Source organism: Saccharothrix sp. AJ9571 (genome assembly GCF_021725495.1).
In the GTDB taxonomy this organism is placed as follows: domain Bacteria; phylum Actinomycetota; class Actinomycetes; order Mycobacteriales; family Pseudonocardiaceae; genus Amycolatopsis; species Amycolatopsis magusensis.
Window position 1 is genome coordinate 5733909 of the sequence record NZ_CP091382.1, and the last position, 115343, is coordinate 5849251.

The 115343-nt window shown below is 65.8% G+C and carries 96 protein-coding genes, 25 tRNA genes and 1 pseudogene (2 of these 122 cut by a window edge); 91 read left to right on the plus strand and 31 right to left on the minus strand.

Annotated features, from left to right (window positions below):
• Positions 1-387, minus strand: the 5' portion of a protein-coding gene (locus L3Q67_RS26555) for a hypothetical protein (RefSeq protein WP_499184187.1). The gene continues 24 nt to the left of window position 1, outside the view; only the first 387 of its 411 coding nucleotides appear in the window; its start codon is at positions 385-387; its stop codon lies off the left edge, out of view.
• 718 nt (positions 388-1105) lie between these two features.
• Here L3Q67_RS26555 and L3Q67_RS26560 point away from each other — a divergent pair.
• Positions 1106-1372: a hypothetical protein gene (locus L3Q67_RS26560; RefSeq protein WP_499184188.1), complete on the plus strand. Its 267-nt coding sequence runs from the start codon at positions 1106-1108 to the stop codon at positions 1370-1372.
• Positions 1373-1768: 396 nt separating this feature from the next.
• Complete coding sequence (locus L3Q67_RS26565; RefSeq protein WP_499184189.1) at positions 1769-2044, plus strand: hypothetical protein; 276 nt, start codon at positions 1769-1771, stop codon at positions 2042-2044.
• A gap of 221 nt (positions 2045-2265) precedes the next feature.
• On the opposite strand, the gene L3Q67_RS26570 is transcribed toward L3Q67_RS26565, so the two are convergent.
• Positions 2266-2526 (minus strand): hypothetical protein, encoded by a 261-nt coding sequence (locus L3Q67_RS26570; RefSeq protein WP_499184190.1) that lies wholly within the window; start codon positions 2524-2526, stop codon positions 2266-2268.
• 266 nt (positions 2527-2792) lie between these two features.
• The gene (locus L3Q67_RS26575) at positions 2793-3206 is read right to left on the minus strand and encodes a histone-like nucleoid-structuring protein Lsr2 (protein ID WP_499184191.1); all 414 of its coding nucleotides are present in this window, start codon (positions 3204-3206) and stop codon (positions 2793-2795) included.
• Between the two features lie 430 nt (positions 3207-3636).
• Here L3Q67_RS26575 and L3Q67_RS26580 point away from each other — a divergent pair, with 430 nt between their 5' ends.
• The 4 genes from L3Q67_RS26580 to L3Q67_RS26595 all read left to right on the plus strand — a co-directional run bounded on the left by L3Q67_RS26580 (position 3637) and on the right by L3Q67_RS26595 (position 6746).
• Complete coding sequence (locus L3Q67_RS26580) at positions 3637-4101, plus strand: single-stranded DNA-binding protein (protein ID WP_499184192.1); 465 nt, start codon at positions 3637-3639, stop codon at positions 4099-4101.
• Positions 4102-4515: 414 nt separating this feature from the next.
• The gene (locus tag L3Q67_RS26585) at positions 4516-5349 is read left to right on the plus strand and encodes a helix-turn-helix domain-containing protein (RefSeq protein ID WP_499184193.1); all 834 of its coding nucleotides are present in this window, start codon (positions 4516-4518) and stop codon (positions 5347-5349) included.
• Positions 5350-6266: 917 nt separating this feature from the next.
• Positions 6267-6557 carry a hypothetical protein gene (locus L3Q67_RS26590; protein ID WP_499184194.1) on the plus strand — a complete coding sequence of 97 codons (291 nt, stop codon included), beginning with the start codon at positions 6267-6269 and terminating at the stop codon, positions 6555-6557.
• Positions 6558-6578: 21 nt separating this feature from the next.
• Positions 6579-6746, plus strand: a complete 168-nt coding sequence (locus L3Q67_RS26595) for a hypothetical protein (protein WP_499184195.1) — start codon at positions 6579-6581, stop codon at positions 6744-6746.
• An 85-nt stretch (positions 6747-6831) separates the two neighbouring features.
• Here the strand turns inward: L3Q67_RS26595 and L3Q67_RS26600 are convergent, their stop codons facing one another.
• The gene (locus tag L3Q67_RS26600; RefSeq protein WP_499184196.1) at positions 6832-7059 is read right to left on the minus strand and encodes a hypothetical protein; all 228 of its coding nucleotides are present in this window, start codon (positions 7057-7059) and stop codon (positions 6832-6834) included.
• Between the two features lie 277 nt (positions 7060-7336).
• On the opposite strand from L3Q67_RS26600, the gene L3Q67_RS26605 reads away from it, so the two are divergent.
• The 9 genes from L3Q67_RS26605 to L3Q67_RS26645 all read left to right on the plus strand — a co-directional run bounded on the left by L3Q67_RS26605 (position 7337) and on the right by L3Q67_RS26645 (position 13613).
• The gene (locus L3Q67_RS26605) at positions 7337-7609 is read left to right on the plus strand and encodes a hypothetical protein (RefSeq protein ID WP_499184197.1); all 273 of its coding nucleotides are present in this window, start codon (positions 7337-7339) and stop codon (positions 7607-7609) included.
• A 67-nt stretch (positions 7610-7676) separates the two neighbouring features.
• Positions 7677-7982: a hypothetical protein gene (locus L3Q67_RS26610; RefSeq protein WP_499184198.1), complete on the plus strand. Its 306-nt coding sequence runs from the start codon at positions 7677-7679 to the stop codon at positions 7980-7982.
• Positions 7983-8178: 196 nt separating this feature from the next.
• Complete coding sequence (locus tag L3Q67_RS26615; protein ID WP_499184199.1) at positions 8179-8460, plus strand: hypothetical protein; 282 nt, start codon at positions 8179-8181, stop codon at positions 8458-8460.
• 118 nt (positions 8461-8578) lie between these two features.
• Positions 8579-8812, plus strand: a complete 234-nt coding sequence (locus L3Q67_RS26620; protein WP_499184200.1) for a hypothetical protein — start codon at positions 8579-8581, stop codon at positions 8810-8812.
• Positions 8773-9012: a hypothetical protein gene (locus L3Q67_RS26625; protein ID WP_499184201.1), complete on the plus strand. Its 240-nt coding sequence runs from the start codon at positions 8773-8775 to the stop codon at positions 9010-9012. The genes L3Q67_RS26620 and L3Q67_RS26625 overlap by 40 nt, the downstream gene beginning before the upstream one ends.
• Before the next feature lie 663 nt (positions 9013-9675).
• Positions 9676-10053: a hypothetical protein gene (locus L3Q67_RS26630; RefSeq protein WP_499184202.1), complete on the plus strand. Its 378-nt coding sequence runs from the start codon at positions 9676-9678 to the stop codon at positions 10051-10053.
• A 327-nt stretch (positions 10054-10380) separates the two neighbouring features.
• A complete protein-coding gene (locus L3Q67_RS26635; RefSeq protein WP_499184203.1) occupies positions 10381-10779 on the plus strand; it encodes a hypothetical protein in 399 nt (132 codons plus the stop codon).
• Between the two features lie 1095 nt (positions 10780-11874).
• Complete coding sequence (locus tag L3Q67_RS26640) at positions 11875-12411, plus strand: hypothetical protein (protein WP_499184204.1); 537 nt, start codon at positions 11875-11877, stop codon at positions 12409-12411.
• A 530-nt stretch (positions 12412-12941) separates the two neighbouring features.
• Positions 12942-13613: an HD domain-containing protein gene (locus L3Q67_RS26645; RefSeq protein WP_499184205.1), complete on the plus strand. Its 672-nt coding sequence runs from the start codon at positions 12942-12944 to the stop codon at positions 13611-13613.
• A gap of 97 nt (positions 13614-13710) precedes the next feature.
• On the opposite strand, the gene L3Q67_RS26650 is transcribed toward L3Q67_RS26645, so the two are convergent.
• Together L3Q67_RS26650 and L3Q67_RS26655 are read right to left on the minus strand one after the other, a co-directional pair.
• Positions 13711-14982 (minus strand): acetate and sugar kinases/Hsc70/actin family protein, encoded by a 1272-nt coding sequence (locus L3Q67_RS26650; protein WP_499184206.1) that lies wholly within the window; start codon positions 14980-14982, stop codon positions 13711-13713.
• 33 nt (positions 14983-15015) lie between these two features.
• Positions 15016-15489, minus strand: a complete 474-nt coding sequence (locus L3Q67_RS26655) for a hypothetical protein (RefSeq protein ID WP_499184207.1) — start codon at positions 15487-15489, stop codon at positions 15016-15018.
• Between the two features lie 2058 nt (positions 15490-17547).
• On the opposite strand from L3Q67_RS26655, the gene dbpB reads away from it, so the two are divergent.
• The 4 genes from dbpB (at position 17548) to L3Q67_RS26675 (ending at position 20307) form a co-directional block, all read left to right on the plus strand.
• The gene (gene dbpB, locus L3Q67_RS26660) at positions 17548-18651 is read left to right on the plus strand and encodes a DGQHR domain-containing protein (protein ID WP_499184208.1); all 1104 of its coding nucleotides are present in this window, start codon (positions 17548-17550) and stop codon (positions 18649-18651) included.
• A gap of 15 nt (positions 18652-18666) precedes the next feature.
• Positions 18667-19200: a hypothetical protein gene (locus tag L3Q67_RS26665; RefSeq protein ID WP_499184209.1), complete on the plus strand. Its 534-nt coding sequence runs from the start codon at positions 18667-18669 to the stop codon at positions 19198-19200.
• A 19-nt stretch (positions 19201-19219) separates the two neighbouring features.
• A complete protein-coding gene (locus L3Q67_RS26670; protein WP_499184210.1) occupies positions 19220-19468 on the plus strand; it encodes a hypothetical protein in 249 nt (82 codons plus the stop codon).
• A 71-nt stretch (positions 19469-19539) separates the two neighbouring features.
• Positions 19540-20307, plus strand: a complete 768-nt coding sequence (locus L3Q67_RS26675; RefSeq protein WP_499184211.1) for a DUF4326 domain-containing protein — start codon at positions 19540-19542, stop codon at positions 20305-20307.
• A 111-nt stretch (positions 20308-20418) separates the two neighbouring features.
• Here L3Q67_RS26675 and L3Q67_RS26680 read toward each other — a convergent pair whose 3' ends face one another.
• Positions 20419-20937: a histone-like nucleoid-structuring protein Lsr2 gene (locus L3Q67_RS26680; protein ID WP_499184212.1), complete on the minus strand. Its 519-nt coding sequence runs from the start codon at positions 20935-20937 to the stop codon at positions 20419-20421.
• Positions 20938-21142: 205 nt separating this feature from the next.
• On the opposite strand from L3Q67_RS26680, the gene L3Q67_RS26685 reads away from it, so the two are divergent.
• The 12 genes from L3Q67_RS26685 to L3Q67_RS26740 all read left to right on the plus strand — a co-directional run bounded on the left by L3Q67_RS26685 (position 21143) and on the right by L3Q67_RS26740 (position 37384).
• On the plus strand, positions 21143-22975 hold the full coding sequence (locus tag L3Q67_RS26685) for a single-stranded-DNA-specific exonuclease RecJ family protein (protein ID WP_499184213.1): 1833 nt from the start codon (positions 21143-21145) through the stop codon (positions 22973-22975).
• Between the two features lie 30 nt (positions 22976-23005).
• The gene (locus L3Q67_RS26690; protein ID WP_499184214.1) at positions 23006-23947 is read left to right on the plus strand and encodes a CPBP family intramembrane glutamic endopeptidase; all 942 of its coding nucleotides are present in this window, start codon (positions 23006-23008) and stop codon (positions 23945-23947) included.
• Positions 23948-23998: 51 nt separating this feature from the next.
• Positions 23999-24370, plus strand: coding sequence for a hypothetical protein (locus tag L3Q67_RS26695; protein ID WP_499184215.1), 372 nt, complete (start codon positions 23999-24001; stop codon positions 24368-24370).
• 1294 nt (positions 24371-25664) lie between these two features.
• Positions 25665-27587, plus strand: coding sequence for a DNA primase family protein (locus L3Q67_RS26700; RefSeq protein ID WP_499184216.1), 1923 nt, complete (start codon positions 25665-25667; stop codon positions 27585-27587).
• Positions 27588-27886: 299 nt separating this feature from the next.
• Positions 27887-31072: a hypothetical protein gene (locus L3Q67_RS26705; RefSeq protein WP_499184217.1), complete on the plus strand. Its 3186-nt coding sequence runs from the start codon at positions 27887-27889 to the stop codon at positions 31070-31072.
• Positions 31073-31214: 142 nt separating this feature from the next.
• Entirely contained in the window at positions 31215-31667 is a 453-nt protein-coding gene (locus L3Q67_RS26710) for a hypothetical protein (RefSeq protein WP_499184218.1), read from the plus strand.
• A gap of 253 nt (positions 31668-31920) precedes the next feature.
• A complete protein-coding gene (locus L3Q67_RS26715) occupies positions 31921-32355 on the plus strand; it encodes a PDDEXK family nuclease (protein ID WP_499191647.1) in 435 nt (144 codons plus the stop codon).
• Entirely contained in the window at positions 32342-32806 is a 465-nt protein-coding gene (locus tag L3Q67_RS26720; RefSeq protein WP_499184219.1) for a hypothetical protein, read from the plus strand. Before L3Q67_RS26715 ends, L3Q67_RS26720 begins: the two co-directional genes overlap by 14 nt.
• A gap of 405 nt (positions 32807-33211) precedes the next feature.
• Entirely contained in the window at positions 33212-35065 is a 1854-nt protein-coding gene (locus tag L3Q67_RS26725) for a DEAD/DEAH box helicase (RefSeq protein WP_499184220.1), read from the plus strand.
• Positions 35066-35181: 116 nt separating this feature from the next.
• Positions 35182-35571 (plus strand): hypothetical protein, encoded by a 390-nt coding sequence (locus L3Q67_RS26730; RefSeq protein ID WP_499184221.1) that lies wholly within the window; start codon positions 35182-35184, stop codon positions 35569-35571.
• 292 nt (positions 35572-35863) lie between these two features.
• Complete coding sequence (locus L3Q67_RS26735; protein WP_499184222.1) at positions 35864-36337, plus strand: macro domain-containing protein; 474 nt, start codon at positions 35864-35866, stop codon at positions 36335-36337.
• 588 nt (positions 36338-36925) lie between these two features.
• Positions 36926-37384: a WhiB family transcriptional regulator gene (locus L3Q67_RS26740; protein ID WP_499184223.1), complete on the plus strand. Its 459-nt coding sequence runs from the start codon at positions 36926-36928 to the stop codon at positions 37382-37384.
• A 238-nt stretch (positions 37385-37622) separates the two neighbouring features.
• On the opposite strand, the gene L3Q67_RS26745 is transcribed toward L3Q67_RS26740, so the two are convergent.
• Entirely contained in the window at positions 37623-38072 is a 450-nt protein-coding gene (locus tag L3Q67_RS26745) for a helix-turn-helix domain-containing protein (RefSeq protein ID WP_499184224.1), read from the minus strand.
• A gap of 261 nt (positions 38073-38333) precedes the next feature.
• Between L3Q67_RS26745 and L3Q67_RS26750 the strand changes: the two genes are divergently transcribed.
• The 14 genes from L3Q67_RS26750 to L3Q67_RS26815 all read left to right on the plus strand — a co-directional run bounded on the left by L3Q67_RS26750 (position 38334) and on the right by L3Q67_RS26815 (position 55877).
• Complete coding sequence (locus L3Q67_RS26750) at positions 38334-39017, plus strand: hypothetical protein (protein ID WP_499184225.1); 684 nt, start codon at positions 38334-38336, stop codon at positions 39015-39017.
• 1015 nt (positions 39018-40032) lie between these two features.
• Positions 40033-40911, plus strand: a complete 879-nt coding sequence (locus tag L3Q67_RS26755) for a hypothetical protein (protein ID WP_499184226.1) — start codon at positions 40033-40035, stop codon at positions 40909-40911.
• Positions 40912-41013: 102 nt separating this feature from the next.
• Positions 41014-42048: a hypothetical protein gene (locus L3Q67_RS26760; RefSeq protein ID WP_499184227.1), complete on the plus strand. Its 1035-nt coding sequence runs from the start codon at positions 41014-41016 to the stop codon at positions 42046-42048.
• Between the two features lie 282 nt (positions 42049-42330).
• The gene (locus L3Q67_RS26765; RefSeq protein ID WP_499184228.1) at positions 42331-43569 is read left to right on the plus strand and encodes a P-loop NTPase family protein; all 1239 of its coding nucleotides are present in this window, start codon (positions 42331-42333) and stop codon (positions 43567-43569) included.
• Positions 43570-43680: 111 nt separating this feature from the next.
• Positions 43681-45366 (plus strand): vWA domain-containing protein, encoded by a 1686-nt coding sequence (locus L3Q67_RS26770; RefSeq protein ID WP_499184229.1) that lies wholly within the window; start codon positions 43681-43683, stop codon positions 45364-45366.
• A gap of 162 nt (positions 45367-45528) precedes the next feature.
• On the plus strand, positions 45529-47460 hold the full coding sequence (locus tag L3Q67_RS26775; RefSeq protein ID WP_499184230.1) for an ATP-dependent Clp protease ATP-binding subunit: 1932 nt from the start codon (positions 45529-45531) through the stop codon (positions 47458-47460).
• A gap of 96 nt (positions 47461-47556) precedes the next feature.
• A complete protein-coding gene (locus tag L3Q67_RS26780) occupies positions 47557-47772 on the plus strand; it encodes a hypothetical protein (protein ID WP_499184231.1) in 216 nt (71 codons plus the stop codon).
• Between the two features lie 293 nt (positions 47773-48065).
• The gene (locus tag L3Q67_RS26785) at positions 48066-50861 is read left to right on the plus strand and encodes an ATP-dependent helicase (protein WP_499184232.1); all 2796 of its coding nucleotides are present in this window, start codon (positions 48066-48068) and stop codon (positions 50859-50861) included.
• A 126-nt stretch (positions 50862-50987) separates the two neighbouring features.
• Positions 50988-51398: a hypothetical protein gene (locus L3Q67_RS26790; protein ID WP_499184233.1), complete on the plus strand. Its 411-nt coding sequence runs from the start codon at positions 50988-50990 to the stop codon at positions 51396-51398.
• A gap of 660 nt (positions 51399-52058) precedes the next feature.
• A complete protein-coding gene (locus tag L3Q67_RS26795) occupies positions 52059-52586 on the plus strand; it encodes a hypothetical protein (RefSeq protein ID WP_499184234.1) in 528 nt (175 codons plus the stop codon).
• 19 nt (positions 52587-52605) lie between these two features.
• Positions 52606-53022 carry a hypothetical protein gene (locus L3Q67_RS26800; protein ID WP_499184235.1) on the plus strand — a complete coding sequence of 139 codons (417 nt, stop codon included), beginning with the start codon at positions 52606-52608 and terminating at the stop codon, positions 53020-53022.
• Positions 53019-53639 (plus strand): hypothetical protein, encoded by a 621-nt coding sequence (locus tag L3Q67_RS26805; RefSeq protein WP_499184236.1) that lies wholly within the window; start codon positions 53019-53021, stop codon positions 53637-53639. The genes L3Q67_RS26800 and L3Q67_RS26805 overlap by 4 nt, the downstream gene beginning before the upstream one ends.
• Before the next feature lie 57 nt (positions 53640-53696).
• Positions 53697-54776, plus strand: coding sequence for a P-loop NTPase family protein (locus L3Q67_RS26810; protein WP_499184237.1), 1080 nt, complete (start codon positions 53697-53699; stop codon positions 54774-54776).
• A gap of 789 nt (positions 54777-55565) precedes the next feature.
• The gene (locus L3Q67_RS26815; protein ID WP_499184238.1) at positions 55566-55877 is read left to right on the plus strand and encodes a hypothetical protein; all 312 of its coding nucleotides are present in this window, start codon (positions 55566-55568) and stop codon (positions 55875-55877) included.
• A 158-nt stretch (positions 55878-56035) separates the two neighbouring features.
• Here the strand turns inward: L3Q67_RS26815 and L3Q67_RS26820 are convergent, their stop codons facing one another.
• Positions 56036-56350, minus strand: coding sequence for a hypothetical protein (locus L3Q67_RS26820; RefSeq protein WP_499184239.1), 315 nt, complete (start codon positions 56348-56350; stop codon positions 56036-56038).
• 164 nt (positions 56351-56514) lie between these two features.
• Here L3Q67_RS26820 and L3Q67_RS26825 point away from each other — a divergent pair, with 164 nt between their 5' ends.
• From L3Q67_RS26825 to L3Q67_RS26990, 34 genes are all read left to right on the plus strand, one after another.
• Positions 56515-57120: a hypothetical protein gene (locus tag L3Q67_RS26825; protein WP_499184240.1), complete on the plus strand. Its 606-nt coding sequence runs from the start codon at positions 56515-56517 to the stop codon at positions 57118-57120.
• 229 nt (positions 57121-57349) lie between these two features.
• Positions 57350-58066: a DNA methyltransferase family protein gene (locus L3Q67_RS26830; protein ID WP_499184241.1), complete on the plus strand. Its 717-nt coding sequence runs from the start codon at positions 57350-57352 to the stop codon at positions 58064-58066.
• Between the two features lie 427 nt (positions 58067-58493).
• A complete protein-coding gene (locus tag L3Q67_RS26835) occupies positions 58494-59351 on the plus strand; it encodes a hypothetical protein (RefSeq protein WP_499184242.1) in 858 nt (285 codons plus the stop codon).
• Between the two features lie 479 nt (positions 59352-59830).
• Positions 59831-59974, plus strand: a complete 144-nt coding sequence (locus L3Q67_RS26840; RefSeq protein WP_499184243.1) for a hypothetical protein — start codon at positions 59831-59833, stop codon at positions 59972-59974.
• A 91-nt stretch (positions 59975-60065) separates the two neighbouring features.
• Positions 60066-60135 (plus strand) — tRNA-Trp (locus L3Q67_RS26845).
• A 146-nt stretch (positions 60136-60281) separates the two neighbouring features.
• Positions 60282-60365 (plus strand) — tRNA-Tyr (locus L3Q67_RS26850).
• A 110-nt stretch (positions 60366-60475) separates the two neighbouring features.
• A protein-coding gene (locus L3Q67_RS26855) for an IS5 family transposase (protein WP_499184244.1) occupies positions 60476-61278 on the plus strand; the annotation gives its coding sequence in 2 pieces (ribosomal slippage) (positions 60476-60821 and positions 60821-61278; 804 coding nt in all).
• Between the two features lie 78 nt (positions 61279-61356).
• Positions 61357-61429: transfer RNA gene (locus tag L3Q67_RS26860), tRNA-Gly, on the plus strand.
• Between the two features lie 5 nt (positions 61430-61434).
• A tRNA-Glu gene (locus tag L3Q67_RS26865) sits at positions 61435-61506 on the plus strand.
• 45 nt (positions 61507-61551) lie between these two features.
• A tRNA-Arg gene (locus L3Q67_RS26870) sits at positions 61552-61626 on the plus strand.
• Positions 61627-61659: 33 nt separating this feature from the next.
• Positions 61660-61733, plus strand: a tRNA-Asp gene (locus tag L3Q67_RS26875).
• A 38-nt stretch (positions 61734-61771) separates the two neighbouring features.
• Positions 61772-61848: transfer RNA gene (locus L3Q67_RS26880), tRNA-Pro, on the plus strand.
• 70 nt (positions 61849-61918) lie between these two features.
• Positions 61919-61989, plus strand: a tRNA-OTHER gene (locus L3Q67_RS26885).
• 105 nt (positions 61990-62094) lie between these two features.
• A tRNA-Phe gene (locus L3Q67_RS26890) sits at positions 62095-62169 on the plus strand.
• A gap of 46 nt (positions 62170-62215) precedes the next feature.
• Positions 62216-62289 (plus strand) — tRNA-Leu (locus tag L3Q67_RS26895).
• 13 nt (positions 62290-62302) lie between these two features.
• Positions 62303-62378, plus strand: a tRNA-Thr gene (locus L3Q67_RS26900).
• Positions 62379-62411: 33 nt separating this feature from the next.
• Positions 62412-62487: transfer RNA gene (locus tag L3Q67_RS26905), tRNA-Leu, on the plus strand.
• Between the two features lie 7 nt (positions 62488-62494).
• Positions 62495-62566, plus strand: a tRNA-Gln gene (locus L3Q67_RS26910).
• A gap of 13 nt (positions 62567-62579) precedes the next feature.
• Positions 62580-62652 (plus strand) — tRNA-Gln (locus tag L3Q67_RS26915).
• Positions 62653-62656: 4 nt separating this feature from the next.
• Positions 62657-62743: transfer RNA gene (locus L3Q67_RS26920), tRNA-Leu, on the plus strand.
• 8 nt (positions 62744-62751) lie between these two features.
• Positions 62752-62842 (plus strand) — tRNA-Ser (locus L3Q67_RS26925).
• Between the two features lie 11 nt (positions 62843-62853).
• A tRNA-Ile gene (locus L3Q67_RS26930) sits at positions 62854-62925 on the plus strand.
• Between the two features lie 34 nt (positions 62926-62959).
• A tRNA-Ser gene (locus L3Q67_RS26935) sits at positions 62960-63049 on the plus strand.
• A gap of 29 nt (positions 63050-63078) precedes the next feature.
• Positions 63079-63152 (plus strand) — tRNA-Lys (locus L3Q67_RS26940).
• 32 nt (positions 63153-63184) lie between these two features.
• Positions 63185-63258 (plus strand) — tRNA-Lys (locus L3Q67_RS26945).
• 5 nt (positions 63259-63263) lie between these two features.
• Positions 63264-63338: transfer RNA gene (locus tag L3Q67_RS26950), tRNA-Arg, on the plus strand.
• 10 nt (positions 63339-63348) lie between these two features.
• Positions 63349-63421 (plus strand) — tRNA-Asn (locus tag L3Q67_RS26955).
• 159 nt (positions 63422-63580) lie between these two features.
• Positions 63581-63652: transfer RNA gene (locus tag L3Q67_RS26960), tRNA-Val, on the plus strand.
• 2 nt (positions 63653-63654) lie between these two features.
• Positions 63655-63731 (plus strand) — tRNA-His (locus L3Q67_RS26965).
• Between the two features lie 132 nt (positions 63732-63863).
• A tRNA-Cys gene (locus L3Q67_RS26970) sits at positions 63864-63940 on the plus strand.
• Positions 63941-64066: 126 nt separating this feature from the next.
• Positions 64067-64531 (plus strand): hypothetical protein, encoded by a 465-nt coding sequence (locus L3Q67_RS26975; RefSeq protein ID WP_499184245.1) that lies wholly within the window; start codon positions 64067-64069, stop codon positions 64529-64531.
• Positions 64453-66261 carry a TerD family protein gene (locus L3Q67_RS26980; RefSeq protein WP_499184246.1) on the plus strand — a complete coding sequence of 603 codons (1809 nt, stop codon included), beginning with the start codon at positions 64453-64455 and terminating at the stop codon, positions 66259-66261. Before L3Q67_RS26975 ends, L3Q67_RS26980 begins: the two co-directional genes overlap by 79 nt.
• 444 nt (positions 66262-66705) lie before the next feature.
• On the plus strand, positions 66706-67119 hold the full coding sequence (locus L3Q67_RS26985) for a hypothetical protein (RefSeq protein ID WP_499184247.1): 414 nt from the start codon (positions 66706-66708) through the stop codon (positions 67117-67119).
• A gap of 100 nt (positions 67120-67219) precedes the next feature.
• A complete protein-coding gene (locus L3Q67_RS26990) occupies positions 67220-67615 on the plus strand; it encodes a hypothetical protein (RefSeq protein WP_499184248.1) in 396 nt (131 codons plus the stop codon).
• 320 nt (positions 67616-67935) lie between these two features.
• Here L3Q67_RS26990 and L3Q67_RS26995 read toward each other — a convergent pair whose 3' ends face one another.
• The 16 genes from L3Q67_RS26995 to L3Q67_RS27070 all read right to left on the minus strand — a co-directional run bounded on the left by L3Q67_RS26995 (position 67936) and on the right by L3Q67_RS27070 (position 96750).
• Positions 67936-68277, minus strand: coding sequence for an HU family DNA-binding protein (locus L3Q67_RS26995; RefSeq protein ID WP_499184249.1), 342 nt, complete (start codon positions 68275-68277; stop codon positions 67936-67938).
• A gap of 108 nt (positions 68278-68385) precedes the next feature.
• The gene (locus L3Q67_RS27000) at positions 68386-68754 is read right to left on the minus strand and encodes a hypothetical protein (RefSeq protein ID WP_499184250.1); all 369 of its coding nucleotides are present in this window, start codon (positions 68752-68754) and stop codon (positions 68386-68388) included.
• A gap of 39 nt (positions 68755-68793) precedes the next feature.
• On the minus strand, positions 68794-70602 hold the full coding sequence (locus L3Q67_RS27005) for a hypothetical protein (protein WP_499184251.1): 1809 nt from the start codon (positions 70600-70602) through the stop codon (positions 68794-68796).
• A 1-nt stretch (position 70603) separates the two neighbouring features.
• Positions 70604-76150, minus strand: coding sequence for a hypothetical protein (locus L3Q67_RS27010; protein WP_499184252.1), 5547 nt, complete (start codon positions 76148-76150; stop codon positions 70604-70606).
• A 167-nt stretch (positions 76151-76317) separates the two neighbouring features.
• Positions 76318-81264, minus strand: coding sequence for a type IV secretory system conjugative DNA transfer family protein (locus L3Q67_RS27015; RefSeq protein ID WP_499184253.1), 4947 nt, complete (start codon positions 81262-81264; stop codon positions 76318-76320).
• Between the two features lie 274 nt (positions 81265-81538).
• On the minus strand, positions 81539-83503 hold the full coding sequence (locus L3Q67_RS27020) for a coiled-coil domain-containing protein (RefSeq protein WP_499184254.1): 1965 nt from the start codon (positions 83501-83503) through the stop codon (positions 81539-81541).
• A 212-nt stretch (positions 83504-83715) separates the two neighbouring features.
• Positions 83716-85482, minus strand: a complete 1767-nt coding sequence (locus L3Q67_RS27025; protein WP_499184255.1) for an ATP-dependent Clp protease ATP-binding subunit — start codon at positions 85480-85482, stop codon at positions 83716-83718.
• 198 nt (positions 85483-85680) lie between these two features.
• Complete coding sequence (locus tag L3Q67_RS27030; protein ID WP_499184256.1) at positions 85681-86229, minus strand: hypothetical protein; 549 nt, start codon at positions 86227-86229, stop codon at positions 85681-85683.
• 160 nt (positions 86230-86389) lie between these two features.
• Complete coding sequence (gene mobL / locus L3Q67_RS27035; protein WP_499184257.1) at positions 86390-88666, minus strand: relaxase MobL; 2277 nt, start codon at positions 88664-88666, stop codon at positions 86390-86392.
• Positions 88667-88830: 164 nt separating this feature from the next.
• Positions 88831-89844 (minus strand): hypothetical protein, encoded by a 1014-nt coding sequence (locus L3Q67_RS27040; RefSeq protein WP_499184258.1) that lies wholly within the window; start codon positions 89842-89844, stop codon positions 88831-88833.
• Entirely contained in the window at positions 89844-90218 is a 375-nt protein-coding gene (locus L3Q67_RS27045; protein ID WP_499184259.1) for a hypothetical protein, read from the minus strand. Before L3Q67_RS27045 ends, L3Q67_RS27040 begins: the two co-directional genes overlap by 1 nt.
• A gap of 667 nt (positions 90219-90885) precedes the next feature.
• Positions 90886-91617 (minus strand): hypothetical protein, encoded by a 732-nt coding sequence (locus L3Q67_RS27050; protein WP_499184260.1) that lies wholly within the window; start codon positions 91615-91617, stop codon positions 90886-90888.
• On the minus strand, positions 91614-92633 hold the full coding sequence (locus tag L3Q67_RS27055; protein ID WP_499184261.1) for a hypothetical protein: 1020 nt from the start codon (positions 92631-92633) through the stop codon (positions 91614-91616). The genes L3Q67_RS27050 and L3Q67_RS27055 overlap by 4 nt, the downstream gene beginning before the upstream one ends.
• Before the next feature lie 99 nt (positions 92634-92732).
• On the minus strand, positions 92733-94838 hold the full coding sequence (locus tag L3Q67_RS27060; RefSeq protein ID WP_499184262.1) for a phage tail tip lysozyme: 2106 nt from the start codon (positions 94836-94838) through the stop codon (positions 92733-92735).
• 56 nt (positions 94839-94894) lie between these two features.
• Positions 94895-96268 (minus strand): hypothetical protein, encoded by a 1374-nt coding sequence (locus tag L3Q67_RS27065; RefSeq protein ID WP_499184263.1) that lies wholly within the window; start codon positions 96266-96268, stop codon positions 94895-94897.
• Between the two features lie 95 nt (positions 96269-96363).
• Positions 96364-96750, minus strand: a complete 387-nt coding sequence (locus L3Q67_RS27070) for a hypothetical protein (RefSeq protein ID WP_499184264.1) — start codon at positions 96748-96750, stop codon at positions 96364-96366.
• A gap of 353 nt (positions 96751-97103) precedes the next feature.
• On the opposite strand from L3Q67_RS27070, the gene L3Q67_RS27075 reads away from it, so the two are divergent.
• A complete protein-coding gene (locus tag L3Q67_RS27075) occupies positions 97104-97655 on the plus strand; it encodes a helix-turn-helix domain-containing protein (protein WP_499184265.1) in 552 nt (183 codons plus the stop codon).
• Between the two features lie 824 nt (positions 97656-98479).
• Here L3Q67_RS27075 and L3Q67_RS27080 read toward each other — a convergent pair.
• The 5 genes from L3Q67_RS27080 to L3Q67_RS27100 all read right to left on the minus strand — a co-directional run bounded on the left by L3Q67_RS27080 (position 98480) and on the right by L3Q67_RS27100 (position 104216).
• Positions 98480-100111 (minus strand): alpha/beta hydrolase, encoded by a 1632-nt coding sequence (locus L3Q67_RS27080; protein WP_499184266.1) that lies wholly within the window; start codon positions 100109-100111, stop codon positions 98480-98482.
• Between the two features lie 148 nt (positions 100112-100259).
• Positions 100260-100865, minus strand: a complete 606-nt coding sequence (locus tag L3Q67_RS27085) for a response regulator (protein WP_499191648.1) — start codon at positions 100863-100865, stop codon at positions 100260-100262.
• 68 nt (positions 100866-100933) lie between these two features.
• Positions 100934-102097, minus strand: a complete 1164-nt coding sequence (locus tag L3Q67_RS27090) for a sensor histidine kinase (RefSeq protein ID WP_499184267.1) — start codon at positions 102095-102097, stop codon at positions 100934-100936.
• Between the two features lie 440 nt (positions 102098-102537).
• Positions 102538-102945 (minus strand): hypothetical protein, encoded by a 408-nt coding sequence (locus tag L3Q67_RS27095; protein WP_499184268.1) that lies wholly within the window; start codon positions 102943-102945, stop codon positions 102538-102540.
• Positions 102946-103187: 242 nt separating this feature from the next.
• On the minus strand, positions 103188-104216 hold the full coding sequence (locus tag L3Q67_RS27100; protein ID WP_499184269.1) for a tyrosine-type recombinase/integrase: 1029 nt from the start codon (positions 104214-104216) through the stop codon (positions 103188-103190).
• A gap of 788 nt (positions 104217-105004) precedes the next feature.
• Here L3Q67_RS27100 and L3Q67_RS27105 point away from each other — a divergent pair.
• The 8 genes from L3Q67_RS27105 to L3Q67_RS27140 all read left to right on the plus strand — a co-directional run bounded on the left by L3Q67_RS27105 (position 105005) and on the right by L3Q67_RS27140 (position 110896).
• Positions 105005-105172: a hypothetical protein gene (locus L3Q67_RS27105; protein WP_499184270.1), complete on the plus strand. Its 168-nt coding sequence runs from the start codon at positions 105005-105007 to the stop codon at positions 105170-105172.
• 720 nt (positions 105173-105892) lie between these two features.
• The gene (locus L3Q67_RS27110) at positions 105893-106051 is read left to right on the plus strand and encodes a hypothetical protein (protein ID WP_499184271.1); all 159 of its coding nucleotides are present in this window, start codon (positions 105893-105895) and stop codon (positions 106049-106051) included.
• Positions 106052-106182: 131 nt separating this feature from the next.
• A complete protein-coding gene (locus L3Q67_RS27115; RefSeq protein WP_499184272.1) occupies positions 106183-106317 on the plus strand; it encodes a keywimysin-related RiPP in 135 nt (44 codons plus the stop codon).
• Between the two features lie 7 nt (positions 106318-106324).
• Positions 106325-108244 (plus strand): asparagine synthase-related protein, encoded by a 1920-nt coding sequence (locus L3Q67_RS27120; protein ID WP_499184273.1) that lies wholly within the window; start codon positions 106325-106327, stop codon positions 108242-108244.
• Positions 108222-108482, plus strand: a complete 261-nt coding sequence (locus L3Q67_RS27125) for a lasso peptide biosynthesis PqqD family chaperone (RefSeq protein ID WP_499184274.1) — start codon at positions 108222-108224, stop codon at positions 108480-108482. Before L3Q67_RS27120 ends, L3Q67_RS27125 begins: the two co-directional genes overlap by 23 nt.
• Positions 108479-108913, plus strand: coding sequence for a transglutaminase-like domain-containing protein (locus L3Q67_RS27130; RefSeq protein WP_499184275.1), 435 nt, complete (start codon positions 108479-108481; stop codon positions 108911-108913). Before L3Q67_RS27125 ends, L3Q67_RS27130 begins: the two co-directional genes overlap by 4 nt.
• Positions 108914-108972: 59 nt before the next feature.
• Positions 108973-109125, plus strand: a complete 153-nt coding sequence (locus L3Q67_RS27135) for a hypothetical protein (RefSeq protein WP_499184276.1) — start codon at positions 108973-108975, stop codon at positions 109123-109125.
• Between the two features lie 1003 nt (positions 109126-110128).
• The gene (locus L3Q67_RS27140) at positions 110129-110896 is read left to right on the plus strand and encodes a hypothetical protein (RefSeq protein WP_499184277.1); all 768 of its coding nucleotides are present in this window, start codon (positions 110129-110131) and stop codon (positions 110894-110896) included.
• Between the two features lie 283 nt (positions 110897-111179).
• Here the strand turns inward: L3Q67_RS27140 and L3Q67_RS27145 are convergent.
• Positions 111180-112008: pseudogene (locus L3Q67_RS27145) on the minus strand (IS5 family transposase).
• A 582-nt stretch (positions 112009-112590) separates the two neighbouring features.
• On the opposite strand from L3Q67_RS27145, the gene L3Q67_RS27150 reads away from it, so the two are divergent.
• The 3 genes from L3Q67_RS27150 to L3Q67_RS27160 all read left to right on the plus strand — a co-directional run.
• Positions 112591-113838 (plus strand): IS110 family RNA-guided transposase, encoded by a 1248-nt coding sequence (locus tag L3Q67_RS27150; RefSeq protein ID WP_499184278.1) that lies wholly within the window; start codon positions 112591-112593, stop codon positions 113836-113838.
• Positions 113839-113902: 64 nt separating this feature from the next.
• On the plus strand, positions 113903-114238 hold the full coding sequence (locus tag L3Q67_RS27155; protein WP_499184279.1) for a hypothetical protein: 336 nt from the start codon (positions 113903-113905) through the stop codon (positions 114236-114238).
• Between the two features lie 1085 nt (positions 114239-115323).
• Positions 115324-115343, plus strand: the 5' portion of a protein-coding gene (locus tag L3Q67_RS27160) for a hypothetical protein (RefSeq protein ID WP_499184280.1). It continues 763 nt past the right edge of the window; only the first 20 of its 783 coding nucleotides appear in the window; it begins with the start codon at positions 115324-115326; the stop codon falls past the right edge of the window.

Genomic DNA, 115343 nt, shown 5'->3' on the forward strand with positions numbered 1-115343 from the left:
GTCGAGCAGGTAGTTGTCCCCGCGCGTAAGCCCGATAAGCGAGTCGAAACCCTGCGTGACGACGCGTTCGAGATTTGCGTTGTTCCTCGAGAGGTCTGCGACCTGACCGATCAGCTCGTTGAGCCGCGCGATCTCCAGGGTTGGCAGGTCGTAGTCGAGGTTCTCCCGGCGGATCTGCTCGGCCACCGCCTCGGAGACATACTCGTTGACCGAGGAGAACCCGCGCTTCTGAGCCCAGTACACGGCTCGCTGCTTCACGACCGGCGACAGCCGGAGGACGACACGCTCACGGCGCTCGCTGGCGTCCTGGCCCGCGCCGATCTGCCTGGACCGTGGGCGGCTCGCGCGCCGCCCGACAACCTGCTCCGGCTCCTGCTCTGCAGTCATGCACACCTCTCGATGTCGTATTCGACCGATGCAAGTCCTATTCTATCGCCATTCGATAGCTAGTCGGGATCAGAAAGAGTGTCGATAGGCCGCAGCCATTGCTAATCTGCACCGAGGTGCGTGCTTGGTTCGCGCCATGCGACTTCGGCGAAACGCACACTTCGCTTCGGCTTGCCGACAGCGGTCTCGAGGCAGGTGCGCTCACCGCTCAGGCTCCAGGCGTTGCACTGACCGTACAGCTCGCGGATGCATGGTGAACCCCTCGACCGTCAGGTCGTCCTGCCTCGCCCTGGGAAGGTAATCGGTCACCGTGGCGATGCGCGCCCAGTCCATCGTGTCCAAGAGAAGGACATAGCGGAGTCGACTGCGAGTAGAAGACTGTTTGCGGGCAGCCAAAGCGGGAGGGCGTTCGAGCACCGCGTGGGCGTCCGGGGATCGCTGCGGATCCGCCTGGAGCCGAGTTGGCGAGGATCAACGGAGTTGATCCGGAAGAGTTCTCGGTGCCTCTCGCGTCTGTCATCCATGGATGACAGACCGGCACCCAGAATATTCCTGTGCCGTCAGATGAAGCGTCGGCGCTTCCAGCGATTGCGGGCAGGAAACAGCGACGACCCGCGGTCGTTCGGCAGTTGGGTTGGTCGCGTGGCTCGGTGCTGCCAACGAGCCTGTCAGCAGCATCGCCGGCGTCTTCAGTCCCGACTTGGGGAGGAGAATTCCCATGACCATCGCCCACCGTTCCGAGGCAGGCCTCACGAGCCCGACATCGAGCGAGGTTCTCGACCAGGCAGTGCGCGAGTATCTGGACCAGGACGACGTAGCCTACCTGCCCGAACAAGACTGGTGCGAGCACTGCTCACTCGATGAGCACGCCGAACCCGGTATGCCCAGCGATGTCGTCGGCTGCCGCACCATCGAGCTCGATGACAGCTGGGGTGACAGCGAAGCCACGTACCTAGCCTGCGGTCACACGGTTGCCTGGCGCTAACCGGTACGAGCGCACCGCGCACCCCAGCGACTGAGGAGCAACGGGCACCGGGCAGCCGAGGTGAGAGACCAAGTCGCCCGGTAACCGATACCCTGGTCCCGTTCGAGTTCCCTTCTGGGCCGAGGACCGACGCACCAGAGACCTCACTCAGGCCCAGACCCGAGTCGGGGGCACATTTAGCCCCAGCAGAGCCCAGTACGGCATGCCGAGTAGCCCTCAGTCAGCCACGGGGTGAGCCAACCAGACCCCCCTGCCCACCCTCGCAGGTTCAAAATCACAGGCTTGGTACGTGGCCACGACTGCTAGGGAGCCGCCGAGCCCCCTCCTCCGAACGAAGCGAGAAGAGCGAAAGCCATGAATCAGCCCTCTGTACCTGTCACCAAGAACGGGGTCACTGTGGAATTCGGCACGATCGAGCGCACCGGCTCGCTCGTCCACGACGATGAGCGCAGGCTCCTAATGCTGCTGACCGACGAAGGCTCCGAGTGCATCTCGGTGAATCTCGCTCGCTACGGTCTCATACCCCGGCCCGGGAACGTTTTCATCAAGAACTGGTCCGAGCACGCGGGGCTCACCGCGTGCCTGGAGCGCGACGGCCTGGTGATGCCCGTGCGCACAGTCACCGTCGGAGCGTTCGCCTCCACCGCCTACGAGGTCGAGATCACGTTCTGATGGAATCCCGGAGGGGCCTTTCGACCGCCCGACCTACCTCGTGTGTGCGGGGAACGCTCACGCACTGAGCCCCAGCAGTCCGGCAAGGTTCGAACGTCATCAGTCGATCGCCGTCGCTGACCCGTAACACCGTGGGTGAGCCTCAGCGCCGAACTCCTCAGCACTGTCGGTTCCAGCACGTGAGCATCTGACCGGACTGGAACCGTTTCTACCCAGACGCCTCAGAGCATCTCGCGCTCCAGCACGGCGCCGTCGACATCGATGGCGCGATCTACCCGACCGACCGGGCACCGCACGACATACGGCACCTGCCGCTGACTCCACAGGAAAGGAAGTTTGACATGTCCGTCGATGATCGCTGGGATTAATTCGTCCGCGAGCAAATCCTCGACATCGCGAGCCGTCCGCACTGGATCGGCATGGTAGACCTGCGCCCGCGACTCGATCTGCGAGGCACAAGCCGTCACGCCCAGGACTACCACCTCAGACGCCTGTCACTCGCCGGGAAACTGAACCTCGCGCCAGCGCCCGACTGCAAACAGGAAGTTCTTCGCGATCCCGATGACACCGCCGCCGTCTACCTCGGCGGCGACGCCTGCCACATCATCAGGTGGGACGGCGCATAAAGACGCGCGGGACAGAGAAACTCCCCGGATGGACCGGGGAGCTCCTCTGCTCCAATTTTGCGAACTCCGCCGCGGGAGAGATCGGCGGGTTCGTCCACTAGACCGACCTCTGTTGACGGCGGCTACTGAGCGGTGACCTTCTTGCGCGTGGCACGTTTGCGCGGAGACTTGACGTCGGCGGACTCACGCTGCGCCTCGTCGTAAGCTTCGGTGATCTCGGCCGAGATCCGGCCTCGCTCGGAGACGTGGTAGTCATTTTCTCGCGCCCACTCACGAATCGCCCGGGCCCGCTCGCGTGCGGCTGCTGTGGACTGCGACGCAGGGACAGCCGTTTGGCCAGTCGCCAGCCGTACCTTGCGGCCTCCGGTGCGCCGTCCAGCCGCGATATACGGGGCCAGCTCTTCGCGGAGGTTGGCAGCGTTGTCGTCGGACAGGTCGATCTCGTAGGTCACACCGTCCAAGCCGAACGGTACGGTTTGGCTCGCGGCTTCACCGTCGATGTCGTCGACCATCTCGACGAGAACTTTCTGGGCCATCGTTGGGGATCTTCCTACTTTTCGGGTGGGTCGAAACGACCATATCGCATCCGGAAACTGCGGTGCAACATTGTCCGCTATTTCTCGGCATTCGTGCAGATCTGAGTGGCCGCCGGACCTTGGTAGCCGCATCGTGGCGCAGGCGGAGGTTGCGGCCCCGTGCGGCCGATCGGGCGGGGTGCTTCGGTCGCGCCTATCCGGGCTCGCCCGGGTGGGTGGCTGAGGAGGGATCAACGAAGTTGATCCGGAAGGCGTGCTGAAGAGCACTCGATCAGCACAGCTGATTCGGGGTTCGGGATGAAAGACGTCATCTGGCCAACGGGAATGATCCGGATGACGGCCTGCCAACCAAACGAAGATATCCCAAAACTAAATTCGAGCGCGGATCGCCAGCATCGTCCGCGTTAGGTACGCACAGGGAGCAAACACCATGTCTAACCCCCGTAACAACGGACAGCTCATCGGCCGCCTCGCGAACGACCCGAAGTTCTTCGAGAACAGTGACGGCTCCACGAAGGTCCTGTTCACGATCTACGCCGACCGCAACTACACCAACGCGCAGAACGAGCGCCAGTCCGACGGCATCCCCGTCGAGGCTTTCGTGTCCGCGAAGACTCAGGGCCACGGGCCGTACGGGAACATCCACAGGGGCGACCTGGTGTCCGTCGGGTATGCGCTGCGCATGGATCGTTACAACAGGGGTGGCAAGGACGTCTTCGACCTCAAGGTCAAGTCCGAGAACATCACCTTCCTCGAGTCGCGCACCGTGACTCAGGCTCGCATGAATGAGCGCGTGCAGGCCGCAGAGGCGCAGAACAAGGCTCTGCAGGCCGAGGCGCCGGCGCAGGTCGTGCAGACCATCCCGGTCGCCGACGAGCAGTTGCCGTTCGGGTGACCAAGAAGCCCGCAGCCGGCTGATGTCTCTAACGGCAGCCCGCCACGAGCGGCGAGGGCCGCAGGGATGGAAGCACCGTGAACATTGGCTCAGGCTGTGTACCACAAATGAATATCGACAACTGAATATCGTGCAAGGGGCAGTCCCCGTCCGAGAAGCCGTGTGCTGCTCGGACGGGGATTGTCTTTACTTACGATCTCGTACTTTCCCGGCGGGGTGCGAGGGTGGTTTTCATCAACAATCTCCGGCTGCTGGAGTCGGCGGATACAGGCGGTGGCCCGGCATGGCCGTGCCCGCGGCCAGCCACACAACGATCCGATCGCCTGAGAACCCGGGCAGTGCGTAGTCGCTGAACATCAACCGGAAGCCAGCCAGTACTCCGCGCACTCTGGCCCCTACGTAATGAGAGAACTCATGTCGACCAACGCAGACCGCCGGCCTGAGCTCGGCGCCCTATTGGAACAGCTCCGTGAGCGCGCGGGAGTCAGCCGCGAGGAGGCCGCCGCGGTACTCGGCTGCACCTCCTCGAAAATCGGCGACCTGGAGCTGGCACGATCGAAGCCCAAACCTGCCGAAGCAGCGTTCCTGCTGGCGAAATATCGCGTTCCAGCGGATGAGCGGGCCCGGATCCTGGCCATCGTGCAGCAGAATACGAGACGGAAGCCGCGCGGTACCTACACCGACGTCGCACCCCCACTACACCTGAAGCGGCTCGCGGAACTCGAAAGCCAGGCAGTCGCCATCGACTACTACTCCAGCGAGGTGATCCCACCTCCACTTCAGGTCCCCGCCTACAGCGAGGCTGTGATCGCGGCCGTCGAACCAGACCACGCCAAGGTGAAGAACCTATCGAATTTCCAGCTTGCCCGCCGGCACATCATCGGCAGTGCGGCCAGCGGGGCATCGGTAACCTACCGGTGCTTCCTGGGTGAGGCAGCGCTCCACACCAACGTCGGTGGCGAGGCCACCATGATCAGGCAACGCGCCCACCTCCGCGATCTCGCGGCGAGAATGCCGAACCTCGAACTGAGGCTCCTACCGTTCGGAAGTGGTATCCACCCTCTGCTCGGTCACAGCGCCACTCTCTACTATTTCCGCAAGCCCGCCCCGCCGCGGCTCATCTCCGAGCTGCCCGGTCATCGTTTCGTTCGTCATCGCTCCGAGCCGGCCCGTCATGCGATCGCGGCGTTCGACCTGCTTGCCACCACCGCTCTAGCTAGCGGCGAGACCGTGCACCGCCTTGGGTGACAAGGTCTTCGGTGCTTCCCGAAGATCGGGCTGTCGAGTTGACACCGGCGAGGGATGCCTTGGATGGTCGACGTTGTGGTGACGGTCAGTGGAGCGGCTCGGAGAGTGTGCGGCGATAACAGGGAAAGCCCTGGTGGCGGTCACCTGGTTCATGCCTGCCTTGATCGCCGACCCAGACTTCCATGTAGAGCGGTTCGACTCCGAAGCACACCCGGCCGATCCCCCGGGTACGCGCCCTCGGCACGCTACATGGACCGACCACGGAAGAGGTTCGATCCCTCAGCATCGCAGCAGATCACTGCGGTGTGTCCCTGGAGATCTCCGTGGCTCCGGCTTCCCCACCCTCCCGGCGTCGCCTGCCGTGCCAGCGGCTCCGGGATCTGTCTCTTCCGGCTGCGCAGTGTCTCGGCTAGCTCAAGAGCGGTTGCGGGATCAGCGGAGCTGATCCGGACTCGGCGTTGAAGCACATCTGCGTCGTGTCCGGAGGTCACCATGCTCGGCATCACATGCCCCAACGACGGTGAGCCGATGGAGTCCGACGCCTACGGCGTCTACTCCCGCACGGATCTCACTCACACCTGTCCCCAGTGCGGCTACAGCGAGCATCGCTGAGGTACAGAAACCCCCGTTCGACACACCCTCGGCGACCACAGCCCTCGCAACACACCTCATGGCGCTCTAGCTCAACGGAAGAGCACTCGGCGTTCTGACTGCCCGCGGTTCGACTCCGCCAAGTCCACGTCACCCTCCAGGGTGAACGGGCTTGACCACCCGGAGGGCAGATCCAGGCAACAGGTCCGTCACAGGACGACGTACGAGAGGTCGCGGGTTCGAATCCCGCGAGCGCCCCTCGGCCCATCACAGTCCCGGCCATACCCAGCAATCACAGCAGGAAGCAGGAAGCGGGAAGCACCGAGATGACCACGTTCACCCGCATTCCCCCGGGCCTCTACCGGCACGCCGAGCCCGAGGCGGGTGAGATCCTGCCTGCGCTGACCGGACGCCTGAAGTCGTACCGGCCGGTCGAGCAGTTCGACCCAGACTGGACTTACGTGCTCACCGGCCGCGCATCGGTTGTCGCGGTGGTGGCCGCGCTCCACTGCAGCGAGCACGATGTACCTGATCATGTGTGGCGCGAGGTGATGCGACTGTACTGCCCGAGCGCGTCGCGCATGCTCGCCGCAGCCGGTGTCTCGTTCGAGCAGTGAAAGGTTGGCCGTTGTGAGGCTGTGCTGGCCAGCAGGGTCGCGGCCGCCGCGAACAAGGAGCTCGGTGACTACGAGGTGTTCGATGTGATGGACGTACCCGCCGTCATGGCAGAGATCGTCCGCACTGTGGGCACCGTTCCCACCTTCGCCGATCCCGGCCGCCCCGGCAAGCGCAAGCTGATTGAGTGAGACGTCGCTGCTGATGCCCAATCACGGCGACGTCACACACCTGACCGACTGGACTCCCTCAGGCGTTCGCGGCTGTCGCGCGACATCAGCACGACTGCCTGAAACAGCCGTTGACGAGGAACTCCGGCAAGCCGATGGCCCAGCCGTCGACGCCGCAACCTGCCCCGGTCAGCGCCACCTCGATCAGGTCCTGCGCCCCGACCTCACCGGTGCGCAGGCTCGGGTAGCGCACCGGTTCCGGCGTTTCATGTGAGCTGCTCGTCGAGGCGCTCACTGCCGCGGTGATGCGCTCGGCGAGTTCGGGGTCGAGCATGCGATCGTCCTCCGTCCGTGGTTCATGTGCTGACCACGTCACGCCGGGACCCACCGACGAGGAGCGCTTCCGGAAGAGCCTCCGCGGGGCTTCGCCGTGGCATGCCGAGGTCACCTACGCCGGCGGCCACTTCGACGCGTGGGTGCCCTGCTATCGGGCAGGAACGCGGTGGACGAGCGTGACGCTGTTGCTGGGTAACGACTCCCGAAAAGATCAGCACAGCTGATCCGAGTGGCTTGCCGACAGAACCACACTTTCGCAGGAAGGCGGACCAACCATGCGCGGCACCGGCACCTGGGGCGAACTGGACAAGAACCTTCTCCAAGGGTTCGTCATCAAGATCTCCGCCTTCGATACCCTCAGCCACAAGCTCTGGCGGCGTCGCGACGTCGGTACCACCCACTGGCAGCGGCTGCTCCAGATCGCCGAAACCAATGGACCCATGGGCTCCAGCACGGTCATCGCCTGGCAGGACCTCAACGGCACCTGGCATCCGCTGACCGGCATCGAACCCCGGGCGCTCGCCGAGCTCATCTACGCGGCTCGCTGACACGGTCGGCGGCCCAGCGCTTCTCCACCGCATTTCCCTGCAGCAAGAACCACGAGGAGGATCAACCATGGATACCGCGCCACGACGGCAAGTCGCAACTGCTGCCCCACGTGAACAGGGGCGCCGTCAAGCGCTGCACGTCGGTACGGTCGCCTGGCTGACATTCGCTCGGGAAAAGCACCCCGAACTATCACGACGCGAGCGGCTCGCCCGCCTCGACCTCGCCGCCGCGATTATCGCGATGGACACCGTCGAGAACCGGATCGCGGCGGGGGAGCAACTGCACAGCATGAACGAGCAAGCCGCTGTCGAGGAGACGAAGAACGCCTATGCCCAGGCGGTCGCCGATCTCGTCCGCGGTCAGGTCGACTGAGGTTGCGTAGCCACGGCCCGCGCGCTGACAGAGTCGCTCCTGCACGCCGCGACAGTGCCCAGATGACCAGGTGTCACGGATGAGGAACAAACCACGTCTTTGTGTCGAACCGTGACCCCGAGCGCCGCTGCTCTCCGCGAGTGAGAAGCGCCCTGGCCGCTGAATTCCCACCGCATCACCAGAAGGGAACATAGGCATGGAAAGCTGCGTTGCTGGCGCAAACCCGGAACCAGCCCTCGACGACTTCGACCGCCACCTGCTCTCCGCGATGCTCGGTTGTGACTGCTGTGTAGATACCTCGACGATCGACGAGCTCGTGCCGGACCAGTGCCCTCGCGACGAGGACGACTGCTACACCGACCACAACGACGACGAGGCCTGCTCACGGAACAGACTCGGCGTTATCGAGCGTCTCGTCGCCGCCAAGATCCAGGCCGCAGTCGCCGCCGCGGTCCTCAACGCCCGCACCGGCTCGTAGAGAACACGGAGATCCCGGCCATGAACGCCGCTGAGCACGAGTACACGACCCGCAGTTTCTACACGCTCGAGCCCACGAACAGTGGGCCGGCACCGAGAACGGCTTCATCCCGATCGAGGTGATCGCCGAGAGTGTCTACGGCAAGCCCTACAATTCCCTGCGTGGATGCCAGCAGGGCCAGACCGACTCGCCGCTCCCCAACGACAGCGTGAAGGTCTACGAGCTCGAATCAGACCCCGACGACCACCAAGCGCTGCACGACATCGACGCGGCCGAGTTCTACCTCGGCTACGACCGAGATCGCCAGGTGGCGTGTTCAAGACCGGCGCGGCCCAGCTCGACTACTGGCTGAGCATCTCCGTCAGCGACGACCCGTCGAAGGTCACCGTGCCCACCACACCGCCGGAAACGGCCGACCTCGAAGGTGCTGTGTTCGCGAATCTCTACGATGCCGCCCGTGCGTTCACCCCGTCGCTAGAAGGGGTCCTGGCAGACCTGATCCGCCGGGGCGAACTCCCCAGGGATAACTACATCCTCCGACACTGGTGGTGACCACACCGCATGCGGCATGGCTGTCCGCGACCTCGACACGTGCAAGTACCCTGACCGCGCTCCCAGATCGGCGAGTGTTCGATCAGTCCCTGTGACCCCACCAACGAGCGCGAACTCCTCACCCCCGTCCCTGGCCTCCGCACCCTCAACACCGGCGGATGGAATCATGCCATGAACGTGAGGCACGGCCCGATCGAAACGGAATCCCGATGACCACGCCGAAGCCCGGACAGCGAGTACCCCGCGTCTTCCCGCCCGGATCCGCGGAGCCTGACGACATCGAACTCCTGGATGCCAGCAACGGAGTCCGGTTCAAGCGCGTCCGCTGGGGCAACTCACCTGCCCCACACATGTGGATCGGCAGGTCCAGCTTTCTCAGGCACGATGAATGTGCCGAGCGGCTCCGAAGTCTTCGGAGTGTCGCTCCCTTTCATGGTGCCATCAAAGACCCGCGTCAGCTGAGCTGACGTCAGAGTGCGGTCCTGAGGGTCGCCCAGACCCGGCAGGGATACGCTCCCTGCCGGGTTTTCTCTTTTGTGGTGCGGTTTTCGCCGTCGTCGGTGAGGGATCAGCGTGGCTGATCCGGCACGGGCTGTGACACGCATCTTCCCTGGTCGGGGCGTAGGCCCGGTTGGACCCGCCCTAGAGAGAGTACTGATCATCATGGCTTTCCTCACCCGTACCGGTTTTCGCGAGACCGAAGAGCAGGAGCGGGCCCGCCTGGCGCTGGCCCCTGAGGGCTCGATGAGTCACTACCTGTCCACCCTGCCGATCACGATCACGGAGTGGCTGCGGGATCTGCTCATCGAACTGCCCTGGTCCGCCACCGAACGCAGCGCCCACCGTGTTGTCGTCGTACCCATCAAGTTCTCGCCGGACGCTCGCCGCGAGAGTGAGGAGGAGCCTCTGCCGCGCAAACGCCATTCAGGACACTGGGAGTGCGCTGTGGTCTCATCTGACCACCCGAGCTACCCCGTCGGTGGCCACCGACTCAGCATTGCGGCCGCAGAGCTTGCTCGCGGCAGGAAGATCTCGATCTGAACTTACTGTGCGACCTGAGCCACGTTTCCGGGCCGCGGGGCATGCGACCTGGCCACAGCGGTGAGTCCGTACCAGACGGCTTGCGCCGGCGACGAATTCTCACGCGGATCTTGATCCCGCGTCAGCGCAGCTGGCAACGCCGCGCCCGTGAATCCGGGCAGCGCAAGACCCCGGCAGTGATGTGTTCTGCCGGGGTTCTCACTTTCATGGCGCAGGACGCCTCGTTGAGGATCAGCACAGCTGATCCGGGGCACGCGCGGAGGGACATCTTCACTGGTCTGGGCGTGCGTCCGGACGATCTCCGCCGCGAAGGGAGTACCGATCACCATGGATTTGCTGACCCGCATCGGATTTCTCGAGACCGAAGAGCTGGAGCGGGCTCGCCTTGCACAGGCTCCTGAGGGCTCGACCAGCCGTTACCTGTCCACCCTCCCGATCACGATCGAGGAGTGGCCGCAGGACGTGCTCGTGCAGCTGCCCTGGAGCCCTCCGCGCACCTCACAGCACTACACCGTCGTCGTGGTGCCCATCGAGTTCCACAACGACCCCCTTCCCGAGGGGGTCGACGAGGAGCCGCTGCCACGCAAACGAAACTCCGGCTCGTGGACGTGTGCCGTAGTCTTCTCGGACCACCCGAGTTACCCCGTTGGCGGCCACCGCATCTTCATTGGTGCTGACGAGATCGCCCGCGGCGCCAAGGTCTCGATCAGCGGCACTCGGCCGTAGAGCTGGATCGCAGCGCCTGGCGGCTTGTCACGCAGCCGCCCGCCACCAGCCCGAGAGTTCTCACTCCGCGCAGACGCTTCATCCCCGAGAGCAGTGTTGGCTGGCTGCGCCGTCGATCGAAACCGACTGGCGACATCGGACGGAACACCGATGGCTGTGAGTGCCGTCCGACTGGTACTCCCGTCAGAACGGACACCTGACGAACGCGATCCACGAGGAAGGGAGCAAAGGATGGAGCACACCGACTACGTTTGCCCTGGTCAGCACGAAGACGGAGGCTGGTCGTGCATGTTCTGCGTTGGCGGCCTTTTCGCCTGCTCGGTCTGCGGCTCTTTCGAGGGGGCCACCACCACTCACTGCCCAGGCTATGACATGTACGCCGAGTTCGGCGACCGCGTGTACGCAGGGGTGCTCGACTTTCGGGACGGGGAGTGGCGCGAAGGTGCGTGTTCCCGGCACACCCCGGCCTTTTGGCGTACCCCTGCCGGCCTGTCCGAGATCGAGAGGTACCGTAAGGAGCACCCGCGAGGTAGCCATGATCGCAACCGCCGACGTGCTGCACGGCACCACGAACGCTGATGGTGAAGGCCTGGATCTCATCGCCGACGCCTACGGCACATTGGGGTCCCTGCGCGGTTTCTCGCTGGAGACCGGATGCGAGCGGCTGTGTTCCAGAGTCCGCCACGCGGTCAACTGGCATCGTCGACTCGCTCGGCATCCCGATGGCCGCGTTCGCGGCCACCCCAGTCGCCGACCTCGTCCGCTATCACCAGTACGGCAGTCCGGAGGCCACGCTATCCGGCGTGGTCTGCGGCCACTGCGCTGACACCGTCGACGACTTGGCGGTGCGCCATGCCGGCGCCAGCCACGTCCGCCCCTGCGCCGAGGCCGCTGCGGAGGAACGCCTGCAGGCGGCAGGAGAACTTCGAGGTATCCCTCGGCATCTGGCCCAACTGAACGGCCGCCGTCGCGCCCCTGCCGGCGGGCAACCCGGCGGCTTGGAACGTCTGGGACCGTCATCGCGCGGAGAAAGCTCCACAGAGGACCACAGCTCGCCAGGTGCGTCAACCACTGAGTCCACGAGGAGAAGATGAGATGTCCGAGCTGAACGTGCTGACAGTGGACGGCTTCGCCCGCTTCGTCGTGAGCTTGGACGATCCGACGGATTTAAGGGCGGTGGAGGCTCGCCGCACGATTACGCTCTCGAAGCTGATCGACATGGCGCAGCGGGCCCTCATCGCTGAGCCGGATGTTCTAGCTGCCCACCTAGAAGCCGCTGAGCCCGCAGAGTCGACCCCCGAGCCGATGCCGTCCGGGAACACGCCCGCAGTTCGCCTGGCGGAGTTCCTCGCCGCGTACGACACGATCAACGACGGTGCCGAGCGTGACAGCGTATACGTCGTCGCGACCACGACTGGCAAACGGACCTTGTCGGCGGCCGACCTCAAATCGTTACTGACGGAGCGTTCGGAGCTGGAGCGTCTGCGCGCCGAACTCGCCGAAGCGAAGCGGGAGAACGACGGGCTGCTGGTCCAGCGCGAGTCGTGGTGGGCCACCGTGCACAGGCAGTATCACGTGGTAGAAGCCGAGCGTGACGCTGCTGTTGCCCGTCTGGGCGACCTGGAGAAGTGATTGGCGGACCTGACGTGTGCTGGCGCTCTCTCATGCCAGGCGGTTGTTCACATCGAGGGTTGGTCGCGCGACGGGTCGAACCGCCGCAACGCATTGCCTGAGCCCCGGATCTGACAACGAACCGTGGTGGAGGCGCGAGCTAGACCGCTGGTGGCGCGACGTTCCGGCCTTTGTGGAGAAAGATCAGCGGTGAAGCAAATCGCGGTACTGCTGTGACAAGGGAAGGCACTGTTGTGTCGCACGCGATCGACCTGCCGACAAGAACGAGAGGAGATCAGAGCAGCTGATCCGGATCTGGGCGTGAACGGAACGCCGCCGCGCGACACCGTATCAACCCACCGGAAAGCTGTCCTGATCGCTCGCCGCGAAACAACCTGGCCCGTGCTTGCACGGGCCAGGTCCTCTGCAACGGCGGGCCAGCAGGGGAGACCCAATACCGAGCAGGACGCTCGCAGACACGGGAGGGCACCGTCATGAACACTCCGAGTTTGACGTTCCCGCGCGTCCCCCTGAAACAGATGGATTCATCGATGCTCGTCTTCGAGCTCGACCGGGAGATCCATCGCGTGATGCCACGCGCGGCGGGGCTCATCACTTCCGCCGGCGCAATGGCCTCCTTCCTGCACCGCGGGCAGATCCGATTCGCCCGCCGAAACCTTCCCCGCGTTCCCTACGTCGAGCACCCGCTGAGGGTCGCGCTGCGGCTCATCCGTTGGGGCGTGGACGACGCGGAAGTCGTCGCAAGCGCGCTGCTGCACGATGTGGTCGAGGACTGCGCCGAGGAGCTGCTCGAGGTCTTCGGTCACACCGGCGAGTCGGCTCTGGAATGCCTGGCCCGGCTCTACGGCGCACAGGTCGCAGACCTGGTAGGTCAGGTCACCAATCCTGGAGCCGTCGGGGAGTACGTCAGCACGACCTACTCCGAGCACATCGCTGTTCTCAGCGCATCAGGCTCGTCGGCCCTGGTCATCAAAGCCAGCGACCTCAAGGACAACGCCGGCTCGATCAAGCACCAGCTCGGTCACGGTCACGACCAGACGATGCTGCGCCTGCTGCGCAAATACCTGCCCGTCGTGACCATCGTCGCGGACAGCCTGCTCGCCGCACCCAGCGCAGAAGAGCGAGTTGCGGCCGCCGCCGACCTTCACCGGCTTGCGAACGCCTTGCGGCTGCTGGCACTCGAGCATGGCATCGAAGGCTGACGCACGACCACGACAACTCCCCGGCACAGCCTTCGAGCTGCCGCCGGGGAGTTCTCCTTTCGTGGCCGCTCAGGCCCGCCGCCCAACACAGCAACGATTAGCCCTGGGTGGACTCGGCGGCCGCTTGCGCCACGGCCCGCGCCGCGATGTACAGGCCCTCACGGTTGAGGTGGCGCGAGTAGCCTGCGTCCAGGTAGAGCACCGGCACGTCACCGGCGACCTCCAGGAGGGCGGGGTAGAGCAGGTCCTTGATCGGGCCGGAGCCGCCGCCGTAGACATAGACCGCCTCAGTGGATTCACCGGACGCTGCGAGCACCTCATCGAAGATCGAACCGATCGCTTCCACCAAGTACTTCACGTCGGGGTCGACCAAGGCTTCAGCACGCTGGTGCCGGCCACGCTGGAAGGCGGAGGGCGTGCTCTGCAGGAAGTCGGCCAGTTGCTTGCGGCTGGTGAACCGCAGATCCGCCTCGTCGAGACGGTCCATGGCGTTGGCCAGCACCGTGCCGTAGCCCATGTCGAGCGTGGCGGAGGCCTCGGGGTTGAACCGGCCGTCAGTGAAGACCGGGAGGTTCACCGTGCCCTCGCCGACGTCGATACCGATGGTGTTCGTCACGCCCACCAGGTCCGCGGCGGTGATGTCCGGGAGCATCCCCGGCTCGCGTGAGCGCAGGTCGGAGAGCAGGGCCCGCGCCAGAGGCTCGCCCTTGTCCGCGATCGCGTACTGCGCGCTTGCGCCCTCGGCGATGACCTGGACATCGACGAACTCGAGGCGCACCGAGACCGGCCTCGAGAAGTTCTTGATCGTGACCAGGTGCACGGTCGGATCCGCCGTCCCCAGGAAGCCGATGAACTCCGCGGCGTAACCGTGGCGGCGGGAGACGAACTCATTGATCGGCAGCGCCAGTCCGGCACGGACCCTCACGCGTAGCTCATGAGCTGGCAGCTGTCCGTGCTCGCGGACGTGGTCGCGCAACGCTTTGGCGGCGAAGACACCGAGCACCAGGATCTTGCTGAGATTCTGGTCGACCTTGCTGCCATGCCCGTCGTGCACCTCGAACTCGGTGAACTTCGAGCCGCGGACGCTCAGAGCCGAACGGCCGAAGATGCGGCGATCGCTGTCGGAGATGAGCGGAGTGGTCAGCGCGCAGTCCAGACGGTTGTAGAAGTCAAGATCCGCATCGTCCATGACCTCGGCGGCCCTGGCGTCCTCGAGTGGCACCTTCGGGCTCTGCCGTGGCGTGGCGACCACCGCGCTGGGCAGGTCGACCTCATCGACCGCCGTGGTGTCCTCATTGCGGATGACACCTTTGACGTAGCCGTTGCCGACGTCGATGCCACCGGTGAGACGGATGGTGTTCGTGCTCATGTCAGTGCTTCCTTCGTTCCGTGATGGCGGCAGTCATCGGCGATTGCTGAAAATGGCGTCCATATCCAGAGGCCCGTCGGGCGCACTCGTCGTCGACGGTGGCTGCGTCTCCCGCGGCGGGGCGGTCTCGTGCTCCACTTGCGGGGAGCTGATCGTGGCCGCGGGCTTGGAATCGCTGCGGGCCTCGTGCTCGGCCGTCTGGTCCCGGATGGGGCCCTGGGCCCGCGCGCCCTCGGCGGCTACGTGATGTCCGTCGGATTCGCCGTCCTCGTTACGCTCGGCGATCCGAGCATCAGCGAGGTCCCCGGTGGCTGACGGCGGCCGCCCGCGGCGGGGGAGTTGCTCGACAGGGCGATTGACGACGTCGATATACCCGTCGCGCTGGATAGACTCGCGGATGAGTAGCTGCAGGGAGCGGGAGATGTTCTCTTGCCCGTCGAGCCATCGGTTCGTCGAGACGTCTGCGGCCGGGACACTCCAGCGCAAACGCCGCGGCTCCTCAGTCATCGCACACTCCTCCTCGAACTGCGGTGTGGTCAGGCAAGCCCTCAGGCATTACGGATCCACCCTTCCCGGCCAATCAGGTCCCCTGTGTCGTCAGGTGCGAACTCGTCGACTAGCTTTTCGATTCTTATCGTATGGTCTATCAAAGGCCTATGCAATGACTTATTGAGACCGAGATGAGACCACTTGCGGATAGGGCCCGCACTGGTCTCATCAGAGCCATCAGCCAAGCCTGGACCAGCCCTGCGGCTGTAGCGAACATTGGACTGGTTCGGGTCCGCACCTGACCAGGTTCGGCGCGGATACGGGCTCATACGGCGCCACGATCAGTACCATGGCCACTCGCGGTTGCACCAACGTGCCATGCAGCGACGCAGCGGAGCCCAGAACGGGACTGACAACAGGCCTGGCCTATGTCGGGACCGCCAGCAGCACGGAGCGGACCAGCAGCCCCAACCTCCGGACAGAAACGAGCCCCGAGAGGAACACCGCAGGGTCTTTACACAGTCCCGATCGACCGATCAGAGTTCCCTTAGGACGTGATGCGGGCGGTTCCCGGCCCGTGGAGCGACGAGATCTGCCCGCGATGGCACCGCGGCGAGGCCCGCGAAACCAGCCGGCCAGGGTTCGTGTCGCGGTCTGCGCACCTTCCGCGAAGCTCGGAGACGGAGAACAGGCAGAGTCGGCACCGCCTGTGATGGCGGCAGCGCGACAGGGGTGTCCTCGGGAAGTGGCGTGAGCTCGCGCTCGAGTCTGGCTCCCTGAAGCGTCCAGGAGAGAACGAGCAGGGCCGGACCGGATCCAACGCAGAGCACCCGCCGCGATCCCGTGCGACGGGCGCGGGTGCGGTGGCGCAACGCGATTTCGCGAGTACACCACCGCACGAGGACGTGATGGAGCAACGGCTGTAGCAGAATCCCGTGGCAAGGCTGAACCGCCGGGTTGTCCCCCATCGCAGCTACGCGGCCGGGGACATGCGCAGCTGCGCGGGGCGCGGCCGGCTCCGCGGCAACATCGCGCACCGCCGTGCTGAAGGTGGCGCTGCGGGCCTCTCCGCGGACGCGGAATACAGACCCGTACGGGTACCGGCTCGTCTTCACGAGAAAGGCGGGGAAACGCACCTGTACGCCGTTGCCACGGATGCCGAAGAAGCCGCACGATCGAAAGGTGCTGTGACCAGGAGAGTCGCCTCGATCCGTACGCGCGCCGCGCGGACAACGACGAGCGTACGGCTCACGTGTGCACAAGCCGTTTCTCCTGATAGTCCAGCCTTCTGCTCACGCCCCAGCCATCCAACGGCGAACAACGGCGAGAAGGGAAGAAAGGGCATAAGGAAACCTGGCAACAGGCATTGGCGACCGCTCGCTCCGCTGGCGCTCCGGGGACACTGGTGACCGGCCCGCCGGTCGTCTGGTTCCACTGTTCGCTGCGCTCACTGAGCCCTCAGTCACTGCCACTCCGACGGCCCGCCCACTGCGCCGCCCGTGAGGGCGGTGGCCGACGTCGCTCGTTGCCCGATGCCGCGCACGCGAACCTTGGTTCGAGGTGTCTGCGACGACCGGATGGAAAAGACCGCCGGATAGAAAGGCGGTTCAATGCCAGCGGAGCTGGCACGGGAGTGCACAGAAGCCGACTGGGCGATGTCGACCACTCGTCCGCGCCGTGACCACGTCACTGACGCCTGAGCACGCCGTCGTCGAGTAGGGTCGCAGTGCGTCTTCGCGTGTCAGAGTTCGCCGAAGCGCCGGACGGATCTCCAGGTGTGGTCATTGAGCTGGGCGAGCGGTCCGTCGGTGCGATCGCGACCTATGGCGAGGCAGGCGGCCGGATGCCTCGGCTGCACGAGAAGCACTTATCTGGGATCGGTATTGTTTGAGCCGACGGTGTGCTCGCGTATTCATTTCAGGAATGATTTACTCGACGACAGTGCACCAGACTCCGGGGACGTGTCAGTCGCAACCGCGACGACCGACCGATCCTCTCAAACAGCGGCGGCACAGATTTCCTCGGCGACCACAGCCCTGTCGAGTACGTCCCGGCCCTACCCAACGAGGAGACCCTGTGACCACTCTGCGTGTGCCCGCCCTCCAACTCCGGCAGGGCCTACGCCACATCTACTGCTTCGGTGTCGACGGCAAACAGTTGAGCCGATTCGCTGCCGTGTCCAGAGTGCGGCGCGACGACAACAGTGCATTATCCGGCTACCAACGTCCGGAAGCACTCGCCCACATCCGCGGCATCCGCCGCTACCTCGAGAACTCCAGCGCCATACTGCCGAACGCGCTCGTGCTCGCCTTCGACAACCGCGTCAGCTTCACACCAGCGCAACTCACGAGCCCGGCCGTCGACTACTCGATGCCCGGCGAGCTGGTGATCCCGATCGACGACACCCTGCCCGAGCACGAACGCCCCGCGTGGCTGGTTGACGGACAGCAACGGGCCGCGGCGATCCGCGACGCCCGGGTCGGCGAATTTCCCATTGCCGCAGTCGGATTCATCGCACGCAGCGAGGAAGAGCAGCGCTCGCAGTTCATCCTGGTCAACTCGACCAAGACACTGCCCCCGGGCCTGATCCACGAGTTGCTGCCCGCCACCACCGGGCAGGTGCCGCACGCCTACGAACGTCGCCGCGTCCCGGCCGCGGTGATGGCAGCGCTCAACCGAGACGCCGGCGGCCCGTTCGGCGGAGTCATCAAGTCCCCGACCGCGCCGCTCGGGTACATCCAGGACACCAGCGTGCTCAAAATGGTCGAGCACAGCCTCACCGACGGCTGCCTCTACCAGTACCGCAACCCGGCCACCGGCGAAGCCGACCTCACGGCCATCACTGCGCACCTGACCACGTACTGGGCCGCAGTGGCCGGCACCTGGCAGACGGCCTGGACCCTGCCGCCCCGCAAGTCCCGCCTCACCCACGGCGCCGGCATCTCCGCCATGGGCTACGTGATGGATGCCCTCACCGAGGACATCCTCGCCGACGAGCTCGACCCGGCAGGCCTTCGCCGCCAGCTCGCCGCGCTCGCCCCGCACACCGCCTGGACCAGGGGCACCTGGCAGATAGATGGCGAGGTGCGCCGCTGGGACAGCGTCCAGAACACCAGCAAGGACATCACTGCGTTATCCCGGCACCTCATCAACCATCTGCCTGCGGCTGGCGCCACCTGACCTGATTGGACAGCTATGACAGACCTGAGAATCAAAATCGCCGAGGCGATTGGCCGGCGACATGTCGGAGACGACTGGGAGCAGTTCCGTGAAGGCTATCTCGACTTGGCCGATGCTGCGCTTTCCGTTCCCCACCCCGGGGTGGTCGAGCTGCGCAAGAAGCTGGCGGAGGAGCGCCGGTTGTCGTCGGAGGATCGGCGCGATGTCCGGTTGAACGAGATGCGCGCTGCGCGGGATGTTCTGGCCGAACTGGTCAAAGATGCCGAGCGCGAGCGAGATGAGACTCGTGCTCAACTGAAGGAAGCCGAGCGGGCCATGCCGCGGGACCAGGCGCAGGCACGGAAGGTGATAGCTGAGTGGCATGCTGTGTATGCGCAGCTGGCCCGAGCCGTCGTACTCCCCGACGACTGGCGGGACCGGGTGATCGCACAGTTCGGCGAGTCCGCACGACGCGATGGCACCCCGAGCCCGCGGTCGTGGGATGTGATCTGCCTGGTCGAGTCCTGGCGTTCGGCTGAGACCGCGGTGCAGGCACCCAAGTACCAGTGAGAGAAAAGGAACAGCGACCATGAACGGCATCACCGGAACTCCCCTCCAGGAACTGAGCGGTGAGGGAGGTTTGACCCACCACCAGATCACACCGCTGCGTCGGCACGGCATCACCACCGTCGAGCGGCTCGCCGAGCTGGTCGACGCACACCGGGCGAAATCGGATGAATCCGAACTGTCGACCGTGCCGAGCTTCGGAGCCAAACGGGTCGAGCTGGCCTGCCTCGCGATCGACCGGTGGCGCGGGAATGCCGCCAACCAGCACTGAAACCTACGGTCAGCGAACACGTGTCCTGCCGACTTGCCGACAAGTGAGAACCTGCCCTCGGAAGGACTCCGATGACGACCGCGATCGAGGTAGTGAACAAGCAAACCTCTGCCTACGACGTGTATATCGGCCGTGGCTCGGTGTGGGGGAATCCGTTTCCACTGCCTCGTCTGCACACCGACGCGGATCGAGCACACGTCATCGAGCGGTACGAACGGCATCTGCTGACAAGCCCTGGCCTGTTGTCGCGCCTGCACGAGTTGCGCGGGAAGAGGCTCGGGTGCTACTGCGCCCCCAAGCCATGCCATGGCGATGTACTGAAGAGGTATGCGGAAGCATTCGAGTTCGGCTCTGCGGTCTACTCGCACGTTGTCCTCATCACGGGCTCGCGCACCTGGGACGACGAACCGGCTATGCGCCGGACGTTCAACGATCTGTGGCGCGAGTGGGGGCCCGAACAGGTTACTCGTCCCATGCTGCTCTCCGGCGAATGCGCGGACGGGGCTGACGCGATGGGCGAGCGGATGTGGCGCGCCGCGGGCTTGACGCCAATGACCTTTCGTGCTGACTGGCAGGCACATGGCCGGACCGCCGGGTTCCAGCGCAACCAGGAGATGGTCGATGTGGCCGTGCGGCTTCGCGCAGCACACGGGCACGTGGTATGCACGGCATTCCTGGACCTGTGCCGCAGGCGAGACTGTCCACGACGCGGCCAGCAGCAGCTGATGCCGGCCCGTCCGGGGCACTTCTCCCATGGCACGATCGACTGCCGTCGGCGAGCGCTCCAGGAGGGGCTCGACGTCCGTGACGTCATCCATCCATCGCTGTCCCCGGTCTGAGGCGCTTGCGAAGCTCTGGAGTCGCTGCTTCAGGGCTTCGCGCGCCTGCGCAGGTGCCTGCTCTGATGATTACGGGAGTGAGGACGGTGAGCAGCGATGTATCCCATGCGGCTACTCGCCTCTGGTGATCCTGTGCGCCTTGTCGTAAGCGGCTACGATCATCTTCGGTATCTGCCCCTTGCCCGCAACGTCCATTCCTTTTCGCCTCGCCCAGGCGCGGATCTTCTCGCGTTCATCCGCGGTCATGGCGGGCACGTCTCGGTTCGTCGCTGCCTTCGTCGTGGCATTGTGGCCCTCGGCGACATAGGTTCGTTCGATCCCGTGGGCCTCGTCGTAGGCGGCGAGTACATCCTGAGGAATCCGGCCACGCGGGGCGATCTCGTAGCCTTCCTTCTCGGCCCAGGCGCGGATCTCGTGCCGTTCGTCGGGCGTCGTCTCGCCCACGAGTCGCGTCGTCTCCGCCGTGGCCTTACGGCCTTTGACAAGGTACTTCTTGAGTGCCCGTTCGAGCTTCTGCCTCTCCTCATCGGTCAAGTCGATCTCGTACCAGTCGCCCTCCAGGCCGAACAGGACCGTGGTGGCATCGGGCTTACCACTGATGTCTGAGTCCAGAACTAGTCGCTTGGCCATGCCGCGGAGGATAACCCATCCACTTGTCTGTCAAGAAGCCTTTCAAACCGATGTGAGTCCCATTCGATGCGCAATGGGGGCAACCTTTCACTCGCGCTGCGTAATCAGCATGAACGAGAAGCGGCAGTGCTAGAATCACACTGCCGCGTGTGCTGGTCGTGTTGCTCGCCGAAGCACCCGGTCGACCCCCGATCGAGAGGCCGTCATGAACCCGCTCCAGACCGTCGACCGCCCTCCTCTGGCCCACCAGGAGGTCGACCTCTTCGCCCTGATGTGCCAACGTCGCGGGTGGACCGACGAGTACCTCCGGGCGATCGAGTCCACCGAGCACGACGAGTTGCTGGGCCTGTCCGAGATGGTCGAGGCACTCGAGGACGCCCGCGCCTCCGGGAAGAAGATCGCGATCGCCCCCGATTTCGACATGGACGGCATCTCCGCTGGCGTGCTCGGCTACGCCGGGCTGGCCGAGCTCGGCTTCGACGTCGAGCTTCATCTGCCTGACTACCGCCGAGGTCACGACGTCACACCCGACGACATCGCCGAGATCGCCCTCACGTGGCCGCAGACTCGGGTCCTGCTCACCTGCGACGGGGGAGTGAACTCCCATCGCGGCATCGCGGCCGCTCGGGCACTGGGCTGGACGACACTGGTGACCGACCACCACGAGGAGCTCGAACCCGGGTCGAGCGCCGACATCACGGTCGACCCCTGCCGGATCGGCGAGACCTACGCCAACCCGGGGATCTGCGGGGCCCACGTGCTCTACCAGGTGATTGAGGCATACACCCGAGCCCACCGCCCCGGCAAACTCTGGGAGATTCGCCTGCTGCGCCTGTTCGCTGGCCTCGGCACCGTCTCCGACGTCATGCCAGTCCTGTACGAGAATCGGCAGCTGGTCCGCGATTCACTGTCGATCGCCCGGCTGCTGTGGGTCGCACCACCCAGGCCCCACGGCCCCTACGGGGACCCGATGCCCCACCTCATCGACATCGAGAAGTCGACGATGATGCGACTGCTGCGCACGGGACCCCACCATCCGGTCTTCCTGCGGGCGTTCCAGGGCTTCGCGCTCCTGCTCAAGGCTTTTACCGAGGCCGGTAAGATCCGCGACATCGATGACATCGACGAAGGCTTCTATGGCTTCTATCTCGCCCCGGCGATGAACAGTCCCCGCCGGATCGGGCAGTCGCTCGAGCCCTACTTCGCGGCGTTCACCGCACCCGACCCCGAGGCGATGATCGAGCATGCCCACGACATCATCGAGAACAACGAGCACCGCAAGCAACTGACAGCAGAGCACCTCGAGGCCCTGGTCGACGGCGACCAGCCGCTGGCACCGTGGATCTACTTCTCCGACGCTCTGGCCGGCATGTACGGCCTGCTGGCCAACCAGCTGATGGAGCGCAACGGTCACCCCGTTGTCGTCGTCAATCGACCGGCGGGTCCCGGCGACTTCGTCAGTGGCTCCGGGCGCGCACCGGACTGGTTCGACATCATCGCCAGCCTGGAACCACACGCTGGACTCCGGGCCATCGGCCACCAGCAGGCCTGCGGTGTGAAGGTCGAGCGCGCCGAGCTGCTCGACTCGCTCGCCGCGGTGCTTGCCGATGCCACTCGCGTGGCGCTGCTCGGCGCTGACCAGACCACAGTCCAGGGCGATCTTGTGCTCGGCCCGGATGCCGACTGTGACGCCGGCCTCGACGACCTGCGACCGCTCTGTGAGCTCGTGCGCCGGACCGCGTTGCTCAAACCCTTCGGCCACGGCTTCTCCGAGCCGATCGTGCAGATCGCTCTCGAGCCGCTCGGGCTGCGGGTCGATCGCATCGGCTCGGACAAGCAGCACCTGCGGCTGGTGACCAGGGCGGGCCTGTCCTGTCTGTGGTGGAACGCCGCCGAGGACAAGCACGACGAACTCAGCGACGTCGTGAAGCGGGCCAGCCGCACCGAGCTCGGGACGCTGCGCTTCACGGCGAAGCTGCAGCTGAACACCTTCCGCGGGGATACCCGCGTCCAGGCCGTCATCGACAAGCAGATCTGAGCGTCTGCCTGACCCGTGAGGGAGGTGGCTGTGGCCGCCACACGGATCGCCCGTCACCTGCTCGATGCCGGCTGGTGTCTCCTCGTATCGCTGGGTGTCGTGGCTGCCTATCTCGGCCTCGGCGCCGGAGTCGTCTCCGTCATCGGAGAACCGGTTCTCGGGACTGTCCTGCTCGGAGGGATCGTGGTGGTGCTCATCGGAGGGACACGGTTCGTCCGGCCGTGCTGGTTCGTCCTCGTTCCCGCGCGGCGGTTACGGCGCGAGGTCCCGTGCTTTGGATGGACCGTCGTGGGTTGCTCCGTCCTTGCCTTTCTGGCCGGTCAGTCCGTGGCGCTGTGGGCTCACACCGTGGGCGGCTCGGCTGGTTTCGAGGAAACGGTCCGGACCCGGGAGGATGCCGGGCCAGCGGCGGCGCTTGTGCTCACGCTGCTCGCGGCACCGATCGCCGAGGAGATGGTCTTCCGGGGACTGCTCTACCCCTTGTTGCGCAGGCGGGTGGGTATCGCTGCCTCCGTCCTCGTCTCCGCAGGGGTGTTCAGCCTCGCACATGGTAACGTTGTGCAGTTTGCGTCAGCGCTACCTCTGGCGGTTCTGCTTGCCCTGGTCTACGAGCGCACGCGCCTACTCTGGCCATGCGTGATCCTGCATCTGGGTTTCAACCTCGCGGCGACCGTCGTCCCCGCACCGATGCTGGCCGCGTTCACCAGACCCCTCTCGACGCTGCTGCTGGCAGCGGCCTTCGCCGGCGTCGTGCTGATTCTCCATCGCCAGATCCGCGGCCGACCGCGCCTCGCTGTCGTGGACGACAAGCGAGACGATGACGAGAGCGAGGCAATCGAGCCGCGAGCAGCCTGGGCGGACCGGCTCTACTCGGATTCGACAGACAGTGGTGCCCCCAGAAGCGGTCCTCTCGTCTGCACGGAGAGCCCCAGGAAGCGGGTGACCGGGGTGGTCCGGTCACCGGGGGAATAGCTGAAAGGATCATTCAGCCATACTCGAGTGCAGAGAGGAGGGGAATCCATCGTGGCCATCGTCAGCAGCTGTGCCTACGACGCACAGGGGCGGTTCGTCCGACCCGATCGACTCGACATCGGTCGCGCGAAGAGCAGTCTCGACCTCGACGCAGGTGGAATCCCCACCTTCGACCGAGACTGCGTCCATGTCCACGCCGTCACCGCCAGCGGCCTCACCGCCGACCATGCGCGCCAGCGTGTGAACAGGCAGCTCGCCCAGTTCTTCACGCGCGCCAGCGACGTGACCGGGTACCGGAAGATCGCCATGAGCAAGACTCAAGGGACAACTCCGTGCAACGGCAACGTCACGGTCACCTACGAGATCCTGTACGCGGTCGAAGTGCCCAGGTGGGCTCGCGGACGCGGAGCCGAATCCTCCTAGGCCGGTTCCAGCGAGGCCGAAAACACGATCTCCGGCGAAAATGCCTCGCGCCATATCACGACGCAAAAGAGGCCGGAGAGTTCCCTTCCCACGGGGACGCCCTCCGGCCTCTTTCTGTGCAGTTCCTATGCAACAGCGTCTGGTGGTGACCGCCGCCTACCACCGATTTCCACCATAGCAGTCGGGAGTCGCCGCACGCAATGCGCAAAGAACACCAGGAACGCGGGGATCGCAGGGAATATGGAGAAACAGGGCGAGTGATGTGCGTCCTCACGTCGTGATCTCCGCGGCTGCTCAGTCTTCGTCCTGCCGAGAATGTATCCGAAGGGCTCGTCAGAGCCCTCGTGTAACGCCCGGCGCCGGAGAACTCCTCGTCCCTCTGCTGTTCCAGAGTGCAGGGGCCATTCCCCAGCGCACCGAGACGCTCAACGGCAGCGTCGGATCCACGATCGCCAGGTCGTCCAGGGAGGGGGAAGGAAACCGACCCTCGGCTGTACCGCGAACGTGGTACGTCCTGAAAAGCAGCTCCGACCTGCGCGGATGCCTGCATCGCGCGTCTTCGGCGCGAGAAGGTGTACCACGTGACTTCTCGGACGCGGTACGCCGTTCTGGCTGATAAACCAGCACTTTCCGACGATGTACCACATGTGCCAGGTCTTTTCGGCCGTTTACAGGTGTGCGCGACACGACCTGGCCGAACCGGTCATGCCACCCGGGCTCCCTTATTTCGTGCACGTGGATCTACCCTATTTTATGTGGTACATCTGGTACTGGGGGTATAGAAACCCTACCTGGTCAGGCTAAACGTGTGTACCACGTGCAGAACCACACGTGGTACACCGATCGTTAAGAGTCCGAATTTCCTGTCCTGATCAGTGTAAACGGGTGTACCACGCCTTGTGGTACACCCGCTGATAACCCCGCAGGGGTATGCGACTGTCCGTGGAACCGGACCGGCACGAATCCAGCCGGCCGGTCAGAAGAACTCTCCTGCCCGAGCCCGACCGGACGCCGGGCGGCTCACGCCGCCCGCGGGCGCGTGATCGACCACGAGAATCCAGTGACCAAGCTGGACGCCTCAGGAACTCCCGATTCCGCGCCGGGCCGCACTCCCGCACTCCCGCACTCCCGCGCTCGCGCGGGGCAGGCGAGCCGTCCCGATCTCGATCACGACCTCCAGTCTGCCTCCAAGCAGTCTCCTGGCCGTCGCTGCCCGCCCGGCTGGCTTCGTGGTCCCACGGCCGATAGACATTCGACTCGTTGCGAAAGAGTATTCGAATGACATAAGGTTGAGTTGCGTTCCTATTCGATTACGAGACCAACCGGCTTCCCACGCTCCCGCCGGCTGGTCCTCGAAGCGATCGAGAAAGACAGCAGCAGCATGACGACCCCTGAGGCCTCCGCGCCACCATCGGACGACGACCGCGACGCCATGCCGGGCAACCCCGTGGCTGACGTCTTCGACAGCGTCATGAACCACTTCGCCGGGCACCGCGGCATCGCCCCGCAGAACGAGATCGTCACCCACGCCACAGCGGTCTACCTCGACCACGTCGACCTCGCCGACGCACCGTCAGGGAGAGTCCTCGAGAAGCAGTTGCTGGCGATTGTCAACGGCGTCTGCAAAACCGAGAACGCCAAGGCGAGTACCGCACCCGAGAAGCTGCCGCTGCTCCGGTTCCTGACCTACTGGCAGATCGCGCAGATCCTGCTGCGCTTGCACCATGTCATCCGCATCGCACCCAACGCGACGGACACCGACCGCGAGTACGACCTGCTGGCGATGTATCAAGCCACCGGCAGGTCCCGTGGCACCTACACAACCAGCGAGGACGACATCCGCACCACGGCGCGCAAGTACAACACCCAACTCACGCTCAAAGAGTTCGCCGAGGTGCTCGCGGTCCTGCGCGAGGACTCGCCCCGCACCCACCAGTGCAGTCACCGTGACCTCATCGCGGTGAACAACGGCGTTTTCCACTACGGCCGCGAGGCCCAGGACGTCACCGTCGCCGGCAAGCCCTTTCACCTGGAACCCAAATCACTGATCCCTTTCGACCCCGCACTGGTCTTCCTGGCCAAGTGCCATATCGACTACATCGATGCACCCCATAGCCCGGTCATCACACATCCGGTCGACGGCACGGACTGGGACATCGAGTCGTGGGTTCGCGAACTCTCCGACGACGACGGGATCCCCGAACTGCTCTGGGAGATCATCGGCGCGATCATCCGGCCGCACGTCTCGTGGGGCAAGACCGCCTGGTTCTATTCCGAGCAGGGCAACAACGGCAAGGGCACGCTGTGCTCGCTGATGCGCAACCTGTGCGGCCCCCGGTCGCACACGTCGATCCCACTGTCGGACTTCGGCAAGGACTTCGCCCTCGAACCACTAGTACGCACCAGCGCGATCATCGTGGACGAGAACGATGTGGGCACCTTCATCGACAAGGCGGCGAACCTGAAGGCGATCGTCACCAACGACGTCATCCAGATCAACCGCAAGTACCGGATGCCGATCGCCTACCAGTTCTTCGGCTTCATGGTCCAGTGCCTCAACGAGTTCCCGCGTGTGAAAGACAAGTCCGAGTCGTTCTATCGGCGTCAGCTGTTCGTGCCCTTCTGCAAGAGTTTCACCGGTGTGGAGCGCAAGTACATCAAGGACGACTATCTCCAGCGGCGCGAGGTGCTGGAGTACGCCCTGTGGTACGTGCTCAATAAGGCCGGTGCCGCCGACCCGGGCAACTACTACCAGCTCTCCGAGCCCGTGGCGACCAAGAAGGTCCTGGCCGAGTACAAGGAAGTCAACGACCCCGTGCGCGCCTTCTGGGAGGAGTTCCGCGCACGCCTGACCTGGGACCTCGCGCCCTTCACCTTCCTCTACGACCTGTACAAATCCTGGTTCGCCGAAGTTTCCCCCTCAGGGTCACCGGTGAGCAACAAGCAGTTCATCGCCGACCTCGTGGCAATCGTCCGGACCGACCCCCTGTGGTACTGCCCGGACAAGAACCGCAAGATCCGCCCCGGGCAAATGATGGACCCACCGGAAATCCTCATCGCCGAGTACGAGCTGAAGAAATGGACGAACCCGAATTACAGCGGCACGGACCCGACAAAACGATCCCAGCCGGTTCCGCAGGCCAGCTACCGCGGACTGCTCAGGCACGCAGGCCCGATACCCCCGGTCGGCACCGACGCCACAGCAGGACAAGAGTGAAGACACTCGTGCCGAAGACCGTCCTGCCTTGTGCCGGGCGTTACCGAGAACGTACAGCAGCAGCGACGGACAGACCCGGTACGCGCCGAGGGCGCGCCGGAGCCGCGGGGCACCGAGGCCATCGTTCACCCTCCGATCATCACCGAAGCCGCAGCGAAGGCCCCGACCCTCGCCACGATCTCGAGGCTCATGGACTCACTGCTCCGGCGCTGTCGGCGACCCCGCCGCGATAGCTCGCCGTCTCCCGACAACTCCACTCCGGCCGTGATAGCCGGCACGACGGAAAGAGGCCCGCCAGCATGACGACGCAGCGCACGCCCGTCACCGTCGAGAACGCACTCTTCACCTTCTACGACATCGAGTCGTTGTCGAACGCCTTCACCCTCTGCGCCTACACGCCCCACCCCGACGGCTCCGGCGGGCTCGAAGTCTTTTACCTCGTCGACGACACAGGCGGCACCAACCTCGCCGACGACATCGACCATCAACTACTGGGCCGCACCATCTTCGCCGGCAACCCCGGCCTGCCCGCCTTCCCCCGGACCCAGCTGCGCTTCCTGGATCTGCGGTACGAGAACAGCAACCACAGGCTCGCCGCGATCGCCGGGCTCTCCAACGCCGACCAGGTCAACGACCCCGGCGAGACATCGGGCTACCCGGCCGCCCTGCGCCCGGTCTGCGACACCGATCCCGGGTACGACCCGATGGCGCACCCATTCCTCGCTGGCTACAACTCGCTGAACTACGACACCACCATGCTGGCGCTGTACCTCATGGAGGCATTCCCGAACCCCGGCTCCGACCGGCTGTTCCAGCCGGCCACGGCCCGCTCGATGCGCGACCACAACGACCGGCTGTTCAACGAACACAGTGAGTACATGCCCGGCTACCTCGGCTGGGACGGCCCGGCCGCCAAGATCCGGCGCGCCATGCTGCACTCCGGCCGGCACCTGGACGTGGCCCGGCTCAATGAACTGCAGTTCAAGGTCAGTCTCAAGCGGCTGCTCGGCATGCTCGGTCACCAGATCAAAGAGTCCGACAAGCTCAGCCACAACACCTCGCTCGCCGGGGTCGAACAGCTCTACGAACTGCTAGCCTACAATGTCTCCGATTGCCTTGGCCTGGCACAGCTGTTCCGGCACCCGGCCTACGCGAACAACTTCGACCTCAAGGTCGGCCTGCTCGCCCAGTACTCCGAGACCGTCTACAACCGAGACGGGACAGTGCGCCGCGATCGCCTGACCATCGACTCGTCCTCAGCGAAGTTCGTGGGCCGTATCCTCGCGCCGTACACAGCCCTGAATGACATCGAGGCAGTGTCGTTCATGTACCCGGCCCCCGAGATCGCGCGTGAGCGCGGCGTCGAGCCCGTCAATGTGCTCGACGAATGCGTGCGCTTCTTCGAGGAAAACGTCGCACCCGACCCTGCCAGAGACCCGGCCGTCACCCCGGCACAGGCCGCGGCACACCGGCAGTTCATGCACGTCGTCGACTACTACCGCTCGATCGAAGGGCAGAACTTCAACGACTCCGAGGAATACCGCAACAAGTTCTCCCTGCCTGCTCGGTCGGTGCGCGAGGTCCCCAAAGCGCCGAACAACGTGCCGTACTTCCGTCCCGACGCCTCGCCATCGTCCTGTTTCGCCACCTTCTCCACCGGAGGTATCCACGGAGCAGAGGCAGACATGTCGGTCTTCACTGCCGCATGGATCGAGCACATCGAGCAGGACTCCATGCTCCGCAGGGCCAGGATGTTCTATCCCGATGCCAGGAACTTTGTCGCCGAAGCCAGGGACCAGCACAACCGCCTCGTGCTACCCGACGGCACCGCGGTCGATAAGCGGCTCGTGCTGCTCGGCTCCGACCCGCAGAAGGTGAAGTACCGCAAGCCCAGGAAGGACGACCCCGTCCAGGCCGAGCAGGTCACGCGCGCTCAAGCCCAGGTTCCCGACCCGGCCGCGCTGCTGGCGACGCAGCGCGCCGGTGCCGAGGCGCTGCGTGTGACCCTGCCCGATGGCACTGTCCTGGACGGCAGGGTCGTCCTAGCGAATACCACCGTGACCAAGGTCACCTACCGCGACGGGCCCGCCACGAAGGCCCCAGCCCTCTTCGCGACGAAGGAGGACGGCACGACCAAACTGCACCCGAAATTCGCCCGTACCAGCGCCGGTCTCGTCATCCACGAAGACTTCACCAGCTACTACCCGAACCTGCTGCGTAACATGCGAGCGTTCTACAACCCCGAGCTAGGCGAGGACCGCTACGCGAAGATCTTCTTCGACAAGGAGCGCTACGGCCACGAGATGAAACAGCCGGGACTGTCCGCAGAGCAGAAGACACGACTGAACACGCTGAGGAACGGCACCAAGCTGATCCTCAACGCGGCCTCGGGGGCAGGCGACGCCGGGCACAGGACCCCGATCCGGATGAACAACCGCATCATCTCGATGCGCATCCTCGGGCAACTGTTCAGCTGGCGGATCGGGCAGGCCCAGACTCTCGCCGGCGCGCGAATCATCTCGACAAACACCGACGGCCTCTACTCAGTCGTCGGTGACGAGAACGGCTTCGACGAGACAACCAACAACCGCGTGCTCACCGAACAGCAGACGGCTATCGGCATCGACATCGAACCGGAGCTGATGTTCCTCATCAGCAAGGACTCGAACAACCGACTCGAGCTGGCCGCGCCCGAGGAAGGCCGGACTGTCGCCGACAGCGCCATCATCTCCGCCTCCGGCGGAACGCTGGCCTGCCATGCGGGCCCGACACCGACGAAGTCGCTGGCCCACCCAGCGGTGATCGATGTGGCTCTGGTGCGCTACCTGCAGACGGTGGTCAGCAGGGGAGAGTCGGCTCTCGCCGAACCATTCGACCCCACCCTGGGCCGGAAGATGATCGAGGAAGCGATCCGCCCGGAAGACCCGACTGGGACACTCCTGCTCTTCCAGAACGTCATTGCTGCCTCCCGGGGCTCGATCACCTATCCGTTCGCCGCGGAGCCAGTGGCGGGCGGCTCCGAGGCCGGCACAGACACCGACGCCACGCTCACCAACCCGAGGGCGCTGCAGATGGTCAACCGGGTTTTCATCGTCCAGGACGGCACCCCCGGCGCCGTCAGCCTGCACAACGCGGGCGCGTGGAAGGTTACCGCCGCCAGCCAGAGCAAACGTCGCACGAGCGGTTCCGCCGGCGTTCGACGCGACCCGATCGCCCTGGAAATGCTGCGACACCACGGCTGGGCCAAAACCCGCGCCGAGGCCAGCACATCCGACCGCCTTACCCTGTTGCCCGACGACCAGGATGTTGTGGTCCGCCGAATCAACGGCATCGACCCCTCCTGGCCGATGCTTGTCATCAACGACGACCTCCAGGCACTGGCGGCCGCGTACGTCACACGGCTCATCGCCGCGCTCGACCTCAACGTCTACACCGGGATGCTGGGCGAGACATTCACCAAGAACTGGATGAACACTCCGATCTGACCCAATCCAGTAACCGGCAGCACCGCCGGACGCGCGTCGCGCCGTTTGTCGGTGACGTTCACACTTCGCCTTTTGTATTTCCGGGTGACTGGCATTAGTTTCACCAGTTACACCGCGCAATCAAGAAATAAAGGAGCGTCACATGGCCAACAACATCGACGCGAATCTCAAAGCGGCTCGCGACAACATCGCTCGCATCAAGGCAGATGTCGAGAAGCGAGACGACGCTCGCGTCTGGGAAGAGCCATTCGGTGCCGCGCTCGCCATCTTTGAAGATGCCGGTCAAGGGCTTGCCTCTGGGTGTCTTTCTATCGCCGTTGGGAAGGCCCTTCTTCACATTGACGCCGGGCGGGACGCATACAGCATCTCTGGCGCCGATTGCGGTAGCGATTGGTCGCTGTCGACCGCCCATCAGGGGTCGCGCAACGAAGGCGGCGTTCCGGCTATGGACGACAACGGTGTACCCGTCAGCACATTTACGACAGGGAACTCAACGTGGGTAACATCGTCCCCATACTCCCGACCCGACCGCGACCGTGACGGCCATAAGTGGCTGCGTGATTACGTCAACGGCTGGATCACCGGGCATGCGTAAGCGCGTGCCATCTGTGGTCGAAAGGCCTTGAACCCGAGGGCCAGCCGCACCTCGCAGTTCACGAAGTCCCAGATCTCGAAAGGGGGCATCCTGCGACCTTGCCTTCGTGTGCAGCGATACTGGCGCGGCTCGAGGAAAGGCGGTCAAATGCAGCTCATCGGCTCCGACCGTTCTGGGCGACACTGGGTAAACTCACCGAGTGACGGATCGCCTCGTGAGGTGAAACCGACAGGGAGAACTGACAGCGGCCATGATGAGCACCAACAGCCAACGCGAAAAGGCAGTCGAACGGCACCTTCTGCGGAGATGTCGTGAGAGCGGCTTTCTCTGTATGAAGTTCGTTTCACCTGCCCGCGGAGGAGTACCCGACCGCGTGGTCATCACTCCCACCGCAGGCACCGTCTTTGTCGAACTCAAGCGTCCTGGCGAGCAGCTCGATCCGCGTCAGCGCGGTGTCCACACCAAGATGCGACGCTTCGGCGCCGAGGTCCACGTCATCGACGATGAGGTCGGGGTCGACGACCTCGTCACGCGCCTTCGCCGCGGCGGGTGCGGTCCACCCGATCAACAGAAGGAACCGTCAAGACCCATCTCCACGCGACACGGCAGCATGAGGCCGCGAATACCGACGATGTCGCCGCGGGAATGCGACACAAGCCCGCGAAAGCACGCCCATGACGCAACGTAGAACCAAGGCCAACAAACCGCACCCCCAGGCGTTCCGCCGCTTGACCCGCAACGAGCTCACGACGTTCGACAAGGAGGCCACAGATCTCATCCTCCAGGCAATGGAGATCGGATGCCTTGGCCGCGTCTCCGCCAAGGGCCACTGCGTCCTGCGCAACAACGCAGGGGGATCCATCACGGTGTCGCGCAACCTGACATCGCCTAACAGGACAGCCCAGAACGCGCGGGCCGACCTGCGCCGGCTGATCGCCGAGCACCGCGGCAACCCGGATGCCCCGGCAGCACACCGGACGCCGCAGCAATCACAGCAGATGACGGTGAGGCAGGCCTTCGTCGAACACGGAGCGGCGTTTTCCCGATGGTATGCGGACCTGCCCGAAGGGCTGCCCGCAGACCAACCGCTCGAGATCACCTTCGACGCGGACGCTAGACCGGTATTTGCCGTGACCTGAGCCGCGGACGCGCCTCCTCGAGCCTCCCCGGGACCCACACCAGTATCGCGGGAATGACTGCGCAGCACGGTAGTCGGACCTGTAACAGGAACTCAGGCGGGCTGTCCGCGCCTGCTCAGCACCACAGCGCCATCGCTCCGATGCCCTGCCCGCCGTGGCAGATCCCGGCGACGAAACAGGAGCTGATTCCGAAACCCAGTGCCAGCGCAGGAAAGCGGCAGCATCGAGACCCGTTGCCATGGATCAGCTGGCGTGACAACAAGCTGCCTATCGCAAAGGAGAAGGCCGAACGGGAAGAGCCGCGTGCCGCGGAAGCCTCATGTCCGGCGCAAGCTCGGGCAGAGGTCCTGCACATCGCGATCGCCCGCCCGACAAGCAACACCACTCGCGAGGAGGTCGTGAGACATGACCATCATCACGCCCCGCCCGTCGTCGGCTCCCGCTGTGCTGGAGCCGCACCAGCAACAGATTCACGACTTCGTCGCCGCCCGCCCGTTCGCCGGCGCATGGATCAACGTGGGCGGGGGCAAGACGCTCGCGACGCTCCGCGTATTGCAGACGGTACGGCCGATGGGCCACATCCTGGCGATTGCGCCCGTCGCGATCGCACGGTCGACCTGGATCGACGAGATCGAGAAGTGGGGCTTCCCGATCAGGACGAAGTCGCTGATCGTCGACGATCATGACCGGAAGCTGCCGAGGGAGAAGCGTCTCGCGCGTTTCAGAGAAGTCTTCACCGATCCGCCGACGATGTACTTCGTGAACCAGGAGTTGCTCACTCAGCCTTGCCAGACAACCGGGCTGATCGAGGCAGTAGCGTGTGCGCCAGCTGGGCCGGCGATCTCACCCGAGAGTGCGGAGATCCTGGGTTTGCTGCGGGCTCGGGGACCGCTCACCCGCGACGAGCTGATCACTGAATACCGCAACCTGGTTGGCACCCAGCCTGGCCGCACAATCCCGGCCCAGAGCACGATCCGTGCCGGGATTCAGGAGCTGCACCAGGCCAAGGTGGTGACAAGGAAGGTCCAGCACTGCCGTGTCTGCTCCGGTGCAGGCTGCATCGAATGCAGGTTCGGCCTGGTCGACCAGATGCCGATCCGGGACGTCAACGGCCAGCAGACCATCATCTGGCCCTTTCCCACCGTCATCATCGACGAATCGCAGGGCTTCAAGTCCCATGCGAGCAGCCGCTTCAAAGCGCTTGCCCAAGTACGGCCCGCGATCCACCGGCTCATCGAACTTACCGGCACACCAAGCCCGAACGGCTTACACGACCTGTGGAGCCAGGTCTACCTGCTCGACCAGGGCGAGGCGCTGGGCACAACCATCACGGAGTTCCGCGATCGCTGGTTCGTCCCGAAGATGGTGCCTGGCACCACGATACCGGCGAAGTGGATTCCCGCAGCTGACGCCGAAGAGGAAATCCACCAGGCAATCTCGCACTTGGTGATGAGCGCCAAGAACACCTCACTGGCCGTGCCAGGATTGAACATCCACGACGTCAACGTCACGCTCCCGCCGGACCTGATCCAGGCATACAGGGAATTCAGGCGCAACCTCGTACTCGACGTCGTGAACACCTACCTCGGTGAGGACGGCCAGCTCACCCAGAACGTCCAATCGATCATCGCGGACAACCAGGCCGTGCTCACTAGCAAGCTGATGCAGTTCGCCTCGGGAACGCTCTACACCGCCGACCCGGACGAGCCATCGACCAAGGGCGAGTACACGGTCATCCACGACAAGAAGCTCGAGATGACCGAGTACCTGGTGCGCAACAACGGCGGAGAGCCCGTGCTCATCGCCTACCAATTCCGTTCCGACCGTGAACAGTTGCTTGCACGCTTCACCAAGTCGGGCGCAGACGCACAAGCCTTCGACGGCTCACGTGACATGGTCCGCCGATGGAACGCCCGGCAGATCCCCGTGATGCTGGTGCACCCGGCCAGCGCCGGCCACGGGCTGAACCTGCAGCACGGTGGCTCGACGATGATCTGGTACACACTGCCGTTCTCGCTCGAGCACTACCTGCAGACCAATGGCAGACTTCACCGCCCTGGGCAGAGTCGGCCCGTCAACATCTACCGGCTCATCGCCAAAGGCACACAAGACGAGCGCATGCCCGGCGTCCTCGCTGACAAGAAGCGGGTCCAGGACAACCTCCTCGACGCCGTCTCCGGTGAACTCCTGCTGCTCGCCGCCCTGGAGGACGAGATCCAGGATGACCTCAACGACCTCTGGATCTCCGAGCGAATCTGAACACCCGACCAGAGCCAGCTCAGCTGCGACGCCACAGCCGCGGGTGCCACCACAGCCGAACATGAGGAAGAAGCCGGCCGTGCTGCCTCACCCGCCGCTCCGCGAAGAACGCAGCCATGCTCACCGGCATCACGATTGAGCCCACCGATGTTCCTCTGGCTGCGGGAAGTGCTCTGCAGCAGGGACATCACACCCGACCGCGAGGAGAACCCGCGATGACGACCACCGTTCCGGACATCACCATCACGCTGCACGAAACCCAACGCCGCATCGTCTTGAACGCGCTGTACGACAAGGCCGCCGAGACGGACCACTATCTCAGCGGCTATCGGGAGGACAAGACTCCAGGCCCGCTCGATACGTGCTGCGACAAGCACCGAGCCCTTTTCAAGGACCGCAGCGCTCAGCGCGACACGCTGATCCAGCGGAAGGAGCAAATCGTCGCTCTCATCGACCTCATCGGGAGCTCGAGTCCGGCTGCCACGACGGCGGACAGCGAGCGCTAAGACCTCACGCCGACGACCGTGGCCAGAACAAGTTCGTTCATGGCCAGCCCTTGTCCCGGTGCCGTCGCGGCCGCGACGATCAGCAACCTGGATATCACGGGAGCGCCGTCGTCGGCATCCCGCACGGCCCAGCTCCTGTGGTCAACACCCACGGTGGCCCACAGGCTCACCGGCGCCGTGCGGGATCACCAGCGCGGCGAATCCTTGGGGGCCCAGAGTGTCCCGCCGAACAGGGGAGAACGATGAGTCCTGCGACGTCGCCGGCGACCGTCAGTACAGAAAGGACCCTTCCGTGATCATCGAGAAGATGGGGAACCTGCTTGACGACGACGCCGAGGCACTCGTCAACACGGTCAATTGCGTGGGCGTCATGGGCAAGGGCATTGCCTTGGCCTTCAAACACCGCTGGCCGGCGATGTACGCCAGCTACCAGGAGCAGTGCCGGCGCGGCCTCGTCCGACCGGGTTCGGTACGCCCCTGGCGAGGCGAAGCACGAGGTTCTCGCGCCGGCATCCCGCTGATCGTCAATGTCGCTACGAAAGACCACTGGCGGGATCCCTCACAGATCGAGTGGATCGACCAGGCCTTGCCGCAGCTTGTGCAGCTCGTGCACAGTGAGCGGATCGACTCGATTGCCATACCGCCCCTCGGCTGCGGACTCGGCGGCCTCGACTGGGCCCAGGTCCAGCCGCGTATTCATCGCGCGCTCGAGCCTGCGCTTGCCGAGGTCGACGTCCGGCTGTACCTGCCGATACGCACCGACTGACCGACTCGGCCTGGATCACGAACCCTGCCTCGACCGGGCAACTCGCAGGCTGGTTGCACTTCCAGGCACGTCCATGCCCGCGCGACGGGTTGTTGACCATCGAGGCCCGGCGGCACGTCGATCCGCCGCGGCGTGGCTGGCGACGTAATGACCAGCGGTGCCCTCCAGCGACGACAGCCGGAATCCACCCTTGCTGGCCTCGGGCCGGGGCGGGCAGGCGTGCTTGGTCGCGCAGGGCGTCTCGCCCAGCGAAGGGGAGGCGGGGCGGCGGGCGGCGTAGCCGCCCCGGGCGCACATGCGACAGGCGAAGAGGCTCCGAGGACAACCGTTCCTCGGGGCCTTTCCGTTCTGGCACCCATCACAGAGCCGGCACCTCGACCGTCGCACCCCGTCCTCGATCGGCACCCGCGGCATCTGCGCAGTGGGGTGCACCCAGTCATCCAGCCATGTGAGAACGGCTACGCGCAGGACGCCACACCGGTCGGGATCTCCCGGCCCGGCCATCTCACAGAACGGGAGACCCCGGGGAACACGCACTGGCTCGGTGACCTCCCCGACCGCGCCGTCGACCTCGGAAGGGGGCATCGTGTGAGCATCACCGCACCGGAAGCCGAAGGTGAAGCGGCCATCCCGGAAATGGACCTCGATCAGAGCTGGTGGGAAGTTGCTCTCTGCGCCGAGACAGATCCGGAGGTCTTCTTCCCCGAGAACGGTGGCAGCACCGCGGAGGCGAAGCGCGTCTGCGCTCGATGTGAGGTTCGGGCGCAATGCCTGGCTTACGCGCTGCGCAACGACGAGCGCGTCGGCGTCTGGGGTGGCCTCTCCGTCCAAGAACGCCACCGTGTGAGGCGCGGCCTGCCCGGCAAGTCCCTTACCCGTGCCCAGATACGCAGGCAGGAGCGTGACGACGTCATCGTCGCGATGACTGGCAGGGGGATCAACGTACCGTCCATCGCCGCGAAGCTCGGCATCGCTGACCAGACCGTGTACAGGGCGCTCGCGAGGCACCGTGCTCAGGCAGGCGAGAAGCCCGGCACGGCCGCCTGAAGCCGGGATGCAGAGATCGAGCAACGTCGCGCCCCTCGCCTGTCCCTGAGCGCCCACATGCGGCCTTCCCCCGCCAGCCGTTAGCCGCAGCGTGGTTCCCGCCGGCCACGGGGCTTGCCGCCCGTCGATGCGCATCGCGACGGCGACGTGATCCCTGTTTTGCTGTGAGGCCAGGCGTTCGGAGACCTCGGCTCCTCGGACACCTGATGAGCTGACTGCGCCAGTGACTGCACCGATCCTACTCGGCGTTACCAGCGGCGCCCTGTCGGCTGGACTGGAAGTCGATGTAGTCGAGCACGGTGCGCAATTGCTCGCTCGAAAGCTTGCTTGCTCGCAAGGTCACCTCCTGCACTTGCTGGCGGGAGAGCGTCTCCGGGCGCGCGTACTGGTCCCGCAGAGCACGGCCTCGCGCGCCACGGTCGAAGTACCCCAGTTCAACGCCGAAGTGATCAGCAAGCGTCTGGGCTGCCTCCAAGCTCGGCTCGTTAGTGCCGTTCGCCAGGTTGTACAGGTGCGCCCGGGAGATCCGCCTCGGGTTGTGTTCGAGGTCTTTCGCGAGATCGGACACGGAGTAAGCGCGGCCATCGTGATGCTTGTGCAGGCTGATCAAACGGCGCAGCAGCACGGCGAACGACTCGCCTTCCTCACCAGCCGTCGTGTTCTGCATGTCGTGATCGATTTCGGACACCACACAGCCTCTCGTCGGCAGTCCAGAATACCGGACTCCTTGGTCGTAGTGTAGGCCAAAAGTTGACCCGATGTCCCTGAATTCGTTACTATCGAGCGAAGATCAGTCCAGTATGTCGGACTGGCTTGGTAAAGTTTCGCCTGGGACGCCTTCGCTGGAACGCGTTGATGACCACTGGCAGCGGGGCGGTAGTGCGTGGGCGGCAAGAGCGCGGGGAGGCGCCTTGATGAAGATCAACACCGGTGCGATGGTGGCCGGACGATGGCTCCGCCGACGAGGATCGGCGCCAAGATGGCGGGCTGGTCAGGCACCTGGCGGTGCCGGTTGTCTGTCGAACGCGCGTCCTGGGTGGCAGGCGTCGCCGTCGGCGATGGTGAGCGAGGTTCGCTGATGACGGAGCGTCGCGATGATCGAACCCAGTCCGAAGCGTCCGGATCATGCGGGTTCCGCGGGTTCGACGAAGCGCGAAGGATCATGTGGTGCTATGAGGCCAGGGCTCGAGTGCATGAGCGCTTCGGCCACACCTCATTCCTCGCCGACAGAACCATCGCGGCTGTCCACGTGGAGAACACATCGAGGGTTGACCGGGTTTCGCTCGCTGCCTTCGACCGTGAGGGCACGTTCGTCAGCGGTGACGCTCTCGACGTCGACGAGCCGAGTCAGCGGCTCGACATCACGCCCGAATTCGACCACGACTTCACCAGCATGGAGATCCCCGAGGGGTCTGAACTCGAGCAGGCCATCGCCCGCGAGGATGGCTGGGTTGTCGACTTGCAGGTGCTGCGGGAGCATGATCCTCTTGCAGACCGGCGGGCCACCCAGCGCGCCGTATTCCTGGCCCATCTGGGTGACATGCTGAACAGCGGTCAGGCTCGCGGTTTCCTGCTCGGACAGGTCTCAGACACGGAAGATTCGGATGAACCGCCGGAGTCAGATACGGGCTGATGTATTGGCGTTCCCGTTCCGTCTCCAAGCTCGGCAGGACTAGCCGAGTGTGTGCGCCAAGCGGGGCCCGATCGTCTCATCCAGCGCCTGCGGTCACATAGGTGCTCGGTTGAGTTTGCTCGCACAGGGATGGAAACGAGGTGGACCGGCTTACGCCGGCCCCGGGTGGAGTTCGTGGTAATCCAGCCCCAGTGAGTCGAACGCGCTTGACGGGTCTACTCGGCATGGAAAGCCAGCCTATTCTTAAGGGTCGAGTGCAAGGTATCCCGAGGCGAAGCGGGCGACCTGGGGCCGGGCTCCTGCTGACTTTGAATGGCGTAGACGGTGAGGCCGTGGCTCACAGGCAGGTCAGCATGTTCCTCGTTGTTGGTGTCGCAATGATCGTTGCGATGTCCGGCGGGGTGCTGTGCCTCCTGCTTGATCCGCCCCGACTGGGCGCCCGCCCAGACTGTCGTCCTGACGAGCAGACGGGGACTTGGGAACAAACACGACGGACGCGATAAGAGGAGCAATTCCGTAAAATCCAGCCTCCTGGTGAATTGGGCTACACGAGTACTGTCGCGTCTGTTGTCCGCGATGACGCAGGCTAGGTGATCGCGGCTGCGGCGAGGCGCTCACGACCTGGGATGGGACAGTGTCCGACGGTGGATACTCGGGGACGGAACCTGCTGCCGGGGATGCGCTGCCGCCCCCTGAGGGTGCCGATGTTGGCGCGATGAAGTAGCGGCGGACGGATGCCGTTACTTTCGTCGACCGGGTTCACTGCCGTTACCACGCATGAGAACTTATGGATCCGGCGTGGTTCGACAGGAGAGTCGCCTCGGTCGAAGTCCGTTTCTGTGAATTTCGTTTATTATCCCCGTGCTCGCCTGGGTCGCATCTGCAACCTATCGTGAGCGTCATTAACTGATAACTATCGGCCCATCGAATATTGACCGAATGTCCTGTTCGGAAGCTATTTGCCGAGTAAGTAAAGCGCTATTGAGTGACATCGAACAGAAGGAACAGCATCGTCATGACCAACTATTCCGTAACCGCTAGCCAGCTCACCGAGGGGGCCAACGTCTTCATACGGGGCAAGCTCGCCTTCGCCCGCCTCACCCAGCCGATTGAGGGCAAGGCGCTCGCCGCCAGCGATCAGCGCAAGGTCCAGAACGGCATGAGCCCGGTCGGCAAGCCGCACACCACCGCGACCATCACCGGGGCCGAGGTCCAGTTCAGCGACCCGGCGAACCCCACGCTCGAAGAGCGGTTCGTCTCCGAACGCCGTTACACCTCGAAGAAGAACCCGGACACCGGCGCACACTACTCGATCGACTCCAAGGGAACCAACCTGCCGATCATCGCCATCCCGGCCGCGGCAGGTAATGGCACGTTCGACCAGGACACGAGCGGCCAGGAACTCGCCCACGGACTCGACGTCACCCTCGTGCTGCGCGTCTACAAGCCGAAAGACTTCAACAACCGCGGCCTGGCACTGAGCCAGGTGATCGTTCACGAAACTCCGCGGTACTACACCGCTGGCGGCGTCGCCACCAGTGAGCTCGCCGCCCGCGGCATCGTGTTCAACACCCCGCCCCATGCGGTCCAGACCCCGAGCAGCGGCAGCGCCCTCGGTGCTGCCGAGGACGCCGTCGGCGCAGAGGTGGAGGACGACCTGGTCTTCCCGCAGCCTGTGCCTGCTGCCTCGACCCCGGCGCCGGTTGCTGCCCAGCCTCAGGCCGACGAGACCGCCGAGCAGAAGCTCGCCCGGCTCGAGGCCGAGAACGCAGCGCTGAGGGACGCCGGCTCGGCCGTAGGCGCGCCCGCCGCCGTCGGGGCTGGGGCCGAGGGACCCTGGGATAACCAGAGCGGCGCGAGTGGCCAGCAGGCCGGGATCACCTTTCAGGGCTGATTCGTGCCGATCATCGACGGGGCCCGCGTGCTGACCTGAGCGCAGTGCGCGGGCCCCGCTTTTCCTTGATCGTCCTTCACCAACCCCATACCGAACGAGAGCGTGCGCACCACGATGCCTGCAGCCGACCCCCGGGCATGGTTCCCGCAGTTCTATGACAACTCCGCGATTCGGGCGCTGGCAAGCGCCCGCCGCTGGACCGTCTCGGGACAAATCGGCGAGGACCCCGACGAACGCAAAGCGCCGATCGACCTACGCGAACTGATCGACCACGGCCGCGTCCGCGGCGCATGGTCCATCGGACCGGCCTGCCTGACCGATCTCGACGAGCTGACGTGTGAGCTTCCCAGCGCCAGCAACGCCGCCTTCTACCTGCAGGCTCAGACCGACGGTCTTGTCGTCATCGATATCGAACCGCACTGCCCACCGGAGGCCACCGCGGATCTGCTGCGGTTGCCCGGAATTCTCTACTCAGAGCTGTCGATGTCTGGTCGCGGCATCCACCTCGTCACGCCGGTGCCCGCGAACCTGCACGACTTCCCCGTCGCCGCCGCCAAGCGCCTGCTGCGGGAGGAGCACGGCTGGTACGAGATCCTGCTCGACCACTGGGTGACCTTCACCAGGTTTGCGGTACCAGAACACGTAGTCTGTCAGGCTGCCGCCGCGGCCAGGCCGCCGCGAGTAGCCTCCATCGAGGACCTCTATGCCGACCTGGCCGTGAAGGCCCGCGAGAGCGCCAATGTCTCGGCAGCCGCCGTCAGCACTGAGGGCTCGATGCCCGACATACCTCACGGCACGATGATCGTCGAGCAGACCCTGCTCAGTGCCCGCGGCCGTCTCCGCGCGCCGAGCGACTTCAACGACGACCTGTCCCGCTGGGAGTTCTCGGCCCTCGGCACGCTCTATCACTGGATGCAGACGCCACTGCGCACGTTCAGCACCCTCGGCGCCCAGTACTCCGCGGGTGACCGGGCGTGGCTGCTCTACCGGGCAGCGCTCGAGGTCATCCCCGTCCGCCCCAAGCACGGCCAGCTGCGCAACGGCAGGCCGTACCTCCTGGATCGGGCGGCCGCACTCGTGGCCGAACGTGAGGCTGCAGAGGGGCGTGCGCGGCACGTCGTCCGGTCCCTGCTCTGAGGCTTTCGTCGCGGAGTGCCGTCGTTGGATGACAGGACGGGCTGGATCGCGCGGAGCGCGATCGGGTGGCGACGTGCAGCGGTGCTCCGTCGCCACGGGGACCGGGTGGTGCGCCCGTGCCCGTCGCCGGCGAGTTCTGGATCTTCGCGCACACGTCAGCACGTTCCTCAACGAACCACCCTGACCCTCTTGCTTCACCGAAATCGCCGCACCGGTCCGCGCCACCGGCCTGCGTCGGCGGGCGTCTTCGCTCAGCTCACCCACGACCAGAAAGACATCATCATGAAGTTCAGCGACACTCTGTCCACTCTCGTCAAGCAGGCCCTCGAGGTCGGTGCGACTCCTGCTCTCATGGGTGAGCCCGGTATCGGCAAGTCCTCCTTCGTCGAAGCGCTGGCCTATTCGATGGGCACCAAGGCCTTCGTGCTGCCGTGCAACCAGCTGGCGGACAAGGCCGACCTCACCGGTGCGCGCCTGGTGCCCTACACCCAGTCCGACGGCACCCAGAGCTACAAGCAGGTCTTCTATCCCCACCAGGTAATCCAGGAATGCATCGACTACGCCTTGGCCAACCCGCGTGAGTGGCCGCTGCTGTTCCTCGACGAGATCAACCGCACGACCTCCGACGTGACCTCCGGCGCGCTCACCCTGGTGACGCTGCGCCGTATGGGCCATGTCGAACTGCCCGACAACGTCCGCATCGTCGTCGCCGGTAACGACAAGGGCAACGTCACAACCCTGGACGAGGCGAGCCTGTCGCGTTTCGCGATCTTCCACGTCGAACCCGACGCCGCGACCCTCATGTCGGTCCTGGGCAACGGTATGAACCCGTGGGTGAAGAAGGTGCTCACACAATACCCGAACATGGTCTTCCAGAAGTCGATGCCCAACGCGATCGTCGCCGACGGCCAGGCCGACGATGGCGACGACAACGTCACCATGGCCGAGCTGTTCGACGGTGGCGAGGAGATGAACCAGCTCACCACACCACGCACCATCGACACGCTGTCGAAATGGCTGAACAAAGCCGATCGCCAGCAACTGAAGGAGTACCTCGCGACTGCGATCCAGATCGGCGACCGCGACACGACGCTGCTCAACGAGACCCTCGAGGCCTTCACCGGTGACACCACCTTCACCACGCAGCTGGTGTCCGTGATCGCCGAGGACCTCGCGTCGAACTCAGGCGGCCAGCAGAACCGCGTGAACGTGCCGAAACCGAACTGCTACGCGCAGCTGAAGGCCGCGAACACCGTCACCGATCTCGAATCGGAGATCGCGCGGCTGACCGAAAACGAGGTGTCGGGCTCGCTGCTGTACGCACTCCAGGAGAACGACGACAACTCGCGCCTGCTCGAGAAGCTGGCGCAGGCTTCCAGGCAGATCGAGTCCCAGCACATGCGCACGCTCATCGAAATGGTGGCCACACAGCAAATCGATCGCCAGAACCTGGAGGCATTCCTGGATGTCGACGCGCCGGTGGTCAGGACACTCGAGCCCAGCCTGCGGGCCTTCTGCTGATCCGCTCACGACTGGTCGTGGGGCCGCTCGCTCCCGCTATTCCCGCGGGGAGCGTGCCGCCGTCCCCGTGATGGGCGCAGCCGCCTCACGACCGCAGAAGGAGACCGCGACATGACGATCATTGTCACCAATCAGAAACCTGCTGTGCTCGACGCGGTGCACACCCTCTCGTGCACCGGCGACTACGACCCCATGCCGGCGATCCAGCAGACCCTCGTGGACCCCCTGCTAGAACCCCTCAGCCCCAGCACATCGGCGACCATCACCGACTCGTCGGGCCGCGACCTGACCGGCGACCTGCTGACGCTGCTCATGGACTGCTTCGGCGACACCATGAACACCAGTGCCGAGCGGACCGCCAAGGAACTGCTCGGGCAGACCCTGGTCGACTACGACCCGGCGACACCCCTGCCCGTGGGTGAGCTTTTCGCCGTCCAGGCCGGTCAGCACAACAAGATGCCCGCGCCATCGACCCGGGTGCTCTATACGGCCCAGAACGACGTCGTCCCCGCGGCGAAGGCCCTGCTCGCCGGCGGAGCCGGCGAGAGCACGTTCTTCGCCTCCCTCGCCTACACCTTCCACCCCAACACCCTGGGGTTCTGGTTTCAATCGTCCGCGGCGTTCGACAGCTTCAAGACGTGGCTCGCCCAGCAGACTCAGACGATGTCGAGCGCGCTGCCGCCGGACACCACCCGGCTGCTAACCGAGTTCGCTTCCCTGAGCCTCAAGGAGCTCACGGAATCGCTGCTGCTGCGCAAGGACGACGCGGATGGCAACGACGAGCACTCCTTCCCTCGCCTGCTCCTATACATGCTCATGCAGTATGTGCAACAGCAGCGAGCCCACTCCGCAGCGAACAGCACGGCCATCGACGTCGGCGTCCTGCCATTCACCGTCGGAGAACTGTTCTGCCCTCGATCCCTGGTCCTGGTCAACGTCGAGGCCCATGCCCGCGCCTCCGCAGCGAAGATCACCACGGAGTGGAATCTCATCAGCCAGGCACTGGCCTCGCCGGTGAAAGTCGTCTCACACGCGAAGCTGTCCAAACTCACCTCGCTGCCCAGGGCCGCCGCGCGCGCCGCGACACTGGCGGCGAACCAGAAAGCGGGCCCGCCCGGCGGACGGTCGGCTCAGGTTGCGTTTCGCAAGCAGCCGCCGAGCAAGCTCGACCTGTTCCGGGACATCACTCGCGTGCTGCGCCGCATGGGAAAAGTCTCCCAGTCGCAGAACGTGTTCCGTACGTCGAAGACGACCTTCCTCAAGGCCAACCGCAGGAACCCGGACGACTTCAACAAACCCGGACGGGCCACCTCCGCGCAGTACATGCCGGACCTCCACGTCTACATCGACACCTCCGGATCGATCAGCGAGGCGAACTACCAGGAGGCGGTCATGATGCTGATCAGGATCGCCAAGAAGCTCAACGTCAACCTGTACTTCAACTCGTTCAGCGACATCCTGTCCCAGGAAACGCTGCTCAAGGTGGAGAACAAGTCCACGCGGCAGATCTGGAAGGAGTTCCGCCGGGTCCCGAAGGTGACCGGTGGCACCGATTTCAAACAAGTCTGGGACTACATCAACGCCTCAACGAAGCGCAAGCGCCAGCTGAGCCTGATGATCACCGACTTCCAGTGGTGGCCGCCAACCACGCGCGAAGAGCACCCAAAGAACCTGTACTACGCGCCATGCTCGGCCATGGACTGGACGACCATGGTCGATATGGCCAAGAAGTACGCCGACTCGATGCAGCACGTCGACCGGAGTATCCGGCAGAAGCTGCTCGGCATGGTCGCCTGACTCCGCCACCCCAGGAAGCAGCAGCAGCGCCGATCCGGCACCTCCGGATCGGCGCTGCTGCTGCCCGAGGTCGATTCTCACCCACCCGAATCACCGCTTGAGCAGTGACGCACGTGGTCAGCGTGTCCGCGGCCCGGGCGGCACCCACCGATGGAGACCCCCATGGCTCTCAGCAACTTCACGTCGGGCGGCTCCGACGACGACAAGAGCGGCAGCGGCGGGCACCCTCCGGGCCTCCCGGCCACAGGACCGCCTGCCGGTAGCAGCGCCATCGACATCGCCGGGGAGTTCCTCGTCGACTACAACAAGAACTTCGAGAACGCCGATCCGACGATGTTCCGCGACACGCTCATCGAACAGGTCCTCTCGGTCCTGATCAGCAAGAACAAGCCGAACGTGCTGCTGAAGGGCTCCGCCGGCGTCGGCAAGACCAAGATCGTCGAGGACATCGCCCGCCGCATCGCGCTCGGCGACACCCTCATCCCTGACCAGCTCAAGGACCACACGATCTACGAGCTTCCGATCACCAGCATCATCGCAGGCTCCGGGATCGTCGGCTCCTTGGAGGAGAGGGTCAACGGGATCCTCGAGTTCGCCTCGGACCCCAGGAACAAGGCCATCTTGTTCATCGACGAAATCCACCAGATCACCGGAGGTTCCAGCAGCCACAGCGACCCGACGAGCCGCAAGATCTCACAAATCCTCAAACCCGCGCTCGCCCGCGGCGACCTGTCGGTCATCGGCGCGACCACCTCCACCGAATCCCGCGCCCTCGACGAAGACCCGGCTTTCGCCCGGCGATTCACCCAGCTCATTGTCGACGAGCTCAGCGTCGAACAGACGCTGGCCGTGATCTCCACGGTCCGTCCCGGTCTCATGGCGCACTATCGCCACCAGATCAGCGTTCCCGACGATGTCCTGGCCGACACGGTGAAGATCGCCGAGGCAAACTCCCGGGCAGGCCAGCACCGGCCCGACAACGCGATCACCTTGCTCGACCGAGCGATGGCCGATCGCGTCCTGGAACAGAAGAAGCTCATCGTCCAGGCCGAGAACGCCGGAGACACGGCGCTCGTGCAGACCCTGCGCTCCCTGCGCCAGGTACCGCTGACGGCGACCCGTGTGCTCGACGTGGCCAAGCGGCTGATGACGGGCAACGCTCAGCGCCCGCGCTTCGACGTCGCAACGCTGCACGCCACGCTCACTAATCGGTTGCAGGGTCAAGATAACGTGCTGAGCCAGCTCACGGATTGCCTGGCGCGCCGGGAACTCGACCTGTTCCCCTCGGCGACGCCGATGACATGGCTGCTCGCAGGAGCGTCGGGCGTCGGCAAGACCGAGACCGCGAAGATCATCGCAGAACAGATGACCGGCACCGAGCCGATCATCCTCAACATGACCGAGTACCACTCGGAGTGGTCGACCGCGAAGATCATCGGCTCGCCCCCGGGCTACGTCGGATCGGACTCCCACCAGGAACTCCCGTTCGACACGCTCGAGTCCAATCCGCACCGGGTGATCCTGCTCGACGAATGCGAGAAGGCCGACAAGGCCGTGCAGCGGCTGTTCCTGTCAGCCTTCGACGAGGGCTACATCCGCAACGCACACGGCAAGGTGCTCGACTTCTCCAAGGCGCTGGTCATCTGCACGACCAACGCCGCCCGGGACTCGCTCGACGGCAGGCCGATCGGGTTCGTGTCGGCTCCGAAGACGTTCTCGCACCAGAGCCTCACCAGAGACCTGACGAAGTACTTCGACGCCGAGCTCCTGGGCCGGTTCTCACTGGTCGTGGGGTTCAACCCCGTCGACGAAGAGACCTACCGGAAGATCCTGGCATCCGACTACGCCCGGCAGCGCGAGCGGATCCTGGACGCCAAGCCCCGCCTGGCCCACACCCTGCCCCCAGAGATGCCCGACGACACACTTCGCGCGATCACGGAGAGCACCTACGTGGACTCCCAAGGCGCTCGGCCCGCGGGCAGGGCGGTGCGCACCTGGATCGAGGATCTCCTGCTGGCCGCTCCTGCTGGCAGCAGCGCGGCGACGCCGGCACTCGTGCTCGCGGGGGAGCCAGAGACCTCGACCACCGACTAAGTAGCAGGCCGCACCTCCATCGAGTGCCCCTACTCCGGCCAGCCCGGTGCAGGGGCACTCGTGTATCTCGACCGTCGCACCACGACAAGGACACCGATGACCATCACCAGCACACGATCGCGAGACTGGACCGCCGATCTCGCCGACACCGCCCGAGCGAACCTCACCGCCTACTCCCGGGACGCAGGCGAGTGCCGCGACCTGGGGATGATGCTCGGCCTGATCGAGGTCGACCCGGACGGATCTCTCGTCGCGGCCAACCCCTGGGACGCCGATCTCGGTGATCCCGCGTGGCACGTACCCAACAGGTGAGCCGCCGGTGTTGAACGACCGCGCGCCTGGGCGGTGCGCGGTGCCCGGAGTTGACTGGCCTTCGCCGCAGACCTGGGCTCAGGGGCCTGACGGCCCCTGACGGGTGGGTTGAGAGAAGCACGGGAGGGCTCGTCGCCTGACGAGAGCCCTCCCGTGCTCACCCCTGCACCCCGACGCCCCACGCGCAATCGCCTGACCGTTCCCGAGCTGGTCAGCAGGCTTGCACGCCTCGGGGATTCGACTCTCTCGGCTCACCTATTGGCCGTTCGACGAAAGACGACACCATGCCCATCTTGCTTGATGACATCGACCTCTCGACGGCCGCCGTCGCTCAGCGCCAAGCCGCCGACCCGAAGTTCTTCTCCTCGAAGCTGACCGGATCGGGTAAGAAGACCGGTCTGCTCAACGAGAGCCTGAGGCCGATCAACAACACCACCAACACCGCCTACGCCGTCAATCACGACATCGAGTTCAAACAGAGTTCGACCCAGCACCACATCACGACCTCGACTATCCCGCTCGCACCGATCACTCGCCGTGCGCTGCTCTCGGGTGGCTCCTTCACCGTGGCCACCCCGCACGTGGACGACCGGTTCGTCGTCGATACGTCGGCCAGTTGGCACCAGGATCGGGATGTCGTGTTCGACATGACCCCGCAAGGCCTGACTTTCTACGAGGACAAAAGCGGCGACAGGGCCAGCCGTGACCTGGTCATCCAGTACCGCATGGAGATCTTCCTCTTCACGAAGGGAATCGGCGAGCCCGAGCGCGCGACCTCGGTCTCGCACTCGGGCGGCTACCACGGCAACCACGACGCTGCCGTGGTCTTGCAGTGGGACACCAGCCCGATGGAGAACGCTCGCGGCTTCATCCAGAACGTGCTCAGCCGCAACGGGCTGACCGGCTCCAACCTCGACGACCTCGAGGCGTGGATGAACCAGTACCCGATCTACGAGCGGATCACGCGCCTGGCCCAGGCCTGGGTCTCTGAGACCGTCTCCGACGAGGTCTGCCGATACATCACCGACATGCCGGTCGGCCCGACCGACGAACAGCTGAACATGCTCGCCATCCAGCTGCGCTACCTGGAGAACTACAACGTCCCGCTGGAGGCCTACCGCCAGATCCACCAGCAGCTCAACCAGACCTACTCCGAGCAGACCGCGGCGACGCTGTCGAAGCAGAACCTCAGCCTGTTGATGAACCACACGCTCGACCACCTCGAGCAGATCAAGGCCCAGCTGATCGTCCCCCCACAGCCGACCACGTCTCCGGCGCTGCCTGCCCACCTGTCCAAACAACAGCTCGACGCGCTCACCACGCACGAGCCGCTGGTGATGACCCAGGCAGGCGCCGGCACCGGCAAGTCCACCGTGATCCTCCAGCGCATCAAGTACCTCGAGGCCTGCGGGGTGCCTGCCAGTGACATCACCGTGCTGTCGTTCACCAACGCCGCAGCCGACAACATCACGGAGAAGAACCCAAACGTCGGCTCGATGACCATCGCCAAAATGCTCATCGACATCTACTCGCTGAACCACCCGACCCACAAAGTCTCAGCGATCGACACGATCATCAACTCGATCGACATCTTCTACCCGAGCAGCCAGTTCGCCGCGCAGTTCCGCACACGACTGCTGGAGGTCGACCAGAACAAGACCGGCGCGTTCACCGCTCTGAACACCTTCGTCGAGAACAACTTCGACGAGGTGATCGCGCTGCTCGATCGCATCGAGCAGACCTCGCTGGAACTGCAGATCATCATCTGCTACCAGAAGATCGACGACATGGCCGAGCCCGCTCACGTGCAGTCGAGCTACCTCATCATCGACGAAGTGCAGGACAACTCGGTCTTCGAGTTCATTTACGTGCTGAAGTACATCACCAAGCACGCCCAGAGCCTATTCGTTGTTGGCGACGCCTCCCAGACGCTGTACGAGTTCCGCTCGGCGAACCCGAAGGCACTGAACACTCTGGAGAGTTCGGGGGTCTTCGCGACCTTCAGGCTCACGACGAACTACCGGAGCAACCAGGAGATCCTGGACTTCGCGAACGTCGTGCTCGGCGGGCTGGAGACCAATCAGTTCGCGAACATCCAACTGCAGGCGAACTCGCTCGCCATCCCGACTGCTGGTTCTTTCCAGGAGAAAGTAACCCTGGAATATCGGGTGGTGCCCAGGCTGACCAGCTTCGTCAACCAGGACCTGCAACCCATGATCCGCAACACGGTCATCCCCGACTATGTGGACCACTGCCTTGATCGGGGTGAACAGGTTGCTTTCCTGGCCTACTCGCGCCGTGAAGTCGCCATGATCCAGAGACTCCTGGAGGAGGCATATCCGGACCGGCGCGTCGCCTCCCTCGTCAGCGAGCGGGTCTACGCCACGGACATCTTCTCGAAGTACATCAAGTACTTCTGGAACGACGTCCTGCAGGCTCAGCCAGCCAACGCTTCGTTCGTGGTCTCTCAGGGGATCAAGGACAATATGGACAAACTGACGAAGAAGGCCAGCAACCCCAAGGTCGAGAAGGCGATCCTGCGCGCCATCTCTGAGTGGTGGATCGAGAACAGCACCGTCATCAACGGCATGGTCAACCTGTGTAATCAGGGTGCCCTGCACGACCGTGTGTTCTTCGATCGACTCCGTGACAACCTCCTCTCCTTTGAGATCACGCGCAACCAGCAGAAGCTGAATGTGAACAAGAAGAAGAACCAGGAGCGCAAGCGGAGGAACCTCGAGTCCAAGGCAGATCTGATCGTTTCGACGATCCACGGTGCCAAGGGCCTGGAGTTCGACAACGTCGTCGTCCTCTACAAAGAGGACACCACGATGAGCCAAGACACGAAGCGGATGTTCTACGTGGCTTTCACCCGGGCGATGAACAGCCAGTACGTTCTGGCTTACGGAACGGTGAGGACCCCGCCGATCCAGAGCAGCTACGAGCAGATCGTCAACGCTCTGACCGAACGCGACAAGAACAACGCCCAGCGCGCTCTGGGCATCGACCCGGCCCAGCTATCCGATGAGGACAGCGATGCCGGGACCGGAACCACCGGTGCTCCCGACCAGGTCGCCCAGGTCGTCTGACCGGGGTCAATCTTGCACGGCACGCGGGCGCCTCTCCTGTTTGAGGTGAGCGCCCGCGCCTGCGGGTTCTCATGTCTGTCCACGTGATCCTTTGCAGCGACTGCGCAATCCCGAAGGAGCTTCGTCATGGCTGCATTGCGCCGCAAGACCACCGGGCCTGTCTCCTACAAAGCTACCGACGACATCGACCCGAACCGGCTCGTACCCGGTGTCCAGGCCCTCCGCTACACCGAGGCCGCACCTGGCGGCCAGCTCGACGTGATCGCACCCTGCTGCGGACGGATCGCCCGACTCCGCGGCGACTGGCTGCACACCGACCACCTCGTCCTGTGCACCACCTGCGCGCTGGCCTACGACGTACAGGTCCTCGACGAGAACGACGGAGGGTTCGGCGCTGTGTTCGTCGTCCGCGACGAACAGGCCGTGCTGGTGCGCCGTCGCGCCCGCACCGGCTGGCTCGCCCGCCAGCACCCCGGCGATGTGCACCGGCCTGCACCCGAGAAGCGGCCGGCGAAGCGCCACGGCACGAGCCGGTGAGCTCGCACCCGGGCAACCGATCTTCGACCAGTAACCCACCACTTCCCGTCCAAACCGAACGGAGCACGACGTGAGCAAGACCAACGCCCAGCGCGTCGCCGACTTCCTGGAGCAGTACACCTGGCGGTTGCCCGACAGCAACCTCATCCTCGGATACGGCGACCCGGACGACGGGGAGTGTTCCTGACCGCCACGGACCTCGACGCCATGGTGGACGAATTGCGTGCTTACCACCATGCGGTGAACGACGCTCTGGACGCCGCCGCACACCCGCCGGCGCTCCACTCCGGGGACGACGAAGAGACGCACCGGTACCTGACCGACGGGTGGACCACCTGTGAGAGCGCTGTGCGAACCGCTCTTGCTCGGCACCTCCCCGGCCTTTCCCGCCACAGGTAACGGGTCCGGGTGACGCCACGAAGTTTGGCTTCGGCAGTGCCCCACCGATTGAACTAAACGCGCTGGAGTTCCAACAGGCGCTAGCTGCGGAGCGGATCACGCTGCCGCCGTCGATCCACATAGGTCACATTCCGTCAGACAGCACCTAGCCAGCCCACGACGCGAGTGTTCGACTGACCGCTATCTCCTCACATTCAACTCCGCGCACGGATCCTCATGTGATGTCGCGACGACCAATCGCACGGAGACGGGAGAAAGATCATGAACGACGGCATCGCGCCCCCGATTCCGTTGTCGCTACAGCACCTTCCGGTCGTAGGCGGACTGGTCGTGCCTTGGATCACGCCCCGTAAGGCCGACGGTCGATACTTGTTCGGCTCGGTCGATCGCGATCGGGCGAGCCGCGCCGTGCTCAATCGATGGTGCGGTGTCTGCGGCCGCCCGCTCGAGGACCGGGCGGTGCTGATGATGCGCCTGTCGGACTTGTCGCGCCACTGCACGAACGAGCCAGCGCTGCATCCCTGGTGCACCGCGTACACGGTCCAGTCCTGCCCGATGGTCGGTGGTCGACTTGATCACTATCGCTCGTCCTTGCCGCAGCTCGACACGAACATGCTGCTGGCGCCCGACGCCGCGGCCCGACAGGGCGCTGCCGCCGAACCCTGGTTCGCTGTGTGGCTCGCTGACTACAACGTGATCATCGACCACGGCAACGTCGCCGCCTCCTACGTCGGTGCGCGACCGCTGCGTACCCGGCCCATCACCTGGCGCCTGCCGAACATCTTCTAGCCACCACGATGCGCAGAATGTGAGTACCGACATCATGCCCACACCCATCGACCCATTGGCCCAACATCCTTTACTGGAAGCGATGCTGCCCGTCGCGGTGCTGACCGCGCTCGATGAGGTCGCCGGACTCACCGCAGCCGAACGCCGGCGCCTGGCGTCCGAGGCTGCCACCATCATTGGCTCCCACGGCGACGACCTCATGTTCGGCGGCAAGCACACCGGCGACGCCTTCGCCACCCTGGCTCGCGCCCTGGCAGTGCTCGCGCACCAGCCAGGGGGTGTCAGCTTCGCCGGACTGCACTGGTGCGTCGGATCAGGCCACCACGGCACCCGGGACGCGGCCCCCTGTGCCGCCGAACGCGCTGCCGAACAAGTCAGTCCCGCCTCCGCGGCCGAAACAGGCTTCCCACCTCGCGACCAGGGGAGTACTGCGTGACTTCCATGGGCCCGCGGACCGGCTCCGACGCGCTCGCGCCAAACCCGGCCGCAACATACGACCTGATCATTGGCCACGGCGGTCGGATCGTCTTTCACGATCATTACGACAGCCCCGAGGTCAGGCTGCGCGTCTGTGTCGGGATTCTTACCTGTTCCGACATCGTGAACCGGGTAGTCGATAGCCCTCGTTCTGCCGAAATCCGCGACCTGTACCACGCCTGCGCAGACCAGTGGAGTACCGCGCCCAACGCTGTCGTCGATGCCCTCGCCGAACTCTGCCGCCAGTGGGGTGTCCAGATCTACATGAGCACCACCACGGAGAAGAGCGCAGCTCCGGCCACCCTCTTCTCCGTCATCACCACCTACGGCCCCGGCCAGGCCGTCGCCGAGCACTTCCCATCGAGGGAGACCCGGCAGAACAGCCTGATCGAGCGCGCCGGCCAGTTCTTCGCCACGCCCGGCTGCATCCCCGAACTCGTGCTCGCCGACGAGCGGCATCTGGCGGCCCTGCTGGCAGCGCTCCTCAAGTCAGCGACCGTCACCCTCACCGAGTCCGTGCTCGATGAAGCCGACGGCATCTACAAGCCCTCCGGCGTTCCGCCGCAGATCGCCTGATCACCGCACGGAGCGTCGTTCGCCAAAACTCGCACCCTCCTACGAAAGCGAGCACGCATGCCCGCCTCCACCATCGTCGCCTCCGGCGGCGAATTCCGCCTCTACGACAACTCCGTGCAGACCTACGATCGCCTGCCGGTGGCGACCTACACCATCGCGTTCTCCAAGATGACCGGCTACACCCTCCGCCAGGTCGATCCGCTCACCCCTGGGGATGAGACCATTTACGGCACCCACGACGAGCGCGTGAAGCGCATCGTCCGCGGCTACGAGGCCATGGACCGATCCCTGGGCGTGATCCTGTCCGGCGACAAGGGCATGGGCAAGTCCCTCATGATCCGGATGCTCGCCAAGCAGACCCGCAACCAGCTGTCGCTGCCCACCGTCCTCGTCCAGCACTCGACCCCGGGGCTGGCTTCCTTCCTCGACAAGCTCGGCGAGACTGTCGTTGTCTTCGACGAGTTCGAGAAAGTCTTCGCCAGCGGGGGCGAAGACGAATCGCAGAACCAGTTCCTCAGCCTCTTCGACGGGCTGAGCACGACCAAGCGTCTCTACGTCCTCTCAGTCAACGAACTGCGCCACGTCAACGACTACATGCTCAACCGGCCGGGTCGTTTCCACTACCACATGCGGTTCGGCTATCCAGGCCCCGAGTCAGTCGCCACCTACCTGCGCGTCCAGGTACCCGGGATCCCCGACTCTCAGGTCGACGAGGTCGTCGAGTTCTCCCAGAAGTACGACCTGAACTTCGACCACCTGCGAGCCCTTGCCTTCGAACTGCGGCTGGGGGAGTCGTTCGCCGTGATCGGGGAACTCAACATCAAACGCATGGAACGCTCCGGATCCTTCGCCGAAGCCCGAGTCATCTGGGGGAACGGCGACTCCGATGTCCTCATCGGCGCCGTCGACATGTTCGACCGTGACAGCCTGCAGTCGATCGACGACTATGACGCCGACATGTGCCTGCAATTCCGCCTGCGCGACGCAGAGCGTACCGAGGATGGCTACGTCCTCCCGGCAGGCGCCTTCGTCCTCGGCGACACTCGTGGCGGGGACGAAAAGCCCGAGAACGACGAACCACAGTCTGCCGTCTCGGTCGTCATCCGCCGCCATCGAAAGCCTTCGATTGACTTCTGAAGTGCCTGATGGAAAGGAACAAAGAATCGGAAGGTACATAGCGAGACATTCCGGCACCGCTGCTCCGGGCACGACGTCCCTGAGGGACGACGATCAGCTCGATAGGTGATCACGGAGATCGTGGGAGGCCGGGAAAGAAAGTGAAGCCCGATGAAAATCACGGATGGATCCACGCGGGCGGCCCAGACGTGGACGCGGCACACGACACCAGTGTGGGACGGCGCGACCTACGAGGTGTGGTCACATGACCCAACGGGAAATCGGGTTCTGATCGGGCACATCGCATACCGGAGTCCGCGTGCGAAGCACCCACCACAGTCCTGGTGGGGTAGCTGGCATGCCACTATCGCGACCGGTTCGCCTACCAGGCAGTGCAGGTGGTGGTCGGGATTCGACAAGACCGCTGAGGCCACGGCTTTCCTGCTGGGCGTGTACATGGCCCACGTTGACGCCAACCTGGCCGCCGGCGGTTCGGGTAGTCCATTGGCACAGGCGGAATCGGACGGTGACACGGTGCCCCTTCCTGCCTGGTGAGTGTTCTCATCCGCTCGTCCTCGTCCACGAACGACCGTGTACCTCGTTGCACGATGCATTGGTCGCGTTCCCCACCTTGTCGCTGTTCTCGACGTTTCGTCGTCACCGGGGCAAGAGAGGTACAGCTCGATACCCGCTTCCTGTCGTTAGGCCGCGCGCCGTCGTCCTCGGTGACGGCGTACGGGGACCGGGATCGGGCCGAGGGAGCATCGCGGACCCCGATAAGTATCCGGTAAACGCGAGAGGACAACGCCTGTGAAGATCCAGTACATCCCCGTGCCCGACGGCGCTGAATGGCAGGTGCTCCTCGAACGGGAGGTGACCACCCTGTGGTGCGTCACCGTCGACCACGCCGGCCTCGGCATCCCGCACAACGTCGACCCCCGGTCCGCGTTGACGAGCGCCCTCGAGGCGCGTGCGGTCGACCTGCTCGCCGAGGGCAAGGCCACGGTGATTGGCGAGGAGAGGCCACCCGTCGAGATCAGGAGCTGGGAGCAGTGCGGCTCCGCCCGCGCCCGCGAGGCGCTGGAGTTCCACACCGCGCGCGTCGCGGCGGACAACGCATAAGACGCGCTCGTCGGCCAAGTCCGAGGGCGGATTCGGCAACCCGTTGTGTCACCGCCTCATTCCTGACGCGACCCCGCCACGGTGGTTCGGCCGTGGTGGGGTCGCGTCCATGTCCACCCCCTAGACGGGAGACCACGATGCCCGCTCACCCCGCGCCGCTATTGCTGCCCGCTGATGCCACCGACGTAGCGGTGCGCGCCCTGATCGCCGAACGCTTCGGCCCCGGCTCCACGATCATCGGCGTTACTGCCCCCGGCGGACACCACCCCGGCATTCACCGCGGCGGGCTCGCCATCCCCGGTATGCCCCGCTGCGGGATGGTCAGCCACGGCGAACTCCAGCCAATCACCCAGGTGCTGGCCGCCATCGACAGCCCCGACGCCCACCAAGTCATCAGGCTGCTGCGCGCGGCCGGGATCGCGCCCTGCCGGATGTGCCGCCGGTGTTGGCGAACTGGGCAGCTGCCGCAGCACAGCCGAATCCGTTGTTTCAGCACTCGCACTGTCTGAACTCCACCCGACCAATCCACGAGGAACTCGTCCACGTCATGCCCCAGGTCGCCTCATCCGTGCGCGCACCCGCCAACACCCTTGGCTGACCCATGAACCGCCGCTGCCCATTGCCACCCGGAGGCCCCGTGTCCATTCCCGTCGACCCCTACACCGTCACCGCCACAAGCGGCGCCACTATCGGCCACATCTGGCCCGGACCGTGGGCACGCCCCTACACTCCAGCCGACGGCCGGGCCACCGCCTGGTTCGCCCGCTCCGTCCACGACCACGCCGATGACCCGTTCCTGCACGATTTCTCCAGCCGTGCCCAGGCCGAGCAGTTTCTGCGCGCACGCCATGTCATCGCCAACCGCGCTGACCATGAAACGCTCCTGCTGGCCCACCCTGAGCGCCGAGCCACCGGCCACCGCGAAGTCCGCGTCTATCTCGAAGGCGCCGAGGACCAGCTGCTCCCTGCGCTGTTCACCTACGACGGACCCCGGTTCCGGAGCGACGTCGCCGACATCGCCGTCGCCGTCATCAACCGCGGTTACCACGACGACCACGAGCAGGCACTCGCGTATCGCGACGGCACGACCATCACTGTGATCCACCCCAATGCCTACGCCGACCACCCCGACTACCAGCCCGACCAGTACTTGCCCGACAGCGATGGCCGCTACGTCCTGCTCCCTGACGCAGCCTGGCGCCCGGTCAACGGCGAGGACCCGAACCTGTCCGAGCCGAGGTGAGCGTCATTCCCAGTCCCAACCCGGTCCACCACCTGCTGCCGCGCTCGTGCGCGGTGCACCACCCGTGTAAGCGGGAACGCCCCGGGCACCTGGTTCCGGCTCTGCGGGCGGGATCCTCCCTGACTCCACCGAGCACTACGAGTTCGACTTGTCGATCAGCGGCTTCGTCATGCCAGTACGTCGACTCCGACACCACACCAAAAATTCAAGAGCCGAGAGGACCGCTTGTGTGCCAGACATAAAACAGCTCCTCGAGACCAACACTGCCTCGGGAGAGCGACGGACTATTCAAGTATTTCAGGACTTCTGCGAGCTGTCTGCCCTGACGATCCGGAACGCTGTCGATCGAGACGGATTCGACACGCGCGAAGCTCGGTATCTTACGATCGCCGCGACCTACACGCCCGAGGAGATGAATCGATTCGCCGCGGCGCTCGCACATCTCACGATGGCACTCAGCGACCTGCTCTCGGACGGCCTGGGACACCTGTACATGAGTCTCGATCTCGGCAATGAGCACCTTGGACAGTTTTTTACGCCCTATGATGTGAGCCTGCTTGCCGCGAGCATGACTTCGGACGACATGGTCAGCCGTCTGCAGACCCAGGAGTTCATCACCATTAGCGAGCCCACCAGCGGGTCTGGTGGCATGGTGATTGCCATAGCGGATCTACTCAGCAGATCAGGCGTGAACTACCAGAAGGCCATCCACGTCACCACGCAGGACATCGACATCACGGCCGTGCACATGACCTACGTCCAGCTGGCGCTGCTGCACATCCCCGCGCTGGTCGTGCACGGTGACGTTCTCACCCTCGAGGAGCGCGACGTGTGGCCCACCCCAGTCCATGTGCTGGACGGATGGGACATGCGGCTCCGGGAAGCCGCAGCTCCCGAGCTTATCCGCTGCGGCACGGCCTCCGGTGCTGAGGAAGGAGACGGCTGACCGCGGCTCGCCGGAGTGTCATTTCGGCGAGTGCTGTGCTCAAAGTTGGCGAACAACGATGGCGCTGGCGCCCGGACTTCCGCGATCGCACACGCCGTGACGGCCGCACGACTGGGCCGGGATCTCCGGCGAGGGGTTGTCCTAGACGCAAGGTGACTTTGTTCGTCCCCAGGAGTCGTTTTGGGAAGCGGAGATCCTGAGCCCCGTCGCAGTCGGGCAGGAAGAGCTAGGCCGATGCCCCTGCCCTTGGGTAACCGGTCTTGCTGCTCGGCCGCCACACCTCGGTGTGGCGACCGGGAACTGTGGGGCCATCGCGCGACGAGACACATCCCCGATGCGTCACATCCCCAACAGGCAGACGACTCGGGCGTCGGGCAACAGGACGTCCCGCACATCGGCAACGAAGAGAAAGCACGGAATACCCGCAATGACAAAGCCAACTAACCCCTACGCCGAGGCCTATGCCGGGTTCCTGCGCCAGACCGCCGAGCACGAGCTGGTCGTTCTACGGGACAACGGCGTCTACCGCCACCTGCGGCTCCGGAAGCCTGGCACCCGCATCTGGTCCTGGGACGTCGTCACCTGGCCTGGGCACCTGGTCACGTGCGGCGACATCGCCGACGGGTACATGTTCGCGAGGAAACATGACATGATCGAGTTCTTCCATCTCCCGAGTGGGCGCTGCGACACGTACTCTGACGGGGCGCCGCGCCTCGGCTTTCGTTACTGGGCTGAGAAACTCTGCGGCGACCGGTCGGCCGAGATCAAAGAGTACGCCCCCGACGTGTTCCTGCAACACGTCCACGACACCCTCCACGAGCACCAAACGCTGTCCGAAGAAGCCATCGCCGAGATCCGCCAGGACGACCCCGCCGAAGCCGACCGCGTCGTTCAGCGCCGAGAACTGCTCCTCGACAACGCGAAGCTTCATGCCGAAACCGAGCACGAAGCCCGCGAGTGGCTACAGCAGAGCGAACAACTCGACGTCTTCGGCGAGGACGCCGGGTGGGAATGGGACCTGAAGGATTACGACATCCACTTCCGGTACGCGTGCTATTGCATCGACCTGGCGGTGCGGCTCTACCACGAGACCGAGGTGCGAGCACAGGTCAGCACCGTCGTGAAGCTCGCGAGGAAGGTGATCCCACGAAAACTGAAGGCGGTCGACCTCGGCCGCAGGTGGAAGGAGAGGGTCGCGGTGAGGAAAGTCCGAAGTGCGGCGGCACGCGTGGGCATCAAGCTGCTACCCAGTCCTCGAAGGCCACCACCGAAATCGCAGGAATAGAACGCTCCCTCGACGGGAAGCTGGCTGCACGAGTGCCCGGCGAGTGAGCGGCGTCGGTGCTCGAGCTCATGCGCACCTCAGGCACCAAGCGTTCCGAGGACGTGGTGAAGCAGAGCTGTTCGACGCCCGTCGAGTGCTGAACCCGGCGTAGGGCTCCGATCCGAACGGTCCGGCGGTGCTGACTCCGCTGCGCTCTGTTCAGCTGGCGACGTTCTGCAACTTCGCCGCGCCGGGCGCCGAGCGCGACCCAACTTCGACCCGAACGCTGCTACTGAACGTCATCCACCAGTTAGTGACGGACGTTGTCTAACTGGTGGATGATCTAATGTCGGCTTCGGAGCGATCAGAGCTGTCTGATCGCTCCGAAGCCGGACCCATCGCGTCGGCACCCATATGTGTTCATCCTTCCCAAAAACAGATTGACGTGGCTCGTCTATGTGAGCGATGATGGGTGCACATCAGCGAACGAAGGAGCAGTCATGACGACCGTGCGGGAGCGAGGGACGCGACGCCAGTATCTGGCCATCGCGATCGCTGTCGTGTGCTCGTCGAAGGACGACCGCCAGAAGCCCGTCTCCTGGTTGGAAGAGCGCCTTCTGGGTGACGCGGGCTCCCCACCATGACGTAGATCTCGTCATGTCGAGGGAGCCGCCCATCGGGAAACCGATCCGGGCGGCTTTCTCTATCTAGTGCACCCCTGAACGATTGATTCCTATCGGCGAGCTAGTGGTAGCGCGGCGGTCTCCAAAACCGTTTGCCGGGGGTTCGACTCCCTCCGCCGGTGCTTCACTCCGCCCATTTCACCATGGGCACGGTGCAGTTCATTGACATCTACACAGCGGAGCAAGACATTTCCCAAAGCTCGTCCCCGTCGCCGCACCGGTGGCCAGGGCGAGCACCGGGTCCGGCCGCCGCGCGGCCGGACCCACCGGTGAAGATGGGGCTGTCGGAGCCCCACCCGGCCGTAAACCGGGCGTCCTCGTGACACAGGGGGTTCGACTCCCTCCTTCACCACTCCAGCCCCCGTAGCTCAGCGGACAGAGCAGCGGCCTCCTAAGTGACCATTTCAGAATGAGCTGGCGTGTCGGCTTTGCCTGTGGCGCTGGACGTTCCACGATCACGTCGTGCGTGAGGAAGTCCTGACCGACGAGCTATGGGCACGCCTGGAACCGTTGATCCCGGTGCACCCGAGGCGCTTGCGCTATCCGGGCCGCAAGCGTGCCGACGATCGGGCCGCACTGGAAGGCATCCTGTACGTGGTGCGCACCGGCATCGGCTGGAACCGGCTGCCGACCGCCCTGTTCGGAGCCTCGGGCGCCACCTGCTGGCGGCGGTTGACCGAGTGGCACGAGGCCAGAGTGTGGCAGCAATTGCACGAACAGTTGCTCGCCGAACTGCGCGCGGCCGGCCTGCTCGACCTGTCCGCGGCCTTGGTCGACTCCACCCACCTGCGCGCCCTCAAAGGGGGGTCCACACCGGGCCCAGCCCGGTTGACCGGCGCAAACTTGGCTCCAAGCACCATCTGATCACCGATGCCACCGGTATCCCGCTCGCCGTCACACTGACCGGCGGCCATCGCAACGACGTCACCCAGTTGATCCCACTGATCGACGCCGTCCCCCCGATCCGCGGCGTGGTCGGCAAGCCACGTCGCCGACCTCGCCGCCTCTATGCCGACCGCGGCTATGACCACGACAAGTACCGCCGCTTGGTTCGTGACCGCGGCATCACCCCGGTCATCGCCCGCCGCGGCGTCGAGCACGGTTCCGGCCTGGGCACAGTCCGATGGCCGGTCGAACGCACCTTCGCCTGGCTCAAAGGCTTCCGACGACTACGCGTCCGAACCGAACGACGAGCCGACGTCCACCAAGCCATCCTCAACCTGGCCTGCTCAATCATCTGCCTGCGCAAACTCATTCTGAACTGATCACTAAGCCGACGGGCGCAGGTTCGAGTCCTGCTGGGGGCACCGGCGCCGACGGCCGAGACGGCCGGGCGCATTCGTGCGGTCGTGGTGAACTCGGCGGACACGTCGGTCTTCCAAACCGAAGCAGAGGGTTCGATGCCCTCCGGCCGCTCGCACAGCGCGTTCGTCTATGGGAAGGACACCGGATTTTCACCCCGGGAGGCGCGGGTTCGAATCCCGTACGCGCTACTTCGCGGACCACCGTCATCGACTGAGGTGCCAGTGGTCCGCTTCGCCCCTGTAGCTCAAGTGGACAGAGCGCCGCGCTACGAACGCGGAGGTTTCCAGGTTCGAGTCCTGGTGGGGGCACGGGTCGGCGCGGATCGGCGCCGACGTCGCAATGCTCACGTGGCCCAGCGGCAAGGGCACCGCACTGTCCATGCGGCGATCGCGGGGTTCGAATCCCGTCGTGAGCGCTCAGATCGGCACGGCCGCATGGCGGTGCCGGTCGCACCGGATGCGAGGGGCACTGGCGACCCCACCTGATTTGGGATCAGGAGTCACCGCGTTCGACTCTCGGGCATCCGACCAAGGCCCTTCTCGAGCGGCACGCGCGACTCGACGTCCGGCCTTCCCAGGGCCCGCCGGTGCGGGCCCGAATGGCGCGTTGTTCCAGCGGAAAGGATCCCCGGTTCTCACCGGGGGACCCGGGTTCGACTCCCGGACGCGCTACGCAGGGTTCCCGATTCGCCCCAGATCCCGAGGCTGACCTTCCTCGGGGTGGAGAGCCTCGCCTTCGAGTGCGGTGCTCCAGTTCCGGCGACACGTTCCCGGCTCGGCTCTCTAGCTCAACCGGCAGAGCACCGGTATGAAGACCCGGTGGACAGGGTTCGAGTCCCTGGGGAGCCACCACGTACCACCACGACCACGGCGCAGCGCAAGCGCGCGGCACCATCTCGCGGCTCTAGCCCAACTGGCAGAGGCACCTGGTCGAGAACCAGCCCAGTCGGGGTTCGACTCCCCGGAGCCGCACGCGATACGAACTGCCGCACAAGCTCACCTGGCCGAGCGCCCGTATCGTAAACGGGAGGAACTGGGTTCGACTCCCAGGTGCGGCTCCACCGCCCCCTGCCCGGCCTACCCGGGTGCGGACGGCGCCCCTGTAGCCCAACGGAAGAGGCACCGCGCTCAGAACGCGGCGAGTCCAGATTCGAATCCTGGTGGGCGGCACGCACTTTCCCGGTTGGTGTAACTGGTAGCACGGCGGATTTTGGCTCCGTCGGTCCAGGTTCGAGTCCTGGACCGGGAGCCCTGCAGCCCAATGCCCGTTGGTCCAGCTGGCATGGACACCGCGTTCTGGTCGTGGAGACCGAGGTTCGACTCCTCGACGGGCAGCAGAGCCCCTGTGGCGGAACTGGCAGACGCACGCGGCTCAAACCCGCGAGCCCGCGCGACGGGCGTGCAGGTTCGACTCCTGTCGGGGGTACACACTCTGGAGGGCTGGCCGAGCCCGGCAAGGCACCGGGTTGCTAACCCGAGGTCCGGGGCCAAGGCCCCGGCGCGCGTTCGAATCGCGCGCCCTCCGCGCACCGACAACGAGGTGGAGCATGGCGGTCTGTGCAGCGCTCTGATGAAGCGACGGATCAGGTTCGACTCCTGGCACCTCGACCGCGCACGGCACCGGAAAATCGTGGCCGTGCAAGGAGGATTGGCCGAGCCCGGAAAGGCAGCCGTCTCGAAAACGGTGGTCGGCGTGACGAGCGCCGCGCAGGTTCAAATCCTGCATCCTCCGCCGCATCGCCGGTGAATCGGCGGTGCCCTGGGTCGCTAGCTCAACTGGATAGAGCTGCCGACTCTTACTCGGCAGGTTCGGGGTTCGAGTCCCCGGCGACCTACTCCACCCGGCGTGGCACGAGCGCCGCGCCGCGGGCCGTTAGCTCAAGCGTGCAGAGCAGCCGGCTTTTACCCGGCGGGTTCAGGGTTAGAATCCCTGGCGGCCCACCCGCGCCCCTGTGGTCCAGCGGATACGACTCCGGCGTCCGAAGCCGGGAACGCAGGTTCGACTCCTGCTGGGGGCACCACCACGTTCATTCCCTCGAGGCGCAACAGGCTGTGCACCCGACTATTAATTGGGAGGCACCAGGTTCGAGTCCTGGCGGGGGAGCTGCATCGCACCCAGCGTCCCCTTGTGGAGCCAGGGACGACGCGTGATTCGGGGGACGCGCCGGAGCGCAGACGATCCTTGCACGATCGTCGTGGTGGGTTCGACACCCACGTCTTCCACCAGCACCAAGGCTCACCGCGCCGTTCCGCGCGGGGGCGACGTCCTGTAGCTCAGCGGAAGAGCAGCCCGTTCACACCGGGCCGGTCCCAGGTTCGACTCCTGGTGGGACGACTGTGGCCGACGCCGAAGGAGACGAGGCCCCGGGTTGTGACCCCGGGCGAAGCCGGTTCGAGTCCGGTCGGCCACCCCACTTCCGCCACGGGGCAATCCCGCAGCGGCACCGCGCGCGGTTCGGCAGCCAGCGGGGCCTCATAAGCCCTGCCGACGTGGATCGACACCACGGCGCGCGACCCCGGCCTGGCGTTCGCGCCAGTGCCTGTTCGGCCCACTTCACGACGGTCGTGACGCGGCCTGCAAAGCCGTGGTGATCACCGGGTTCGACTCCCGGGTGGGTCTCCACCGATGTCCCAGCCCCGCTGTGCAGATCCCAGCGCGGGCACGCGCATCCGCCCGAGGCGGGCGGCACAGCCCCCGGGCCCCGCCACCGCGCGAGACCTGAACAGACGACGACGATAAGGACGTGTGATGCACCTGAGGAAGATCATCATCACCAAGACGCTGCGCGTCCCGCGCAGCCCCGCTGCCGCTGGCGAGGGCGCCACTGTGGCCCGGCAGATGGACGCGGCCCTGGCCGGAGCCGGGCTCAAGGCCACCGGTGATCTGCTGGAGCACGTCTCCGGGCTGGAGCCGGGCGCGGCGATGGACTTGGCCGTCGACGTCGTGGCCGCGGTGCGCGAGCTGGTCGGCGACCACGTCGCCCACAACGCCTACTTCCGCGACTTCCCGCGCGGAGTGCCCGACACTGTCGAGTTCTGGGTGCGCTGCCTGCGCGACGCCTCGTGCCGCAGGCCCGCAGCGGCGCTTCGGCGCCAACCGACGCCGAGCTGCTCGCAGTACTCGACCAGCGCCTGGTGGGGCTGCTGGAGCTGCCCCGCTACGGCCGCTACCAGCACACCTACGCCGAACTGCTCGCCGCTCATGACGAGCTGATTCCCTCGGTCAAGGACCGCGTCACGCTCGTGCGACTCGGCGGCACCCTCGACGAGGAGACCACGGCGCTGTACCGGGAGCTGGCCGAGTCGACCACCCCGCTGGGCGAGGCCGACCTGCAGCTGCTCGCCGACCTCGCTGGAACCTGCGGCGAGGCCGAGCTGGGCGAGGTGCCGGCGCGGGAGAACCGCGCCGTGCTCAACGCGGCCCGGCTGGTTACCGGCCAGCCGCTGCTGGCAGTGGACACCGTGCTCGATGTGCTGCGCGCCGCGTGCCAGGCCAGCGGTGGTGACGTCACCCTGGGCGAACCGACGAAGTTCCGCAGCTTCGCCCGCCGCGAACGCCGCGTGCTGATGGCGGCGCTGGATCGGGTCGTGGGTGGCGGGGAGGGCAAGCTCGGTGACGTCGCCCGCTTCGCCAACCGGTTCAAGCGACTCGGCGAAGGGCTGCACCCGCACGAACAACCGCGATTTCCGCACGCGGCCGAAGTATTCGCCGTCGCCCGCGGCGAACGGACCGTCCGGTCTCTCTCGGCACGAGCGGAGCTGGCGTTCGCGCGCGACGACGTCGCCGGTGCGGCCAAGATCCTCACCGATGCGCCGGGCATGCTGATGCGGTCGCTGGACAGGTTGCTGCGCCAGGCCGACGCGTCTGCGCGGGACGCGGTGTTCGCCGCGATGACGCAGGTGCTCGGGAAGGTGTCCGGGCGCGTGCTGTGCTCGGTGCGCGAGCACCTGGCCAACCGCGCCGAGCCGGACGCCGCACGGGTGTTCACCACCCGCTCCCGCCGGGCCTGGGTCACCGACGACACCCGGCCGCCGCTGCCGGGCGAGGTCATCACGCAGGCCTGCGCGATGATCGACGCCGAGCTGACCACCCGGCTGCCCCGGCCCGAACGCCTGGTGGTCGACCCGGCAGTCCTGTCGGTGGCGCTGCCGCTGTCGGGCAAGGCCGCCGAGGCAGGATTCGCCGTGCTGCCCCGCGGTTCGCGCAGCGAAGTTGAGGGCGAGGTGCTGCGGTTCTTCGCCTACTGGCGCGAGGCCGGCCGGCGGACCGACTTCGACCTGTCGGCGCTGCTGCTCGACGACGAGTTCGGTTACGCCGGGCACGTGTCGTGGACGAACTATCACAACGGCGGCGCGGTGTACTCGGGCGACCTGACCCAGGCACCGGCGCCCGATGGCGCGACCGAGTTCATCGACTTCCCGCTGAACTCGGCCGACGCCACTTCCGCCGCCTACGTCGTGCCGCAGGTCAACGTCTACTCCGGCGAGGGGTTTGACGAGGTCGCCGAGTCGATGTTCGGGTGGATGACCTGCGGTCACGACCAGGCGGGGGCACCGTTCGAGGCCCGCACCGTGCGGACCCGCTCGGACATGCGCGGCACCGGTCGCGTGGCCCTGCCGGTCGTGTTCGCCCGCGGCGCGGACGGCAGTTGGACCGCGACGTGGCTGCATCTGTACCTGTCCGGGACGCCGAACTTCAACCGGCTCGAGACCAACCGGGCCAGCACCGCCGTGCTCGCCCGCGGGCTACTTCAACGCGACTACCTCACAGTCGGCTACCTCGTCGAGCTGATGCGCGCCACGGGCACCGAGATCACCACCTGGGAGTCCGGCACCAAGCTGGACGCCCCGGTGACGTTCCTCGGCATGCACGCGCCGGAGGCCCTGCCGGACGGGTCCGAGGTGATCACGCTGGACCGGCTAAACCAGTTGATCCCGGCCTGACCAGGCCGATACCCTGGTAGATGCGAGGCAATGAGGGGACTTCCTTCTACTCCCACCTTGGAATGGTTCCTAGTGCCCTCCCTCTCCTCGCGCCTGACCAACACGGTGGCCTAACGGTTTGCCTGACAGGCCACCATGGCTCCTTCTTGTCAGGGTCGCCTCAGGCTCAATAACCGGTCTGTGCAAGCGCGTAGCGTTGGGCGCCGCAATCGCGCGGTCGCACGGTGGTGCCGATTCCTGGACATCGTCAACCCGCAGGTAACCTCGGGAACTTCTAAGCAGGCGGCCGGCCTGCACGAACCTTCCCGGTGATCCGCATCGTGGATCACCGGGATCCCCTGCCTTCACCGAAGCCGGCAATCATCAACAGCCTTGTCGATAAGAGACCTATTAATTCATGGGTGAGGCAAAGACAAGCAAACGTTGCACGAATAGACTGAGGCTATGAGCCACGATAGCGACACTCCCGATACCGGCTTGCCGAAGTTTCCCGTCAATGTCGTCCCAAGTCGTCAGATCCGGAACGAGGACTTGGCCTCCCTGCTGGCACTCTATCGCCGTGGCGAGACTGAACCACTGATCTTCGGCGATGCGAACAAGCCCGAAGCGGCAATCATCCCGTTCTCTGCGTTCATGCGCTTGATGAAGCACGGCCACGCTGACCATGTCCGTGAGGAGAGCGCTTTCCAGAGTGAACTCTCCCGTCGGATTCAGGATGCCGATGCGCGCAGCGCCGTCGGCGAACCCGACGATGAAGTAACCGTCGAGGAACTCGCCGAAGAGCTTGGCCCGATCGGGCGGCGGTGGGCCGAGGACCAACGTGACGCTCGATCGGACCGGCAGGACAACGATGGGTAGGCAGCCCTTACGTCTGGTGGTCACGCCCGGCCTCAAAGGAGACCTCCGCGCACTGCAACAGGCCGCGGCGCATAACCCACGCGGCCCTCAAGGTCGGCTTTTGCGTGTCACGCTGAACGAACTGGAGCTGATCGCGCAGGGGGAGCGCGGTACGCACCGGCTCGAATACATGCCCACTTATCCAGATCTTTCTGACTGTCAGACCACCTACGTCGGGGCCGACCCGGGTCGCAAGCCGTCACATCGACTCGTGTGGCGTGAACGAATGCCTGAAGGTCCTGGACAGCTAATCACCCGCGAGGTCATCGCACTGGGTGAACGCAACGCAGGGCAGGTCTACTACGTGGCCGGCCAGCGACTGGGTCGCCCCGTTGGCTTCACGCTTGCCGAACTGCGCTCGCAGCGTGAGCCGATCGCGAATCCGTTGCGATTGCGGCAGCAGTCCGTCGAGGCGTCGGAGCATTCCGCTCAGAACCCAGGCCTCGAGCTCGGCTGATCCGTATTTGGTGGTTCCGTTGAGGATTCTTGAACTCTCGTAGAATGCCCAGTCGGCGATTCGGCAGGAAGGGATCAGCGGCTTCCTCGATGTCTGCCTGGGCTGTCTGCATCAAAAATGCAAGGTTGGGGACGGCGCGTTCGCCGCCTTGCGGATCGACATCAGCGTCGTACTCGCCGGCAGTCGAAAGACGTAGGACATACAGACGCAGAGAAACCCCGGTGACGCATTTGCGTCACCGGGGTTTCTCTTTTATCCTGCTTGTTCCTCGTCATCTACAGGCCGACTCCACCTTCCATTGTCCGGTGTCGTCGAAACAGTCACGGGTTGTTGATCGCCTCGCACGTCCGCGGTCGGACCAGGTCCCTGCCCTCGGTGCTCTCGAGCCGACGATTGAGGTTGCGCGAGGCCGAGAACTTCAGCACCGAGTAGTCGTTCACGGCCTTCCCGCCGAAGCGCACCTTGTGGCCCTTGTGGGCCTGGAGGTAAAAGCGACCGAAGCCTGTGAGTACCACTTTCTCGCCATCGCTGATCGCGCTGGTGAGCTCACCGAAGAGTGCCTCGTACACGTCGTTGACGACCCTGATCGGCAGCTTGCTGCGCGTCGCGACCCGCGAGATGAATTCCCGCTTGCTGATGCGCGGATGTTCGGTCGATCCCATTTTCCACCTCGGCCTAACGTCGTTCAGGTGTGTATAGCGCTTGAGTGCAGTCGATGCAAGACCTAGCCTGGAGAACTGAGGCTAATCAGTCTGTCAGTAGAGCGCTGACTACAGTTCGAAGTCGGGCTCGATCTCCTGCCGATGATCCCTGGTCTCGTAGTCGACCGTTTCAATGATCGAACGAGTCTTCGGATCCTGGCGCATATTCACGACTTTGTCGTGGGCTTCATCGAACTGCCGCTGCGCCGCAACACGGTGCGCCGCTTCCAGCGATGCCTGGATGTGTTTATCCCCGAACTCCAGCATCGAGTCCACTGCCGACGTCACGCCCAACTTGATCACATTCACGTTCGGCTTGTTCTGCGCTCGCTGTTGCTCCCATCGGCTACGGTCTTCGGGCGTGACATAGCCGAACATGCGTGCGAAGTTCGATCCGTACCCGGCCTGTTGCTCCCCGACCTCCTGCTGGCTGCTCATCATCTTCCTCTCGTCTGCGTGCCGCCCTGGTCTGATCGTTTATGTCGGCTGGTAGTCGTCGGAGTCGGTCTGCCTGGCCGACCACCCCCAATCGAAATCGGCACTCTGCTGGGTCGACTGCTCCGGGCCCGCGTAGTAGACGTTGGGCCTCATACGCTGCGCGTGGACGAATCGGACCGGGTCGTCGACGGCGGCCTGCAGCGTGGTCTGCCAGTCGTTGCCGAAGCTCAGGCGCAGCGAGTCCTCGACACCAGGATGCGTCGCGCCGACATCTTCCATCGCATCGGTGAAGGCGTTGGAGTAGACCTCCTGCTGCCTGTCCGGCGGCAGGCCGTCGATGTCCATACTTGCGAGCATGGACTTCGACTGATCCAGCCGCTGCCTGAGGATCTCGGGCAGTCCGCGGGTATCCAGGCCCGCCTTCCTCACGGCGTAACCGACGAGGTAGCCCATGACGCTGCCCGCGTACGCCCTCTCGTCGTCCCGGGTTAGTCCATCGAGCATCGAGTTCGCCATCGTCTCGGCCAGCTGCGCCTGATGGGTATCAGCATCCATGGGCCGCCGCAGCGTAAACATGCCGTCGTCGGGAATCCGGCGGCCGAACTGATCATCGAACTGCCCACTCCAGACCTCGCGTACCCGGTCGGTGCCGGCCATCTGTTCCGCGTGTGGCGGGGACTTGACGATCCGGCCGTGGGCCATGCCGTTGAACATCAACCGCATCTCGGGCTCATGTTCCATCCGCTGGCCGATGATCATCCTTGCCCGGGTGACGACCTCTATACGGTCCAGGCCATCGTCGGCCATCTGGTCACGCAAGCGCTTGCGCATCGCCCGGTAACTGGCGTAGATCTCGTTGCTGTCGTTCTCCGGCGAGCGCATCCTCCAGAAGGCGTTCTCCATGAGCGCGACCTCGGTCATGGCGGCCGACTCCGGGGTGAACATTTCGCGATGGCCGCGGTCCCGGCGCTCCATGGCCTCCATCCGGCGTCGCCACTTCCTGGACAGGAACGCGTTGCGGTCGGTCTTGTTGCTCTCCTGGCGCGCCATGAACGTCTCGTCGCCGGCGAGCTCGGGCCTGCGCCTGAGTTTCGCCGCGGTGCGCACGTCGATCAGCTCGTTGTACATGGCGACCTGGAACTCCGCCAACGACCGCACCGAGTGGGTCCGGGCATCGACGCGCTCCCGGATCTTGTCCCGCAGTGGCTGCAGGTAGGTGCCCACCTCCTGCTTGAACTCAGGCGACAGCATCCGCATCGCGAGCATCATGCCGGTGGCCTGGATGATCGAGCTGGGATTCACCCCGCGGGTGAGCGGCTTGAGGCAGCCCTGCATCATCATCTTCATGTAGACGTGATGCATCGCGTTGAATTCCTCCTCGCGCTCCTCGTCGTTGAAACCGGGTACCAGCAGCTTGGAGTCCCGCAGCGACTCCATATACTTTTCGCCGGCCAGCCTGATGTCTGCCCGCAGCGTGAGCAGGTGCTCCCGCGGGTTCAGGCCGTCGCCGTCGGCGGGCCGCTCGTGCCTGGCCCTGCGCCGGCGGTTCCGATCGGCCATCGGCTCGGTGAGGTTCGTGGCAAAAAACTCGCGCGCCCGATCTCGCAGGCGCTCCCGCTCGGCGCCAGGGGAGGCCTGCGGTCCGGTCTCATCGACGATCTCGGCATCGAGAATGTCCTGCTCACTCCCAGGCCGCCATCGGGCGTAGGGGCTCTGCTGAGCGCCCTCGGTGCGGGGCTGGTCGTTGCCCGGGTCGTTGCGAGGACCGCCGGCACCCGGGAGCGGTAAGGCTCTGGTCGCCCGCCGACGTCGGCCGGCCCCGGTGCCGTGTTCGTTGTTCTGTGCCATCTCAGAACCCGAACCCGTGGTCGTCGGCGTGCTGCTCCTCGACGTCGAGGCCCGTTGTGTAGACCCGTTGTCGACCACCCACGCCGACCGCGTGCGGTGAGCGCCGGTTCCCGCCGCGTGCACGAGCCGTGTCCTCGGCGGCGGCGATCACGTCGCGCTTGACGACGGTGGCGTCCACCGCGATGTCCGCCTTCAGCCCGCCCAGGCCGTGCTGATCATCGAGGGCGTCGAGCGCCCTGGCCGTCTCCGCCCGGGCCTTGCGGGTGCCGACCGGGGCGAACTGCTCGTTCTTCTCGCCGTCGTACACGCTCTCGCGATTCCTGGCCGCCTGCACGAGCACGTCGACGGTGCCGCCGTAGGCCATCCGGTCCATCACGGTGCCCTCCAGCGCCGGGTCCTCCTCGAGATTGCGGATGAGACCCGTGGTCGGGTCCTCCAGCGCCCTGGCCACGCGAGCGACGTAGTCCGGGTTGACCTTGACGCCGAAACCCTCTTTGGACTCGTAGAACTCCATGAACTGCGCCTCCCACTCCTCGGCTGTGGCCTGGACCGCCTCGCCGTCGACGAACTCGGGCTGCCACTGGTTCGGGCCGGTGTGCTCGAGCTTGCGACCGCGCCACAGGTCCCGACCGGGGCCCTGGAGCATGGCGTACTTGTGCCGGGCCTCGGCCGCGTCGTGCTTGGCCTGCAGGATCGACTGAGTGACCGGGTAGGTCACCTCGAGCACCGCCTTGAGGTCCTCACCGCGCAGGGCGCGGACCGCGCGCTGGCTGAACGAGCCGCCCAGGCCGGTGCCGTGGGCCTTGATCGCCGTGGCGAACATCGAGGCCTCCTGGTCTTCGTGCGTGATGCCGGGCATGCCCCGCTCGTCGCCCAGGTTGCGGGCGTAGTCCTCCAGCTTCTTCTCGCTGCCCTTGGCGCCGGTCTCGACACACACCTGGCGAACACTGCGCAGATGCGCGTCGCGGGAGGAGAACACCAGCGCCGCCCCGAACTCGCCACGCTGAGCCTGGCGGTACAGCCCGCTCAGCTCCTCGGTCACGACCTGCTGGGCGAGCTGTGTGGCCTCGGAGGACTCGGCACCGGTCAGCGCGCGCCGCCTGATCCGGTTCGCCTCGCTGCGCGAACTCTCCAGATCCTCGGCCAACTCCCCGTTCTTCGAGAGCGCAACCTGGGTGTCCAGCGACACCTGCATGGCCAGCGGATGTGACCCGTCGGGGCCGGCCACACCGGTGTCGAGCAGGTTCGCCGGTACCGAGAGCTTGTCCAGGGCTTCGGCCTTGGCCGCCTCGCTGTGCAGTTTCACCACGGCGACCGCGTCGCCGTCGAAATCACCGTCGAAGCACTGATCCATCACCGGGTTGATCGCGGCGCCGGTGAGCCGGTCATCGATCGCGACCCGCAGGTACCGCACGCCCGCGTCCCGCAGGACCGGGTCACGCCACACCAGCGCGTGGTCGCCCTCGGCCAATCCCAGCTGCGCGGCTTTGACCGAACTCAGGGCGATCTGGTCGACGTCGAGCCGCGGGTCCGCAGTCCACACCATGGTCGCCGAGTCCGAGAGCCGCGAGGACATCAGCCCGGCTTTGAAGATGTTGTTCTTGCCGGTGAGTACCCGGTTCTGAACATCGGTCGTGATCGCCTCGAAGGCCCGCTGAGCGCGCGTGACCGACTCGCTCATGCTCTGGCGCACCTCGGCGCGCTTTTCCGAGGACAGGCCCTGGCCTTCCAATTGCTCAGCCATGTAGCGATAGCGGCAGGCTTCGACGAAGACATCCTGGTAGCTGCGCGTGTAGTCGTGAGTGATCGAGTTCCCGTCGTCGAACTCCTGGCCGCTGCGCAGGTGCGCGGAGAGCACCGGCAGCGTCCACGACGTCGCGCTAACCATGTCGGTCTGCTCGCCGGTCGGATACGTGAGCGCGAACGGGATCTCCATGTCGCCGCCCCGGTCGCCGATGATGCTGCCGAAGGCCTTCCGCATCGCCGTGGTGTTGAGCGCTGGACGCTGACCGTGCTTGCGCGGCTGCGTGCGCTGCAGTTCGGGCATGGCGATGAGCCGGCGCGCGGGCCGCTCGTCGACGCCCTCGGCCTGGCCCACGATCCGCAGCGTGCCGTCGGCCTCCATGTCCAGGCCCGTCACCAGCAAGTATTCCCGCAGGTTCGACTCGGCGGCGCTGTTGTGCCCGTAGAACTCGCGCATGATCGCCGAACAGCCCTGCGACTGCAGGGCCCAGGCCAGCTGTGAGGAAGCCTTGCGGCCCTTACCCGCGCGCACCTGGTCGTCGTCGTAGACCTTCGTCTTGTCGTCGACTGCCATGTGCGTGACGACGAACCGCATCTCGCCGAGACAGCCGCGCTGGTGCTCGCCGTCGGGAGTGAACAAGCCCGCCACCCGGCCGTTCATGAGCTCGCGGGCCGAGCCCGCGTTGCGCCGGGAGATGAGCGAGAACGGGCTCATGACGACGTCGAGGTCCGCGTTCGCGCCGAACCAGGCAACCTCGCGCTCGATGCCCTGCGCGCGGGCGTCCCACGGTTTCATGAACCGGTCGACGACCAGCGAGATCACTCCCTTGTTCCCGTGCAGGTCGGACAGCTTGTCGCCGACGACGAGGTCACGGAGCTGCCCGCCGGCCCCGCGGATCTGGTGTTCCTCGGCGAATTCACGGCTGATCACGATCGGATCGTCCGCCGTCCAACCGCCGAAGGTCATCAGCGCTGTGCCCGCGGGCTCGGTCACCTCCGAGGACTGCATGATGGTCGACGCCGTCATCTGCTGACGGTCAAAGGGGTCGTAGCGCAGCGTCACCAGTTCCGGCCGGTTCATGAGTGGGGCCCGCGAGCCGGTCGCGGTGTCCGGGTTGCCGGGAACGATCGTGCCGTCGGCGTTCACCACGGCGTCCTCGGTCAAGTACCGGACGATGCCCTGGTTGGTCGCACCCCCCGTCATCACCGGGTCGAAGTAGCCGCCGGGGGCCTCCACCCGGTTCTGGCCTGTCCCGGTGAGCACCGCCATGTTCCGCCCGCCGGTGAGCCGCCAGGCGTCGAAGTGGTTGTCGTCGGCCGGGTCGATGCGATCACGCTCGGCCCGGTACTCGGCGTAGATCGTCGAGCCTTGCTTGATCTCGTTGGAATACCGCACCCGCCTGGCCTCGGTCCGCAGGATCGAGGCCGTCCACCCGTCCAGCTCCGCGCGGGTCTCCCCGGTGTCCTCGTCGCGCTCGTAGGCCGTCGCCCGCTCGATGAAGTCAGCCGGGTGCTTGGTGCCGTAAAGCTGTGCGTATATAGCGTTGAGCGAGGCTGGCTCACCGGTCTGGCTGCGCCCGGACACGAGGTCGCCGGCGAGCTGATACTGGATTCGTTCGTGCAGGAGCTGCTCGTAGCCGCGCAGGATCGTGCGTTCCTCGACCGAGGTCGGGGGTTCGCCCGGTGTCGGAGCGGCGATCCGGGCCTCGAAGCCCGGGACGATGAGCATGTTTTCCCCGCTGGCGAACCGGGTCACGATCTCACCGTGCGCACCGAGGTCGAAAACCTGGCCGATCTCGCCGGAGACCGGGGTCGCCTGCCCGTCACGCCGCAGCTTCTCGGCACTCCAGCGGATGATCCCCTGCGCGTCGACGAGGATCTCGCGCGGCGTCGCGGCGTTGCGTGCCAGGCTCTCGCGCACTGTCTGGCCGATGCGGCGCAGGAAAGGCGAGTCGTGCTCGGCGATCGGCATCGCGGTGCCGGCGTCGAAGATCACGATCCGGTCCTTGAACCGGGTCGCCTGGAAACCCGAGCCCATCAGCTCGTCAGGGGAGACCCCGCAGCGACGCAGCGCGGAGGCCAGATTGTCCAGATTCGACCACTGACCGGTCGGGCTCGTCATGTACTTCGCGACCCGGACCGGGTCGAAGCGCTGGTCGACCCACTGACCGTCGAGATCGTGCGGCTCAGCCTCCCAGGTCCCGACGAGCTCGAACGGCACGTCCTCGGCGTGCGCGCGGACTTTGTCGGCTGCGGTGCCGCCGTAGACGAGGTTGCCCACGCCGGAGACCTCGTCCGCCTGCAACTCGCCGATCTCCTCCAGGCGCTCCTGGTACATCTCCTCGGTCGCTCCCGGGCGCAGCAGATCGCTGCGCGCCCCGCTGAGCACGTCCCAGTAGGTGCGCTGGATTGCTGCAATCTCCGCGTCGGAGGCGTACTCCGGCGGCTCGACTTCATCCAGCGCACCACCGGTGCGTTCCAGCTCAGCCGCGGCGTAGGCGATGAGCGTCTCGGCGCCGAGCGCCGAGCGCAGGTTCTCCCGTGCGCTCTCCACGGCCTGGCGGGCATAAGCCTCGGCAGGCTCGGCGTCGACGAAGAAGGCCGGCAGCGAGCGGTTCTTCGCGTCGCGCCGCAGCATCAATTTCGATCCGGGCCGGGCGCTCGGCTCCCCGGGAACGACGTAGTCGCCGACGGCGAACATCGACTCCCGGTCGAGGTGGTAGCTATCGGGCACGTCGAGGATCGTGCGGCCGCGGCCGTGTTCGGCGTGCGTCGTGCCGATCTCGCCGGCCGCGGTGTCGGGAAGGTCGTCGCGCTCGACGCGCTGACCCTGTGCGAAACGCAACAGCCTCACCGCCTCCGCCGGGGTGGGGGAGGGCACCGCCATGCCACCGGGCACCCGGTGGTTGGTGGAGTAACGCAACACCGTGCCGTTGTCGTAGATCCGGGCTCCGGCGTACTCCTCCTGGCGCGTGTCGATGAGGCGGATCTCCGTTCCGGTCCCGGCGATCTTTGCCTTGATCTGCCCGGGTTCGCGGTCGCGCAGCACCGCGTAGGACACGCCCTGTGCCTTCAGCTCCTCGAGCACGGCGGCGCACCGGGCCACCGCGCGCTGAGACATGAAGCGGTTGCGGTCCACACGGCCGGTCTGCGGATCGCGCCCGCCGTCGAAGACCCACTCCCGGATCTGGGTGTACTCCGGCTGGCTCATCTTGTCCATGAGCGCGGTGAGTCCCGCGGCGTCGTCGTTCGTCATCGCCCGGCCGGCCTCGTACGGTGTGCCCTCGTCGCCGACCCGCCAGAGCACCATGTTCCCCCGCCGCGGGTCGGCCAGCGTCTCGACTTCCCCGCCCGCCACGCGCGCGATCGTCTCGTCGGGGATGTAGAGCAGGTCGGTTCCCGCGCGCTTGACGGTGGCGCGCTCGGACCAGGCCGGGTCGTACGGGCTGATCGGCAGCTGGGCTGACGCCGGGGCGGCGGGTGCGCCGACGCCGGTGACAGCGGTGAACTCCCGCTGCAGTTGCCGGTAGCGCTCGTCGCGGGGTGTGCGATCGCGGAATTGCGGCTCGTAGCCGGGCACTCGCTCGGCAAAGGCCCGGTCGATGGCGGTCAGACAGTCCGTGACACCCAGCTGCGGGTCGATCACCGCGCTGCCGATCTCCTGGAGGATTTTGTCGACGTGGGCGCGGATCGCCTTGGCTTGCGAGATCGGAATGACCTGTCCGGTCTGATCCCGCGCCTGCCCGACTGCCTTGTAGAAGACGTACTCGTAGAAGTACCTGCGCAGACCGTGGGCCTTCTTCATGCTCATCAGCTTCCTATGGACGCTCGGATTCATAAGCTATGAATAGAGCATATCCCGCTTATCGATAAGAAGCGATAGGCCTTTGAAAGGCTTGTTCGAGAAGGTGGGCCGCCTGTCGTGAGGCGCACCAGGCCGTTCGTAGCCCTGTCACCTCGAGACGCAGCTGGCTACTTCGACGTCATTTCGATCGCCATCGCCCGGTCGAAACTGCCGTCCGCCAGCACTGCCCAGCTTGGCAGCGAGGCCAGGTATTGGTAGAAGGCCGCATGGACCTTCACCGTCGCCAGGGACTTCAAGTCCTCGTCGGTGACCTCCTGCTCGGCGAAGACACGTGAGTTCTCGTCCCCGATTGTCCCGTTGATCCGACGCGCTGCCTCGATGTACCAGTCGGACCTCACCTGGCTGATGTAGGTCGTCGACCCGTCCGCGCTGCGCAGCTCGCCGTCCCCGCCGAGCGAGAAGTGCGCGTAGTCCTGCTCCAGTGCGACCTGCGCTGACTTGTACGCCTCGCCGATCTCGACGTCGAGGCTCTTGATCTTCGCCGAGCCATCGGGGTTGACCAGCATCTCCTTGCTGATGGTTCCCTCGGCGTAGATCCGCCGCTGCCGCTCGTTGCTGGCCGCCTCGCGCTCGGCGACCTCGGTGGCCACCAGAACATTGTCGACGAACTCGTCCTCGTCGAACATCATCGTCGCCTCGTACTCGTCCGGGTCGACGATGACCGGGGCGTTGGGGTCTCGCCCCTCGTCCGCGGCGGTCATCATCGTGATGACGTCCATGACCTCGTCGGAGTAGACGTCCGGATCGAGGCGCTCGATGTCGACGTCCCGGTACCCGTAGGTCTCCTGGTAGAGCGCCTTGGCATCGAAGGCGCGGATCGCCTGTCGCATCCGCTTGTCCAGCATCTTCACAAAGTCCGGCTGGTTCATCCGCACGTCGAAATCGATGGCCGAGGACAGCGTCGGGATCGTCTGCAGCGAGTACTCATGCCCGGGATGGGTGATGGTGTCCTGGAACAGCCGCCACGACATCGGCAGGATCGTCTGGTTGCGATTCCACACCGGCGGGTCGCCGGCCCGGAAGACGATCGAGTTCCGCGGCGAGAGGAAGGCCATGTCGTTGTAGGAGATCAGCGGCTCCTCTTTGGTGTTCATCGTGTAGGAGACGCGCCCCTCGGTCTTGCCTCCCACGACCTTGTCCAGGTCCTGGCTGATCTGCTTGGAGTCGACATAGGACCTGTGCGTCCTGCCGCTCATCTTCTCCAGCGTCTCGATCATCGAGTCGTCGGTGGACTTGAGGAAGACGATGTTCGCGGTGTTGTGCGTCGGGATGAAGTCGTCAGTCAGGTAGAGGTGACGCTCGTCCTCGACCGCGATGCACTGCACGAGGTCGTCGCGCACGTAGTCGACGCTGACGACACGGTTGAAACTACGAGTGCGGTCCTTCCAGCGCTCCGCCTTCCGAGGAAGCAGGAAGGGGTTGATCTCGGGCAGGCGGATGTTCTGCACCCTGTGCGCGTCACGAGCGGCCTTCGGCTCCGACTGGTTCGGAGACGTGTAGATGATGTTGGTTTTGACGTTGATCGCCACACGACCACCAAGGGAGCGAATCAGTTCCTGCACGTTCTCCGCCAACTCCTGGCTGCACGAGCTGAACTCCATCTCGCCCTTCTTGCTGATGGTCCCGTCGGTGTCCATCAGACCGCGCAGCAGGTCACTGCGCTGCTGCACCGAGCCCCGCAGGTAGATCTCGGGGATCGACTTCTCCCACGCGCGGTGGCCGGACACACCGAGCTCACGCGTGAACTTACGGACTCCGTTGATCCGATACTGGGGGCAAAGACCTTCTGCGACCGCCTGAACGACAATCGCGTACCCGCGACGACGAATCTCGTCGATAATCTCGGGCTCGGCGCTGTACAAGGACACCGTTCCCCCAGAGTTGATGTGGGCATCGCCCAGGATTGCACCCAGCACGTACGGGTCCACCGGAAGATCGGCCTCCGGGTAGGCCACCGGAGCAATCGGGATCAGATCGACCTGACGCCCCTTGTCGATGCGTGCCTTCAGCTCCTCAGTACTGATGATCTCGGTGACGCGCTCAGCCGTCTTACCGTCGGCACCGCCGGTGTAGCGACGCTTGCCGTTCTCGTCCTTCCCGCCGAGGTACTTGATACTCGATTTCCAGCGCTCAATCGGCCACAGGTGGTCCGGGCACGCCTCGACCGACGACCCGTCGCGCAGCGTGAGTCGGTAGACCGGTCGCATCTTGACCGGGTATTTGTCGGTCACGGTCGTGACCGTGCCAAACGGGGTCATCAGCTCGTCACCGGGCTGAATCTTCTCCATCGTCGTCCACCCATACGGCGTGGCGATGCTGGCGTCGAGCGGGAGGCAGTTTCCCTGCACGATCTTGTCCACGCTCTCGCCGTAGACGTCGCGCAGCTGCTGCAAGGTCTGAAGGATGAGCGTGAACTGCTGTTCCTGGCCCAGCCCGATCGACAACATGGTCTCGAAGCCGGAAATGCCGTGTCCTTCGGACTGCAGGTTGCCGAGCTCGTCGAGCATAAACCTGGTCCTGTACAGCGGCTTCTGATTGCTCTTGGTCATGTAGCTCTTGTCGAAGTTCAAATCGACCAGCTGCTTGACCAGGATCAAAATCAGCTTCGCGTACTTCATCAGGTGCGGCGGAGTCACCAGGAACACCGCCTTCGGGGACTCCGAGTACCGCACCATCGTCTGGGTGATCGCCCGGTTCTCGCCCGAGACCTTCTCGGGGTGGCCACCGCCGGAGAAGTCGAGCCGGGTATGCGGGTACATCGTGTCCTCGGGCCGGAACGACTGGATCCTCCCGTCCCCGGTGCCTCCCTCGCGTACCGGCCGCAGCTCGCGCAGCACGCCGTTTTTGATGATCTTCTTGCCGGTGACGGGCTCGGTCACGTAGTGCCGCCCGTTGAGCGAGACCTGATAGTTCTTCTTGAAATGGAAGTGAAAGGTGCGCACCAGCATCTTCGACTGCGGGTTTACGAGCTCGAGCCTGACCCAGGCCTCGTCGGCGGGGAACTTTCCCTTGAAGTAGTACCGTGCCCAGCCCTCGGTGGTGACGATGTCCGAGTGCGCGAACTCCGGGCCGAGGTCCTCGGTGAACATCGAGTCCCCGTACGCCGACCACATCGCCTGCAAGCCCTTGAGGTGGTCGCGCTTGAGGTAGTTCGGCGCGAAGCGCACGCCGAACCGCCGCGGGAAACTCAGCCCGCCCAGGTCGGTGTTCTGCGAGGGCTTGCCCGAAGTCAGCGTCGAGATCGTCGGGTCGGTGAAGAAGGACATGGCCGTGATCGCGATGCCGTAGACCGAGGCGAGCATCTTCTCCGCGCCGGCCATCGCGCGCAGGGCGTTGTTCGCGTTGCCGATGAGCGTGCGCATCGTGTTCGTCGGCAAGGCCTCGGTGGCGTTGAAGAACAGGGTGAGCATGTCCAGCTCGGCCTTGCCCTCCCACAGAAAGTCCTTCTCCGCGACTTTCCTCTGCTCCTCCTCCAGCAGGGCCTCGTCGTCCTCGAACTCCCCGGCCTTGATCCTCCTCTCCAGCTCCGCGGCCGGGTTCCTGATCTTCTTCGAGGTCAGCTGCACGAACAGCTGGTAGCAGTTGTAGAGCGTGACCTTGCCCCACATTTCATCGAGCCGCTTCTCCAGTGTTTCCGGGTCCATCCCGGTCAGGGCGGCGACCTCGCGCAGCTCGCGCTCCTCTTCGAGATAGAAGTCGATGAGGCCGTAGGCCGCGCGCTTGAAGGCGTTGTTTGCCGCGTTGGGCCACACCGGGTCCTCGCTGCCGTCGAGCGGGAAGAACACGTCGGCAATGTTCTCCACGTACAGCGCGCACTTGGTGGAGTCGCCCTCGCGGGCCGCCTCAGCGGCCATGCCCAGCGGGTTGTAGATGTCGGTCTTCATCGCGTTGATGAGGTTGAACTGCACCGGCTCGAAGCCGCGGGTGACCAGCGGGATGTAGTTCTTCACCAGCAGCTCGCCCTTGGGGTCGTTGACCACCATGTTCGACGGCGTCTTCTCCCGGCTCCACATGTCCAGCATCGGCTCGATGTAGGTCTGCCCTTTGCCGGCGCGGGTGATGGCCAGCACCATCGTGTTCACCGGCGCGGTGTCCACGATGTAGGCGCCCGCGGGGCGCTGCACCTCGTACTGCGGAAAGTCCCAGTCGGCCTTGATGAGGTCGGCGACGGTCTTGTACGTGCCGAGCTTGCCGCGGTCCTTGCCATCGGGGTTGTACGGAATCAGGGTTGTGTCGTATTTCTGCCGCAAAGCCTTGTCGCGTGGCAGCCCCGAAGCCTCGAAGAGCGCGTCGCCGAACCCCTCGTCGATGATCGGCAGCGTCGCCGTGAGCGGCTCGCCGGCGTCGTCGTCGAGGGCCTCACCGGCGTAGTAGACCAGGGTCCCGTCGTCGTCGTCGACGACGTCGTTCTCCGCGCGCTGGACGACCTCGACCTGGCCCAGGCCTTTCGCGCGGAGCATCATGTGGCTAATCATCGAGCTGACTTGTACGTCCGAGTGAGCGCCGGCGTCGGGGAACCAGTCGTAGTTCCGCTGAACTTCCTGGGGGAGCGCGATGTGCTGGTCGTTGTGGTACTGGTTGATGTCGGCCGTGGTGTTCATGAGGTTGGCCGCGGCAACCCGGCGCGAGAACCAGGTCCCGATGACGATCGCGACCAGCAGGCCCGAGCCCAGCGTGACGAAGATCTTGAACGCCGAGACCGACTCCAGCTGCGCGCCGACACTCCTCTCGTCGTACTGGTCAGGGCTGGCCGTGGTCTCGGCCTGCGCCCTGGCCCACCAGTCGGGAACTGGCACCTCCTCGACGGTGGCGTAGCATTTCGACCTGGTAGCGGGGCTGCCCTTCTCGGTCAGCGGCCGGTAGCAGAGCACCACCGCTCCGTTGGCGCCGGTCGTGGTCTCCTCGACGTAGTACGAGCCCGGCACACCGGCGTGTGCGCCGCCTGGGGCACCGTTCACCGTCGCACCTAGCGCGCCCACTGCCGCGGCGATGACCGAACAGGTCAACCAGACGGCGATCGCCACGCACATGCCCACGACCAGCGCGGCGACCACGCCGGGCGCCTTCGACCGCCGAGCCTGGAGCATGCCCCGGTCGAGTTGCTGCTCGTCGTAGACATCCCTGTTCGCCAGAGTCTCACCCGAGGTGCGGGCCGAGATCTTGTCCCAGTTGCTCGCCTTCGGCCGCGACGCCCTCCACTTTCCCTGACTCATCGTTCTTCCCCTTTTCCCGCCGCGCGTCGTGCCGCTTCTTCTGACCCGTTGCGGCCGCGCGCACGGCAACGACGCAACAGGTCATGCCTGCGCGCGCGGCCGAAAGGCCACCGGGTCAGCCCCCCAGCGCGGCCCCGCCGATGAATCCCGCCACCCCCACGAGCGCAACCAGCGCCACCATCACGATGAGGAGGAACCGGATCGACCGTCCCTGGATCTCCGATTCCCGTGCCAGCTGGTGGACGTGAGCGGTGTTGTCGGCCTTGAGCTGGCTCACACGCTCACCCCAGCGGCGATTCGCCGAAGACTCGGCGGTGTCCACCTGGTGCAGCAGTTCGGCTACGCGTCCGATCTGGGACTTGGTCCGCTCCTGTTCGACACCGAGGCTGTGTTGCCACTCCGCGTCGCGAATCTGCATCTGCGCGACAGCCTCTCGGCGGTCGCGCTCGTGGGCCTCTTCCAGCCGGCGAATCCGGTCAGCATGCTCGTTGCGCAGCGACTCCAGAAGCGCTTCCTGCTCACGGCGCACAACTGCGACCTCATCGCTGATCCGCTGCTGTTCGGCCAGCGCCTCTGTCCGTGCGACGTCAGCTTTGCGGTTGTCGTCGATGATGCTCTGGATCTCCGACCTCCACCGGCCCAGGCGCTCTTCCTCGGCTGCCAGGTACTCAGTGTGACGCTCTGCCAGCAGCTCGAAGATCCGCGTGGTCCCGACCTGCATCTTCAGCGCGGCATCGGAGCGGCGCACACGCAGGATCTCCAGCTGATCGTGCGTGTGCGCGTTCTCGAGAATCCGGTCGATCTCGGCGACCGCGTCAGCCTGCTCCCGCTGCATCTTCGGACGGTGACGTTCTTTGAACTGGACCTCGGCCAGGATCGCGGCCTGCTGGGCCTGCTTGGTCGCCTGGTCTTCGAAGTCCTTCGCGATCCGGGTCTTGGTCTCCCGGATCCGCTGCTCTTTCTCGGAGTGGCGTTCGAGATGCGCTTGCTCGGTGCTGTCCTTGAGCGCCTTGTAGCGGGAGCCCTCGCGGTCGGTGGCCACGTCACGAATGATCTGCTCGGCGTGTGCCGACATGAGCCTGACGAACAGGACCCGCAGGTCGTCCTCATGCGCGGAACGCAGCTGGGCGAGGTCGGCGTTGGCTTGCCGGCTGAGCTGGGCCAGCTGGTCACCCAGCCATTCGGTCGCGCCCTGGGGAAGTTCGAGCTGCACCACGGGCGCGCCAATGGCGAAGGTCGCGTTGAACTCGTCGAGCCGTACCTCCAGATCGAGCTCCTCGGAGAGGAAACGACGGGCGATGACCTCGCGCACCTGATCCTGGTCGGTCAGCAGCACCTCGGCCGGGGAGTCCTGGGGCCCGGCCGTGTCTCCGTACGTCACGTCGGCCTCATCGAACTCCTCGAAGCCACCGGTCTCCTCGAACGTTTGCTCATCGACGTCGACCGCCACCGGCTCGACACCCTCCTCAGCGCTGGGGCCACGGGGCTCTGTGTCGAAGATTGGCTCGTCATCGACACCGTCCGCAGGAAGCGGATCGAAGATCTCGTCGTCGGCACCACCGTCGTCGTCGACCTGGACATCGGGCGCCACCGCGGTGGCCGTCTCCTCGGCGGCCATGCCACTGTGCTCGGCCCACGCCCGGGCGCCGACGACCTCGGCGAGACCCAGCGAACCGGAGAGAGCCGCCTTCGCCTGCGCGAAGGTGCCGTCGCTGACTAGGTCGATCAGCAGGTCGCCACTAGGCTCCTGCCATACGACGGCCCAGGCATAGCGAGCACCGGCGAGCAGTGAGTACTCCTCCATCCGGCTCAGCGTCTCCTCGTTGGGGATGATGCCGAAGACCTCGTTCTCCAGCATCTCGGCCGTCGCCACGGTCTTGATCTGATCGGAGCCGATGAGCTCGATGATCGAGCCTTTGGCTTCATCACGACCGTGCCGCTTGCTCAAACCACCGATATCCGCGGCGGCGAGCAGGAGCATGACCCACGCTGTGCCGCTGGGGAAGACGAACTGGGTGTTCGAGCGCAACAACTCCACGGCGGCGGGGATCGCCGTCTCCCTGACCACTGAGGACAGCAACTCGTCTGGCTTCTTCCTCCGACCCTTCCTGCGCCGTCCCGCGTCCGGACTACCCATCGTTGTCGGTCCCTTCGGCCGCGAGAAAAGTCACACTCGTTTATGAGAATCTTATCGGGCGCGTTTCGAATAGACAAGTCGATAAGTACTCGATAGTTTATCGAAGACGCATCCACGCTGGGTGTCCTAGTGGCCGCTCGTCGGCCGCGGGCGCCTCAGCTCACCGCGCTGACCTCGATGTGGGCGTCCGAGTTCAGCAGGTTCTTGTCGTCACTGACCAGGTCGCCGACGACGTCGATCCGGATCCGACGCTGTGACGGGTGCTCGTTGATGAAGGTGGCCACCGCGGTGGTGACCTCGTCGGTCATCTTCGCCACGGCCACGCGCGCGCCGCCGGCATCCGAGTCGGTATCGCCCTTGTCCTCGATGAGGTACCGCAGCACCTTCTTGTCCACCGAGACCCGCACGTTGTGCTTGAGGAGCACGTCCTGGACCATCGAGCGCAGCCTGGTGCGCACGATTTTCTCCTGCGTCACCAAAGACAGCGGCTGGAAGGGGGCGATGACGTCGATGCGGCCCAGAAGTTCGGGTGGGAAGCGGTTGCCGGCCGAGGTCTCGGAGATCGAGCGCCGGATGAGCTTCCTGTAGGCCTCGAGTTGCTTACCCGAGCCCGTGTCATCCTCGGCGTACCGCGCGATGGACTTGTAGATCTCCGAGCCTGAGTTCGTCGTCAGCACGATGTAGGTGTTGAGGAAGCTCACCTGGCGGTTGTGGTCATCGGAGAGCCGCCCGTCGTCGAGCACTTGCAGCAGCACCCGTGTGACCGTCGGAGAGGCCTTCTCGATCTCGTCGAAGAGCAGCACGGCGTGCGAGAGGCCCCAGACCTTCTTCGTCAACTCCGACCGGAAGGCCGCGAACGACTCGTCCCGGGCGTACTCGGTCATATCGAACCGGATGAGGTGGCGCTGATCGTCCCCGAACAGCAGGCGCGCGAGCTGCTTGGTGAGCTCCGATTTGCCAACACCGGTAGAGCCGGTGAACAGGAAGCTCGCTTCGGGGCGCCCCTTGTCATTGAGATCGGCCACCGACAGTTGCAAGCGCCTGGCCACCGCACTGGTCGCCAGGTCCTGACTGAAGACCACCGTGTCCAACTGTCGCTTGATGTGCGCGCCGTCGACCTTGAAGGCGACATTGACGTTGAGTGATTCCATGAGCACGTCCGCGAGCAACTCCCGGTCCAAGGGACGGTTGGTCAAGCGGTGCCAGCCGACCATGGAGTCGAGTACGAGGATCGACTTGCGCGGCTGTGCGCTCGCCGGCATGTAGCGCTGCGTGTACTCGTAGATCTGGCGGTAGATGTGATCGTCGTAGAACTGGTCGGCGACCCCGTAGCGCTTCGCCATTCCCCGCAGGATCGTGATCGTGGTGTCCTGGCCTGGGGGGTTGAGGTTGATGCGCTGCAGACGCTCGACGAGGGGCTGGTTCGGGGCGATGTGCGTGTGGAACTCCTCGTACGTCGTGGCGGCGATGATACGGAGGCCGCGCGTGCCCGACGCTGCCAGCACGGGCTTGATCGCCTCGACGGCCGCGGCGGACAGCTGGATGATCTGATGGAACTCGTCGATGAAGAGCACTATTTCGCGCTTCTCCTCCTCGACGAACCGCTCGGCCTCGTCGAAGAAACCCTTGAGCGTCGAGGCCATGAGATCGCCGGCGCCTGCCTCGGAGATCATCCTGGCCGGATCGACCTCAAGGTAGACGCGGTTCTTGTCGGTGAGCATCGTGGCCTGGACCAACGTGGTCTTGCCTGTGCCGGCCTCGGCCAGCAGCAAGGGATTGCACAGCTCGGGACGGCTCAGTGCGGCCATCAGCTGCATCTGTTCGTGCTCACGGCCGACGATCTCCCGTTCGGCCTTCTTGAGCGGGTCTGACAGTGCGGCTAGCAGTGGATAAGCCTCGTTGAGGTGTGAGTCGTGGAACATGCCGCGAGGTACCTCCGGCAGGGCAGTGATTCGACTGATTGGGCTCGCCGCAGTCCGGCGTATCCGGCTGCCCGGATGGGGCGCTGCCGCTCGTACTCGTCGGGTGCGTGCCGTGCGCCTGCCGTGGTCTCCTTTCTGTGCGAGAGGCCCCGAAGATCGCTCCGGGGCCTCTCGATGGTGCCTGGCGGGGGAAGGGTCTCAGCCAATGGCGGGCTCTTCCAGCTCGGCTGGCCGTTCGGACTCGGCGGCCTGCTCGGCGGTGGGCACAGCCACCTGCGCCCCCTTGGCCGCAGCCTGCGCCTTGCGTGCGTCGCGCATGGAGGTGAACTGGTTGTCCAGGGTCGTGGCGTCGACCTTGAAGTCGGAAGGCTCGATCCGGTTGGTGTTGACCACCAGCCCGGGGCCGCGCGACGCGGGCATGACATTGCCCTTGAACCCGTAGAGAGTGCCGACTTCCTCGTTATCCTTGCTACGCAGAGGCTCGGTGTTCGGGCCGGCGACCTGCACGATCTCCTGCAGTTGGCCGACAGAGTACGGCGCCTTGTTGTTGAAGCGAATCTTGCCGCCCTCGCCCGGCACGCGCTCCGACTTCAGGTGCAGGTTCGTCTGCTCCCGCCCCCGGCTGTCGCGTGCATCGACCTGGACGTCGATGTAATGAGACTTGCCGTCCTTGGTTGCGCCATTGCGATAGACCCTGGCGATGAGGTTGACCCCGGTCATCGCGCCCTTGCCCTTGAGAAGTGCCATGATCGCGTCCTTTCGTCGTTCCGGCTGCCACCCGGCAGACCGGCCATGATCAGTCACAGCGTCCGAACAAGACCTGCGATACCTGCCGAACGCCCTCCACATTAATGACGAAAATGGCATTCGACAAGTCTTTGATAAGCATTCGACTGGCGTTCGATGGTCAACCTTGCTCGTCAAGTGGCAGGGCAGTCGGGTCAGCCTCGCGTTCGTGGGGCAGCTCGTCGTTCGTCACGGCTGCGTCGATTCGCGCTTGGACGCGCACCGCGAGCCCCGAGTCCAGCGACGGGGCCTTCGACCGCCGCTGCGCCGCTTGCTCACGCTCGGTACGGAGCTGGGCGATCTTCGAGGGCAGCGTCAGCGACCCCCGTCCGCCGTTCTCAGCGGCGGCCATCAGCTCGCGGGACACGCGTGTCATGACTGCGACGTCGTCCACTGGGAGATCAGAGATCGCTTCGGGCTGGCCGGAATCGTCGAGATAGTCCATCGCCGCAAGGATCATCCTCCGGCGCTCGGTCGCCGCCGCCGTGAAGGTCCGGTGCGCTGTGGGCCCGATCTCGATGTCGTGGACGAAGTCGTAGCCGAGGTGGTGCAGGTCCAGCGCCTTGACCTCGTCGAAGTTGTGCACCGTGCCCGGCACGATCCTCAGCTGCGTGGTGAGTCCGTGGGGTCCCGGAGGGGGTGCGCCGGGGGCGCCTGCCTGCAGCACCAGGCCCGATGCCGAGAGATCGGTGCGCAGCTCGTCCAGGCGCTCGCCGTAGCCCCGCTGCATCGCCGCGATGCGGGCGTCCAGTACCGCCCGGCCCGCCGTGCCCTCGGTGAGATACCGGCCGCCGGGCTGGCCGTAGATGTCCCTGCCCAGCCGCTCGGCCTGCTCGGCGTCCGTCAACCGCGGTAAGGAGGCGTCGTGGCGCAGCGCCTGCAGCGAAAGCAGCCGCTGCCGGTAGTCCGTGAGCTGGCGCTGCCGGGCGTGCCACTGACCGGCGTCGCCGAGGAACGGCAGGAAGTGCTGGTACTTGCTCATCACCCGCCGGTGGTAGTCCTCCTCGAAGCGGTAAAAATCGTAGAGCGGCCGCGAGTCCTCGGCGGCCACGCCAGCGTTCTCCGCCCGCTCCCACTGGCGCGCCAGATCACGGTAGGCCGCGGCCCGGTCCCTGTGGTGCTCGAGGCGTGAAGCGTAGCTGCGCAGGCGGAAGCCGAAGGACACCAGATCGTGCTCGGTGCTCTGCTCGGGGCTGGTGTCGGTCTGCCGATCCGCCGCCAGTGCCGCCATTTGGACGTAGTCCATCCCCATGACATCGAGCATCGGCGTGCGTACCCGTAGTTCGGCCTCGGGCACAGCCCGCAGCATCTGGTACACACCGTCGACCGCCCGCTCCAGCATCTGGGCCCGGCCGCGCTCGACCAGGCGCTGCCAGTCCCGGGTGGACAGGTGCTCTCTCTCGCGACGCCGATTGGCGTCGTCGACGATCCTCTCCAGCGCCGCTGGCGCGGGCGATCCCGGGCGCTCCAGCTGCTCGGTCACTAACTCGGTGACCAGCTGGTTCGCCTTACGCATGGACAGTGCGTGTGAGCTGGCGCGCCACAGGGTCCGATCGGCCGGCAGGCAGGCGAGCAGGAACTGGGGGAGTGACTCGGCGCGGATGCGCTCCTGCGCCCAGCGTTTGATGAAGGTGGTGACGTTGCGCCGCTCGTAGCCCGCAGCGCTGGACAAGTGCGCCACGGCCTGTTTCCCCTCGAGCCAGGCATCGACGCCGCGGCGCAGTCGCGCCTTGTGCCGGTCCAGCAGCTTGCCACGCTGGGTACCGTCGCTGGCCAGCGAGCCCGTGCCCGCGTCGATCATCGCCAGATGGCAGTGCACGTGCTCGGTGTCGACCTGGATCACCCCGACGTAGCGCAGGTCGTCGAACCCGCTCGTGCCGGCGGCCATCCGGTCCAGCCCGTGCATGATCGCCATGCGCAGCTTCATCTGGTCGATGTGGCCGCGGTAGTCCCCGCGTGCCTCGCAGTGGAAATCCTCGCCGATGAGGCCGTGCCGCTTGAGGTAGTTCTCGTCGAAGGAGAGCAGCGTCTTGAGCACGGTCTTGCCACTGTCGAAGCGCGTCTGAATGTCGCGGGACGCGGCGTGCAGTTGTTCGTCGGACAGGGAGACCGAGCCGTAGCCGAAGGCCACGCCGCCGTCCCCCTGGGCCTGGCGCATGGCCGTCTTGACCGCGCCGCGGGAGCTCCCTGCGTGCTCGACGGCCGACTCACGGGCCAGGTAGCGCGTGATGAAGTCGTCGGTGCGCACGCGCTGGATCGGGGCCAGGGACTCCGTGGCCTGTCGGCGGGCCATGTACCGCGTGACGTAGTCGCCGGGCGTCGCGCCGCGGGACCCCTTACCGCCCGGCAGGGGCACGCTGAACTCGTTGACGATCACGATCGACGTCCGCAAGTCCATACATCATCACCATCCAGCGAGTCGTGAGCCTGGTTGCGCTCGCGCCGACTGCGTCAGCGCGAGGACGGCATGTCGCTCAGTTCGATGACCGGGTCCGGTCCCGGGGTGCAGTCACCTGGCGTCAGGGGCCGTTGGTCTGTTTGTTGTCTCGGCTTGAACGCGCTTCAGGACCCCAGGTCGTGGTCGTAGCCGTTGTCCTGGTCGCCATCGAGGGTGATGGCGCGGCGGGAATCCCTGTGTGTGCGCTCGTCGACGGTCGAGGACGGCCTGACCGGCTCCGGCTGGGCTTCCGGCTTCTCACGCTCGAGGCCGGAGTCCGGGGCGCGCGCCGGGCGCGATGGTGGTGGCTCCACGGTGATGCGCTGGGGCTGGACCACGTGCTCGTGGTAGAGGTTCTCCGTTGTGCCTGCGGTACGTGCCCGCTCGGCCTGGTACCGCACGTGCTCGGCGGCGATCAGCGCCTCGATCTGCTGCAGGCGGCTGCCCAGCCCTTCGGCCGTGGTCTCCGCCTGAGGGGCCGGGCGGGCGGTGCGGTCCTCCTGCCCGGCGAGGCCGATCTCCTGCTCGGTGAACAGCGAGTTGATCGCATCCGAGCGTGCTCGCAGGCCCCGTTCGTCGATGACGGCGCCGTGGGTTCGCGTGACGCCATCCTGGGAGTGGTCGGCGAAGTAGTCGGTGAGGTCGTAGCCCGAGGACTCGAGGTCGATCTCGAGTCCGGCGATGTCGTGCACGTGGGTGAAGACCACCGGGGCGTCGGTCTCCGCGGCCGACGGGGCCAGTACGAGAGTGTCCACTGTGACCGGGAGTTCCCACTCGATGCCGATGATCTGCTCGGGGACGCTGAACGCGTTGCTGAAGTAGCCCTTGCCCGCGAGCACGACCAGCTGCTCGTCGTCGAACTCGTAGAAAGCGGTGATCTTCTCGCCCTGGCCGGGGGAGTAGGTGACCTGGGAAATGCCGTACGGCAGCATCGTGGCCGGAGTGATCGAGCGCAGCTCACCGGTCATGTGCAGGTAGGGCCGGTAGTTCTCCTGCGGGCTCCGGTGCTTGAGCTCGACTGATTCCACGAGGACGACGCTCTCGGCGGCCAGCTTCTCGTAGCGGTAGGTTTCGACGCCGTGTTCGCGAAGGACCCGGTCGGCCCACACGTCGTTCAGCGTCAGTCCGGCGGTGCGCATCACGTCCTCCTGGTGCGGGTGTTCTTCCCGCCGTGGCGCCCGGCCTGTGCGGCGGGTCCGCGCGAAGGCCCGGACGTCGTTGCGGTATCGGCCTCACCGGCGCGAGGGTCGCGGATTTTCTGGATCCTGCGCGTGCCCCAGCGCCACAGGGCGCGCATCACCGCGATCTCGCCTGCCGCCAGGATGATGACCAGGAAGCACAGCGGCGTCAGCCACATGGCGATCGTCCCGGCCATGGTCAGCGAGCCCTGGGCCGCGCCGGACTGCTGATGCAGCCAGGCACCGAGCGTCGGGATGACGACCATGGCGGTGATGAACACCAGCAGGAAGTCGGTGACGATGGTGACCGAACGGAAGAACACGGCCCTGGCCACGCCGCGAAGCCTATCGCCGCCCGCGGTCAGTGAGCGCCGTTCCCAGGCCTCGCGTAGCGGCGACGGCCGTTTCTCTGCCTTGTTTTTCGTGGCCCTCGCTGAGGGCGACTTTCCCGCCGCCGTGCTGGCCTCGTCGACGCTGACTGTCCGGTGGGTCCTGTCCATAGTCCGGCTCATCATGATCATCTCGTCTTTCGTGTCGTCGCCGTGTCGTGTTTCGCGTGATCTGAGGTCCTCATCCGGTCAGCGATGGCAGCTCCGCATGGATGCGGGGTGGGCGAGGCGCCGCCCGCTTCGGCCGACGGGCGTGTCTGGGCGCCGACAAGGTCATCGCGCGTCCTCGTTGCCCGGCAGGCCGCGAACGACGACGCCGCGTCGCAGGCTTGGCACAGCAGGCGTAGCGAGGGCCGCCGCACCCGCACCCTCACCGGACATCGCCGTACGGCCGCTTATCCGCGCACCCGTCACATCTGGCTGCGCCTGACGTGCACCTCATCTGACACCGGCCCGGTGCGCGACGACATATTGACGACGCACTTCATGCGCTCAGAGCGCACTGCCCGCTCGCCGGACTTCACACTCACAGCCGACGCCATGCCGTCTCGGAATGTTCTTCTCGAATACCACAACGACGTTATCAAGAAAAGTATTCGAAAGGTAGTCCGAATCAGTTCGAATGGCGAGTCGATCCGCTCGCCGGGACCCCGGAAAGACCTGAGACGCCGCCCTCGGCGTCAACCGTCACCACAAGCAGCATCCGACGCTGGGCCGTGATGCGCCCCGGGTTGGCGTTGTTCTGCTCGATCGCGTCCGAGGTGACCGCAACGTCGGCCAGAACGGCATAGGTGTAGTCGCCCGCGCTGACCCTGACGACCTCGATGTCCAGGTCATCACCCGCCGACGAATTCAGCCCCTGGGCGTCGATGTAGTGATACCGCTGGCCGCCAGCATCGCTGTTGTACCGGGACGGGGGCATGAACTCGGTGAAGAACACATCATCCTCGCTGAGGCCGTACTTGGCCTTGAGCTCCGCGCGCGCCTGGTCGTAAGCCGCACTCGAGTCCCAGGTGAAGGCCGTCTCGACCAGCGCGGCGATCATCCGCGCGTCACCATCCAGCCGTGCCCGGCTGACCCCGACCGAGTGCAGAAGATCACCCTCTATCTGCTCGGACCGTGCCCGGTGCGCAGTCCTGAGCTCGCCCTCGAGTTCGCTGATCCTCGACTCCTGCCCGTCCAGCGCCGCACGCTGGCCGGCCGACCTCGTCCCGGCTACGGCCGCGACGAGCACGAGCAGTGCCGCGATCACCAGGACCCCGCTATTACGCCGGATGAAACCCCGCTGGTTCGCCTGCCGCGGCCCGGCCGCACCGGCCATACCCGCTGGCGTGGGCCCGGTCATCGCCCGCCACCCTCCTCGACCCTCGTCTCCCCGTTGGAGCCGGCAAGCTCCGGGACGCCGGAGCCATCCGGCGCCGAACTCGACGGGTGCTGGTGGGCCGCACCGGCCGCGGTCACCACGACCTCGAGGTCGTCGAAAAGCCCGCGCGTGCCGTCGTGGATGTAGCTCGCGCTGGCCCAGGCGAGCACCGTGCTGGTCGTGGTGTCCCGGCACAGCCAGACGACCGTCGCCTCCTGCGTCGCTCCCGAGACCTCGGGGGAAGCCAGGTCCGGCATCACCGTCTCGACCTTCCAGGTGTACGTGCTGGGGTCAGACGCCGCCCACCCGTCGTAGCGGACATACCAGGCGAACCGCGGGTCAATCTCACGGGCCGCGTCGAAGGGCAGCACGTTCTGCCAGGTGTAGGCATCCTCATCGGTGGCGAGGTAGGAGTCCTTGCTGAACAGCGGGGCCAGGACCTTGCGGTGCTCAGCGGTCGCCACCATGGCCTCATTCGGCGCTCCGTTGTCCGTGCCCGGCTGCATGCTCGACTGGTGATAGAGCGTCGTGTAGGTCTGCTGCGCGGCCTGGACCTTGCCTGCGTCGGTCGCCGCGGCGTGGGAGAGCTCCGACATCGTGCGCGGCAGGTCCAGGTCCACCGGCCCTGCCCGAGCATCGCTGATCTGCTCCTCCAGGTTCATGATCGTCGAGTCGTTCGCGGACCGAGCCGCCGTGAAGCCGTTGCCCGTCACCGCCGAGATGACCACCAGCGCGAGGATCCCCGCGCTCATGATCACGCTGAGCCTGCGGCGCAGGATTCTCGCGCTGTCCTCGGTCGCGCGGACCTTGCGCCTGGCCCGTTGGGCGTCCCGCCAGCCGTCGAAGCGCGCCTCGAGCTCGAGCCCTGTGACCTTCCGGCGTGTCGGCGGGGCCGTGCGCCTGGTGGTACTGGCCTCTCCCTCCTCGGGGTGCGACCTTCCGGCCGGATCCTCCACGCCCTGGTCGCTGGTGTCGTTGAACTGGTTGTCGGCTCCCATCACAGGTGCGCCCCCTTCTCCGCGTAGTTGCATAAGCCGGTGCCCGGAGTCCGGGCACCGGCTTGCTCACTCTCGGATCGCCCCGCTCGCCGCGGCGCATCACGCCGTCCTGATCTGGTCGGCGGGCAGCATCGCATCCGACATGTCCACGAACTGCCAGCCCTGGGCAGCCATCTCCGACGCGCTGGCGACGCGGACCCGGCCCATGAACGCGCAGTAGCCGGCTTCGCCGAGGATGAGCGTGTCGCCCTGGACCCCGAGGACGACGAGCGTGTGGCCCGCAGGGCCCGAACCCGGCCCGGACCCGATCGAGTACGGGGTCGGCGTCGAGGACGTCACTATGCCCGTCTGCTCCGCGATGGTGTGGGCCGTCCGGATACCGTTGCCCGCGGGGTAGGACTGGAATGTCGTGTACTTGTTCACGAAGTAGGTCGAGAACGACACGCAGTTCATCGCGTGATTGCTTCCGCAGGAACCGGGCCCGCCGCCCTGGCCGTAGCGCGTGTCCAGGAACTTGTCGCCCTCCTGGTTGAACAGGTCGATCAGGGTGGTGGCTTCCGCCTCGGTCATCCCGCCGTCCTGGGGCGAGACGGAACCGGCACCGGCGGCGGCTTCATCGTCGGCCGGGCAGTTGTCAGCGATCGTGCGGACGCCGCCCTCGACGCTGCTGGCGAGGTCGCCGGTGATGTTCGTGACGCCACCGGCGACCGACTCGTCGACAGTCCAGCCACTCATGGTCGCGAACCACATCTGCGCGTCATTCGCCCGCTCCGCCATCTTCGAGGCGTTGTCGGCCGAGCGTTCCCACTTGTTGTGGAAGTGGTAGGCCGCCTCGCTCGGCGACCCCCGCGAGTTCGTGATCATGTCCTTGAACACCTGGACGTCACCGGGGTTGTCACCCTCGACCATGAACGCCAGCTGCGCCTCGATCGTGTACCAGTCCATGCCCTTGGCCTCGGCGTAGTCGAGCAGCATCGTCGTGCGGCCGTTGGACCACTGGCCCAGGCCGATACCGCCGTGCGACTGGCCCGGGATGTGGGTGAAACCGCCATCCCAGGTCGCCTTCTTCCGCGGGCCGATTGTGTACGGCTCGCTGAAGATCGCCTCGACACTGGTCGGGTCCACACCAGACTCCTGCGACCAGTTGCCCAGGATGCCCGCGATGTTCTCCTGCGGCATGCCCCAGGTCCTCAGCACCGAGTACACGGCCTTCGCGTTCGCCTCGGTATTCGCGGGAACAAGCGCGCCGTCCCCGCCGCCGCTGGTCGTGATCGCGCATCCGGCTCTGCTGGAGCCGATCTCGCCCTCGGTCAGCGCGGTGTCGCTGAGCACCCCGGTGAGGACCGTGCTCACCAGGGCGACGGCCGCCACCGTGGCGACCAGCCCGGACATCGCCGCTGCCACCGGTGCCATCGCCGCGGTGACCGTGACACCCAACACGGCGCCGGCGGTGTTGGCCAGGAAGCCGCCGAGCGCCACGAAGGGTGCGATGACGGCGTGCCCGAGGGCTTTGATGAGGGTCACGACGAGCGTCCACAACAGATTCGCCATGTTGGCCGCCATCGCCAGGAACGCGAAGAACATCGACTTCAGCCAGTTGAGCAGCGCCATGAGCATGACGGCCGCCATGGCCGGGGGAGTGGCAGCCGCGGCGCCGCCGACAGCGACGCCCTTGGCCACTTTCGGGGCCATGCCCTCGTCGGCTTTCGCGCTGCCGCGCTCAACGCTCGTGCCGCCGGCTCCCAGGCGCGTGCCTGCGGGGCCGTCGGCAGACCGGCTCCTGGTGGCGCCGGTCGTGTCCTGGGCCGCTTCGAGCCCGGCTTCCTTAGCCGCGCCGAGGGCGGCGCCGTGCAGGCCACCCTGCAGGGCGCCGTTGACGCCACCGGCGACAGCCCTGCCCCCGTAGCGGCGGACGTGGCTCTCGCCCCCGCCTTCCACCGCCTTGCCGGCCGCACTTCCCGCACCGGTCATCGCACGCTGGGGCAGGCCCGAGCCTGATCCCCCCGCGCTCAGGCTCTTGGTCCCCCGGCCGACTGGGCCGGGAATGGGTCTCCCACTGGTGGACGGGCCACCGGCCAAGCTCCGCGAACCGGCGTCCGAGGCCGCCGAGGGCACACCAAGGCTCTTGCGCGGAGCACCAGGTGAAGGCGGCGGCGCGCCGGACTGAGCCGGCTCATCAGGTTTTGTCGGCTGGTCGGTGGCCATGATGTCCTTTCGGGCTTACGGTCTGACTGGCATGGGCACGCCTCGCGGATCGGCACTCAGTAGGACGTCGCCAGGAAGTCGGCGTCGTCGCGCAGCGAACCGTTGGACTGCACGTCGCGCAGCTCCACGTCGAGACGGAGAAGGTCGAGCATCAGGTCCGACTGGTACTCCGATTTGCCCTTCGCATAGTCCTGATAGGCCTGCGACAGGTTGTTCATCACAGTCGTGAGAGGACGCATCGTCACGTCGGAGGACTGGTAGTCGCGCTTGAGATCCGAACCATCCGAGAGGATCCACGGCAGATCCGAGATCTGCTGGCTCGTACTGTCGGAGTCCTCGGAGCGCTTCGCGGACAGGAACTCGACATAGCTCTGCCCGGAGGGCACCAGGACACCCAGGTAGCCGTCGTAGACGTTGCCCGCCCGCCAGTTGAGACCGAAACCGCCGGGAACGACGTGGTCGGTCTCCAGGGCCAGCGTCGGGACACCGTCCTTGGCTTCGGCGGCCGAGGCACCCGTGATCCGGTCGCCGGTGAGCATGACCGGCACCGGCGGCGGGCGCAGGGACAGCCCGGCGACCTTGGTCGTCTCCAGATCGGACGTGTACGCCTGGATCTGCGCCAGGTTCGCGCGCATCCCGATGAGCTTCTGATCGAGCTTGGCGCGGGTTTCCTTCTCCGCCGCCTTGAGCACGACGTCGTAGTAGGCCTGCGCCGGGTCGAATCTCGTCGTGTTCAGGGCTGGAATCGTCGTGGTCTCGCTCGCTCCGGGATTGACGAAGATCCGCCACTGGTCGTACCTGCGGAAGCTCGCGTCATCAGCAACCTCGTCGGCCTTGCCCTGGTTCTGCTGGCGCTCGTCGTGGGCCAGCTCCGCGTTCGCCCGGACCGTCAGGTTGAGCACCTGCTGCTCGAAAGGCTCCTCGGCGTCAAGCAGGACACCGACGTAGCCGGTCGAGCCGAAGACGTGGAAGGACCCCTTGATCCCGCTGGTGCTCACCGCCTCGCTGTTGAGGTTCTGGTCCGAACCCAGCAGGAACGCCCGGTAGTCCGCCGCCTTGTAGGAGATCGACGCGGCGGCGGGAAAGTGCATCATCACCAGAGCCTTGTCACCCTGCTCGTTGGAGTAGATCCCGTCGACGTCGCCCTCGAGCCCGGTCTTCGAGGTCGTGAACTCCTGGGTGTACAGGGCCGTGTACGACAGCGAGTCGCTGCTCACCTGGAAAGCCGACGCTCCCGCGCTGCCGATCACGATCACGCCCGCGACCGCGAAGATACTGACGAACACCCCGAAGCGCTCGATCGCATGGTGCGAGTCGAGCTTGAACCTCCTGCCGAAGGCCAGTGCCTTGTCTGTGATCCTCAAATCTGTTCCCTGTTCGTCCTCGACCCGGCGTGGGTTCAGGTCGTCAGCTGATGCGGATTCGGACACGACTGACCGATCCGGCCGAGACGTGCTCTACCTCAGGCCGATCTGGCTCGGACATGCCGCGCGTCGCGGGCCGGATCGGTGTTCCCGGCGGCCTGTCAACTGGTGGCGCCGTCGGGCGCGACATCGCTGGCTGCCTGGATGATCACGGTTCCGCCGCCGAGTTCCTCGATGGTCTGCTGGCCGCCGGAACCGATCGTGGAGACCAGCTGCCAGCCGCCGACACCGAGCGCACCGCCGACCAGGACGAGCAACGCGATGGTCATCCACCCCGTTTGCTGATTAGAGGTCTGCTGGTTCGCCATCAGCTTCCTGACCACGAGCACGCCGCCCCAGACCAGACCGGCAGTGCCGAGAAGCATGAGCAGGAGACCGCCCCAAGTCTGAATCTGAGACTTGGCATTCTCCAGGAAGCCCCCCACGTCCCACGCCGCGATGGGCAGCCTCGCCTGCGCGAGAGCGGCTGCCTCAGAGATGTTTGCCATAGTTTCCTCTCTTGCCCTTCGCGTCGTTCGTGACATGACAGGTGAGTCATCAGGCGGCAGGTGCAACTCACTTGGGGTCGCAGCGACTCGTATACGCGGACACCCACCGCTCAATCTACCGCATTCGAAAGGCAATGATAAGCCTAATCGATAAGTTTATCGATAGCTTGTCTATAGATTCACGTGGCGCAGGGGGCGCGCGTCGACTCTGCGGTGCCGAGCCGTGGCGGCGAGCGTGTGCAAGCCACACGGCGAACTGTGTAGCTTGCATCCACGACACCACCGCATCACCTGTGCAGACGTGAGCCCTACTCTGTAGTTCCGCACCGCCGACCAGGAGCGCCCAGAACACCATGAACTCGCTGCCCCTCGACCCGCTGCCCGGAGATACCTTCGCCCGCCGTGTGCGGCAGGAACGCGAGCGCCAGAACATCAGCCAGGCCGAGCTGGCCCGGCGCATGGCCAGGCTCCTTGACACCAACGTCGATTCCTCAGCGGTGACCCGCATCGAGCAGCAAACCCGGACCGTCCGGCTTGACGAGGCCGTCGCCGTCGCCAAGGCGCTGGGCGTGCCGCTGATGTTCTTGCTCAGTGACGACCCTGCCTCGGAGAACGACGCTGATCTGGAGCACTACCGCGCCGAGCTCGCGCTGGCTCAGAGCGAATGGGAGAGAACTCGCCTCGAGATCCAGCGACTCTCCAGCGAGTGGGAGCGGAACCGCCTGGAGGTCCAGCGGCTCACCAAGATCATTGAAGTCCTCGCTGGCGGCGCGGACCCGCAGCTTCCGCTTGATCCACGGAGCGGGGACGCCCTCGACATCCAGGTCCCCGCCGACAGCGACGGCATCGAGGGGGAGGGCGCTCAAGCCGGGGCGCATGGAGCTGGTGCGGGCGGCCCGGCTTGAACTCCGGCACGGGCCTGGCGGCGCGGGGTGACCGAACAGCGAGAACGTTCCCGGCTTCGATACACCCTCAAGCGGAGACAGGGTGGCCCGCTGATCTCGCGATCAGGACGCCGGCCCTGCCGCGGTCCGTTCGGCTGCGGACTGGTTGCTGGTGGGTACCCCGTTGCGCTCGCCCGCCGTGCAGGCTCACCGCCACCATGCTCGTGACCACACCTGCCGCCCGGCCCGCGACCACGGTCATCCCGCGACGCTCGCCGGCTGAGCTGTCGCTGGAATAGCGGCTGGCGCGGGACGAACCGACCGGCCTCAGCGGGGGCAACGGGCTGCAGACCCCGCGCCGGGACAACCCCAGAGCTCGTTGTGGGAACCTGCATCGGCAGAAGCCTGCGGCACTTACAACGTCGATGCCCACGCCGATCTCGGCCTCCGCTGCGCGGTCGGTCTGCTGACAGACAACTCGCTCCGGATGCCCGCCTTAGTGGTCACGATCGGAAGTCGGTCGGGGGGTATCGGCGGACCCAGCGTCCGCCCTGGATTGCTATGAGTGGGGCATTACTTGCGGTGAATGCAAGTAATGCCCCACTCATAGCAATCGCTGGGCTGTCGAGACCCCCCGAAGGACTTCCGGCAGTGACCACTAAGGCAGATCGCGGCGATCACCGCGGTGTCGACGGCCAGCAGCCGTGACGGGCTCGGCCGGGCCGCCCGAGGTGGGTTGAACGACCGGCACCGCCCCTCCCCAGCCGCGACTGGCGCCGGAAGCTCAGCCGGCGCTGCCCGGCCACAGTATCGACTGTGACCGGGCAGCGAAGGCGATCGTTCAGTTATTTTCCGGGTGCCGCAGGGGGTTTTGTGGTGCCAGGGGGTACGTCGCAGACGGTGCCGGCGGCGGGCATGACCCCGTCGATCAGCGTGGCGTCCACTGCGTTGTCGATGCACGGACCACTACGACGGTAGGAGCTGTGGCCGACGCCCTCACGGGTCAGCAGGACGCTGTTCTCCATGTTCTCGACCATGGCCTCGGCCCAGTGGTACGGGGACACGTTGTCCACGCGGCCACCGACCACCAGTACCGGCGGGGCACCGGCGCCGGTGAGCGGCTCGGCGAAGTGGTCCTTGTTCGGCGCGGGCCACTTGGCGCAGTTGAGCGCGCTGTACCCGGCGCGTCCCCCGAGCCGCTTATCGCGGTTGGCGACCTTCTTGGCGACGGCCGTGTGCGTGGCGATGTCGGTCGGTGTCGTCCAGTCCGCGCAGCGCACCGCGGTGTGAGGCTCCTGGAGAATCGCGTACGGACCGCCGAACGGTGCGACCGTGACCTTCGATACCAGGAAGTGGAGGAACGTGCCGTCGCCCTGCTGCGCGGCCATCAGGCCAGCGGTGAGCCTGGGCCACAACTCCCGGACGCCCGCGCCGGCCCGGACGGCTTCGAGTGCCACGGCACCGTCGAGCCTGCCGCCCGGCGTGAGGCCCTCGGTGGGCGGGACCTGGATCGGCTGCTTCTCCAGCTTCTTGATCAGGGCGTCGAACGCGGCTTCCGGCTTGCCGTTGCCGAAGGGGCACACCTGCGGGCCCTCGGTGCGGCAGGTCTCCAGCCACATGTCGAGCGTCTGCTCGTTCGACCGGGAGACGTCGTCGAGGAGCTTCAGCGGGTCGTTCTGCCAGAGTCCGGTGTGGACAGGAGCGTCGATCACCATCTGGCGCACGCGGTCCGGGAACAGCGTGGCGTACATCGGCCCGACCACCGTGCCGTAGGACACGCCGTAGTAGCTGATCTTCTCCTCGCCGAGCGCGGCGCGGATCCGGTCGATGTCGCGGGCGACGTTGTCGGTGGACAGGCTCGCCAGGAAGTCCGGGCTATGGTGCGCCAGGCAGCCCTCGGTGAAGGTGGTGGCGTCGGCGATCAACTGCGGCAGCGGCTTCCCGCCGGGAATCTCCGGGTCGAAGTCGGCGGTCGCGGCCTCGGCGCGCTGCTCGTCGGTGAGGCAGCGGACCGCACCGGAGTCGCCGACGCCGCGCGGGTCCATGCCGATGATGTCGAAACGCGCCAGCAGGGCGGGCGAGAACGGGCTGGTCTCGCTGCCAGGGGCGATGTATTTCATGATGTCGGTGGCAGGCACGCCCGGTCCGCCCGCGTTGATGAACAGGCTGCCGATGCGCTGTGCCGGATCGGTGGCGCGGTGGCGCTTCACCGCGAGCGGGATCTTTTCCCCGTTGGGATTGGTGTATTCCAGCGGCACTTCGACGGTGGCGCAGTCCAGGCTCGGGCCGCATTCGCTCCAGGCGATCGGGGCGGGAGCCGGCGCGGCCGAGCCGGGTTCCGCCGATCCGCCGGCGCATCCGGTGAGAACCAGTGCGGCGGCGGCGAGGGCCGCGGCGCAGCGGAGCGCGGTTCGTCCGGATCTGGTTCCCGGACGGGGTCGGCTGGGTGCGGTCTCTGGTGAAGGTGATCCGGGCATGGAACGGACGCTAGAGGGGCCATCCGGTCCGCCGGATCGTCCGAGGGGTCCGGATCTCCCGACCAAAGTCGGAGAGCCTGCTTTTCCGCAGGTCAAACCTCGTGAGTGCTTAAGGTCGTTAGAACGACCTTAAGCACTCACGAGCTGTTCAGTCGGGGACGTCGAGTTCGGCGTCGTGCACGAGCAGGGCCACCTGCACGCGGTTGTTGAGGTCGAGTTTGGTGAGGATCGCCGACACGTGGGTTTTGACCGTGGTCAGGCCGAGGTGGTGACGCGCGGCGATCTCGGAATTGGAACGCCCGGTGCCGATCTCGATCGCGACCTCGCGTTCCCGGTCGGCGAGCAGGTCGAGGCGCCGGCGGGCCGCGTCACGGCGGGTGTCCTGCTCCGACTCCGCGACCCTGGCGATGAGCCGCCGGGTCACCTCCGGCGAGAGCACGGGACGCCCCATGGCCGCGTGCCGGATCGCGACGACGAGCTCGTCCGGCGGGGTGTCCTTGAGCAGGAACCCCGCGGCCCCGGCCCGGAGAGCACGCAGCACGTGGGCGTCGGCGTCGAAGGTGGTGAGCACGATGACCTGCGGGGCAGGTGATCGGCTCCGCAGCGTTTCGGTCGCGGTGAGCCCGTCCGTGCCGGGCATCCGGATGTCCATCAGCACGACGGCCGGGTGGTGCTGCCCGGCCAGCTCCACCGCTTCCGCGCCGTCGCCCGCCTCGGCGACGACCCGCAGGTCGGTGGCGCCGCGCAGCATCATTTTCAGTCCGAAACGGACGACCGGGTCGTCGTCGGCGACCAGGATGTCGATGGTCGGTACAGCGTCGGTCACGTCGGCCACGGTAGCTGTAGCCGCACCCGCCAGCCGCCGGAGGCCGTCGGGCCGTAGTCGAGCCGCCCGGCCACGAGTCGCGCCCGCTCGGCCAGCCCGCGCAACCCCTCCCCGGAACCAGGCTGCGAGGACGCTCCCGACGATGGCGCGTTGACGATCTCGGCGGTCAGGTGATCACCGGGCTGCCCGGTGATCCGGATGACGACCGACGCGCCAGGAGCGTGCTTGCGCACGTTGGTCAGGCATTCCTGCACGAGCCGGTAGAGCGTGCGGCCCTGCGTCGCCGGGAGGAGACTGCCATCGGCCGTCACTCCGGTCTCGTCACGCAGCTCGACCGGGGAGCCTGCTTGGCCCGCTTCGTCGATCAGCTCCAGGACGTCCTCGACGACCGGCAACGGCAGTTCTCCCACCGGAGCCCGGAGCACCCCGATCACCTCGCGTAGATCCTGCAAGGCACGGTGCGCGTTCTCCCGGACCACCTCGGCCGCCTGCGCGGTCTCCTCGGCTGACGCGTCGCGGTAGTAGGAGAGCGCGCCCGCGTGGACGCTGAGCAGGGAGAGCCGGTGCCCGAGTACGTCGTGCATCTCCCGTGCGAGGGCTTCTCGCGCCTCGTGCTGAGAGCGGTCGGCACGCAGTTGTGCCTCGACGTCGGCCGCTTCGGCCCGCTCCCGCAAGGACGTGACCAGCTCCCGGCGACTGCGCACGGACAGCCCCCACGCCACGACCGCGACGTGCCCCAGGACGATGGTGGCGAACACCAGGACCGGTGCCACCGGCTCGGGCCGCAGCAACTGGTAGAAACTGAGCGCCGCCAGGCTGGCCGCGCACAGCGCCGCCGTGGCCCGGGTCGAACAGTGCACCGCCACTGTGAACAACGCGATGATCGCGGCCCCGGAAATCGTCTCGGAGACCGCACTCGACGCGATCAGGACGGTGGCCAGCGCCACCGGGAACCGCCGTCGCCACCACAACGCGACGCAGCCGAGCGCACCCAGAACCCAGTCCCCGTACAAAAACCAGGCAGGCACCGCTTCCGGCGCCTCCATCCGCCTCGCGAGCAGCCCCACCCCGGCCGCCAGCAGGATCATGAGGCTGTCGACCACCCGGTCCCTGATCGCCTCCCGGAACGGCCGTCGCCGAGTACCTGTCGATCCACTCATCGTCGCGAGCTTAAGAGGTCGCGATCGGAAGGTTGCCGGGGGTCTCGGCGGCCCAGCGATTGCTATGAGTGGGGCATTACTTGCAATCAACGCAAGTAATGCCCCACTCATAGCAATCCAGCGGCGGACGCTGGGTCCCCCGAGTACCCCCGGCGAACTTCCGATCGCAACCACTTAGTGTCCAGCGGCGTTTGAGTTGACCCGGAGCAGGGTCCTGATCAGCGTGGGTGCCAGGTTGGTTGACCGGGCGCGTCAGCGCCCGGTCATTCTGGTTGGCCCTTTCTCGGTTGGCGGGGTAGTAGCCGAACTTGGGTTTGGTGTGTCCGGGGAAGGTTTCGCGGCCCAGAGGTCGATGGTGCTGCTGGCTTTCGCGAACTTGGCGTTCGAATCTACCTTGCGGATTCGGTGGGTCCCCGGCGGCCACTCGTGCGAGAGGAGTTTCAGATGAGTTGTTGCTTTCGGCTGTTTCGCCAGTGCGCGGCCTGTCGGTAGTACTGGTTCGACGGGGTCAGGAAGACCAGAACGGCGCCCGCTGCAAAGAGGGCTGTGCCGATCAGGACGTAGGTCGCGGCCTGGCTCGTTCGCTCGTCGTCCACGTGCTCGAAGGCACCCGGCAGCCACGAGAGGGTCAGGAGGGCCAGAGCGGCTACTGACGTCACCCGAGCCCAGTTGAAGCGGATCGCCAGCAGGGAGATCAACATTGCCGCTGAAGGGAGACTGGCGCTCGAACCCCCGGGGACGTTGAGGTTCGCCTCGGTCATGCCGAACAGCAGAGCCGCCAGCGGTAAAGCCACCAGGGCGGCCACCAGCACAGGAGGGCGCTTCGGGCGCTGAACCGGCTCAATCATGCGCTCAGTATGTCGTCCTCGACCGGGGCCGGTCCCCTGATGGCCGCTGGCTGCCAACCTCGAAGCGTCGCGCCGGACAGAACACGAAGACCTGCACGTAGGCGGGGACCTTCAGGCCACATCAACTGACCTCGGGCCAGGTCAACTGACCGCGGACACTTAGTTCATGATCTCCTCGCCGAGCGTTCCCTCGAACAGCCAGTGGCACTCGTCAACGACGGTCCGCAGGACTTCCTGTGCATTCATGAGCTGGCCATGCGCAAGGCGAGATCCTCGGCACTGGAGGTCCACGCGCTGCGCTGGGCGTCGAGGTCGTCGAGGCGGCGGTGGGTACCTTCCTTGCTGGGTTTGAGGTAGCGCTGCAGGGTGCGGCGATCTTCATGGCCGGACAGGTTCATCAGGTCGGCCTCGGTGGCGCCGTCCTCGCCGAGGTGGGTGAGGCGGGAATGGCGCAGGTCGTGCAAGTCCCAGCCGCCGGTCGCCGCGCCGAGGTGGCGTTCGGCGGTCCGGTAGGTCATGCGGCGGTGGTGGCTGACCGGGTCGATGTCCCGGGCGGGAACGGTGCCATCGTCGGAGGCGACGCGGACCGAGAGGAAGAGCGGGCCGGAGGTGCGGCGGCCGAGGAGCTGGCCGAGCATGGCGGCAGTGCGGACGTCGTAGAGCAGCTCGTCGGCCTTGCCGCCCTTGCGGATGGTGCGGGCACGGCGGTTCGCGAGGTCGAGGTCGGCGAGGTCGAGGCGCAGCACCTCCTCGGCGCGGCCGGCGGTAGCGTAGAGCATCGACCACAGTGTGCGGTCCTGGAGTGGACGGCGTTTGTCGGTGATGAGCCGGTCGATCTGCTTGCGGTCGCGGACCCGGGTGTCGTCGGGCTTGGGCTCGTGCTCGCGGGTGAGCCCGGCCAGCGCCACCGCCGGTTCGTCGAGCCAGCCCTGTTCACCGAAGTAGGCCAGCGCGCTGGCGACGGCGGCGCGCTTGGCGTTGAACGTCGCCGGGGCCTTGCCGCCCCACGCGGCACGGATGTTGGAGTGCAATCGCTCGCGGCCACCGGTGGTGAGTTCGCCGAGGTGCGCGATCCCGGCGAACGCGGTGGGCAGCGCGCAGGTGTAGGAGCGGACGGTCTCCGGTGAGGTGATCCGGCCGGATCGGCCACGTCGCCCGGTGAGGTGGTGCAGGAATGACGCGAGCGCCTCAGCCGTCGGTACGCCAGACGCCGACTCCGCCACCATGCCGTTGTCCGCCGGGACGACGGACACGCGCCGATCGGTGGACATCGAGAATCTCGTTTCCTGCTGGTCAGATAGCGCCCACGCACGGGGCGCCTTCAGGGCGGTTGCCGCAGGCACAGGCGGCCATTGTCAGATAATACTTTGTTATCTGACAACGAGACGCGCCGAGGCCGCAACGCCTGCCAGCGAACGCCGGAGGCGTCATCTCGTTGACCCAGGATGCGTCACGGGATGTCAGTAGGTAGGCGTCATGGCGTGTCAGTAGCCCGAGACGGGTCGAGTGAGCGGGCGTGGCCACGGGCCGCGCCCGTTGTTGTGTCAGCGGTGACGCGTCATTGGTGACACGGGTGTGTGAAGTTGGGGGCGGCGGTGGTGTCACCCGGCCGGGTGTGGTCGGGGTGGCGGTGCTGGTTTCCCGGGTTTGATCTGTGCAGGCGGTTTCCGGTCGATCAGAGGTCTGCGCTGGTGGGTGCTGATCCGGTCGCCCGTGCGAGGCGGCGACGCAGCGGCTGGCGCTACTGGACCAGCGCGGGTGCTGTCCACCCGAGCACGTCGAGCTGGTCGCGAAGGCCGCGGAGACCTCGACGAGGACATTGTGGCGACGGGTTGCGCGCGGGCGCACCGCATCGTCCGGGTCGCGGCCGCGGTTCGAGATCGATGACCAGCGCCGGGTTCGGCAGGCCTACTGGCGGGGGAACGCTGCGGCGTTGCACCGAGAGCTGCTGGCGCGGCGGCACCGAACTTGGTGACGGTGCAGCGGGCGGTCCGCCGGGACGTGACGCACGTAGATCGCGGGCCTGCGCGCCGGCGAGCGCGAGCGGCGGAAGTTCGACGTGTTCGGCAAGCAGCCGCCGTCGTTCCGGAACGCGGCCTGGGAGGCCGACCATGTGGAGGCGCCGGTCGAGGTCGACGTGGACGGCAGGCTGGTGAAGCCGTGGATCACGTGGTTCGTCGACGCCGCGCACAACGCGATCTGCGGGACTGCGGTGACCCCGGGCTAGTCCGAGCAGGGAGAGCATCCTCGCGGCGCTGCGGGCGGCGATCGTGCGCACGGAGCCGTACGGCCCGGTCGGCGGGCTGCCCCGCGCAGGTGCGCATCGACTGGGGCAAGGACCGCGGTGGCCGATGCGCTGGGCGCGTTCGCGGTGCGGGTGACGCCGTTGCCGGGCTACACCCCGCACTTGAAGGGCACGGTGGAACGGTCAACGGCGCGGTCGAGCGGATGTTGTTCGCCGAGATACCTCGTTACACCCACGCCCAGACCTTGGCCTCGGGCGCGCGGGTCGATCCGGACGCGCCGCCGTTGCGGTTCGAGGCGTTCGTCGCCGAGGTGTTGGCCTGGTCGACTGGTGGAACACCGCGCACGAGATGGACGTGCTGGAGGGGCAGACCCGTGGGCGTCGTGGCTGGCCGTCCCGAGCCCGGTCGAGGATGTCGCGCCGGAGGCGCTGTGGATGTTCACCCTCGCCGACGACCGCACCAACCGGAAGATCACCACCCAAGGGGTAGAGCGCGGACGCGGCCGGCACTACATCGCGGATTAGATGGTGGGCAAGGCCGGGACGGCGGTGCGGGTAGCGGTACATGCCGCACCCCGATCACGAGATCGAGGTGTTCGACGCTGCGAACGGCGAACACCTGGGGACCGCGATCCTGGTCGATCGGGCCAGCCTTTCCCCGATAGGGCCGATGACCCTGGCGATGATCTGCGCCGGATCGACATGGACCCCGCCTACCTGATCCGCCTCCGGATCGCGGTCCCCGCTCGCCTGAGCAGCGACCAGAAGCACCCACCCGGCCTGCAAGCGCACCCCGATGTCCTGTTCGCGCTGCGACTCGCTGACGAGCCTGCCGCCGACGAATCGCGCGTCCGGGAATGAAGTGTTGTGCCTCCGGGGTGCGACGCTCGTTCGAGTGGCATGCCGACGCCGGCGTTTTCCTGGTCGTGCGCCGGACACTCTCCTGGTGCAGCGATTCCGCTGTGAAACTGTTTCAGGACAAGGAGATCACCATGAACGAGGAAATGATGGCGGCACCGTACGAGCCGCCGGCACTGGTGGAGCTGGGCGAGTTCAGCGAAGACACGCTGGGCGGGTTTATGTCCATCACCACCGACTCCTACATCGGCTTCGGCCCTGACTACTGAGCGTCACGTGCTGCACGGGCGAGGGTGGCTGGCGGTGCCGGACGCGCCGCAGACCCGGACATGGTGGCCGGGACCGGCCGGCGTGCCGGCGGGGTGCGCGGTCGTGCCGCATGCCTCCGGCCGGCCGTGGCTGGTCGGGTCCTGGCGTGAGGGTGGGATCACCCTGGCCCGGGTGGGCTCGACGGTGGTGGCGGTGATCGGGGCCTGCCCGATCACCGCCACTGGCCTGGCCGACCTGGCGGCCGGGGTCAGGCGGGTGGAGCAGCTGGACGGGCTGGTGGCGGCGGTGCCCGGGTGTGTGCACGTGGTGGCCTCGGTGGACGGTACGGTCCGGGTGCAGGGCAGTCTCAGCGGGCTGTGTCAGGTTTTCCACACCCGCCACCGCGGGCTGGTGGTGGCCTCGGACCGGGCGGACGTGCTGGCCCGGTTGACCGGCGCGGAGGTGGACGAAGATCTGCTGGCCGCGCGGGTGGCGTGCGCGACGCTGCTGCCCCCGCCGCTGGCGCAACGGCCGCTGTGGCACGGGGTGCACACCGTGCCATCGGATCACTACCTGCGCGTCGACACCGATGGGCGGCAGGCACACCCGGTGCGTCGGTGGACGCCTCCGACGCCGCGGGTGCCGTTGGCCGTGGGCGCGGATCGGTTCCGGCAGGCGCTGGTCGAAGCCGTGGCCGCGCGACGCCCCGGCTCGGGCCGGTGGGGCAGCGACCTGTCCGGGGGGATGGACTCGACCTCGCTGTGCTTCCTGGCCGCCCGCACCGGCCTCGATACCGAATCCGGTGGCACGGGGCGGGGGTTGACGACCTTCCGGTGGGGTGAGGCCGAGGCGGGCAACGACGACGCGGTGTTCGCCGCCCACGCCGCGACCGCGCTGCCCGAGGCCGAACACCTGGTGCTGCCGCAACGGGACCTGCCCGCGTTGTTCACCGACCCCCACCACAACGGCGATGTGGAGGCTCCGTACCCGTTCATCCGGACGCTGGCGCGCAGCGTCCACAACGCGCGCCTGCTGGCCGGGCACGGAGTGCACGTCCACCTGGCCGGGCACGGCGGGGACGAACTGACACACGCAAGCCCCGCCTACCTCCACGACCTTCTCCCTGCGCATCCCCTGCTCGCCCTGAATCACGCCCGCGGCTTCCGGGCGCTGGCACGCTGGCCATGGCCGGCGACCCTGAAGGCCCTGACCGACCCGCGTGGTCTGGACCGCTGGTGGCGCGGTCAGGCCGACCGGCTCACCGATCCGCCGCCCTCGCGCTATGCCCCGAGGGGCCTGGACTGGGGATGGCCGCTGCGCGCCCCGTCCTGGGCTACCCCTGCCGCGCTCGCCGCCGCCGGCCGGGTGCTGCGCGACACCGCCGCCCACGCCCGGCCGCTGGCCCCCCAGCGTGGGCAGCACGCCACTCTCACCACGATCGGCACCACCGCACCGGCCTACCGGCAACTGGCCAGGGTGTTCGACGCCGCCGGGGTGCGCCTGGAGATGCCGTTCTTCGACGACCGCGTCATCGACACCGCCCTGGCGGTGCTCCCGCACGAGCGGCGCAGCCCGTGGCGGTACCGGCCCTTGCTGGCCGAGGCCTTGCGGGACATCCTGCCGCCCTCGATCACCGGCCGGAGCACCAAGGGCGAGTTCGGCCAGGACGTGCGCGACGGGCTGGCCCGCAACCTCCCGGCCGTGCTGGAGGTCTTCGCCGACTCCGCCCTGGCCACTGCCGGACTGATCGACCCGGACAAGCTCCGAGCCGCTCTGCTCGCACCCCAGCGCGACAACACCGCCATGTTCGCCCTGGAAGGCCTGCTCGGCTGCGAAACCTGGCTGCGCCACACCACGACCACTATCAAGGCCACCGGCGCGACGACCTCCTGCGCGCCGATGGCCATCAGATCCGGGAGCATCGATGACCCCACGCCTGCGCACTGAGGTGGCCACCACCGGCACCGAACACGGCACCGTCCTGCTCGACGAACGCAGCGGCCGCTACTTCCAACTCAACACCACCGCTACCCAGGTGCTGCGTGCCCTGCTCGACGGGCACAGCACCGACCAGATCGCCGACAGCCTGGCCACCAGCCACCACCTCGACCCGTGCCAGGCACAACGCGACGTCACCGGGCTTGTCGACCGCCTGCGGACCGCGAACCTGGTGATCGACCGATGAGCGTCCCCGTCACCCTGGAACCCCGTGCCCGCCTGCCCTTGCGCCGCCGGGTGCCGGCGCTGCTCGCGGTCGGCGCCGCCCGCCTGCTCCTGCGCCTGCCCCCGGCCAGACTGCGCCGGGTACTGGAGTTCGCCCGACGCGCCGCCCGCCCCGCCACCGCCGAGCAGGCCCTCGCCGCCCGCACCGCGGTGGTCGCGGTCAGCCTGCGCTGCGCCGGACAAGGCTGCCTGCAACGCTCCATCGCCGCCGCCCTGTACTGCCGCGCCCACGGCACCTGGCCCACCTGGTGCACCGGTGTGCGCACCCACCCCTTCGCCGCCCACGCCTGGATCCAGGTCGAGGGCCACCCCATCGGCGAACCGCAGCACACCGCCAGCTACCACCTCCTGGTCAGCGTGCCACCTCGGTCGGCACCAGCCGGGTCGGCGTAACGAGCGTGGCGACCCGTGCTCGCATCCGGGCCCTGCCGGGGTTCGTCCACGGTCACCGGGTGTCCACGGCAAGTTCTGGTATCACCGGTACCGCGGCGGCGTCGCGGAGCTGGGCATCGGTCCACGATCCGGAGGAATATGTCGAGATCGAAGCCGACGACCTGGGGATGTTCCTGCCCGGAGCGCGCCTCACCGTGTGGGTGATCGGATAGCTGTTCGCGCGCCTGCATTCGCCGGACTGCCTGCGCTGAGCGCCCTGTCCCGGCAGGAACTCCGAGACGGTCCTGGGTCGGCCAGGCCGGCGGCGTCGATGCTGCCAGCCTGGGTGGCGGTGCGTTCGGCGTGGCGAGTGCGGCCAGCGCCTTGTCCAGCACCTGGGACACGGTTCGCGCACGGTCGGTCTCGGTGGCGGACAGGGCGGGCAGCCGGGCACCTCGACGAGGGTTGGCTGACGCCAAGCACGGCGAGACGAACCTTACGTTCGCTTAAAACAAGCTACATCTGCAATGGTCCGAATTCGGGCGCCGACGCTTTGCCACATTGAGAATTGTCTAACCTGAATAACACACGAGGCCAACGGGTTGATCCGACACCCCTGGGGGAAGCGTCGAGCTGCCGCCAAGACGGCCCTTCCGCACAATTTCAGCGGCAGCCTCAGGCTGACTGTCCGCAAGATCGGCTATCGTTCACTCGCTACTACTGCCCTGTCACCCATTCAGCCCAGCTGGCGGCGCATGTGCGCACTTATTAGTGAGAACAACATCACCGACGGGTACACGCAGACGCGTCACCCGATCAGAGAAATTCTGGACCCAGCTATTGACGTATGCACAGCTCTGCTCAAAAGTGAAAGAAATCAGGCGACGGCGCAGTCGGCCCGCATGGGAACGGGCGAGTAGTAAAGACAGCTACCTCAAGGGAAAGGCTTTAACAAAGCAAAGATGAATCGGATTAGAAGTTCCAGCGGTATGCCATTAGTGGAAGGCGTACCCCGGGAGATCCTCGATCTGCAAGTCCGTCCGGTAATGCTTGGAGCATTATGGGGAGAGTGCTGTCACCGTCGCTAATACCATCACGTTGCGAATGGAGGACGTAGGGGGTTCCACACGATCGGTCTTATGTTGAGTAGCCGCACATCCGAAACGAATGTACAGAGCAGTGATCGAGTAACACGTCGCATACTCTCGTACCAAAACCCGACGGCAATGGAGAATCATGGCTTTCAATTTCGGCACAGCTCATATTCACGTGCAGAATCTTCTCAATGTGGAAATTTACGTACTGCCATGGCAGAGATGGGAGTGCAAGCTGGCCGACCTCGCTGGAGCGATAGATAGGTTCGTTCTGGATTGGATTGGCCTCGTCAACGGGGTCACGGGGATCGTCATGAGCGGACCTTTTACGTGGGGCTCTGCGATCATGAGCTTATGGCGAAGCAAGGCTATTCTGGCGGCCTTTCAGAAGGAATTCGAAACAGAAGAAAACCTTCCCTCTTTGGAGAAATTGGTTAACCTTGGCATCCAGGGCACTATAAACAACGTGATGGTGGAGCTCACTAGGGACCAGTACTATCAGATAGAAATGTCAACAAAACAATTTCTGGAGCAATCGAAGACGGTTGTCATACCATCTGGGCAGTTTGAGGAAATCATGTCCAGTAACAAGTGGAAAGCCTTCTATCAACCCACTAGGATCATAAATCTGTTCGATCCTTCGGTTGAGACGATGCGGCTAAGCATCCTGTCGTCAGATGGAAGAAAGTACGTAAGCATCGGAAGTGGATACGATCAGAGCTGGATAGCGGTCCCTGAGGGGATCTACCTTCAGCAATACGGTCAGAAGATGTACGTGCCCGCCCGGCCGTCCGAAGGACCCGTTCGAAAATGGGAGCGCGGCGACGAGGGCGGCAATTACTTTGCACGCAAAATCGAAGGTGCCATCGAAGATTTGATAGAAAGCGTTAAAAATAGGCAACAGAAATAGACTGAATGCATTTATGGCTACGTGGTCGCGGTCGGTCAGAGTCTTTATAGTCATTTCGGTCACCTAGCATGCTTCTGTCGCCAACTTCAGAAAACCTCGATCGCGCTCCTAGGGTAGACCTGTATCGGCGGTCGATGTCCGATATAACTGTTTTATTGCTTCCGGTCGCAGAAAGGGTGCCGTGATGTCGACGGTGGCCTGGTAGTGCACAGCGAGCTTGTCGTAGCGAGTGGCGACTGCTCGATACTGTTTGAGCGAGCTAATTGCGCACTTAGAGCGTGTCTCATGTCGTGTGTTTGCGGAGTCTCTTGTGGCAGGTGAGTGCTGCTCCGAGGGTGAGGAAGGCGAGGAAGTGGGTGGCTTTGCGTTCGTAGCGCAGGGTTAGGCGCCGGTATCCGGTCAGCCAGGCCATCGTGCGTTCGATCACCCATCGGTGTTTGCCGAGCTTGTCGTTGGATTCGATGCCTTTGCGGGCGATGCGGACGGTGATGCCTCGGTCGCGGACCCAGCGACGGAGGTCGGCGTGACATAGGCCTTGTCAGCGTGGAGCTTGCCGGGCTTGCGCCGGCGCGGTCCGCGCCGGGACTTGATCGCCGGGATGGCCTTGACCAGAGGTTTGAGGGCGGTAGAGTCGTTGGTGTTCGCCGCGGAGATCGCGACCGTCAGGGGTAGGCCGCCTCGTTCGGACAGCACGTGGATCTTCGAACCGGGTTTGCCCCGATCCACTGGACTTGGACCGGTCAAAGATCCCCTTTTTGGCCCGTACGCAGGCACCGTCCACGATCGCGCGGGACCAGTCGAGCAGGCCCTGGCTACCGAGTTCGTCCAGGATCGCATGATGCAGCCGTCGCCACAGCCCGGCTTCAGTCCACTGGCCGAAGCGACGGTGCGCGGTCTGGAATGGCACCCCCGAACGACGGCGGCAGATCCCGCCACGCACACCCGCTGGTCAGCACGTACACGATCGCGGTGAACACCGCACGCGCGTCCAGCGGCGCCGTGCCACCACCCTGCGGGCGCGGCTCGAACGCCGGAATCAACGGCTCCACCAGCGCCCACAACTCATCCGGCACCAACCGCAACGACAACCGATCAACCACAGCCAAGATCATCGCCTACGAGCGACCGATCACCACGTAAGACACGCTCTTAACCGCGTGCTGTTGCTTGTATCCCCGTTACCTAATGAATCTCGAACAGCCCGCTGGGATCCGGTGAAAGCCTCCCCGTTACCTGACCCGCTGAGGTCTCGAAAAAGAGCGGCAGCTCGGGGTCTTGGCGGGCTGTTCACCCTGCTCGGCATCGAGGTAGGCCTTGCCCCTTTCTGGACTTAAGTCCTCACGGGAGACCGGCCGACGCGATGTCGGCGGTGGTGGTCCGCCGCGCACGTGCCATGCCTGAGCACCTCTGGGGCCTTCGAGCCCTCATGCAAGACCGGCGGGCTCGGCGTGTCGGACCACCACCGCGATCTTGCTGGGTCAGGTTGGTGCTCGTGGTTCGAGCCCGTCCGCACGGTGGATGCCTTGTTTCTCGGGAGCCGGTGAGCTCTGACGCGAAGACTGGTTGCCGTGCGGGTCGCTGGGATCGCGAACAGCTCATCGGAGGGAAGGCCATCGAGCCTCGTCATTAGGGCGCTGCGCGTTCTCGTTGGGTCTCTGACCAGCGGAGATTACCGAACGACCGGAGGTAGTGGGTTGACACTGTTCTGCGGAATCGACTGGGCCGAAGGCCATCACGACCTGGCCGTGGTCGACAGCGCCGGCAAGCTCATGGCGAAGAAGAGGATCAACGAGGACGTCGATGGCTTCGCGGAGCTGACCGGCCTGCTCGCCGAGCTCGGGGACACCGCCGAGGACCCGATCCCGGTCGCGATCGAAACACCTCGTGGCCTGCTCGTCGCCGCATTGCGGGCGACCGGTCGCCCGGTGTTCGCGATCAACCCGATGGCCGTCGCCCGTTATCGCGAGCGGCACTCGGTGTCCCGCACCAAATCCGACCACGCCGACGCCATGACCTTGGCGAACATCCTGCGCGTGGACGCTCACATGCATCGCCGTATCCTGGCCGACAGCGACCTGGCGCAGGCTGTGGCCGTGCTGGCCCGCGGCCAGCAGGACGCGATCTGGCGGCGCACCAAGGCCAGCAACGAACTGCGCGCGATGCTGCGCGAGTACTACCCGACTTTCCTTGCAGCCTTCGCCGGCAAGTCTGCGACGAACCTCGCCACTCCAGATGCCCGCGCGGTCCTCGCGATCGCACCGACCCCAGCGATCGGGGCCACCTTGTCGAAGGCCCGCATCGTCGCGGCTCTGCGCCGCGCCGGTCGCACCCGCTACGTCGATCAGACCGCCGCCGACATCAAGGCGGCGCTGCGAATCCCGCAGCGCCGCCAGCCCACGCTCGTGGAGGACGCCTTCGGACGCCAGGCCCTCGCTCTGCTCGCCACACTCAACGCCGCCTGCAGCGGTGCCGACGACCTCGGCGCGGCGGCCGCGGACGCGTTCCGCCAGCACCCGGACTACGCGATCATCACCAGCTTCCCCGGCCTGGCCGACTCCACCGGAGCCCGCGTCCTGGCCGAGATCGGCGACGACCGCGCCCGGTTCGCCGACGCCCGCGCGCTCAAGTCCTACGCCGGGTCCGCACCTGTCACCCGCGCGTCCGGGCGGTCGATCTCCGTCACCTACCGGAGGGTCAAGAACGACCGCCTCGCCGCCGTTGGGTGGCTTTGGGCCTTCATCGCCGCCACCCACTGCGAACCCGCCAAAGTCCACTACCGGCGCCGCCGCGACCACGGCGATCGCCACTCCACCGCCCTGCGGCACCTGTTCAACCGCATGCTCGGCCAGCTCTACCACTGCCTCCAAACAAGACAGAACTACGACGAAACCAAGGCCTTCCACCAGCCGGCTGCTGCGCCCACAGAACCGGTCGCAGCTTGACAGTTAGGAAGATCGGAGGTCTACGCGCATGTCGACATCGGACCGACCAGTAGCGTCTGAGCAGTTGCTGCAGAGGGAGATGACTCTGCTCACCGCCGAGTTCGCGACTGAGCGAGCGCTGGCGAGCTTGCGGCAGGCGACCAAGGCCGGCCGGAGCACCGACATCGCGCAATGGGCCTTACTCGCGGCCGAGGCTGTCATGGAGACCGCCAGGCTGGTCGAGGTCCCCGAGGAGAGTGCCAGCAGCTTCGCCACGATCCGGGACTCCGTCACCACCTGTCTCGACTCGATGACCAGGGCCGTGGAGACCGACGACGCCGAAGGCGTGGTGAGTCGCGGTGAACTGGTTGGCGACGCTGTGGCGAACTTCGCCGTTTTCCTCGAAGGGCTTGGCAGGTGAGGCGGGCCGCTCACGAAGCTCGGCCGAAGGGAACGCACGCCCAAGCAGGGTGAGCGTGGGGCTGGGTAACACGGTCGGCTACGGCGCCATCCGCTCGCGAAACAGGGCGGCCACGTCGATCAGCGACAGCCCATACACCAGAGTCCGACTGCTGCCGCCGGGTAGCCCAGACGGGTGGACCCGTACAGCCGAACGAGCGACTGATGGATTGAATCCCGCAAGACGCGTCGGCATTGGTCGGTAGAACTCGGCTGCGACCGTCCGCTCCAGCGCCAGGATCACGGCAAGTCCGGTGTACTGCCGCCTTCTTCGATCGGTTTCCCGCCCAGCCGATGGTGGTCAGGCCGAAGCTGGACGGACAGTTGCTGGCCGTCCTGAGAACAGGCGGGTGACCGGGGGCGATCCGCGCGGCGACGGCACCGCCGGTGACGATGCTGGTGCGGGCGCTGACCGACGGGATCCCGGGCCGAGGCCGAGGTGCGCATTAAGAGGCGGCCGCGATCACCAGCGCCACTCTGCTGACCTGGTCGCAAGCTGCCGCGACATGCTGTTCTCTTACAGCGATCGGGGCCTCGGACTCCCGTGGTTCGACTCTAGGGCTCGACGTGCCGGTGAAGGAACGCCGTGGTGGCACCTGTGATACCGAGGCCTGCGAGGATCGCTACGACCGGTGAACGATCCACGAGGAAGGTCAACACTCCGATGACTGTGCCACAGCACAGCGCCGCAACGAGAATGAGCAGCGTGCGCAGGGTTAACAGAGGTGGAGGCGCGGATGGTTTAGGCACAACGATGTCCCTTCGGGAACCGGAAGCGTTGTTGAACGCCGGAGTTGCCTGGCTCCTATGTGGCGGCTGTCAGAGTCCGGACCGGTCGGCCGCGACCGAACCCGAGCCGTGAGACCACGCCGGTGAGCTGAAGAGAGCGAAATTCAGAGATCTTGAGCAAGAACGGTCCGAGCGCGGGCTCGTGCACATAGCAAGGGCGCTGTAGGAGCGATGCCGGTCTGAGAGGTTAGGACAATGAGTCAGCATGGTGCGAGCGAGGCGGACCCAGCGGGTCGGCCGCAACTCCCGGATGCGCTCTTGTCCGGCGACGAACCTAC

Coding starts and splice junctions, on each gene's coding strand:
- L3Q67_RS26560 (WP_499184188.1), top strand. CDS start 1,106: ATGACCATCGCCCACCGTTCCGAGGCAGGCCTCACGAGCCCGACATCG.
- L3Q67_RS26575 (WP_499184191.1), bottom strand. CDS start 3,206: ATGGCCCAGAAAGTTCTCGTCGAGATGGTCGACGACATCGACGGTGAA.
- L3Q67_RS26580 (WP_499184192.1), top strand. CDS start 3,637: ATGTCTAACCCCCGTAACAACGGACAGCTCATCGGCCGCCTCGCGAAC.
- L3Q67_RS26585 (WP_499184193.1), top strand. CDS start 4,516: ATGTCGACCAACGCAGACCGCCGGCCTGAGCTCGGCGCCCTATTGGAA.
- L3Q67_RS26590 (WP_499184194.1), top strand. CDS start 6,267: ATGACCACGTTCACCCGCATTCCCCCGGGCCTCTACCGGCACGCCGAG.
- L3Q67_RS26600 (WP_499184196.1), bottom strand. CDS start 7,059: ATGCTCGACCCCGAACTCGCCGAGCGCATCACCGCGGCAGTGAGCGCC.
- L3Q67_RS26605 (WP_499184197.1), top strand. CDS start 7,337: ATGCGCGGCACCGGCACCTGGGGCGAACTGGACAAGAACCTTCTCCAA.
- L3Q67_RS26610 (WP_499184198.1), top strand. CDS start 7,677: ATGGATACCGCGCCACGACGGCAAGTCGCAACTGCTGCCCCACGTGAA.
- L3Q67_RS26615 (WP_499184199.1), top strand. CDS start 8,179: ATGGAAAGCTGCGTTGCTGGCGCAAACCCGGAACCAGCCCTCGACGAC.
- L3Q67_RS26630 (WP_499184202.1), top strand. CDS start 9,676: ATGGCTTTCCTCACCCGTACCGGTTTTCGCGAGACCGAAGAGCAGGAG.
- L3Q67_RS26635 (WP_499184203.1), top strand. CDS start 10,381: ATGGATTTGCTGACCCGCATCGGATTTCTCGAGACCGAAGAGCTGGAG.
- L3Q67_RS26640 (WP_499184204.1), top strand. CDS start 11,875: ATGTCCGAGCTGAACGTGCTGACAGTGGACGGCTTCGCCCGCTTCGTC.
- L3Q67_RS26645 (WP_499184205.1), top strand. CDS start 12,942: ATGCTCGTCTTCGAGCTCGACCGGGAGATCCATCGCGTGATGCCACGC.
- L3Q67_RS26650 (WP_499184206.1), bottom strand. CDS start 14,982: ATGAGCACGAACACCATCCGTCTCACCGGTGGCATCGACGTCGGCAAC.
- L3Q67_RS26655 (WP_499184207.1), bottom strand. CDS start 15,489: ATGACTGAGGAGCCGCGGCGTTTGCGCTGGAGTGTCCCGGCCGCAGAC.
- L3Q67_RS26665 (WP_499184209.1), top strand. CDS start 18,667: ATGACAGACCTGAGAATCAAAATCGCCGAGGCGATTGGCCGGCGACAT.
- L3Q67_RS26670 (WP_499184210.1), top strand. CDS start 19,220: ATGAACGGCATCACCGGAACTCCCCTCCAGGAACTGAGCGGTGAGGGA.
- L3Q67_RS26675 (WP_499184211.1), top strand. CDS start 19,540: ATGACGACCGCGATCGAGGTAGTGAACAAGCAAACCTCTGCCTACGAC.
- L3Q67_RS26680 (WP_499184212.1), bottom strand. CDS start 20,937: ATGGCCAAGCGACTAGTTCTGGACTCAGACATCAGTGGTAAGCCCGAT.
- L3Q67_RS26685 (WP_499184213.1), top strand. CDS start 21,143: ATGAACCCGCTCCAGACCGTCGACCGCCCTCCTCTGGCCCACCAGGAG.
- L3Q67_RS26705 (WP_499184217.1), top strand. CDS start 27,887: ATGACGACGCAGCGCACGCCCGTCACCGTCGAGAACGCACTCTTCACC.
- L3Q67_RS26710 (WP_499184218.1), top strand. CDS start 31,215: ATGGCCAACAACATCGACGCGAATCTCAAAGCGGCTCGCGACAACATC.
- L3Q67_RS26715 (WP_499191647.1), top strand. CDS start 31,921: ATGAGCACCAACAGCCAACGCGAAAAGGCAGTCGAACGGCACCTTCTG.
- L3Q67_RS26720 (WP_499184219.1), top strand. CDS start 32,342: ATGACGCAACGTAGAACCAAGGCCAACAAACCGCACCCCCAGGCGTTC.
- L3Q67_RS26725 (WP_499184220.1), top strand. CDS start 33,212: ATGACCATCATCACGCCCCGCCCGTCGTCGGCTCCCGCTGTGCTGGAG.
- L3Q67_RS26730 (WP_499184221.1), top strand. CDS start 35,182: ATGCTCACCGGCATCACGATTGAGCCCACCGATGTTCCTCTGGCTGCG.
- L3Q67_RS26750 (WP_499184225.1), top strand. CDS start 38,334: ATGGCTCCGCCGACGAGGATCGGCGCCAAGATGGCGGGCTGGTCAGGC.
- L3Q67_RS26755 (WP_499184226.1), top strand. CDS start 40,033: ATGACCAACTATTCCGTAACCGCTAGCCAGCTCACCGAGGGGGCCAAC.
- L3Q67_RS26765 (WP_499184228.1), top strand. CDS start 42,331: ATGAAGTTCAGCGACACTCTGTCCACTCTCGTCAAGCAGGCCCTCGAG.
- L3Q67_RS26770 (WP_499184229.1), top strand. CDS start 43,681: ATGACGATCATTGTCACCAATCAGAAACCTGCTGTGCTCGACGCGGTG.
- L3Q67_RS26775 (WP_499184230.1), top strand. CDS start 45,529: ATGGCTCTCAGCAACTTCACGTCGGGCGGCTCCGACGACGACAAGAGC.
- L3Q67_RS26780 (WP_499184231.1), top strand. CDS start 47,557: ATGACCATCACCAGCACACGATCGCGAGACTGGACCGCCGATCTCGCC.
- L3Q67_RS26790 (WP_499184233.1), top strand. CDS start 50,988: ATGGCTGCATTGCGCCGCAAGACCACCGGGCCTGTCTCCTACAAAGCT.
- L3Q67_RS26795 (WP_499184234.1), top strand. CDS start 52,059: ATGAACGACGGCATCGCGCCCCCGATTCCGTTGTCGCTACAGCACCTT.
- L3Q67_RS26810 (WP_499184237.1), top strand. CDS start 53,697: ATGCCCGCCTCCACCATCGTCGCCTCCGGCGGCGAATTCCGCCTCTAC.
- L3Q67_RS26835 (WP_499184242.1), top strand. CDS start 58,494: ATGACAAAGCCAACTAACCCCTACGCCGAGGCCTATGCCGGGTTCCTG.
- L3Q67_RS26840 (WP_499184243.1), top strand. CDS start 59,831: ATGACGACCGTGCGGGAGCGAGGGACGCGACGCCAGTATCTGGCCATC.
- L3Q67_RS26975 (WP_499184245.1), top strand. CDS start 64,067: ATGCACCTGAGGAAGATCATCATCACCAAGACGCTGCGCGTCCCGCGC.
- L3Q67_RS26985 (WP_499184247.1), top strand. CDS start 66,706: ATGAGCCACGATAGCGACACTCCCGATACCGGCTTGCCGAAGTTTCCC.
- L3Q67_RS26995 (WP_499184249.1), bottom strand. CDS start 68,277: ATGGGATCGACCGAACATCCGCGCATCAGCAAGCGGGAATTCATCTCG.
- L3Q67_RS27000 (WP_499184250.1), bottom strand. CDS start 68,754: ATGAGCAGCCAGCAGGAGGTCGGGGAGCAACAGGCCGGGTACGGATCG.
- L3Q67_RS27005 (WP_499184251.1), bottom strand. CDS start 70,602: ATGGCACAGAACAACGAACACGGCACCGGGGCCGGCCGACGTCGGCGG.
- L3Q67_RS27010 (WP_499184252.1), bottom strand. CDS start 76,150: ATGAAGAAGGCCCACGGTCTGCGCAGGTACTTCTACGAGTACGTCTTC.
- L3Q67_RS27025 (WP_499184255.1), bottom strand. CDS start 85,482: ATGTTCCACGACTCACACCTCAACGAGGCTTATCCACTGCTAGCCGCA.
- L3Q67_RS27030 (WP_499184256.1), bottom strand. CDS start 86,229: ATGGCACTTCTCAAGGGCAAGGGCGCGATGACCGGGGTCAACCTCATC.
- mobL (WP_499184257.1), bottom strand. CDS start 88,666: ATGGACTTGCGGACGTCGATCGTGATCGTCAACGAGTTCAGCGTGCCC.
- L3Q67_RS27040 (WP_499184258.1), bottom strand. CDS start 89,844: ATGCGCACCGCCGGACTGACGCTGAACGACGTGTGGGCCGACCGGGTC.
- L3Q67_RS27050 (WP_499184260.1), bottom strand. CDS start 91,617: ATGACCGGGCCCACGCCAGCGGGTATGGCCGGTGCGGCCGGGCCGCGG.
- L3Q67_RS27055 (WP_499184261.1), bottom strand. CDS start 92,633: ATGGGAGCCGACAACCAGTTCAACGACACCAGCGACCAGGGCGTGGAG.
- L3Q67_RS27060 (WP_499184262.1), bottom strand. CDS start 94,838: ATGGCCACCGACCAGCCGACAAAACCTGATGAGCCGGCTCAGTCCGGC.
- L3Q67_RS27070 (WP_499184264.1), bottom strand. CDS start 96,750: ATGGCAAACATCTCTGAGGCAGCCGCTCTCGCGCAGGCGAGGCTGCCC.
- L3Q67_RS27075 (WP_499184265.1), top strand. CDS start 97,104: ATGAACTCGCTGCCCCTCGACCCGCTGCCCGGAGATACCTTCGCCCGC.
- L3Q67_RS27080 (WP_499184266.1), bottom strand. CDS start 100,111: ATGCCCGGATCACCTTCACCAGAGACCGCACCCAGCCGACCCCGTCCG.
- L3Q67_RS27085 (WP_499191648.1), bottom strand. CDS start 100,865: ATGATGCTGCGCGGCGCCACCGACCTGCGGGTCGTCGCCGAGGCGGGC.
- L3Q67_RS27090 (WP_499184267.1), bottom strand. CDS start 102,097: ATGAGTGGATCGACAGGTACTCGGCGACGGCCGTTCCGGGAGGCGATC.
- L3Q67_RS27095 (WP_499184268.1), bottom strand. CDS start 102,945: ATGATTGAGCCGGTTCAGCGCCCGAAGCGCCCTCCTGTGCTGGTGGCC.
- L3Q67_RS27100 (WP_499184269.1), bottom strand. CDS start 104,216: ATGTCCACCGATCGGCGCGTGTCCGTCGTCCCGGCGGACAACGGCATG.
- L3Q67_RS27110 (WP_499184271.1), top strand. CDS start 105,893: ATGGACCCCGCCTACCTGATCCGCCTCCGGATCGCGGTCCCCGCTCGC.
- L3Q67_RS27115 (WP_499184272.1), top strand. CDS start 106,183: ATGAACGAGGAAATGATGGCGGCACCGTACGAGCCGCCGGCACTGGTG.
- L3Q67_RS27125 (WP_499184274.1), top strand. CDS start 108,222: ATGACCCCACGCCTGCGCACTGAGGTGGCCACCACCGGCACCGAACAC.
- L3Q67_RS27130 (WP_499184275.1), top strand. CDS start 108,479: ATGAGCGTCCCCGTCACCCTGGAACCCCGTGCCCGCCTGCCCTTGCGC.
- L3Q67_RS27140 (WP_499184277.1), top strand. CDS start 110,129: ATGGCTTTCAATTTCGGCACAGCTCATATTCACGTGCAGAATCTTCTC.